The sequence below is a fragment of the Bhargavaea beijingensis genome, from assembly GCF_900101985.1.
Taxonomy (GTDB): Bacteria; Bacillota; Bacilli; order Bacillales_A; family Planococcaceae; genus Bhargavaea; species Bhargavaea beijingensis.
Genome location: NZ_FNAR01000007.1, coordinates 56966 through 142635, shown reverse-complemented (window position 1 = coordinate 142635; position 85670 = coordinate 56966). Strand labels below are relative to the sequence as shown.

The following is an 85670-nucleotide window of genomic DNA, read 5'->3' as shown; positions in this document are numbered from 1 at the left end:
TGGGATGCCGGACGGTTGCTGCTGCCCTGGCCGCCCTGGCGGTTGCCGCCCTGGTTGTTTGGCCGGCTGCCGCCCTGGCCGAATTTACGGTCAAGTTTAGCCGTTGTATCGCTATCAAGTACCGACATGTGGTTCTTGACATCCACTTTCATTTTGTCCAGTTCGTCGATGACCTCACGGCTCGACTTGTTTACCTTTTTCGCATATTCATGAACTCTCATTTTCGTCATTCAGTCAGTCCTCCTCTGGTTCCTCAAGCAGGCCGGACAGCTTTTTCGCAAAGCCGCTGTCCAAGATCGCCAGTGTGACGCGCGCCTCCTTTCCGATTGCATGGCCCAGTTCGTACCTTGTCCCGAACACATACACTGGAATTCCGTAATGGGCACCCTTATCTGTAACTTTGCCCCGGGTGTTGTCCGAAGCATCGGCAGACAAAATGACAAGCTTCGCTTTCCCCGAACGGATCGCGTCGATGGCGAGGTCTTCGCCTGTCGCGATTTTGCGAGCGCGCGCCGCCAGCCCCAATAGGCTGTAAATCTTCTGTTCATTCATAGCAGTTTTTCTCTCAAGATGAGGCGCAGAACCTCATCATAGATTTCTTCAGGAACTTTGACACCCAGCTGGCTGTCCAGCGATTTCCGCTTTTTCGCCATTTCCACAGCTTCTTCCGATTTGGAGATGTAGGTTCCGCGTCCTGACTTCTTGCCGGTCGGGTCGACGAAAACTTCGCCTTCTTTTGTCCGGACAACACGGATCATCTCTTTTTTCGGGAACATATCGCCGGTTGCCGAGCATCTCCGGAGAGGGATTTTCTTGCCGTTCCCCATTGCTCCCATCCTTTCAAGAGTCAGTCTTCTTTCGATTCAGTTCCGTCTTCGGCCTGAACAACTTCATACAGGTCGATGTCTTTCGTCTCCAGATCATCGGAGTCGCTTTGTCCGTCATACAGGTCATCGCCGCCTTCGGCCCATTGTCCTTCCGGCTCATCGGTCACCGTGCGCGGGTAGATGCCAAGTTCCGTTGCATCCGCTTCGCTCTTGATATCGATTTTCCAACCAGTCAGTTTTGCAGCAAGGCGGGCGTTTTGCCCGCGCTTGCCGATGGCGAGAGAAAGCTGATAATCCGGGACAACGACCGTTGTCGATTTCTCCTCTTCATTGACGAGAACATCCAGCACTTTGGCAGGGCTCAATGCGTTCGCAACAAAGATTTCCGGATTCTCGGACCATTCCACGATATCGATTTTTTCTCCGGACAGCTCATCCACAATTGTCTGTACGCGGTTACCGCGCGCACCGACACAGGAGCCGACCGGATCGACATCTTCATCATGGGCATAGACGGAGATTTTGGAGCGATCGCCGGCCTCGCGTGCAATCGATTTGATCTCGACAATGCCATCATAGATTTCCGGCACTTCCATCTCGAACAGTCGGCGGAGCAAACCGGGATGCGTCCGCGAAACAAACACTTGCGGGCCGCGCGCAGCACGTTCCACTTTCGTGATATACACTTTGATGCGGTCATGCGGTCGGTAAGTCTCGGAAGGGATCTGCTCATTCTGCGGGAGAACCGCTTCCACTTTACCAAGGCTCACGTAGATATTCCGCGGATCAAGACGTTCGACGACGCCGTTGACGATGTCATCCTGGCGGTCCACGTACTCATCGTAAATCATACCCCGCTCCGCTTCGCGCACGCGTTGTGTAACGACCTGCTTTGCAGTCTGTGCCGCAATCCGGCCGAAGTTGCGCGGGGTCACTTCCTCTTCGAGCACGTCGCCGATTTCATACAGCGGGTTGACTTTGCGTGCTTCCTCAAGAGAAATATGCAGGCGGTCATCCTCGACCTCCTCGACGACATCCTTGCGCGAAAACACCTTCATCGTACCCGCATCCATATTCAGGTCGACCCTGACGTTTTGCGCCTGGTTGAAATTGCGGCGGTATGCAGTGACGAGGGCGGTTTCAATCGCCTCGACAAGTACATCCCTAGAAATGCCCTTTTGTTTTTCAAGGGCGTTGAGCGCTTCCAGAAGATCGCTGCTCATCTGTATTTCACTCCTATCCGGACATTATGCCGAAAAATCGATGGCCAAACGTGCAAATGCAATTTTGTCCTTCGGAATCAGCACGATCACTTTGCGTGTTTTCACTTTCATTTCAATTTCCGCTCCCTCTCCGCCATAGGCGAGGAGGTAGCCTTCAAACTCTTTTCTCCCGTCAATCTGCTCATACGTCCTGATGTGGACGTACTGGCCGACTGCGCGTTCCATGTCCTGCTCTTTTTTGAGCGGACGCTCGGCTCCCGGAGAAGAAACTTCCAGGAAGTAGTTTTGCGGAATCGGGTCCGCTTCATCAAGCTTGATGCTCAGCTGTTCACTGACTGCTGCACACTGCTCGATGTCGATGCCGCCTCCAGGCGTATCGATAAACACCCTGAGGAACCAGTCGCGTCCCTCTTTAACAAATTCGATGTCGACAAGTTCCAGATCCTGCTCCTCGAGGATCGGCGCGACCAACGTTTCGACTTCTTGTGTGACTTTGCTCATAAGGACCTCCTTATTTACAGGAAATTTATCCCGACAAACAGAAAAGAGCGGGGAACCCCACTCTTCTGTGCGCGACTATCCGAACTTGTTGAATCCATTTTATCATAGCCGCACGGGTGTTGCAACAAATCAGAAAAGCGAGAGCTGGTTGGCTTCTGGCATGCCTTCAAGGCATCCGAGCTCATCCAGGTAGTCGATAATGGCCCTTGAGACACGGCCGCGCTGCTGGAGATCTTCCTTGGACAGAAACTCTCCGTTTTCCCTTGCCTCCACAATCGCGCGTGCCACGTTATTCCCAAGACCCGGCACCGCATTAAATGGCGGAATAAGCGAATCCCCTTCGATGATGAACTCAGTCGCCTTAGATTTATAGAGATCCACTTTTCCAAACTTATACCCGCGCTCACACATTTCCAGCGCGAGTTCCAGCACGGTCAGAAGACTTTTCTCTTTGGGCGATGCATCAAGGCCTTTCGCCTCGATTTCCTCAATGCGGGCCTTGATCGTCGCGGAGCCCTTGTTCATCGCTATCAGATCAAAGTCTGATGCACGGACGGTGAAGTATGCCGCATAGTAGAGCAGCGGCTTATGGACCTTGAACCATGCAATCCTTACCGCCATGAGAACGTAAGCAGCGGCGTGTGCTTTAGGGAACATGTACTTGATCTTTTTGCATGAATCAATGTACCAGTCCGGCACCCCGTTTTTCTTCATTTCTGCCTCGAACTCGGGAGTGAGTCCCCGGCCTTTACGGACCGACTCCATGATCTTGAACGCAAGCGAAGGCTCAAGCCCTTTGTGCATCAGATAGACCATGATATCGTCCCGGCAACCGATCACTTCGGACAGCACGCAAATTTTGTTGTGGATCAGTTCCTGCGCATTGCCGAGCCAGACGTCAGTTCCGTGGGACAGCCCGGAAATCTGGACAAGTTCCGAGAATGTGGACGGCCGCGTGTCCTCCAGCATCTGGCGGACGAAGCGAGTGCCGAATTCGGGAATACCCAGCGTACCGGTTTTGCACCCGATCTGCTCCTCGGTGACGCCGAGTGATTCAGGCGAGCTGAAGATTTTCATCACCTCGGGATCGTCGACCGGAATCTTTTTCGGATCCAGGCCGGACAGGTCCTGAAGCATCCGGATGACCGTCGGATCATCGTGGCCGAGGATGTCCAGCTTCAGCAAGTTGTCGTGGATTGAATGGAAGTCAAAATGTGTCGTCTTCCACGACGCATCCTGATCGTCGGCTGGGAATTGAACAGGGCTGAAATCATAGATATCCATCGTATCCGGGACAACGATAATCCCTCCCGGGTGTTGTCCGGTGTTCCGCTTGACACCGCTGCACCCCTGGACAAGCCGGTCTATCTCTGCGTTCCTGATCGTGAGGTCGTGATCGTTCATATATCCGCGCACATAACCATATGCCGTCTTCTCGGCAACGGTTCCGATGGTTCCCGCGCGGTATACATAGTCTTCACCAAACAGCTCTTTTGTATAATTGTGAGCCCTCGGCTGATATTCGCCGCTGAAGTTCAAGTCGATATCGGGAACCTTGTCTCCCTTGAAGCCGAGGAACGTTTCGAACGGGATATCATGGCCGTCTTTTGTCATCTCGGCACCGCAGTTTTCGCAATTTTTTCTCGGCAGGTCAAATCCGGAGCCAATGGAACCGTCTGTGATAAATTCCGACTTTTTGCATGACGGGCACACATAATGGGGCGGAAGCGGGTTGACTTCGGTGATTTCCATCATCGTGGCGACAAGCGATGAACCGACCGATCCCCTGGACCCGACAAGGTAGCCATCGTCCAACGACTTTTTGACCAACTTATGCGAGATCAGATAGATGACCCCGAAACCGTGTCCGATAATCGATTTCAGCTCTTTCTCGATCCGCTCGGTGACAATATCCGGCAGTTCCTCGCCATAAATGGAGTGGGCCATCGTATAGGTCAGGCTCCGGACTTCATCGTCTGCCCCTTCGATGACCGGTGTATACAGTTCGTCCCTGATCACTTGAACTTCGCCGATCTGGTCAGCGATCTTCTGAGGGTTGTCGATCACGATCTGCTCCGCCTTTTCTTCTCCGAGGAATTCAAATTCTTTCAGCATTTCATCTGTTGTGCGGAAATGGACATCCGGAAGGCTATGACGGTTCAGCGGATTGGCTCCGCCTTGCGAACCGACAAGGATTTTCCGGTAAGCCGCCTGGTGCTCGTCGATATAATGAACATTCCCCGTTGCAACTACGGGTATTCCGGTCTTCTTTCCGAGCTTCATCATTTTCCGGATGATGTCTTCAAGATTCCATTCATCCCTCACCAGCTCCAGTTCAATCAGATGCTGATAGACCGGTTTCGGATGCACCTCCAGATAATCATAGAACTTTGCGATCTGCTCAACTTCATCAAGCGGCTTCTGCATGAGTCCTTCAAACACTTCCCCTTTGTCACAGCCCGATCCGATCAGCAGCCCCTCCCGGTGACGCTGGAGAACCGATCTCGGGATGCGGGGAACCCGGTAAAAGGTCTCTGTGTGCGAGAGGGAAACAAGCTTGAACAGGTTTTTCAGGCCGACCGAATCCTTGACGAGTATCGTACAGTGGGACGGACGGGCGCGCTTGTATGATTCTCCCCCACCAATATGCAGGTTGAATTCATCGTGGCGCTTGATGCCGTAATCCTGCTCCGCTTCTTTCAGAAGATGGATCAGCAGATGGCCGGTCGCTTCACAGTCATAAATCGCCCGGTGATGCTGGGTGAGATCGATGCCGAACTTTTTGCAAAGCGTATTCAGCCTATGGTTTTTCAGCTCAGGATGCAGGAGCCTCGCCAGTTCCAAAGTATCGATGACAGGATGTTCGCGCTCTTCCACGCCTGCAAGCTTGTAGGCCTCGTAAAGGAACCCCATGTCGAATGTGGCATTGTGGGCGACCAGGATTCCGTCCCCTGCAAAGTCGCGGAACCGCCGGACCACTTCCTCGATGGCCGGAGCGCCGCTCACCATATCATCGGTGATCCCGGTAAGCTCGATTGTTGTCGCGGACAATGGATGGCCCGGGTCGGAAAAGCTTTCGAAGGTGTCGATGATTTCTCCGCCCTTCACCTTGACCGCAGCAAGTTCAATGATCTTGTCGTAGACCGCGGATAGGCCGGTTGTCTCTACGTCAAATACGATGAACTCAGCATCTTCAAGATCCCGGCTGACTTCTTCATAGGCAATCGGTATTCCATCATCGACGAGGTTTGCCTCAAGCCCGAAAATCACTTTAACGCCGTGCTTTTTTCCGGCCGAGTAGGCATCCGGGAATGCTTGCACATTGGAATGGTCCGTAATCGCAATTGCCGGATGGCCCCATTTGGCTGCCTGGGCGACAAGCTCTCCAGCGGGCATGACTGCATCCATCTGGCTCATGTTTGAATGTGCATGAAGCTCGATGCGCTTCCGCCCTTCCGGTGCTTTATCTTTTCTTACACGGGGGGCGATTTCCATGATGTCATTCGCCATCATGACAAGGTCTCGTATGAAGGTGTCATTCTGGATCGATCCCCTTGCGCGGATCCAGGCCCCCTTTTTGAGGGCGGTCATCATTTCCGCGTCTTCCTTGTCACGGGAAAACATTTTCACCAGGATCGAATCCGTATAGTCGGTCACTTTAACCGTCAGAAGAGAGCGGCCGCTTCGGAGCTCGCGGACTTCCACATCGAAGACAAAGCCTTCAATCGTAATTTTCCGTTCTTCGTCCTGGATCAGGCGAATGCCCGTGATCGGCTCATCCGGCTTGATTGGCAGGCCGATTGAAAATGGCCCGTCCGGCCCGGTTGATTCTTTTTTCTCCTTTTCACGCTTTTTCATGTCTTCCAGCGCACGATTGGCAAGAGCTTCCTCTTCCAGCCTGCGCTGTTCGAAAAAGGCGCGGCGCGCCTCTTCTTCGCCGTTGTCTTCTTCTCCGAGAGCAAAGTCAACAGACAGCCCGGTAAATCCGAACGAGCCATAGGACTCCGAAAGCAGATTGCCGTATTTGCCCTTCATTGTCTGCAATTCGAGCTCATTGCCGCATTTCAGCACGAGCGTCTGGCCATTCCATGCAGGAAGCTGAGAAGAGAGCCGATCACGAACGGGCGGGGACATGTCCGCAATCTCTCCGACGGCAAGCTCGTAGTAGTCACGGATGCTTTGTTCATCAAATGCCGAGTCTTCAGCGCGGATATCAAGCAAAACACGCGCGATTGGCGAGAATGTGGCATCAATCCGCTTTCTGAACTCCCTGAAGACCGCAGCTGGAAGAATTGCCGGCACAGTCACCCGGAACCGCCAGACTCGGGATTTTGTATGTACGTCCAGCCGCTCAAGGGTTGCACCTTCAAAGTGGCGGACAACTGCATCCTCTGTCATGCCGATGTGCTGCAGCAGAATCTTAAAGCGCATTTTCGGGTCTTGTTCCACAGGATATTCCCCCTTTCCGCCAGAACCGAAAAAAGAAGGGAAAAGCCCGAGGGCTTTCCCGTTCTTCCGGTTCCGTCTTGTTGATCATCCAAAGAACGAACGGAGTTTGTCCGTAAGTTCTTCTTTTTTCCATTCCGCGGTTTCTCCGGTTGCCCGGAACTTTACTTCCACGATGCCTTCAGCGGCCTTTTTGCCGACCGTCAGCCGGATCGGAAGTCCGATCAGATCTGCATCCGCGAATTTGACGCCCGGACGTTCTGCGCGGTCATCGAACAGCACCTTGTAGCGGTACGAGGACAGAAGGCCGTACATTTCTTCAGCTAGTTCACGCTGGGTATCATCCTTCATATTGATCGGAATCAGATGGATATCCGCCGGTGCAAGGTCTTTCGGCCACTTCAGGCCATCCTCATCGTTGAATTGCTCCGCCATGGCGGACAGAATGCGCGATACCCCGATACCGTAGCAGCCCATGACGTACGGCTGCTGGCGTCCATTGTTGTCCAGGAACATCCCTTCCATCGGCTCGGAATAGGTCGTCCCCAGCTTGAAGATATGGCCGACTTCAATCCCTCTTGCAAATTGGATGGAACCCTGACCGTCCGGAGACGGGTCACCTTCCATGATGAACCGGAGGTCTTGATAAGAATCCACCGAGAAATCACGCTCCGGATTCACATTCCGGTAATGGCGGCCGTCTTCATTGGCGCCGGCAACCGCGTTGCGCATATAGCGTACGGCATGGTCCGCGATGACCTTCAGGCCCGTCGGCAGCTTGACCGGGCCAAGCGAACCGATTTCCGTTCCGGTCGCTTCCTTGACTTGTTCCGGCGTGGCCATTTCGACGATCGTGGCATCAAGGGCGTGCTTCACCTTGATGTCGTTGATCTCATGGTCTCCACGGACCAGGACGACAACCGGTTCATCATCGACAATGAACACCAGGGTCTTGATGCAATCTTCCGGACGAACAGCCAGGAAAGCGGCGACATCATCGATTGTCCTAACGTCGGGCGTGTCGACTTTCTCAATCTCAAGTTCTTCGCCTTCCGGTTCCGGATAAGTGACATTCACTTCGGCCATCTCGATGTTCGCTGCAAAGCCGGAAGAATCACTGTAGGCGATTGTATCTTCACCGACATCGGAAAGCACCATGAATTCATGTGTATCTTTTCCGCCGATTGCACCGGAATCAGCGATGACCGCGCGGAAGTTCAGGCCAAGTCTTGTGAAAATGTTCGTATAAGCCTGTTTCATGTCCTCATAGGTTTCATCCAGGCTTTCCTTCGAGTCATGGAAGGAATAGGCATCCTTCATGATGAACTCTCTGCCGCGGAGCAGGCCGAAGCGGGGACGCTTTTCGTCACGGAACTTCGTCTGGATCTGGTAAAGGGTCAGCGGCAGTTTCTTGTAGGATTTGACCTCGTCTCGAAGGAGCGAAGTGATCACTTCTTCGTGGGTCGGTCCGAGCGCGAACTCCCGGCCATGACGATCTTGGAGTCTCATCAGTTCAGGCCCATAAGTGTACCAGCGGCCCGTTTCCTGCCAGAGCTCCGCCTGCTGGAGTGATGGCATCAGCACTTCCGAACCGCCGATTGCATCCATCTCCTCACGGACGATCGTTTCGATCTTTGTGAGCATCTTCTTGGCCAGTGGCAGGTAGGAGTAGACTCCGCTCGTATTCTGCCTGATATATCCTGCGCGCAACAGGAGCTGGTGGGACTTGAGGTCCGCATCAGCAGGCGTTTCGCGCAAAGTAGGTATGAACGTTTTGCTTTGTCTCATCGTTATAGCACCCCGGATTTTCAATAGTATGGATCAGAAGAAAAATCTCTGGATATCGTTCCAGGTGACGATGATCATGAGGACCATGAGCAGCATGATGCCGACAAAATGGACCATGCCCTCTTTCTGCTTGTCGATCGGACGGCCCCTAAGAGCTTCAAAACCGAAGAACATCAGCCTGCCTCCATCCAGTGCAGGCAGCGGCAGCAGGTTCATGATGCCAAGGTTGATCGACAGGACGGCAGCCCAGTTCATGAGGTTGAAGATTCCTGCCTGTGCAACCGCACCCGTCGCCTGGTAAATGCCGACAGGGCCTGAAAGCGCCTCGATTGTGAACTGGCCGGTAACGAGCATTCCAAGAAGCTGGAAGATCCGCTTAAACCAGAACCAAGTCTGTTCAGCCCCGTAGGCCACAGTGCCGAGCACATCTTTCTCGTACTGCGGTTCATACAGGACCCCGATCTGCCCGATTGTCTGGCCTTCAACATCGATGGACGCAGGTGTGACATGATATTCTTCCACCGTGCCGCTCCGCTCAACTCCGATTGTCAGCTGTTTACCCGGGCTGTCTTGGATAATGGCAGAGAAGGCATTCCAGGTTCCCACTTCACGTCCGTTGACGGATACGATCCGGTCCCCTTTCTCGATGCCGGCAGAAATGGCCGGGCCATCATCGGTCACATCCGCAATGATCGGATCGTCTTTCGGGACCCCCTGAATCAGACCGAGCACAACAAAGATGAAAAACGCAAGGATGAAGTTGAAAAGCGGACCGGCGATGATTGTTGCCGAACGGGCTCCAAGCGACTTCGACTCGAATTGCCGGTCGTGCGGCGCAATCAGGGTTTCGGTCCCTTTTTCGGAAATGATCGCCGTCCGGGATACCGGATAGCGGACCCTTTGTTCTTCTTCATCGTATCCTTCTATATAGAGTTCTTTTTCGAGATCGGCATGTTCAACTTCCATGTAGAGCATATCCGGTGTCCGGTCGTTCTGGTTCAGGACGATGCGTTCGGCACGGCCTTCCCTGTCCAGAAGAAGCCCGATCCGGTGGCCCGGCTGGAGCTCGACCTTGTCGAAATCCTCGCCAGCCATACGGACATAGCCCCCGAGCGGCAGCAACCGGATCGTGTAAAGGGTCTCCCCTTTGTTGATCCCGAGAAGTTTCGGACCAAAACCGATGGCAAACTCCCTCACCATGATGCCGGACCGCTTGGCAAGAAGGAAGTGACCCAGCTCATGGAAGAAGACGAGCGAACCGAAAACGGCAATAAATGCAAGGATTGTCTGCATGTGCACCCACCTTCATCCGGCTTTTCGCCGGAATTCATATCGTCCTATTTTACCACATCGAGCACGGTTTTTCTCGTCTCTGCATCTACCGCTAGAACCGTTTCAAGGTCAGGTTCCTGAATGAGGTCGTGCCGTCCCAGCGCCTGTTCCACAAGCGGCTCAATTTCGGTGAAGGTGATGCGCCCTTCCATGAAGAGGGCGACCGCCACTTCGTTTGCCGCATTCATGACAGTCGTCGCCGTTCCTCCGGCCTTGCCGGATTCATAGGCGATACGGAGCGCCGGGAAGCGGTCTGTATCCACTTCCTCAAAATGAAGCAGGCCTATCTTGGCCAGGTCCAGCCTTTCGGTCCCCCTTCTGGGGAGCCTGTCCGGATAAGTAAGTGCGTACTGGATCGGCACCCGCATATCAGGCGATCCGAGTTGCGCCATCACACTTGTATCCTCGAACTCGACCATGGAATGGATGATGCTCTCCCTATGGAGAAGGACATCAATCCGGTCGTATGGCATACCGAAAAGATGGTGTGCTTCGATCACTTCCAGCCCTTTGTTCATCATCGTCGCGGAATCGATTGTCAGCTTGCTTCCCATCGTCCAGTTTGGGTGGGCGAGCGCTTCCTCGACAGTCACGCCTTCCAGCTCATCCCTTGTCTTGTCCCGGAAGCTGCCGCCGGAGGCTGTCAGGATCAGTCGGTCCACCCGTTCCGGGTCCTCGCCATTTAACGCCTGGAACAAAGCTGAATGTTCACTGTCGACAGGAAGCAGACGGACGCCATGCTTGTCCGCTTCTGCCGTCACGATTGAACCGGCCGCCACCAGCGTCTCTTTGTTCGCGATGGCGATGTCCCGTCCGCTGCGGATCGCCTCAAGTGTCGGCTCGAGTCCGACACTGCCGATTACTGCACCGACCATGATGTCGGCGTCCGTTCCCGCAGCCGCTTCAAGCAAGCCTTCCCTCCCGGAGCCGAATCGGATGCCGGGATATTCCGCCCTCAGCGTCTCTGCATCCGCCTCTGCCGAAACCGAGACGAACTGAGGTTTGATCTGGTTCAGGATTTCCCGGAGCTTAGGAAGATTTCTGCCGGCTGCAAGCGCCGTGATTTCAAAGCGCCCCGGATCCGATAAGACGATGTCGACCGTCTGAGTTCCGATAGAGCCGGTGGCGCCCAATAAACTGATTTTCTTAACCATGATATGCTACTTCCTTTCCGTTCATCCGACAAAATGAAGGAGGTTCAGTACAGGCAGCACAAATAGCAGACTGTCGAACCGATCGAGGATACCGCCGTGGCCTGGCAGGATGTTCCCCGAATCCTTCACCCCGTAATGCCGCTTGAGTGCCGATTCCACGAGATCGCCAATCTGTCCTGTCACCGAAGCGATGATCGTCACTGCGATGAGAATCAGATACGACCCGGTCACCGGCATGAACAGCTGGAATAAGCAAGCCGCGATTACTGCAACTGCAATGCCGCCGACAAAGCCCTCGACGGTTTTGTTCGGCGAGATTTCGGGCCAGAGCTTCCGTTTGCCGAAACTGCGGCCTGTGAAATAAGCTCCCGTGTCTGTCAGCCAGACGACGATGAGCGCATAAATGATATATTCGATCCCTGCGTCCCGCGTGACAATCAGGTAGTAAAAGCCGATTCCCAGATAAAGCATGGCAAGCACGGTAAATGCTGCATGCTCGAATGTGAACCGGTTTTTCACAACGACGGTATATACCAGAAGAAGAAGGACGGTCATATAGGCCACTTCAATTTTGGTATAACCGGTATACTCCGTGATTGCAGCCGCCCATTCAGGTTTCAGCAAAAAGCTGAACAGGGCAAGCACAGCAAGCAGTCCCGGAATGGAGAAAATGGGAATCTTCTTCATCCTGAGCAATTCATACATCCCGATTGCCGCCAGCAGGAAAACCGCCAACGTGAACGGCAGCCCCCCGATGATGACGAGCGGGATAAAGAGGAGGGCGGCCACCACCCCCGTGATAATTCGGGTCTTCACTCCGTGTCCTCCTTGTCAACTCCGCCGTAGCGGCGGTTCCTCGCCTGGTAGACCGCAATCGCCTCCTGAAGACGGCTCTCATCAAAGTCCGGCCAGAGCGTCTCAGTAAACCAGAACTCTGTATAAGCAAGCTGCCAGAGCATGAAGTTACTGAGCCGGACTTCTCCGCTAGTACGGATCAGGAGGTCCGGCTCCGGCAGTTCGGCAGTCATCAAAGCGCCGGTGATCAACGACTCATTGATGTCCTCTGCGCTCATACGGTTTTCAGCCACCGCCCTTGCAATCGAGCGGACAGCTTCAGTAATCTCAGCACGGCTTCCGTAATTCATCGCGAAATTCAGGATCAGGCCGTCATTTTCTGCGGTCGCTTCCATCGCCTTCGTGATGGCCCGCCGGGTGTGCATCGGCAGATGGGCATGATCGCCCATCATCCGGACGCAGACATTGCGCTCCACGAGCTCAGGCAGATAAGTTCCGAGAAACTCTTCCGGAAGCCTCATCAGAAATTCCACTTCGGGTTTCGGCCGTTTCCAATTCTCCGTGGAGAAGGCATAAAGGGTGAGCACTTTTATGCCGAGACGGTCCGCTTCCCTGGTGATTTTTCGGACTGTCTTCATCCCTTCGTGGTGTCCCGCAATTCTTGGAAGCGACCTCTTTTTTGCCCACCGGCCGTTTCCGTCCATGATGATGGCGACGTGCCGCGGAATCATGGTTTTGTCCAGTTCGGGACGCTCCCCATTTTCGACCTTTGATTCGCCGCCCTTTTTGCGGATCAATTTATCCAACATAATCAGATTTCCTCCACTCAACAGCAATTCGGAATCGATGCTTTTACTATCATAGCAGTTTTTCAACAAGTAAAAAAGGCGTCCTTTTAGTTTAGGACGCCCTTGCAGGGTTTTGGTTCTTTCGTTAGACTTCCATGATTTCTTCTTCTTTTTCCTTGGCGATTTCATCAATCTGGCGGATATGATCGTCCGTCATCTTTTGGATGTCCTCGCTGTAGCCGCGCTGATCATCTTCCGTGATCTCGCCGCCCTTTTCCAGCTTTTTGAGGGAGTCGTTGGCATCCCGTCGGATATTGCGGATGGAGACTTTGCCCTCTTCCGCGTCTTTCTTGACGAGTTTGACAAGTTCTTTCCGGCGCTCTTCAGTCAATGCCGGCACTGCCAGGCGAATGACGTTGCCGTCATTTGCCGGCGTCAGGCCGAGGTCCGACTTCAGGATCGCCTTTTCAATATCGCCGATGATTGATTTATCATAAGGCTGGATGACGAGAAGGCGCGCTTCCGGAACGGAAATTCCGGCCAATTGGTTCACCGGTGTCGGCGCTCCGTAATAGTCGACAGAAATCCTGTCGAGAAGGGACGCGTTTGCACGGCCCGCGCGGATCGAAGCCATTTCGCGCCGGAGCGACTGGATGGACTTGGCCATGCGGTCTTTTGTTTCTTCAATCAGTTTGTTCACCATTATGCATTCCTCCTGACAATCGTTCCGATTTCCTCACCGAGGACGGCTTTTTTGATGTTCCCCTGTTCCATGATCGAGAATACAATGAGCGGAATGTCGTTGTCCATGCAAAGCGAGGAAGCCGTCGAATCCATCACTTGGAGACCATCCTTGATCACATCAAGGTAAGTGAGCGTCTCGTACTTCACCGCATCGGCATTGGTCTTCGGATCGTCGTTATAGACGCCATCCACATTGTTTTTAGCCATGAGGATGACATCGGCCTCGATTTCGGCCGCGCGGAGAGCGGCGGTCGTGTCGGTCGAAAAGTATGGGTTGCCCGTCCCGGCAGCGAAAATGACGACACGTTTTTTCTCCAGGTGGCGGATCGCACGTCTTCTTATGTACGGTTCAGCAACCTGCCGCATTTCGATTGAAGTGGCCACACGCGTCTCGATTCCGAGCTTTTCCAGAGCGTCCTGCATGGCCAAAGAGTTCATGACTGTGGCGAGCATCCCCATGTAGTCGGCTGTAGCCCGGTCCATACCCATTTCGCTTCCGACTTTGCCTCGCCAGATGTTCCCCCCGCCGACGACAACGGCGACTTCAACGCCAAGGTCGACAACATCTTTCACCTGTTCGGCGACAGATTTGATGATTGCCGGCGAGAGCCCGAAGCCCTGCTCTCCAGCCAGTGCCTCCCCGCTTAACTTCAGGACGACTCTTTTATATTTCGGTACGCTCATGAGGTCTCCTCCATCATCTCTGTTTTTTATCGAAAAAGAGGGAACACCTGATTCGTGTTCCCCTCCCAATTATGGTATTGGATCAGTTGCCTTTGACCTGGTTCATGACTTCGTCGGCAAAGTTGTCTTCGCGCTTCTCGATGCCTTCGCCTACTGCATAGCGGACGAACGACTTGAGTGTGCCGCCGGTCGACTTCACAAAGTCACGGACTTTCTGGTCGGAATCCTTGACGAATGCCTGGTCGAGAACGACAACGTCTTCGAAGAACTTGCCAAGGCGGCCTTCAACCATCTTCGCAACGATGTTTTCCGGCTTGCCTTCGTTAAGTGCCTGCTCTGTGAGGACTTTGCGCTCGCGCTCGACTTCTTCTTCAGGAACTTCGTCGCGGGAAACGTATTTCGGATTGATCGCCGCAATGTGCATCGCGACATCTTTTGCAGCTTCTTCGTTCGAAGAGCCTTCGATCAGAAGGAGAACGCCGATGCGGCCGCCCATGTGGAGGTAAGCGCCGAATGTATCGTTATCCGTCTTTTCGAAGATCTCGAAACGGCGGAGCGTGATTTTCTCACCGATCTTAGCCACAGCGTTGGAGATGTGGTCCTGTACAGTCAGGCCGTTTTCCATTTCGGAAGCAAGTGCTTCTTCAAGGGATGCCGGTTCTGATTTAAGAAGATGAGTGCCGATTTCCGAAACCAGCTGCTGGAAAGCATCGTTTTTGGCAACGAAGTCTGTTTCAGCGTTGATTTCAAAGATGACCGCCTTGTTACCGTCAGTTTCAACGGATACCGTACCTTCAGCCGCGATACGGTCTGCTTTCTTCGCTGCACTCGCGAGGCCTTTCTCGCGAAGGAAGTCCACTGCCGCGTCCATGTCGCCGTCAGTCTGGGTGAGGGCCTTTTTGCAGTCCATCATGCCTGCGCCTGTTTTTCCACGAAGTTCTTTAACCATTTGTGCTGTTACTGCTGCCATTTGTCATTCCTCCCGGTCGATTCAATTTGTTTAGAAAAGGCGATAAGGACTGGAGAGCCGCTTATCGCCTGAACATACGGTCTTACTCTGCTGCGACTTCTTCGCCCTGAGCTTCGACTTCCGTTTCTTCTTCGCCTTGTTTTGATTCGACGAGAGCATCTGCCATCTTGCTAGTCAGAAGGCGTACCGCGCGGATTGCGTCATCGTTTGCAGGGATGACGTAGTCGATTTCGTCCGGATCGCAGTTTGTGTCGACGATGCCGACGATTGGGATGTTCAGCTTGCGTGCTTCCGCAACGGCAATGCGCTCTTTGCGAGGGTCGACCACATACATGACGTCCGGAAGGCCGTTCATGTCACGGATACCGCCAAGGAACTTGACGAGGCGTTCGTGTTCTTTCTTGAGCTGGATAACTTCTTTCTTAGGAAGGACATCGAAAGTTCCTTCCTCTTCCATGCGTTCGATTGCTTTCATGCGGTCAACGCGCTTCTGGATCGTACCGAAGTTCGTCAGAAGGCCGCCGAGCCAGCGTTGGTTGATGTAGTATTGGCCTGCGCGTTCCGCTTCTTCGCGAATTGCGTCCTGAGCCTGTTTTTTCGTTCCAACGAAGAGCACTTTGCCGCCTTCCGCACCAGTCTGGCGCATGAAGTCATATGCTTCCTCGAGTTTCTTGACCGTCTTTTGAAGGTCGATGATATAGATGCCGTTACGCTCAACGAAGATGTATTTCTTCATTTTCGGGTTCCAGCGGCGTGTTTGGTGACCGAAGTGGACACCTGCTTCAAGAAGCTGTTTCATTGTGATTACTGCCATTTTTGTTACCTCCGATTGGTTTTTTGGTCCTCCGCATCCATCACCCGGCGGGCAGCCTCTGCGGCACCGGCCCATCCGTCAGGATACGTGTGTAATCGCACCATTGGTCACTATACCACGCACTTACCTGTTTTGCAACACAAAACACTCTTCAGGGTTGGCACACGGGAAGTGGCTCAGAAAAATGGATCTTGCTTCATATAAACACTGAGAGTATTGATGAAGAAAAGTGCATAAATGAATGAAAAAGAGCCGGGAGCTATGCTCCTGGCTCTTTGTGTCCGCCTTGCAGGTTACAGGCGAGATTATTTGGATTTGAGTTCGTTGAGCTGTACGAGGAACTTATCATTCAGGACTTTGATGTATGTGCCTTTCATGCCGAGCGAACGGGATTCGATGACGCCCGCGCTCTCCAGCTTGCGGAGTGCATTGACGATGACCGAACGGGTGATGCCGACACGGTCTGCAATCTTGGATGCCACGAGGAGGCCTTCTGTGCCATCCAGTTCATCAAAGATATGCTCGATTGCCTCGAGTTCACTGTAGGAAAGGGAATTGATCGCCATCTGGACGACCGCTTTGGAGCGGGCCTCCGTTTCGATCTCTTCTGCTTTTTCCCGGAGGATTTCCATGCCGACCACTGTCGCGCCATACTCGGCTAGGACAAGATCCTCATCGGTGAACTGGTCTTTCACGCGTCCGAGAATCAATGTGCCGAGGCGTTCCCCGCCACCGATGATCGGAACGATGGTCGTGAGTCCCTCTTCAAAGAGATCCTTGTTTTCGACCGGGAATACGGTGTGCGGGTCATTGATATCGAGGTTCGGAGAAGTTTCGGTCACGTTAAAGAGGTTCTTTGTATATTCTTCAGGGAATCGGCGCTCCTCCAGCATGTTCTGGATCCGCTCGTTCTGGATTTCCTGGTGGACGGCCGTGCCGAGCAGTTTGCCCTTCCGGCTGACAATGAAGACGTTGGCTCCGATCACCTTGGATAGTGTTTCGGACATTTCCTTGAAATTAACCGGTTTGCCGGCGGACGCCTGGAGCATGGAGTTGATCTCCCGCGTATTTTGCAATAGTGACATAACACAATTCCTCCTACTGGGTATATGGATTCAAGAATATTCTAAAGGTTTGTAATCGTTTTGGGAAACAAAATGGTGCTCTTACAGGATAAATTGTGACAAATCTTTGTTCGTTGCGATTTTCTCCAGCTTTTCGTTGACATATTCCGGTGTGATCCGAATGGAAGCAGGCGAAATGTCGGATGCTTCGAAGCTGAGGTCCTCAAGCAGCTTTTCCAGAACGGTATGCAGCCTGCGTGCTCCGATATTTTCCGTTTCCGCATTGACTTCCGCGGCGATCTCAGCGATGCGCCCGATCGCTTCGCCGGTAAAGTCAATCTCGATTCCCTCGGTCGACAGCAGCAGCCGGTACTGGTGAATCAGGGAATTGTCAGGCTCTTTAAGGATCCGGATAAAGTCTTCCTTCGTCAGCTTATCCAGCTCCACGCGGATCGGGAAGCGGCCCTGCAGCTCTGGTATGATGTCTGACGGCTTGGAAACGTGAAACGCTCCCGCAGCGATGAAGAGCATGAATTCCGTCCGGACAGGACCATACTTGGTGGTCACGGTCGTCCCTTCCACAATCGGCAGAATGTCTCGCTGGACGCCTTCCCGTGAGATATCCGCAGAGGAAGCGTTTCCCTGCTTTGAGGCGATTTTGTCGATCTCATCGATGAAGATGATTCCTTGCTGCTCCGCCCGATCGATCGCCTCTTGAGAGATTTCATCACGGTCGACAAGTTTTTCAGCTTCTTCCATAGCAAGTGCCCTCCGGGCATCCTTCACACGCATCTCCCGCTTCTTCTTCTTTTTCGGAAGAAGGTTGGAAAGCGCGTCCTGCATATTCATTCCCATTTGTTCCATTCCCGAACCCTGCATGCTGTCAAACAATGACGGTGTGTTCTCCGTCACCTCGACCATGACTTTCCTGTCCTCCAGGCGGCCTGCCTTCAGCTCGGCCCGGATTTCGGAGCGTTTCAGGCGGATCGAGGAATCCTCTTCCTCTTCGTCCGAGCGGTCCTGCATCTGGCCGAGAAGCATCTCCCACGGATTCTGCCCGGTTTTCTCCTTTTTCATGGAAGGGACAAGCAGCTTCACAAGCCGTTCTTCTGCCAGTTCCTCGGCGCGGGCAGCCACTTCCTCCATTCGCTCGTTGCGGACGAGGCGGAAGGATGCTTCGACCAAGTCGCGCACCATCGACTCCACGTCACGTCCGACATAGCCGACTTCCGTGAACTTGGTCGCCTCTATCTTGAGGAATGGTGCGCCGGAGAGTTTGGCGATTCTGCGGGCGATCTCCGTCTTTCCGACACCGGTGGGGCCGATCATGAGAATGTTTTTCGGAATGATTTCGTTGCGCTCCTCCTCCGGGAGACGGCTGCGCCGGTAGCGGTTTCTCATTGCCACCGCAACAGCCCGCTTCGCTTCTTTCTGGCCGACAATGTAGCGGTCAAGCTGCTCGGTCAGCTGGCGCGGTGTCATCTGCTCCATTTTCATTCCCCGATCACCTCCAGGATGATTTGGTGGTTCGTGAACACGCAGATATCGGCGGCCGTCTCCAGGGCTGCCCTGGCAATCTGCTCGGCATCCATTTCTTCGCCTGCATGCATTTTAAGGGCACGCCCTGCAGCCAGCGCATAGTTGCCACCGGAGCCGATCGCGAGGATGCCGTCATCCGGTTCGATCACTTCTCCGGAACCGGATACAAGCAACATCGTGTCTTTGTCCATGACGATCAGCATCGCCTCCAGCTTCTGTAGCATCTTGTCCCCGCGCCATTCCTTTGCAAGTTCGACGGCTGCACGTGTGAGGTTCCCGTCATACTCGGCAAGCTTTCCTTCGAACAGTTCAAACAGCGTGAAAGCATCCGCGACAGAGCCTGCAAAACCCGCAACGACGTTGCCGCCGAACAATCGGCGGACTTTTTTTGCGGTATGCTTCATGACGACCTGGTTTCCGAGTGTCACCTGTCCGTCTCCTGCCATTGCGGCTTTCCCATTATGCCGGACCGCGAATATCGTGGTTGCATGAATGTCCACTGCCTCTCCCCCTTAAGCTCTAGGATGTGCGTTCATGTACGTTTTTCTCAGATGTTCTTTCGTCACATGTGTATAGACCTGCGTCGATGACAGGCTGGCATGGCCGAGAAGCTCCTGGACGGAACGCATATCCGCACCATTGTTGAGCAAGTGCGTAGCGAACGTATGACGGAGCATATGCGGATGGATCGATACATGGAGTGCGGCCTTCTTGACCATTTCCTCCAGGATATGCCGGACTCCGCGGTCAGTCAGCGGAGTCCCCCTCATATTGACGAACAGCCGGTCATGTTTGTTCCCCTTCATGATGGCCGGACGCGCCTTGTCCACATACCTGCCGAGTGCATCGGCGGCAAAATGGCCAAAGGGAATGTAGCGCTCGCGGCGGCCCTTCCCCATGACCCGGACAATATCAAGCCCGAGATCGGCATCCTGAACGGTAAGTCCGGTCAGCTCAGACACCCGCATGCCGGTGGCATAGAGCAGCTCAAGAAGAGCCGTGTCCCGGATTTCCTTCGGTGAGCTGCCCGCATTCGCTTCGAAAAGCTGCTCCATCTCTTCTTCATAGAAGAACTTGGGCAGCTTTTCCTCTTTCTTCGGATGAAACAGTGATCGGAATGCCTGGTCGTCGATGCCGAAGCGCGTGTTGGCAAATTTGAAGAACGAACGGAGAGATGAAATCTTCCTGGAGATGGTCGCCCTCTCAAGCCCCCGCTCATATAGCCGGGTCACATAAAGACGTGCTACCGGATAGCGGATCTCCTCCTGCTCTCCGATCCCTTCGGATTCCAGGAAAGAGAAAAACTCTTCAAGGTCTTTCCGGTATCCTTCCACGGTCAGCGGAGAGAAGTTTCGCTCCAGGCGGATATAGGCCTGGAACTCCTCTGCCGCCTGCTTTAGCCTGGCATTCATTCCGTCACCTCCGGAAATCTACAAAAGCCTCTAAAGTATAAGGCATTTAGAGGCTTTTGTTCAATCAATGTGCAATTGTATTCTTGAAATTTCGAATTGTTTCCAGTGCTCTTCCAGCTTGCTTTTCCGCACGCTCCGCTTTTTTCCTGACTTTTTCCCCAAGTGTGGGGAAAAGCCCGAAATTGATATTCATCGGCTGGAAGTTGGCAGGGTCTGCTTCACTGATATAACGCGCCAAGCTTCCGAGTGCCGTTTCCGCCGGGAAGACGACAGGATCCTCGCCAAGCGCCAGGCGGGCTGCATTAACGCCTGCCACGAGGCCGCTGCCCGCCGACTCCACATAGCCTTCGACACCGGTCATCTGTCCGGCAAAGAAAAGGTCTTTGCGCGCCTTGAGCTGATAAGTGCGCTCCAGGACACGTGGCGAATTGATGAACATGTTCCGGTGAATGACGCCGTAACGAACAATGTCTGCGTTTTCGAGTCCCGGGATCAGCCGGATTACTTCTTTCTGCGGTCCCCACTTCATGTGATTCTGGAAGCCGACTATGTTATAGAGGGTCGCTGCGGCATTGTCCTGTCGGAGCTGGACAACCGCGTATGGGGTTTTGCCGGTTTTCGGATCCTCGAGGCCGACCGGTTTCATCGGGCCGAACCGGAGGGTATCCCTGCCGCGGCGGGCCATTTCTTCGACCGGCATACAGCCTTCGAAATACTTTTCTTCTTCAAAGTCCCTGAGGGCGACCGTCTCGGCCGTGATGAGCGCCTCATAGAAGCGATTGTACTCCTCTTCGGTCATTGGGCAGTTCAGATAAGCGGCCTCCCCTTTATCATAGCGGGATTTCAGGTAGACCTTGTCCATATCGATGGAATCCTTTTCGATGATCGGCGCCGCCGCGTCGTAGAAGTAAAGATCGTACTCGCCTGTCTGGCTGCTGATCTGTTCGGCTAGAGAGGACGAAGTGAGCGGCCCGGTCGCGATGACCGTGATGCCTTCCGGAATTTCCGTCACTTCAGCGTTCACCACTTCGACAAGAGAGTGATTTTTGACCGTTTCGGTGACGCGGCCGGCAAAGTCATGGCGATCGACTGCCAATGCGCCTCCTGCCGGCACCGCGCTGGAATCCGCGGCCTGCATGATGACGGAATCGAGAATCCTCATTTCTTCTTTGAGGACGCCTACCGCATTCGTGAGGTTATTGGCACGTAGCGAGTTCGTGCACACAAGTTCTGCAAACTGGCCGGTATGGTGTGCCGGCGTCTGCCGGACCGGGCGCATTTCATGCAGGCGGACCCGGACGCCGCGGTTGGCGATCTGCCAGGCTGCCTCACTGCCTGCGAGGCCCGCGCCGATAACGTTGACGACTGGTGTCATGTTAAATCGTGTCTCCTTTTACTGTTGCGGTTGTTCTTTATAGTCGCATTCCGAGCATTGGATCTGCTTGCCCTTCTTCAGCTTTTTCTCTACCAGCATGCTGCTGCATTTCGGGCAGGGCCTGGAAACCGGTTTGTCCCATGAGATGAAATCACAGTCCGGATACTGGTCACAGCTGTAGAAGATGCGCTTTGTCTTGCTCTTGCGTTCGACGACCTCTCCCTTTTTGCATTTTGGGCAGGCCACGCCGATTTTCTTCAGGATCGGCTTGGTGTTCCGGCAGTCCGGGAAGTTCGAGCAAGCCATGAACTTGCCGTAGCGGCCCATCTTGATGACCATCGGGGAACCGCACTTCTCGCAGTCCTCGCCGGCCGGCTCATCCTTGATGACCACTTTCTCCATTTCCTGCTCGGCAACTTTCAGCCGCTTTTCAAAATCCTTGTAGAAGGAATCGATGACATTGACCCATTCGTTTTTTCCGTCCTCGATGCTGTCAAGGTCTTTCTCCATCTCTGCCGTAAACTCGACATCGATGATTTCCGGGAAAAACTCACTGACAAGGGAGTGGACGATTTCCCCAAGCTCGGTCGGGATGAAGCGTTTGGCATCAAGAGAAACATAGCCCCGTTTCTGAATCGTATCAAGCGTCGGTGCGTAGGTTGAAGGCCGGCCGATGCCGAGCTCTTCCATCGTCTTGACAAGACGTGCTTCCGAGTACCGTGGAGGCGGCTGGGTGAAGTGTTGTTTCGGATCGATCTTGAGACTTTTGACGATATCGCCTTTTTCAAGGGGTGGAAGCATTTTCTGCTTCACGTCTTCCTTGTCGTCCTCGCCTTCGACGTAGACTTTCATGAAGCCCTGGAATTTGACCTGTGATCCGGTTGCACGGAACACGACCTCCCCCTGCCTGAGGTCGGCCGTCACGGTATCCAGTACGGCAGGCGCCATCCGGCTCGCAATGAACCGTTCCCAGATCAGCCGGTAAAGCTTCAGCTGATCGTTCGAGAGGACGGCCTTCAGAGAAGCCGGAGTACGCAGTACAGAGGTCGGCCGGATCGCTTCGTGCGCGTCCTGGGCATTTTTCTGCTTGGATGTCCGCTCGCCCGGCGCCATGTAGTCCTTCCCGTATTCGGAGAGGATGAAATCGCCGGCTTCTTTTTTCGCGGTGTCCGAGATCCGGGTGGAGTCGGTACGCATGTAGGTGATGAGACCGACGCTTCCTTCCTTGCCGACGTTGATTCCTTCGTAAAGCTGCTGGGCGAGCATCATCGTTTTACGCGCCCGGAAGTTCAGCTTGCGTGCCGCTTCCTGCTGGAGGGAGGATGTGGTGAAGGGCGGAGCGGGGTTGCGCTTCCGCTCTTTTTTCTCCAGCTCGGCGACTTCAAAGTCATGGCCGTCCAGTTTGGCAAGGATCGTATCGACGGTCTGTTTGTCCGGCAGCTTGATTTTCTTTTTGCCGTCACCATGGAACGTGGCCGTGAACTCTTTTTTCCCTTTGCCGAACAGCCCGGTGATCGACCAGTACTCTTCCGGCTTGAAGTTCCGGATCTCATTTTCCCGGTCGATGATCAGTCGGAGGGCAACGGATTGGACCCGTCCCGCCGAGAGCCCCTTCTTCACTTTTTTCCAGAGGATCGGACTGATGTTATAGCCGACCAGACGGTCGAGGATGCGGCGTGCCTGCTGGGCGTCGACCCGGTCGCGATTGATTGCGCGCGGATGCTTGAATGCTTCTTTGACCGCATCCTTTGTGATTTCGTTGAACACGACCCGGCATTCGGAATCTTCGTCGATGCCGAGGGAATGTGCGAGGTGCCATGCGATCGCTTCCCCTTCGCGGTCGGGGTCGGATGCGAGAAAGACTTTTTTTGCTTTCTTGGCCGCACTTTTCAGTTCCTGGAGAACCGGGCCTTTTCCGCGGATCGTGATGTACTTTGGCTCGTAATTGTTTTCAACATCGATGCCGGTCTGGCTTCGCGGGAGATCCCGCACATGGCCGACTGATGCTTTTACCTTGTATTTCTTCCCTAAATATTTCTCAATCGTCTTTGCCTTCGCAGGCGACTCGACGATGACCAAATAATCTGGTGCCATTGATGTGCCTCCATTCGAGGTGAACGTTACCTAAAGAAAGTCCTGATGGAAAATGTAAACTATCTTCTATATAATTGCAACCATTTTCGGCTCCTCTCATTTTCCGCGGAAGCAGGCCGCCTTCATATTCAGACCGGTTCCCCTGGCGGCCCGCCCAGGACTGTATAGCCATCCAGAGCGGGCGCGGCGCCTTCCAGGATCAGCCGGTTTGGGCCGGCGGAAAGCGGCGAATCAATCGGACCCGGGACAGCATGAACATCCTTCCCGTGCTCCAATGCATGGTCGATCGTGCTCATCGTCCCGCTCCGGCGGGCCGCTTCGGTAACGATGATAATATCGGAAAGACCACTGATGATCCGGTTCCGCATCGGGAACTGCCACTTTTTCGGGCCGGCATAAGGCGGGTACTCGGTAACGAGAAGATGGCCGGTCTGCATCACTTCATAGAGGCCGTTGTTTTGCTTCGGGTACCGGTGGGATAGTCCGGTTCCAAGGACTCCGATCGTCTTTCCGCCGTGGCGGATGGCCGCCTCATGCGCCATCGCATCGGCACCCATCGCAAGGCCGCTCACGATGGCATAGCCCTGCCCGACGAGCGGCGGGATGATTTTCTCCATGGCAATGCGTGAGTAGGCGGTCGCTTTTCTCGAACCGATGATGGCCGCTTTGTTCTGCATGGATAACAGAGATGTGTCGCCCGCGGTGTATAGAACAGCCGGCGGATCGATCAGCTGGGTAAGTGAATGGGGGTAGAGGACGTGGCTATACAAGATGGGGGTGATGGAGCTCGCGGCATACAATTCTGTGTATGGGGGGTCCGCATGCAGGCGGAGCTTCTTCCTGAGAAGCTCCGCTCTGTCCGTGTCAAGGTCCAGTAAAAATGCCAGCTCGGCGATTCCCATATCGGGGAGCGCCTCCAGCCCGGGATCGGCCGCAAGCAGCCGGCCAAACCGGTTCAACGGTGCCGGAAAAACATAGTGCAGTGCCAGCAGACGATCTTCAAACCGATCGATAACCATGACCTCCTGTCCCGCAAAGTCTCCGGAAATAGTAAAAGCGCGGCACTGGATGTGCCGCACTTTCATTTTAGTGGGTTTTGCACTTTTCGTACAGACCTTTTTCCTTCAGGACGCTGATCATTGTTTCTCCAATGACGGATGGTGTTTCGGCAACTTTGATGCCTGCTGCTTCCATCGCCTTGATTTTCTCGGCTGCAGTTCCCTTGCCGCCGGAAATGATGGCGCCTGCGTGGCCCATGCGCTTTCCTGGAGGTGCGGTCTGTCCGCCGATAAAGCCTGTGACCGGCTTTGTCATATTCGCTTTGACCCATTCTGCCGCTTCTTCCTCGGCCGTTCCGCCGATTTCACCGATCATGACAACCGCGAGCGTTTCAGGGTCTTCGTTGAATTCCTTGAGTACATCGATGAAGTTTGTGCCATTGACAGGGTCTCCGCCGATGCCGACTGCTGTCGTCTGGCCGACACCTGCTTCGGTCAGCTGGTGAACCGCTTCGTACGTCAGGGTTCCCGAACGGGATACGACGCCTACGTGGCCCTTTTTGTGGATATAGCCAGGCATGATTCCGATCTTGCATTCGTCCGCCGTGATGACGCCCGGGCAGTTCGGTCCGATGAGACGCGTTTTCTTGCCCTCCATGTAGCGGACCACTTTAACCATGTCCAGCACCGGAATGTGTTCGGTGATGCAGATTGCAAGATCCAGCTCTGCGTCGACCGCTTCAAGAATCGCGTCAGCCGCGAACGGAGCCGGAACATAGATGACGGAGACGGTTGCGCCCGTTTCCTTTACTGCGTCCTCGACTGTGTTGAAAACCGGTACGCCTTCAACTTCCGTGCCGCCTTTTCCTGGCGTCACACCCGCAACGATCTTCGTGCCGTATTCCAACATTTGCTTGGTGTGGAAGAGGGCTGTAGAGCCCGTGATTCCCTGTACAAGTACTTTTGTATCCTTATCGACATAAATGCCCATCGTTTTCCCGCCTTTCTTAGCCTACGAGTTCGACAATTTTTTGTGCGCCGTCCGCCATGGAATCAGCTGCAGTGATGTTCAGTCCGGATTCGTTCAGAAGCTTCTTGCCCGCATCCACGTTCGTCCCTTCAAGACGGACGACAAGTGGCACTTCAAGGCCGAGCTGCTTTGTTGCCTGGATGACACCTTCTGCGATGATATCGCACTTCATGATGCCGCCGAAAATGTTGACAAAGATCCCTTTGACGTTTTCATCGGAAAGGATGATCTTGAACGCTTCGGTAACTTTCTCCGCAGTCGCGCCGCCGCCGACGTCGAGGAAGTTGGCCGGCTTGCCGCCGTAGAAGTTGATGGTGTCCATTGTGGACATCGCAAGTCCTGCACCGTTGACCATGCAGCCGATGTTGCCGTCAAGGGATACGTAGCTGAGGTCATATTTCGACGCTTCGATCTCTTTCGGATCTTCTTCGTCAAAGTCGCGGAGCTCAACGATGTCAGCATGGCGGTAAAGGGCGTTCGAGTCGAAATTGAACTTCGCATCGAGTGCCACGACCTGGTCATCGCCGGTCACGACGAGCGGGTTGATTTCAAGGATGGATGCATCCTTTGCAATGAAAGCTTCATAGATGCCGAGGAAAAGCTTCGCTGCCTTGTTGACGAGCTTCGAAGGAATGTTCATGTTGAATGCCATGCGGCGTGCCTGGAATCCGGTCAGGCCGACAACCGGATCGATGACTTCCTTGAAAATCTTTTCCGGTGTTTCTTCCGCCACTTCTTCGATGTCCATGCCGCCTTCTTCGGAGCCCATGAGGACAACACGGTCTGTTGCACGGTCAACGACGAGGCTGATGTAGTACTCTTTGAGGATGTCAGAGCCTTCTTCAATGTAGAGGCGCTTGACTTCTTTACCTTCAGGGCCTGTCTGATGTGTCACCAGGACCTTGCCGAGAAGCTCTTTCGCATATTCGCGTACTTCGTCGACCGTCTTTGCGATTTTGACGCCGCCGGCCTTTCCGCGTCCGCCTGCATGGATCTGCGCTTTTACGACATATACATTGGTGTCGAGTTCCTTGGCCGCCTTGACAGCCTCTTCAGGGGAAAACGCAACGATTCCGTTTGGTACCGCGACGCCGTAGTCGCGAAGAATCTGTTTCCCTTGGTACTCATGGATATTCATCTTACATCCTCCAATCGAACTGCTGAATAGTTTCTTGCCATCCCCCATTGTAATCAACCCGTCATAGGTTGTCCATAATTGTCTTTTCCTGAACCGCTTTTCCGCTGGTTCCGACAAGGAATCCGGCCACCGGCGCGAAAGTCTTCCGGTGTTCCGGACATGGGCCATGCGCTTCGAGCGCTTCCAGGTGAGCGGCAGTTCCATAGCCGGAGTGCCGGTCGAATCCGTATGCGGGGTATTGTTCATGCAGCCTCTTCATATAGGCATCCCGCTCCGTCTTGGCCAGTACGGATGCCGCCGCCACACACAGGCTGAGCCCATCTGCCTTCACGACCGGATGGCATGGGACTTCCCCTTCGAGGGCCATGGCGTCGGCGATGACTGTTTCCGGCTTCACGGACAGCCCGGCCACCGCTTTTTCCATCGATTCACGGGTGGCCCCGTAGATGTTCAGCCGGTCTATTTCCGCCGCCGGCTGAATGTGGACGGACCAGGCGATCGCATGCTCCCTGATCACAGCGGCCAGACGTTCCCGACGCTCCCGGGAAATCGCCTTTGAATCATCCAGCCCCGACAGTTCAGGACACGACGGCGGCAGGATGACGGCTGCCGTCACCACCGGACCGGCAAGCGGCCCCCTCCCCGCTTCATCCACGCCTGCCACGGGTGACTCCGCGCTTAGTCGGAACCCGTTGTCGAATCGTTCCTTTTCGAGATGCCGCTCAAGCTCAAGGCGTCTTTTATCCTTTCTGCGCTCATAGGAAGCAAGCAGTTTGCGGATGCCGGCACGGCTGTCGCTTTTCAGCTCGCGGAAGTATGGATCCCCCTCTTCGGCCGTTTCAAGCCATGCCCTCACTTCACTGATTGTTAATTTCGCCACTGTTGATCAGGCCTTTCCTGTCTTATGTATGTTCCCGTCTCTCTGGAAGCGGAAATGAACAGGCACGCCCCCTTTCGGCGGCGTGCCTGTTCATTCGTCGTCTGCAAAATCAAACGTCAGTCTGCCGAGCTGCTGGTCACGGATATCGCGAACGATCAGCTCGGACACGCTATCATAGTCGATCGTGCCGCCTTTTTCGTAGACCTTCCTGAGCTCGCCGATCCGCTCGTAGGCACCCGGTATGTCGCCGTCCAGCGACCGGAAGCCATAGCGTTCCTCAAGACGGTCGGGATAATGTGCCTCGAGGAATTGGAGCGCATAAACCGCCAGCTCCTGCTGGTCGGTGATGGCATCCTTGATCGCCCCGGTCAGCGCCAGTTTATAGCCGGCCTCCGGGTCCTCGAACTTCGGCCAAAGGATGCCCGGCGTATCGAGGAGTTCCAGTTCTTTGCCTACCTTGATCCACTGCTGGGCTTTGGTGACGCCCGGCGTATTGCCCGTCTTGGCGATATTCTTTTTGGCAAGCCGGTTGATGAGCGTCGACTTTCCGACATTCGGGATGCCGACAATCATCGCGCGGATGGCCCTCGGCCGGATTCCTTTCGCCTTCATGCGTTCCCATTTCTCCTTGAGGATCTGCTGGGCCACCTTGTTCACCTGCTGCAGGCCTTTTCCGTCAAGCGAGTTGATCGCCACCGCTTCGGTTCCGCTTCCCCGGAACTTCTCCAGCCAACGGGCGGTCTCGGCATCGTCTGCCATATCTTTCTTGTTGAGGATGACAAGACGGGGTTTCCGGCTGATAATGTCATCGATCATCGGGTTTCTGGAAGACTGCGGAAGCCTGGCATCAATCAGTTCGAAGACGATGTCGACCATCTTCAGCTGTTCGGTCACTTCCCGCCTTGCCTTCGCCATATGTCCCGGGAACCATTGGATTGTCATGAATCACACCTCCGTCACTTGACGAACCCGATATCTTCCATCGGCCAGAAGATCAGGCTCGTGCTGCCGATGATCTCATCGAACGGGATGACGCCGATGTGGCGGGAATCCTTGCTGTACCGCCGGTTATCTCCCATGACAAACACATGGCCCTCCGGAACGGTTTCCCGCTGGATCTTTTCCTCGAGCGTGAAGTCTTCGGTCAGCGTTCCGTCCGTAACGGCTTCCTTTTTCTTATCGAGGTACGGTTCATCATAGGGTTTCCCATTGATATAAAGCTGGTCATCCCGGTATTCGATATGATCGCCCGGGAGCCCGATGACCCGCTTGATGTAGTCTTTCTGTTCCGGCGCATGGAAGACGACGATATCGAATCGTTCCGGCTCACCGATCGTATATCCGATTTTGTTGACGATCATCTTGTCTCCATCCTCGAGCGTCGGCATCATGGACTCCCCGTCTACGACAATCGGCGTAAAGAGGAAATACCGGATGATGGCAGCCAGCCCGAACGCGATAAGAAGAACTTTCGTCCATTCCCAGAGTTCATTTTTCTGTTTCTCTTCTGTCATCCCGTTGGCCTCCCTGTTCAATCTGATTCCATTATAGAGTGTATGAAAGACTGAGGCAAAAAGAAAAGGGGCCGGACAGGCCGGCCCCTTTCGAATGTCGATTATCGGATTTCTTTGATGCGGGCAGCTTTTCCGCGAAGGTTGCGGAGGTAGTACAGCTTCGCACGGCGAACTTTACCGCGGCGAATCACTTCAAGTTTCGCGATTTTTGGCGTATGCACAGGGAAAGTACGCTCAACCCCTACACCGTAGGAGATTTTGCGGACTGTGAATGTCTCGCTGATGCCGCCGCCGCGACGCTTGATGACAACCCCTTCGTATACCTGGATCCGCTCACGCGTACCCTCGACGACTTTCACGTGTACACGTACCGTGTCGCCCGGGCGGAATGCCGGAAGGTCTGTACGAAGTTGTTCCTTCGTGATTTCTGCAATAATGTTTTGCATGTTTTCCTCTCCTTACTACAGATGCTCATGCACAACTTGCCTTTGCAGCGGAACACCGTAATCGAGTGCTTCACGCAGAAGCACGGGACTTATCATACCACAGGCCGTGTCTCCAGGCAAGCACGGGATTCACTCTTCTTCCCGCCAGCCGAAGCGGCGGAGCACTTCTTTCTGGCGGTCCGTCAGATCGGCTTCCTGGAGAAGATCGGGTCTCCGTTCGAACGTCCGCCTGAGCGACTGTTCCTCGCGCCAACGCTCGATTTCCGCATGATTTCCGGACAGGAGGACATCGGGCACCTTCATCCCTCTGAAATCCGCCGGGCGGGTGTAGTGGGGGTGTTCCAGGAATCCAGTAGAAAACGAATCCAGCGCCGGTGATTCCTCGTTACCGAGCACGCCCGGGAGGAGCCGGACCACGCTGTCGATGACTGTCATCGCCGCCAGCTCTCCGCCGGTGAGGACAAAATCGCCGATGGAGATCTCATCTGTGATGAGGTGCTCGCGGATGCGTTCGTCATAACCCTCGTAGTGCCCGCACAGGAAGATGAGATCTTCTTCCTGCGCCAGCTCTTCGGCCTTTTTCTGGGTGAACCGTTCCCCTTGGGGGCACATGAGGATGATCCTTGGGGAGCGGCCTTCCGAGAGATTTTCCACGGCCCGGAACAGCGGCTCAGGCTTCAGGACCATCCCGGCCCCTCCGCCGTAGGGATAATCGTCGACCTTACGATGCTTGTCCGTGGCGAATTCCCGGAAATCCCGCACAGCAAGGCTGACGGCCCCGCTTTCCTGCGCCCGTTTCAGGATGGATGCATTGAAGACGCCTCCGAACATTTCCGGAAAAATGGACAGTACTGAAATTTTCATCAGGACAGCAGCCCTTCGATCGGATCGATGACAATCCGCCCTTTTTCGGTGTCGACTTCCAGGACGACATCCTCGATATATGGAATATAATGCATCTTGCCTTCCGGCGGTTTCACTGCCCAAACGTCATTTGCTCCGGTCTCCAGAACTTCGGTCACCTTGCCGATCTCACGGCCTTCCTGGTCGACGACGGTGCAGCCGATGATTTCGTGGTAATAGAATTCGCCTTCTTCCAGTTCCCCAAGATCTTCATCAGGCACTTTCAGAATGCCGTCACGATACTTCTCCACGTCGTTGATGGACGTGTGGCCCTCGAATGTCAGGAGATCGAAGTTCTTATGGGCGCGGCGGGAGGCCACGGTCAGCATGACCGGTTCCTTTTCGCCGGGCATGAAGAGTCCCAGGCGCGCCCCTTTTGCATAGCGCTCCTCCGGAAAATCCGTCCGTGACATCACGCGGACTTCTCCGCGGATTCCGTGCGTATTGACGATCTTTCCGACGTTATACCAGTTCATCCGTCGTCCTCCTTAATCGTTTTCCGGGGTATGAAAAAGGAAGGAACCAAAATCGTCCCTTCCTTAATCCATGATGTCGACGCGCACCCGTTTCCGGCCTGCGCCTTCAGCTGAATTTACGACAGTCCGGATAGCGGATGCCACCCGGCCCTGTTTGCCGATCACTTTCCCCATGTCTTCCGGGTGGAGGGACAGTGAGCAGACAAGCCTGCCCTGCCGTTCTTCCACTCCGATCCGGACGTGTTCCGGATGATCAACGAGCGGTTTGACGATCGTTTCAATCAGCTTTTTCATCATGTCGCCTCCGTCAAATTATTTTGCGGTCTTGGCGTTATGGAATTTCTCCATGATGCCCTGCGTAGCGAGCAGGTTGCGCACTGTATCAGAAGGCTTCGCGCCGTTCTGAAGCCATTTGAGTGCAAGCTCTTCGTCGATCTTGAGCTCAGCCGGCGTCGTGAGCGGGTTGTACGTGCCGATCGTTTCAATCTGGCGGCCGTCACGAGGGGAACGGGAATCTGCTACTACGATACGATAGAAAGGCGTCTTTTTTGCGCCCATACGCTTAAGTCGAATTTTAACTGCCATGGTTAGCACCTCCGAATAGTTTCACACAAGATAGTATATTACCAAGTCATTATTGCTTTGTAAAGTGTTTTTTCTTAACACCTTAATTCCAGCTGATTTCCGCTACAGGCCCTTGTCGGCCAACGCTGTCGCTTTTGGCCACAGACGCCGTTCTTCGTAACGGCATCCGCTAGTCCGCGGGCGTTGCCTTAGCCGATGCCAACACGCAGATTGGCATCTGCGTGCAGAAGCACCAGCGTTGCGGAGCATTGCGCGACATCCTCGGGGTCTTCGGCTAACGCTTTTCCCGCAGGACAGAGAAGCTTCCTCGAATCCTTCTCGCACAAAGGAAATGCGAAGCATTTCCGAGGAGTCTTGGGCCTTTCGCTTCAATCGGACAGAAGGGAATATATCCATCAGAATTAAGCAACTTACTTGAACAGCGAATCGAGTCCCGGCATTTTCATTTTCCGTTTTCCTTTGCCCTGTTGCATGTTGGACATTTGTTTCATCATCTTTTTCATTTCATCGAATTGTTTGAGCAGGCGGTTGACTTCCTGGATGGTTGTGCCGGAACCGCGCGCGATGCGCTTTTTGCGGCTGGAGTTGATGATTTCCGGTTTGGACTTTTCTTCGGTCGTCATCGATTTGATGACTGCCTCCACACGGCCCATCTGTTTTTCGTCCACCTTCACATTGTCGATGCCCTTGATTTTGCCGGCTCCCGGAAGCATTTTGAGGATCTCATCGAGAGGTCCCATTTTCTTTACCTGCTCCAACTGCTCAAGGAAGTCGTCGAACGTGAACGACTGGTCCCGGAACTTTTGCTCCAGTTCCTTCGCTTTCTGTTCATCGACATTGGACTGCGCCTTTTCGATCAGCGACATGACATCGCCCATCCCGAGAATCCGGGAAGCCATGCGTTCCGGATGGAATGGTTCGAGCGCGTCGAGCTTTTCGCCCATCCCGGCAAACTTGATCGGTCTGCCGGTGACGGAACGGATCGAGAGCGCTGCACCGCCACGGGTGTCTCCGTCCAGCTTCGTCAGAACGACACCGGTCACGCCGACCTGCTGGTCAAATGTCTCCGCCACGTTTGCGGCAACCTGTCCGGTCATCGCGTCGACGACGAGGTAGACCTCGTCCGGCTGCACCGCGTCGTAGATATCGCGGAGTTCCTGCATGAGGTTCTCGTCGATCTGGAGCCGCCCGGCCGTATCGATAAAGACGACATCATGGTGGTCTTCCTTTGCCTTGGCAATAGCCTGTTTGGCGATATCGACAGGATTTTCCTCGGTTCCGAGCTGGAACACCGGCATGCCGAGCTGTTTGCCGATCGTCTCCAACTGCTGGATTGCGGCCGGACGGTAGACGTCGGCAGCGACAAGTAGCGGTTTCCGGTTATATTTCTTTCGGATCAGGTTTGCCAGCTTCCCGGTTGTCGTGGTCTTCCCGGCACCCTGAAGCCCGACCATCATGATGACGGTCGGCGGCTTTTTCGCGAATGTGATCGTTTCGGCTTCACCGCCCATAAGGTCAGCCAGTTCATCCCGGACAATTTTGACGACCTGCTGTCCCGGCGTCAGGCTTTCCATGACGTCCGATCCGACAGCGCGCTCGCTCACTTTCTTGACGAATTCCTTGACGACCTTCAGGTTGACGTCGGCCTCGATCAGTGCGAAACGGACTTCGCGCATCATCTCTTTGACATCGGCCTCGGTCACTTTCCCCTTGCCCTTTATTTTCTGAAGCGTTTGCTGCAGGCGCTCGCCCAACCCTTCAAATGCCATCGATTGCCCGCCTCCTATCAGTCAAATTCTTTTAGTTCTTGCAGGCGCCGGACGAGAGATCCGGCATCCGTTCCGCCTTGTTGTACATCGGCCACAAGCGCGTCGACGGCTGCTCGCCGCTGGCGGAACTTGCTGAAAAGCTGGAGTTTCTGCTCATACTCCTCAAGCATCGCCTCCGTACGGCGGATATTGTCATAGACCGCCTGGCGGGAGATCTCATATTGCTCTGCAATTTCCCCCAGGGACAGGTCGTTCAGGTAATACAGGTCCATATAGCTTCGTTGCTTCTCGGTCAGCAGTGCCTGATAAAAGTCGAACAGGAAGTTCATCCGGGTTGTTTTTTCAAGCAGCATGAAAGCCCCTCCTTCCCGTCTCCGTCAACAGCATTTTATACAGGGCGGGTGTCCCTGTCAAGTAAATTACCTTGTCTTTCAATCTTCATCCTGGCCATCGGCTTTGACCGCTTCCTGCTCCAGCCCTTCGGCAAACAATCCGTATACATATCGCTCCGCATCAAACGGTTGCAGGTCTTCCATGCCTTCACCAAGACCGACGAACTTGACCGGGATGCCCAGCTTGTTTCGGATGGCGAGGACGATCCCGCCTTTCGCGGTACCGTCAAGCTTCGTCAGCACGATGCCCGTGACATCCGTCGCTTCCTTGAAGGTCTCCGCCTGGATGAGGGCGTTCTGTCCGGTCGTTGCATCGAGCGCGAGCAAAGTCTCGTGCGGCGCGCCCGGCAGCTCCCGGCCGATCACCCTATGCACTTTCTCGAGCTCGTTCATCAGGTTGACTTTGTTCTGGAGGCGTCCGGCGGTATCACAGATCAGTACATCCACCTTGCGGTTTTTCGCCGCCCTCACCGCATCGTACATGACGGCTGCGGGATCCGAATTCTCCGCCTGGCGGATCACTTCCGCACCGACCCGGTCGCCCCATACCTGGAGCTGATCGATCGCTCCGGCCCGGAATGTATCTCCGGCAGCCAGCATGACCGTCTTGCCTTCCTGGATGAAACGGTGGGCAAGCTTGCCGATTGTCGTCGTCTTGCCGACGCCGTTGACGCCCACCAGAAGGATCACAGTCGGTTCCCCGTCCTGCATGTTAAGGCCGCCTTCGCCTTCATCGCCTTTGTGATAGATGTCGACCAGCTTCTCGGAAATGGCGGTCTGGATGCCTTCCGTATCTTTGACGTTCCGGCGCTGCACCTCGAACCGCAGGTCATCCATCAGCTCCATGACCGTTTCGAATCCGACATCCGCCTGAAGCAGGAGATCTTCAAGCTCCTCGAAAAAGTCTTCATCCACCTTCCGGTAACGGGCGATGAGGTCATTGACTTTGGAAGTGAACGATGTTCTCGTCTTTTCCAGTCCGTCTTTATACTTTTCTGTTGTTTCGTCCGGTTTGCCGGACATTTTCTCTTTCAGTTTCTTGAAAAAACTCATATTCCCGCTCCTTTCGGACCAGCCCCCACCGACGGGACGGGCTCCTCATATTCCACTTCGCTGCTTTCCGTCAGCCTGACGGAGACCGGCTTGGAAATGCCGGATTCTTGCATGGTGATGCCATAAAGCACGTCGGCGCCTTCCATCGTCCCCTTCCTGTGGGTGATGACGATGAACTGCGTCTCGCTGCTGAATTTCTTCAGATAATCGCTGTACCGCAGCACATTGGCTTCATCCAGCGCCGCTTCGACTTCATCCAGCACACAAAATGGCACGGGCCGGACTTTCAGGATGGCGAAAAGGAGAGCGATTGCGGTCAACGCCCGCTCTCCGCCCGAAAGCAGGCTCAGGTTCTGCAATTTCTTGCCCGGCGGACATGCCACGATGTCGATGCCGGTCCGCAGCATGTCTTCCGGATTGGTGAGAACAAGCTCCGTCCTGCCGCCGCCGAACAATTCCTTGAAGACGATGCCGAACTGCCGGCTGACCGCGTGGAATGTACTGCTGAACCGTTCCGTCACTTCGGTATCCATCTCATCGATGGCGCTTTCAAGCGTCTCTTTGGCCTCGAGCAGATCATTGCGCTGATCTGTGAGGAATGCGTGGCGCTCCGATACGGCATCGAATTCTTCGATTGAAGCCGTATTGACGGGACCCAACTCTTCGATTGACTGCTTCAGGAGCCGTACTTTCTTCCTGGCTTCCTCCGGTGCCAGATTCTCGGGGAATCCGATTCCGGCATCCGGCAGTTCATCGATTCCGTAGTCCTCTTCGAGCGAACTGCGGAGTGATCCAAGCTCATAGGTGATTCGGCCCGCACGGAGCTCAGCTTCCCGTACAGTGGTCGAATGCACCGCCTTCTTTTCCGCCGCACGACGGAATCTCGCTTCCGCCGAAGCGATGTCCTGCTGGAGGGATTCCCGAAGAGATAGCGTCAGCGACAGCTCTTTTTCGAGAGACGCCTTCTTTTCTTTCCATGTCTGAAGTTCGTTCTCGGCTTCCTCGGGGCTTGATCCGGCATCTCCTCCGGCTGTCCACTCCATTTCTTCCCGGAGCCGTTCTTCTCTGGCAAGCAGCGCAGCCAGCTCTTCCTCGACCGCAGCAGAAGCGGCTTCTGCCTGTGCAAGCTGTTCGGCAAGCACGGCGGATTCCTGTTTGAGGTCGCCAAGCCGGTTGTTCATCCGGTCGCGCTCGGTCCGCCCTTCTTCATAAAGGCCTGTCATCTCTTCGATTTCACCGGATGCCCGGCCAAGCTCTTCCTTGAGGGCAGCCTGCCGTGATTCGGCCTCCCGGATGCGGCCACGGATGCCGGTTGTCAGGACCGTAGTGCCGGACTCCTCGTCACCGAACATGGCCAGGCGATCGGCCAGCCGGCGTTCCGCCGCCTTCAGTTCCGCGACCCTGCCGACGATTGCCACTTCCTTCTCCGTCAGCGCTTCACGCTCTTCCCTCACCCGATCAAGATTTTCCGATTGTGCCGTCAACTGTTGCTTCAGCGAGGCAATGACCTTTTCGGCGTTGCCGATCGACTTTTCAAGACGGACGGCATCAGCGGTCACCTGTCCAAGCTCCGCCTTCCTCATGAAGATCGGGTTGCCCCGGTCCACCCCCCCGCCGGTCATTGAGCCTCCGGCATTGACGACATCGCCGTCCAGGGTCACGACGCGGTAGCGGTGTCCGATCATCTTGCCGATTTCATTGGCACCTTTCAGGGTGCGGGAAATGAGGACATTGCCGAGCAGGTTCTGCACAATCGGCATGTACTTTTCTTCGGCAGTGACGACCGTGTCCCCTGTCCCGATAAAGTCTTCGTGTGAAGAAGCGCGGCTCAGGGAAGAAGGATCCACCCTGCGAGGCTTCATCACGGATAGCGGCAGGAATGTGGCCCGGCCCTTCCTGCTTTTTTTCAGATAGCCGATCGCCTGGCGGGCATCAGCTTCCGTGATGGTCACGATATTCTGCGCAGCTGCACCGAGGGCCGTTTCAGCGGCACCGGCAAACTCCTTTTTCACTGCGACAAGTGAGGCGACCGCCCCTTCGATGCCGTCCAGACGGTTGCTTTCGGCTGCACGGAGCACTTCACGGACACCTGTATGGAATCCGGCGAATTCCGCTTCCATGGAAAGAAGGGCTTCCCGCCGGCCCTTCAGTTTTTCAAGCAGGCTGTAGGCCTTGTACAACTGTTCCTGTTTCCCGTTCAGCTCGGCCGCAGTCTGCTCTCTCGACGCAGCCAGCTCCGCTTCATCCGACCGTACAGATGAGAGCCGCTCCTTCATGCCGGCAAGCTCCTGTTCCGCACCGGCAAGCGCCGCGGAGGCCTCTTCCCATTCCGCACGCGCCTCTCCCGCCCGGGCACGGTTCCGTTGGGCGGATTCGGACTGATATTCAAGCTGTTGCGTAAGATGTTTGAGCTCGTTTTTCACGGCCGCCTCTTCGTTCAGCAATTCGATATAAGCGGATTTCAGTTCGTCTATTCTCCGGGCGGTCTCATCAAGCGGGCGGTCCATGACTTCCTGCAGCCGGCGGATTTCGGACCGTGCTTCCCGGAGTGCTTTTTTCCGGATAGTCGCTTCCCGCTCTGCCTGCTCTTTCCTTTGCCTGAGCCTGCCGGCTGTTTGCTCCGTTTCCGCCAGGTCATCCCGCAGCCGTTCGAGCTGACGCTCGGCATGGGTCTTCCGCTCGGCGAGCACCTGCTTGCGGCCTTCCCATTTTTCAACATTCGCGCCCGCTTCCGCCAGTGCGTTGTGCAGACCGTCCAGTGTTGCAGCGAGCTTTTCCGCCTCAGCGCGGAGCCGGCCGAGCTCTGATTCATGGCGTCCGGCTTCTTCTGCGGCGGCATGTTCAAGTCCGGTTGCTTCTTCCAGTTGCTTGCGGACATCCGCCAGTTGCTTTTCATTTTCCCGGATGTCATAAGAAAGAAGTGCGGCGCCGATTTCATCCAGCTCTCCGGACATCGCGAGATAGTCTTTCGCAGCGGATGCCTGGATCCGAAGCGGTTCTAGTCGCCCGTCAAGCTCGTGAAGGATATCCAGCACCCGGTTGAGGTTGTCTTCCGTTTCGAACAGCTTATGTTCGGCTTTTCGGCGGCGCTGCTTATACTTGAGCACGCCCGCCGCTTCCTCGAAGATTGCGCGCCGGTCTTCCGGCTTGCTGTTCAGAATTTCATCGACGCGTCCCTGTGAGATGACGGAGAATGCCTCTTTTCCGAGCCCCGAATCCATGAACAAATCGACGATGTCCCGGAGCCGGCAGTCCTGCCGGTTGATCTGGTATTCGCTGTCTCCGGAACGGAACACGCGGCGCGTGACACTGATTTCACTGAAATCAAGCGGCACGCGGCCATCGGAGTTGTCGAGAATGAGAGTGACCTCTGCGAAGTTCAGGGCTTTCCTGGAATCACTTCCCGAGAAAATCACATCTTCCATCTTGCCTCCGCGCAGGGTTTTTGCCGACTGTTCACCGAGGACCCACCGGATGGCGTCGGTGATGTTGCTTTTTCCGCTGCCGTTTGGCCCGACGACGGCCGTCACTCCCGGCACAAAGTCCAGGCCGATCCGTTCACCGAACGACTTGAACCCGATAATTTCCAGTCGCTTCAGATACAAGTCATTCCGCCTGCCCTTCAATTTTGCGCAGTTCGCTGATGGCATGGCGGGCAGCCAGCTGCTCCGCCTCTTTTTTCGACTTGCCCTCGCCCCGGCCCAGTTCATTTCCACCGATCGTGACAGCCGAAACGAATACCCGGTCATGAGCAGGACCCTTTTCGTCAACAATCTCATAGTGAAGCTGGCCGTTTGACGACTGCTGGACCATTTCCTGCAGCTGGCTCTTGTAATCCATCACATGGGAAAAAGCACCGACCTTCACTTTCGGGAAAACGATCTTTTCAAGGAATCCGACAACCTTGTCGAATCCGTTGTCCAAATAAAGTGCACCGACAAACGCTTCAAACACGTCGGCCAAAAGGGATGGACGCGTGCGCCCCCCGGTCTGCTCTTCGCCTTTGCCGAGCAGGACATAACGGCCGAAATCCAGCTCATCCGCAAACTGGACGAGGGACGGTTCGCAGACGATTGCAGCGCGCAGCTTGGTCAGTTCGCCTTCGCTCATGGATGGATAAGTCTCAAACAGAAAACGGGAGACGGCCAGTTCCAGGACGGCATCGCCCAGAAATTCAAGGCGCTCGTTGTCATCATGGATCCTCTTCCGATGCTCGTTCACATATGAGGAGTGAGTGAAGGCACGGTATAGGAGGGTCGGGTCACCGAAAGTGAAGCCGATGTTCTCCTCAAAATCGGCAAATCGCTTATGGACAGATTCCGGATAGGAACCTTTTTTGATGTGGCGCTCTTTTTTGTTCATAGTCATCAGATCTGCCTTTCCGTTGTGGATATATGCTAAGTTTACCCCTTTCGGCAGGGTAACGCAAAACGGCAAAAGAGGCTGGCGCCGGTCCGTCTCCGGACTGCTCGCCTGCCTCTTCAAAACCGATTACGCGGTCTTTTCCTCAATATAAGAAACTGCGTCTCCGACAGTTCCGATTTTCTCCGCATCTTCATCGGAGATTTCAAGGTCGAATTCGTCCTCGAGCTCCATGACGAGCTCCACGACGTCAAGAGAGTCCGCGCCGAGATCCTCACGGAAGGATGCTTCAGGCTTCACTTCGCTCTCATCAACGCCGAGACGGTCGACGATCACTTTTGTCACACGTTCCAGAACAGTTGCCAATACGTTCACCTCCTCTCACGGGAGAGTCTGTTTATCGGTCTGCTTCGGCGGATGCCTTCCGCTTTTCCGGCCACCCAATCAGTATGACAGGCAGCCCGTCCCGCGACAAGGGTTACATCACCATTCCGCCGTCAACATGGAGAGTCTGCCCGGTAATGTATGCCGAATCATCCGAAGCGAGGAAAACGACGGCACGGGCCACGTTTACGGGATCCCCGAGCTTGCCGAGCGGGATCTGGCTCATCATCGCTTCCTTCACTTCTTCGGGAAGCTTGTCCGTCATATCGGTCGTGATGAAACCGGGGGCAACGGCATTGACCCTGATGCCACGTGTGGCCAGCTCCTTGGCCGCCGTCTTCGTGAGTCCGATGACGCCCGCCTTGGCTGCAACGTAGTTGGCCTGGCCGGCATTGCCTGCGACTCCGACGACGGACGCCAGGTTGACGATCGTGCCGGACCGTTTTTTCATCATCGGCCGCGCGACAGCCTTTGTGCAGAGAAAGACCCCTTTCAGGTTGGTCGACAGCACATCATCCCACTCTTCCTCTTTCATGCGCATCAGAAGATTGTCTTTCGTGATGCCTGCGTTGTTGACAAGGATGTCTATGGAGCCGAAGCGTTCCATCGTCTCATCAACAAGCTGCTTGACGTCCTCCTGGCTGCTGACGGAAGCCCGGACGGCAAACGCCTCACCGCCCGTTTCCTCAATCATCCTGACCGTCTCAGCGGCCTTGTCTTCGCTTCCCGCAAAGTTCACGGCGACCTTTGCGCCTTCTTTTGCGAGGGCGATGGCAATGGCTCGTCCAATGCCGCGCGAAGCCCCTGTCACAATAGCGGATTTACCGGTAAGTTTGCCCATTCACGACCATCCTTTCGCCGTCTCGACGGCCTGTTTCAATGTTTCCGTATCTTCGACCTTGAGGACAGTGGCAGAACGGTCGATTTTCCGGATCAGTCCGGACAGCACGCCGCCGGGTCCGCACTCGATAAAGCGTGTCACGCCGAGATCCAGCATGTTCCGCACAGATTCTTCCCAGCGCACCGGTGAATATAACTGCTCCACAAGTAGCTGTTTGATCTGTCCGGACTCCCGGACGGGTTCCGCGGTGACATTTGCAATGACCGGGAATTCCGCCTGGCCGAATCCGACGGAGTCCAGCTGTGCCTGCAGTTTCTGTGCCGCAGGCTTCATGAGAGCGGAATGGAACGGTCCGCTGACATCAAGCGGAATCGCCCGCTTGGCACCAGCGGCCTTCGCCGCCTCGCAAGCCAGTTCAACACCGCGCTTGCTGCCGGAGATCACAATCTGTCCCGGGCAATTCAGATTAGCCGGCTGGACCGGGTACCCTTCCCCGGACACTTCATCAGTCACGCGACTCAGCTCCCCGGCACCGAGGCCGAGAATGGCGGCCATCGCCCCTTCTCCTGCCGGAACAGCCTCGTTCATGTACAAGCCTCTGCGGTGGACGGTCTCAACTGCATCACCGAACGGCAACACACCCGCCGATACAAGCGCAGAATATTCCCCGAGGCTGTGTCCGGCGGCATAGTCCGGGCGGATGCCCGCGGCCTTCAGCGCAGCATCAATCGCTGCACCTGCGGTCAGAAGCGCAGGCTGCGCATGGTAGGTGAGTGTCAGTTCTTCCTGCGGTCCTTCTTGCATCAGCTTGCTCAGCCCGATGCCGAGACGGCTGTCCGCCTCATCGGCAAAGTTGCCGAAAGCTGTGCCGTTTCCGATGAATTCCGAGGCCATGCCGACTTTCTGCGAACCTTGGCCCGGAAAGACAAATGCAATCTTACTCATGTTCCCCCATCCTTCCGATCGTCTCTCCGATGCGTTCCGTCACGCCGTGGCCGGCCATGGTCCTGGCTTGGCGGATGGCGTTCATGATGGCATTGGCATTGGAAGATCCGTGCGCTTTGATCAGCGGTGCTTTCAGGCCGAACAGGCCGGCACCGCCGTACTCTGTGTAATCCATTTTCGTTTTCAGATCCTTGAGTCCGTCCTTGACGAGAAGGCCGGCAATCTTGCCTTTTGCATTGGACATGAAGGTGTCCTTGATCATGGACATAAGACCCTGGGCGGTCCCTTCAATTGTTTTCAGCACCATGTTGCCGGTGAAGCCGTCGGTCACGACGACGTCGGCGATGCCGCTTAGCAGATCCCGTGCCTCCACATTTCCGATGAAGTTAACCGGAGCATCGGCGATGAGGGCATGGGCTTCCTTCGTCAGATCGTTTCCTTTGTTTTCTTCAGTTCCGATATTGAGAAGGCCGACCCGCGGGTTCCGGATTCCCCGGACCTGCTCCGCATAAATGCTGCCCATCACTGCGTACTGCGCAAGATGTTGCGGTTTAGCATCGGCATTGGCCCCCATATCGAGCATGACGAACCCTCTTCCGTCGAGCGTCGGAAGCGTCGGCGCAAGTGCCGGACGGTCGACTCCGTCCAAGCGGCCGACAACGAACAGCCCTGCAGCCATGAGCGCACCCGTGTTTCCTGCACTGACTCCCGCATCGGCCTCACTGTCGCGGACCGCCTGCGCCATGCGCACCAGGGAGGAATCTTTTTTCCGCCGGACAGCACGGACCGGTTCATCATCCCCTTCGATTTTTTCGGTGCAATGGACGAGCTCCAGGCGCTCATGCGCCCCGATCATCGGTTCGATGCGGCCGGTATCCCCGTATAGCCGGATTTGGATGTCCGGGAACGCCTCAAGTGCCTGGCGCACTCCTTCCACAGTCGCATCGGGGGCATGGTCGCCTCCCATTCCGTCTACTGCTATGATCATGATTGTCCCTCTTTTCCGCTCTCGTGGGTCCGGTACATTTCAAAGGTTCCGGTGAAAACAGGCTCATCACCCACCGTCGAGATCACTTCCACAATGGTCCGGCGGGGGCGTTCCCCCGGCCGAACCGCCGCTTTTGCGACGACCCGTTCTCCTGCCCTTACAGGCTTGATGAAGTTCAGCGAGGATTTTGCGGTAAGCGCAAGCTCGTCGTCGATGACGGCCACGGCCAGGGAGTTCGCCTGCGCGAACAGATGATGCCCCCTCGCGATGCCGTTGCGCTGGAAGACGTGATCCCTCGTGACGTCGAACACGGACACCGCGCGCTTGTCCAGCTCTATATCGATGATGTCGCCGATGACTTCATCGATCGGCAGTGACTTGACGTCATCAAGTGAACGGACGGCCACATCTTTCAGCCGTTCCCGCAGTTCGGGAATTCCCTTTTCCATCCGGTCCAGCCGAATGGTTTGGACGCTGACTCCGAAATGTTCGGCGAGATCGCCGTCCGTGAGCAGCGGGTTCTCCTCCAACAGCGAAGACAGGCGGGCCTGGCGCTCTCGTTTCTGCAGTTTCATGTTTTCACCACCGGATTTAGCACTTGGTACTAATATGAGTATATAAAACCAATAGGGCAGATTGCAACCATGCTGGACTACTTTGCTTTGGCAGTATCTGCGATATTGCTTTGCCCATTGACTTTTTCTCACGACTCAATTCTTCGATTTCCGCTGCGGACAGCCGGGCAACCGCTTTCTCTTCCAACGCCAGCGCGGCGAGCAAAGGCTCGGGTTGCGGGCACGGCAATAGCTTGGACCAGGGCAACGTTATCAGTTCAACCACTTTGTCTCCGCCATTTTAATTTCTGCAACACAAAAAATCCGACAAACGGATTCGGTTCAGTCAATCCGTTCGTCGGATAGGGCTCCGGATTGTTTGATCATGGTCCGGAGTGTTTCATATTCCGGATTGTTCCAAAATACCTCGGATGCGATCAGTTGTTCCGCATCCAGCCTGGCGGTATTGAGCGCGCGGTAGTCATGGACGGGGTCCGCCACTTTGAAGTCCGGCATGCCGCTCTGGCGTTTTCCGAAAAAGTCGCCCGGACCGCGGAGTTCAAGGTCCTTTTCGGCAAGGCGGAAACCGTCGTTCGTCTCGGTCATGGACTGCATCCGCTCCTTGCCGATTTCCGTTTTCGGGTCTGCAAGGAGCACGCAGTAGGACTTGTGTGCTCCGCGCCCGACACGGCCGCGGAGCTGGTGCAGCTGTGCAAGGCCGAAACGCTCGGCATCCGAGATGACCATGAATGACGCGTTTGGTACGTTCACGCCGACTTCGACGACAGTCGTCGAGACAAGAACATGAAGCCCGCCTTCGGAGAATTCCCGCATGACCGCTTCTTTATCATCCGGATGGAGCCGGCCATGCATCAGGCCGACATTGAATCTTCCGCCGAAATACTGGCGGATCTGCTCGTACATGTCGACCGCGTTCTGGACATCCAGCTTGTCGGATTCTTCGATGAGGGGACAGATGACGTATGCCTGGCGGCCCTGCTGGAGCTCTTTCCCCATCCGTTTGAGGACCGCAGGGAGAGCCTCCCGCTTCGTCCAATAGGTTTCAATCGGCTGCCGGCCTGCAGGCATTTCGTCAAGAATGGAGACATCCATTTCGCCAAACGCCGTGATGGCAAGCGTCCGGGGAATCGGCGTTGCCGTCATGAACAGCACATCCGGGTCTTCCCCCTTTTCCTTCAGGACGCGGCGCTGCTCCACTCCGAACCGGTGCTGCTCGTCCGTAATGACGAGTCCGAGCTTTTTGAAAACCACATCCGGCTGGATCAGGGCGTGGGTGCCGATGACGAGATCGATTTCCCCCTCTGCCAGTTTCTCCAGGATGATCCTTCGTGCTTTAACCTTCGTGGAGCCCGAGAGCAGGGCCATGCGCACGCCGAAGGGCTCCAGCCAATCAGCCAGGGTCTGGGCATGCTGTTCGGCTAAGATTTCCGTCGGAGCCATGAGCGCTCCCTGTGCCCCGGCTGTAATCGTTGCATAAAGGGTGATTGCCGCCACGGCGGTTTTGCCCGATCCGACATCACCCTGAAGGAGCCGGTTCATCCGCACAGGCTCCTTTAGTTCCGCGCAAAGCTCGTTGACGACCCTTTTTTGTGCACCGGTGAGTTCGAACGGCAGAGAGTCGATGAATGCCTTCAGTTTTTCCAGGTCGTAATGGTGTTCCGCCCCCTTGCCCGCTTCCTTCCTGATTTTTTTGATCGCCTGCATCTTCAGCTGGTAACCGAGGAATTCTTCATAGACAAAGCGGCGCCGCGCATGCTTGACATGTTCCGAATCTCGCGGGAAGTGCATGCCTTCGAGCGCCTCAGCGATCCCGGGAAGTCTATACCTCTCCAGCAGCTCGGCCGGCATCGGATCCGGCAGGTCGCCCGCCACTGCATCAAGGGCAGTCCGGATATACCGGCGGATCGTTTTCTGGTGCATGCCGCCCTTGAGGCTGTAGACCGGCTCAAAATCTTCCCCGGCCTGTTTCGGGCCTTCCTTGAAGGAGCTGACATTGATGACCTGGCGTCCGCGGTCCCATTTTCCGGTGACCGTGATCGTCATTCCCGGCGCCAGCCGGTGCCTGAGATAATGCTGGTTAAAGAACACCGCCTTGACCAGGTGGCGTCCTGCAAGCAGGCGGATCTGCAGCCTGGATCTGTTTTTTCCCGAAAAGAAAACGGAAGGTTCGCTTTCGACCCTTCCTTCAATGGTGACCCTTTCTTCGTGGGGGGTTTCCGACAGGTCTTTCAGGCGGTTGTCTTCGTGGCGGTAAGGGAACATCATGACGAGGTCCTCCACCGTGCGGACACCAAGATTCCCAAGTGTAGCGGCGGCTTCTTTGCCGATGCCCTTCAAAGCAGTGACCGGTTCAGTCAACCACACTTTCTTTCGCCTTCTTTCCGAAGATCTCCGCCTCTAGCCGCTTGCCTGTCGGTGTCGCGGCCAATCCGCCTTTTGCCGTTTCGCGCAAAGCGGACGGCATTGAACGGCCGATCCGGTGCATGGCTTCGATCACTTCATCGGTCGGGATAACACTTGTTACGCCTGCAAGCGCCATATCCGCACCGACCAGTGCCTTGGCGGCCCCCATCGCATTGCGCTTGACGCACGGGACTTCGACCAGTCCGGCTACCGGATCGCAGACGAGACCGAGCATATTTTTCATCACGATGGAAAAGGCTTCCGCACTTTGCTGCGGCGTGCCGCCGGCCATCTCCACGATCGCCGCGGCTGCCATCGAAGCGGCCGATCCGGTTTCCGCCTGGCAGCCGCCTGCGGCACCGGAGATGGACGCGTTGTTCGCCACGACAAAACCGAACGCGCCTGACGTGAACAGGAAATTGATCATCTGCTCGCGGGTTGGGTTCAGCTTGTCCTTGACGGCAAACAGCGTGCCCGGCACGATGCCCGCAGCGCCAGCCGTAGGGGTCGCGCAGATCATGCCCATGGCGGCGTTGACTTCATTGGTCGCGACAGCCTTGCTCACGGCATCGAGGAGAAGATTTCCGGAAAGCGATTTGCCGCTCTTGATGTAAGTTTGGAGAAGGACCGCGTCACCTCCGGTCAGGCCTGACGTCGAGCTCACGCCCTCCAGCCCCTTTTCGACCGCCTCTTCCATCACTTCAAGATTACGCTCCATCTGCCCGATCACTTCTTCACGCGAACGCTTGGTGATGCGCATCTCCTGTTCGATCATGATTTCGGAAATCGGCCGCCCGGTTTCTTCCGCAAGCCCGACCAGTTCCTTAACCGTTGAAAATAGAATATCCAATGGGAATGCCCCCTTATCAGTCTGCAAGTATCGAAACTTGCGTCACATTGTCCAGGTCGGTGATGAGGCGGATCATGGAGTCGGTGATGATCTGGTCGACTTCGATGACCATAAGCGCCATCTCTCCTTTTTCCTTCCGCCCGCACTCCATATGAGCGATGTTAATGCCGTCGGCCGCAAGCGCGTTGGCAACACCGGCAATGACGCCGGGCCTGTCATGGTGGACGATCAGCAACGCCGGATAGTGGCCGGTAAGCCTCAGTGTAAAGCCGTTAAGCTCCGTCACTTCCATTTTGCCGCCGCCGATCGAGATGCCTGTCAGCTCCATTTCGCCGTCAGCATCACCAATTCTGATTTTTGCTGTATTCGGATGATCCGGCTCCTCAGATTCCGTGATGAATTCGAATCTCAGCCCGACTTGCTCCGCTTCCGCGAAAGCCGTGCGAATCCGTTCATCATCCGTGTCGTAGTCCAACAGGCCGCCAATGATTGCAACATCGGTGCCGTGGCCTTTGTAAGTTTCCGCAAACGAGCCGTAGAGGCGGATTTCCGCCCAGTCGGGCTGGCGGCCGAACAGCGTCCTCGCCACCCGGCCGATCCTTGCCGCTCCGGCGGTGTGCGAAGAAGAGGGCCCGACCATGACCGGACCGATAATATCAAAAACCGATCTGAATTTCATAAGTTGAAGTCCTCCTTTGGGACGTTTCCCCTATTTTACATGATTTCGTGATTTTTCTCAAAACACACGTTCGTTGCAAACGCTTTCCCCAATTCAACAAAAACAGCGCACCGGGTTGCCGGTGCGCCTGATTTTATTCGGCAGAGATGATATACGGGTATAGGGGCTGCTTGCCTTCATGGATTTCCACTTCCACGTCCGGATACTGCTCCTCGATGTATGCCGCAAGTTCGTCCGCTCCCTGACGCGTCGCACCCTCCCCGAAGAGGATTGTCACGATTTCCGACCCCTCGTCGACGACCTCGTGGATCAGGGACTCGGTGACACTCTTGAGAGAAGCGTCGGAGTTGACGATTTTCCCTTCGGCCATTCCCATAAAGGAGCCTTTGCGGATTTCAACGCCATCAATGGTCGTGTCACGTACGGCGGTCGTCACCTGTCCGGTCCTGACATGCGAGAATGCTTCTGCCATGGAAGCTGCATTATCGGATACCGGCGCCTCGGGATTAAAGGCAAGGATTGCCGCGAGTCCCTGGGGCACGTTTTTCGTCGGTACGACTGCCGCCTCAATGCCAGATACTTCCGCAGCCTGCTCGGCAGCCATAATGATGTTTTTGTTGTTCGGGAGAATAAGTGCGCGCTCGGCCCCCACTTCCCGTATTGCCCTGACAATGTCTTCCGTAGAAGGGTTCATCGTCTGGCCGCCCTCGATGACGTAAGAGGCGCCGATGCTTCGGAACAGTTCGGCAATCCCCGGTCCCATCGAGACTGTGATGATGGCATACGGATGCTTGGCCGGCTGTTGCGCCGTTTGGGCCGGCTCGTCCTTTTCCAGGATGGCCGTGTGCTGCTCCCGCATGTTCTCGATCTTGATCTTGATGAGGCTGCCATACTTTTTACCGTAGGAAAGCACTTCCCCCGGATCTTCCGAGTGGATATGTACCTTGGCGATCTCGTCGTCCGAAATGACAAGAAGAGAATCTCCATAAGCGCTCAGATCTTCCCGGAACTTCGACTCGTCAAACGGATTATCAGCGGTTTTGTCTTCTTCGAAGCGCACCATGAATTCCGTGCAGTAACCGAACTCGATTTCGGACGTATCCATGAAGCCCTGGATGCTTTTATGATGCTCCGCACTGACAAGATCATCCATTGATGTCTGCGTGGTCACAGGCAATTCTTCGCCTCTGAGGGCGGAAAGGAATCCTTCATAGACAAAGACCAGTCCTTGGCCGCCGCTGTCCACAACGCCGACTTCTTTCAGCACCGGCAGCAGGTCAGGCGTCCGCTTCAGAGAGGCTTTCGCCTCGTCAGTGAGCGCCTCCATCACCTTGATGATGTCCGATTCCGATTCGGCGGTTCCGACCGCTGTTTTCGCGGCATCTTTTGCTACGGTGAGGATCGTTCCTTCCACCGGCTTCATGACTGCCTTATAGGCCGTGTCCACACCGGCCTGGAATGCGCCGGCGAACTCTTTCGCATCAAGCGTTGCATTGTCCTCGATTGCTTTGCCGAACCCCCGGAACAATTGTGACAGGATGACGCCGGAATTTCCGCGCGCCCCCATGAGCAGGCCCTTGGAAAGGGCCTGCGCCGTCCTGCCGATATGGTCCGTTGCCGCCTGTTCCGTTTCTTTGGCGCCGGACGTCATGGACAGATTCATGTTCGTCCCCGTATCGCCGTCTGGCACGGGGAAAACGTTAAGCGAATCGACGAAGTCCGCATTATTGGATAGGTGATGGGAGCCCATCATCACCATTTCCGCAAATCGATGTCCATCTAATTCTTTCATAAACGTTCGCTTCCTCCTTTTACAGGTTCGTCACACGGACTCCCTGGACAAAAATATTGACGGAGTTGACCGTCATTCCCAATTGTTTGCTTAATGTATATTTCACTTTGGATTGGACTTGGTATGCGACCTCTGAAATCTTCACACCATAGCCGACGATGACGTACATGTCGATATGGAGATCTTCTCCGATGGAACGGACAATCACACCTCTGGTGAAGTTTTCTTTCCTCAGGATGTCCGTCAGTCCGTCCCGGATCTGGTGGCGGGATGCCATCCCGACGATTCCATAGCACTCGACCGCTGCTCCCCCGGCCACTTGTGCGATCACGTCATTCGAAATTTCAATAGTGCCGAATTCATTTTTCAGTCCGATCGACATGGTAACGCCTCCTGTGAAGTCCATTTTGGCTAACGTCATTGTACACTACTGCCGGGGAATAGAAAAGACACACAGCATGCTGTTCCTGCAATCCCTGTAAAGTGTTTTTTCTTGATGGCCTCTCTAAACCTGTTGCATCGCCGGCTGATTTGTGCTAAATTATTTTAGTATGTGAGATGGCGAACAGACGGGAATCCGTCTTCATCTTCACCGAAGAGGAGGGAAAAACATGCCTAAAAAATGTGTTATTACAGGCCGCAAAGCAAGCGCCGGCAACAACCGTTCCCACGCAATGAACGCAAACCGCCGCACTTGGGGTGCGAACCTTCAAAAAGTGCGCATCATGGTGGATGGCAAGCCGAAGCGCGTATGGGTTTCCGCACGCGCCCTGAAATCCGGTAAAGTCCAGCGTGTCTGACCTGTTAAATATCGCAAAAAGAAATGCCGAGCTGACCTGAGTCAGCTCGGCATTTTGCTTTTTCTCCGCTTTTTCTTCGCTACCGGCTTTCGTTCCTCACGTTGGAAAAGCTGCAGGCACTTGCGCGCAAAGCTGCTCACCATTTTGGGCAGCTGGAATGTGTACACTCTCATTTCGTCCGCTCCTTTCAGGCATCGGTGCTTCTTACAACCAAACATATGCCTGTCTCGAAAGAGATAGTACATTCACCGCCTCCTGCTTCATTGCTCGTGAAGAGCGTCGTCCCCGGTCTGATTTCCGCATTTACCGCCTCATATCTGAAACCTTCCAGCGTCATTCCGGTCACTGGCCCGCCGAAAGAAAAGAAAGAAATGTACCGGTATTCCCCGCCGTCATGCACTGTATGCCTGCCCGGTCGGAGAAAATAAAGTTCATTGTCCGGATCGAGGATCCTGAATCTGATTTCAGGATGCTTGTCCTGCAGCCGGTAAACCGCATGCATGGCAGACTGGGCGTGGTCGAGCCGCCCGCCCGTCACGCCGGTGAGAGTGACGGTGCCCGGCTGCAGACGAATTGCGCCGGCAAGTGCCAGTTCCGTGTCAGTCTCATCTTTTTCACCGCCGACGCGTATGACCCGGTGCGAAAACGAGGAAATTTCCCGGAACTCTTCCGCTGTGACAGAGTCAAAGTCCCCCACAGAAAGCACCGGCCGGATGCCGGAGCGCACAAGTCGGAGAGCGCCCCGGTCGGCACCGATAAAGACTGTGCCCTCCCTCGTATCGGGACGGATTCCGGCAACACCGGGCCCGCCCGCCACAACCACCGCTTCACGGATCATTGGAGAGCCGAAACTCCCGCTTCGCGAATGGCGGCAATGGCAGCGGCCCGGTCTTCCCTATTGTAAATAGCAGATCCGGCCACGAACACATCCGCCCCCGCCTTGGCACATTCGGCGATCGTGTCCGCAGTGATTCCGCCATCCACTTCAATTTCGGTAGAAAGTCCCCGTTCACGGATCATCGCGCACACTTTGGAAATCTTCGGTACCACTTCACTGATAAATGACTGGCCGCCGAACCCGGGGTTGACCGTCATGAGAAGCACCATATCCAAATCATCGATGACATACTCAAGAACCTCATGAGGAGTGTGGGGATTCAGAACAACTCCCGCCTTTACTCCATGGGAACGGATGAGCTGTACGGTACTGTGGAGATGGGTGCATGCCTCCGCATGCACGGTGATAATGTCCGCCCCGGCTTCAGCAAAGTCGGCGATGTAGCGGTCCGGGTCGGAAATCATCAGATGGACGTCGAGCGGCAGGTCCGTCACAGGCCGCAGCGCCTTCACAATATTCGGTCCCAATGTGATATTCGGCACAAAGTGCCCGTCCATCACATCGATGTGAATGTAGTCGGCTCCCGCCTGTTCCACTTCCCTGACTTCTTCTCCGAGCTTTGCGAAATCGGCGGAAAGGATGGATGGTGCAATTTTAATCATGATGGATACCTCGGCTTTCGGTCTATGATTTCCTGCAAAAACTGTACGTAATGATCATATCTGAACTGTTCGGCTTCACCGGACCCGACGGCCGCCTTTACGGCACATTTCGGCTCTTTCAGATGCAGGCAGCCCCTGAACTTACAGTTTTCGGACAGCTCAGCGAATTCGGCAAAGCATCCGGACAGTTCCTCTTTCTCAAGATGGTCAAAATCAAGCGAGCTGAAGCCCGGCGTATCTGCGACCAGACCGCCGGCGTATTCGATCAGTTCCACGTGCCGGGTCGTATGCCGGCCGCGGCCGAGCGAATCGGAGATTTCATCCGTTTTCAGCTCAAGTTCAGGCATGAGCGTATTGAGCAGCGTGGACTTTCCGACACCTGACTGTCCTGTCAGAACAGTGGTCTTTCCCCTGATGATCGGACCGAGCACCTCTGCAATCTCCCCGTCTCCGATACTGGTTTCCAGCACAGTGTAGCCGATGCTCCGGTAATAATCCGCATACCGCCGTATTTCCGCCGCGGCTTTTTCATCCAGCAGGTCGGTCTTGGTCAGGATGATGACCGGCTCGACCCCGTAGGATTCAATGACCGCAAGAAAACGGTCAAGCAGCTTCGGGGAAAAATTCGGCTCCTTAACAGAAAAGACGAGAAGCGCCTGGTCGACATTGGCGATGGGTGGACGCACAAGCTCATTTTTGCGCTCATGGACATTCACGATGACGGCATCATTCTCGCCGTCTTTCTCGTAATCTACGAAATCGCCGACAAGCAGGGTTACACCTCGAACCCTGAAGACACCGCGCCCTTTGCTGCGCACCGTCTCACCGTTGTCATACAAATAGTAGAACCCGCTCAGTGCCTTGCGGATCTGGCCTTGTTTCAAATTTTCACCTTCCCTTTCCGAAATGTGCCGGTTGCCATGTTCATCACCGGTTACTCATATGGAATTGTTTCTTCATCGATCGTCTCTCCGTCCCGGACGATCTTGTAGGCGCCGGTCTGCCCCTCGCTGATCTCTATGCGGATTCGCCGCGTCTCATCGGCAGTGATCGCAAAGGATTCAGCCGGCTCGTCCATCGTTCTGGAATTGTCACGGATGTAGATCTCCACGGCTTGTTCCGCACCCTCCTCAGCCGGCTCGTACGGGATCGTGATCGCCTGGATATACGTTTTCACCGGCTTTGCCTCCGGGCCTTTTGACAGGACAACTTCTATTGTGCTGCCTTTTTCAAGCTCCGTTTCGGCTTCCGGCTCCTGGGAGATCACACGTCCGGCCTCGACGTTGCCGGACGCTTCTTCTGCCACAATCCGGATATTGAAGCCGGAGCGTTTGGCATAATCGTTCAGCTGCTGTTCATCGAATCCGGCCAGGTTTTCGGTCTGGATCATTTCGACGCCCTTGCTGACCGTCAGTACCAGGTCGGTCTGTGAAGGGGCGACCTCCTCGCCGGCTTCCGGTTCCTGGCTGATGATGGTGCCCTGCGCTTCCTCTGAGAACACTTCATTTACTTCTACTTTCCGGAACCCGTAATCTTCGATGACATCGGAGATGGACTCATAGTCACGGCCTGTAAAGTCGGTCAGCTCCACTTTTTCCGGGCCCAAGCTAACCACAAGGTCGATGGTTTCTCCCTCATCGCGGATGCGGCCGGCCTGCGGGCTCGTCCGGATCACGGACCCTTCCTCGATATCCGTTGAATGTTCTTCGTTCAATTCACCGGAGAGGAATCCGCTGTCTTCAAGCTCTGCCGATGCTTCTTCAACAGTCATGCCGGAAACATCCGGCACTTCGGCCTGTCTGGTTCCGATCACCCCGGTGATATAGAGGACAATGCCTGCAATCAGGGTGAGCAGGAGGAGGCCGGCCAATACGAATGGCCACTTTTTCCGTTTTTTCTTTTGCGGTTTCTGTAGCTCACCGGCAGGCTCCTTCGGAAGCGGCGCGACCGGCTTGGAAGCGATGGTGTTTTCTGTATCGGGCTCTTCCCTTATGATCGGGATGGCCTTTGTCGCCTCCTCGTCGATCGGCGGCGGCTCAAACGGGGCTTCGTCTGCCCGTTCGGGTGACAAGACGGTATAAAGGTCCCTGAGCATCGCATCCGCGGACGGATAACGGGCAGCCGGATCTTTGGCGGTCGCTTTCAGGATGACATTTTCAAGACTCTGCGGAATGTCCGGCCTGAGCGCCCGGACTGAAGGAGTCTGTTCTTGAAGATGCTTCAGTGCGATGGAGACAGCCGATTCTCCAGAGAATGGCAATTTTCCCGTCAGCATCTCAAACAGTACGATTCCAAGCGAGTAAATATCCGTTCGCTTCGTCGCCATTCCGCCGCGCGCCTGCTCGGGGGACAGATAGTGGACCGTTCCCATCACCGAGTTGGTCCGTGTGAGCGCTGTGGCGGACAGTGCCATGGCAATCCCGAAATCAGTGAGTTTCACCTGACCGCCGCGGTCCATCAGGATATTTTGCGGTTTGACGTCCCTGTGAATGATGCCATGTATGTGCGCCGCGGTGATTCCCGAGCATAATTGCTTCATGATTTCCACGGCTTCCGCCGGGTCAAGCGGGGCATAGTCTTTGATGTATTCCTTGAGGGTCTGTCCCTCCACATATTCCATAACGAGATACTGCAGGTCCCCGTCTTCGCCGACGTCGTAGATGTTCACGATATTCGGATGGACAAGCGAAGTGGCCGACAGTGCTTCACGCTGAAACCTTTTCCTCAATTCGTCTTCGTCAGAGAAATCCTGTCTGAGGACCTTGATGGCCACAGGGCGGTCCAAAATGACATCCTGCGCCAGGTAGACAGTGGACATGCCGCCTCCGCCCAGCAGGCCGAGGACTTCATAACGTCCGCTGATTCGTTTTCCGATCATCCGGCATCAGCCTCCCGGACGCCATTATCAATCAGAATGACAGAAATGTTGTCTTCGCCGCCCCGTTCGTTTGCCAGATCGACCAGTGAATCCGCCCGCTCGGTTGCGGTACCCTTCCCGGCTACCGTCTCTGCCATCTCATTCTCTCCCAGTTTGTTGCTAAGACCGTCGGAACAGAGCAGCAACGCACTCCCTTCCGGCAGCCTGAGGGGGATGATGTCAGGTTCCACCGATTCATCCGTGCCCAGCGCCTTTATGATAAAGTTCCTTTTTGGGTGGATGCGCGCTTCCTCTTCGGTAATTTCCCCGGAATCGACAAGCAGGCTGACAAGGGAATGATCTTTCGTCACCTGCTCGAACCCTTCAGATCCGAGCCTGTAGGTCCGGCTGTCCCCGATATGGCAGAGGGTCACTTCTTCCCCGGCTATCACTGCGGCTTCGATGGTTGTCCCCATGCCCCGGCATTCTTCATTGAAACGAGCATGTTCGAGGAGGTCACGATTCAGCCTTTCTGTCACATCGGCAAGCCAGATGGACCGGCCGTCATCTGTCTTAAGGTTGGTCAGATCAGCCCTTACGAATTCTTCACCAAACCCTTCGACGGCCATCCGGCTCGCCGTGTCACCGCTTTTATGGCCGCCCATCCCGTCTGCGACAACAGCCAGCATGAACCGGCCGCCTTCTCTTGTGAAGATGCCGGTCCGGTCTTCATTGATGCGTCTTTTCATCCCGACATGTGTCCGGACTGCTACTTCCACTTTGACTCCCCCGTTTCCATTTGCGGACGACCGGAAATTTCCGGTTCAGTCCGCCGGCTTATTCAGGTTTTCTGAAGGCGGCTACAAAAAATCCATCGCCGCCGAAATCCTGCGGCAGAACCTGCAACATGCCGTCCTCATAGCGAAGATTTTCCGGCATGGATTCCTTGAGATCCACACGTTCAAGGTCCGGACGGGATTCGAGGAATGCCTCGGCCGTCAGGCGATTTTCTTCTCTGTCGACCGTGCAGGTGCTGTATACGAGCAGGCCGCCGGGCTTCAGGAGTTGATAAGCCTCCTCCAGCAGACTCTTCTGGATATCGGGCAGTTTGCCTATCTCATCTTCCGTCTTTGAATATTTGATATCCGGCTTCCTGCGGATGACACCGAGCCCGCTGCACGGTGCATCCACGAGGATCCGGTCAAAGGATTTATGCTCAAGGGTTCTTGAAAGTTCCCGGCTGTCCGCAGAACCTGTACGGATATTTTCCAGGCCCAGACGCGAAGCGTTTTGGGTGATGAGTTTCACCTTATGCGGATGGAGGTCAAATGCCCGGACTTCGCCGGTGTTATCCATACGTTCGGCAATATGGGTCGTTTTTCCGCCCGGTGCCGCGCACATGTCCAGCACCGACATGTCCGGCCCCGGGTCCAGCGCCATAACCGGAAGCATCGAGCTCTCGTCCTGTATGGTGACGAAACCTTCCCGGAAAGCACGGCTCCTTGCAGCATTCCTTCCGAGGATCCGGACGGCGTCCGGTACAATCGGACTCGGCTCAGCCATGAAGCCTTCCTCACCGAGCATGTCCAGTACTTCTTCCCGCGAGGCCTTTGTCCGGTTGACCCTCAGTGTCTGCAACGGAGGTTCATTGTTCGCAAGCGCCATTTCACGCGCCGTCTCTCTGCCATACTGTTCCGCCCAGCGTCTGATCATCCACTCGGGATGGCTCGTTTCGATTGCGGTCTTTTCTTCCCAGGTCAGTCCGGGCCCGATTTTCCTGGGACCTTTCCTGAGAAAAGAGCGGAGAATGCCGTTAACAAGCGAGGCGATTCCTTTATGGCCGCGACGCTTGGCAATCTCCACCGCTTCACTCACCGCTGCATGCGGGGGTATCTTTGTGAGATACACAATCTGGTAGACCGAGAGTCTCAGAAGTTCACGCACCCAATCCTCAAGCTTGCCCCGCACCAGCGGCTCCAGGTGGTAGTCAAGGGTCATCCGGCGCTGCAAAGTGCCGTATGTCAGTTCAGTCAGCAGGGACCGATCCTTGTCATCCAGGCCGTACGTTTCAATCGTTCGATTCAGCAGCAGGTTGCTGTAGGCCTGATCGCGCTCGACCGCCAGCAGGATGCTGAGTGCCGCATCCCTTACGTTCCCGTCCCATCTTTTCTCTTTTTTGCGGCTCATTCGAAACGGTCTCCCGCTTTGATATGGGACCCGGCCCCGTTCAAGAAGCCGCGGGCCTCCATCCGCTTTTTGCCGGAAGGCTGCAACTCAAGGAGCCGGACGGAGGTTCCGTCGCCGGCCTGAACGGTGATTGCACCATCATCCACAGAAATAATCTCACCGGCGGATGCGCCTGGTTTTCCGGGAGCCTTTTCGGCACGCCAGATTTTCACGGGCTTCCCGTCGAGTTCCGTATAAGCGACCGGCCACGGGCTGAGGCCGCGGATCTGATTGTGCACCGCATTTCCCGGCATCATCCAGTCGATGCGCTCCTGTTCCCGTTTGATGTTGCCCGCGAACGTTGCTTTTTCATGGTCCTGGGGGATGCGCTCATTCGTCCCGGCAATAACTGAAGGGAGCGTTTCTTTCAGAAGGATGGTTCCGGCTTCCGAAAGCCGGTCGAACAGCTCGCCGGTATTGTCATTTTCGCCAATCGGAACGCGCACCTGGGAAATGATGTCGCCAGCGTCCAGCTTTTCAGCCATATACATGATTGTCACGCCTGTTTCTTCCCTGCCGTCGATGATGGCTTGATGGATCGGCGCTCCGCCCCTGTATTCAGGTAGCAGTGATGCATGGACATTCAGGCAGCCGAGCGGCGGGGCGTCAAGCAGCTCGTTCGGGAGGATCTGCCCGAAAGCGGCCGTGATGATCAGGTCCGGCTCCATTGAGAGGATTTCATTCAGCTCCTCTGAGCCTTTCAGCTTGCCCGGCTGGATAACCGGAAGTCCGAGCCGCAGCGCTTCCTCCTTGACCGGGGGCGGCGTAAGAACCCGCTTCCGTCCGACAGGCCGGTCCGGCTGGGTAACCGCAGCCAGGAGGTCATAGCCCTCTTCATGGAGCATGCGGAGAATCGGAACGGAAAAGTCAGGAGTTCCCATGAATACGATTCGCGTCATTCCTCTTCCTCCTCCTCTCCTGCCGCTTCCAGTTCCTCTTCCGGAACGACTCGGATGATCTTCGAGTCGAACAGGATGCCGTCCAGATGGTCAATCTCATGAAGGATCGCTCTCGCTTCGTAATCTTCCGTTTCCAGTTCATACCACGATCCGTCGCGGTCTTGGGCGTGCACCTTCACATAATAAGGCCTCTCCACTTCTCCATAGAGGCCGGGAAAACTGAGGCAGCCTTCCACTTCTGTTTCCTTTCCGCCCGTCGCGACAACCTCCGGGTTGATCAGCCAGATCGGGTCCTGGCCCTCGCCGAGATCGACGATGGCCGCGCGGATGGACTCACCGACCTGAGGTGCAGCGATACCGATGCCATCTGCATCGATCATCGTCTCGTACATATCGTCCAAAAGCGCCTGCAGCCCGCCACCGAAATCGGTGACCGGCTTGCAGGATTCCGTCAGTATCGGGGACGGATGTTGAACAATTTCAAGGATTGCCATAGATGATTCCCCATTTCCGTTGCCGGGATCAGCTGATGGTAGAAGGATTCATGTCAATTGACATCAGAATGCCTTCCTTCATCCAACTGCTTCTGTAGATCTTCACAAGATCCGTCAGAACCCCGGCCAGCTTCGGTTCTTTTTTGTATTTTATCAGACATTGATAGCGATATCTATTGTTCACACGGGCCACTTCGGCGGACGTCGGGCCGATGATCACTGTATCCGGACCCAGTTTTCCGGACAGGTAACGCACGGCATTGCCGGCGGTTTCCGACACCTTGATCAGGTCTTCATGAGAGAATTGAATCAGTGCCACAAAATAGAATGGCGGGTAGGAATACCGCTTGCGGTTCCCCATTTCAATCGCATAGAACGGCTCGTAGGCCTGGTCTTTCGCCAGCTCCACTGCATAGTGTTCCGGAGCGTAAGTCTGGACGACAACCTCTCCCTCTTTTTCATGTCGTCCCGCACGGCCGCTCACTTGCGTCAGCAGCTGGAACGTTTTCTCGGCCGCCCTGAAGTCGGAAAGGCGGAGCATCGTATCCGCAGACAAAACGCCGACAAGCGTGATGTTCGGAAAATCCAGGCCTTTTGCAATCATTTGGGTTCCGAGCAGGATGTCTGCCTCACCATCTCCGAATTGCCGGAGAAGACGCTCGTGGGCGCCTTTCTGGCGTGTCGTATCCACGTCCATCCGCAGTACGCGCGCTTCCGGGAACAACCGGTGAAGCTCCTCCTGCACTTTCTGGGTGCCTGTCCCGAAAAAGCGGATATGTTCACTTCCGCATTCTGGGCAGGTGAGCGGAACCTGCTCCTCGTGACCGCAATAATGGCACTGAAGCCGCTCCGTCGCCCTATGGTAGGTAAGAGAGATATCACAGTTCGGACACTGGACGGACGTTCCGCAGTCACGGCAGAGCACAAAAGAAGAATACCCCCTCCTGTTAAGGAAAAGCACGGTCTGCTCGCCTTTTTCCAGCCTGTCGCGGATGGCCTCTGCAAGCGCCACCGAGAACATCGAGCGGTTGCCGTTTTTCAGTTCCTCGCGCATATCCACGACCTGCACTTCAGGGAGCGGCTGTTTTTTTGCCCGCTCGGTCAGGGTGAGCAGCGAGTAGACGCCTTTGTGGGCGCGAGCATACGATTCAAGAGCTGGCGTGGCGCTTCCCAATATGACCGGGCAGCCATGTTCCTGCGAGCGACGGATTGCCACATCCCGTGCATGGTAGCGCGGGCTGTCCTCCTGTTTGTAGCTGGATTCGTGCTCTTCATCCAGGATGATGACGCCCAGGTTTCTGAACGGTGCAAAAATGGCGGAACGCGCACCGACCACCACCTTTACTTCCCCTCGCTGGATTTTCCGCCATTCATCATATTTTTCCCCTGCCGACAGCCCGCTGTGCATGACGGCGACCATCGGGCCGAAACGCCTTTTGAAGCGTGATGTAATCTGGGGCGTCAATGAAATTTCCGGCACGAGGACGATTGCTTCCTTGCCGAGGTCCAGCACTTGGCGGATCACCTGCATGTACACCTCTGTCTTGCCGCTCCCCGTCACACCATGAAGGAGAAACGTTTCGTCCCGCCCGGCATCGACCGCTTCGCCGATCTTCCCGACGGCTGTGGCCTGCTCTTCCGTCAGCGGCCCGGGCAGGCCGCCGCTTTCCGGCATGAGGCCGGACTCCGGCTTCCGGTATACTTCCTCCTCCGTCTCGCGGGCAGCACCCTTGTCAACAAGTGCCTTGATGGTCGCGCGTGTCGTGCCGGCGGACTCCATCACATCTTTTGACGGAACGGACATGCCGATATGGGTTTCCATCCAATCAATCAGCTCCGCCTGACGGCTCGCCGACTTCGGAAGGGATTCCCTGATCTCCCTCAGCCGGTCCGGCCCGCCGATATGGAGCACCTTTTCTTTTTTGATGTTCGTCCTCTGCCTGACCACAGTTTCGATCGACACCGCCCCTCCTGCAGCCAGCTGCTTTAAAGCGGGCAACAGCCGGTCCCCGAATTCCTTGACTGGCACAACCCGCCGGTTCCGGGCAATTGCGGCCACTTCCCCGGCAAGCTTTTCCGGCTCAAGGATATGGACGGTTTTTTCGTACTTTGCCCGGAGCGCGGAAGGGAGCATCGCCTGGAGTGCATCAATTTCAAAGCAGAGAGTTGTCTGCTTCATCCAGTCAGCTAGACGAAGCATCTCCCCGGTCAGCACCGGTTCGGGATCCAGCAGTTCGTCGATCGGTTTCAGCCGGGAATCCGGCACGTCGCTTTCTTCTTTTATACCGATGACGAACCCGAGCACTTTCCGGTTGCCGAAAGGGACCCTCACACGCGCACCCGGTTCGATGACCTCCTCCATCCTCTCCGGCACGGCATAGTCGAATGGCCGGTCAACGGGATGCGCCGAAACATCCGTGATGACTTCAGCGATCATCCTGCTCACCCCCGAATATCCGGCGGAGGAGCTTCATAGCAAGTGCTTTTTTTTCCGTGGCCGGGAACGTTACTTCCGTTCCATCCCGGCCGAACAGTGTCACGACATTTGTATCGCTGCCGAACACTCCTGTCGGTGCGGTCACGTCGTTGGCGATGATGTAATCGAGGTTTTTGCGTTCGAGTTTGCCCCTGGCATATTCCGCAACCCGATCCGTTTCTGCAGCGAATCCGATAAGGCACTGGCCGTCTTTTTGTTCACCGAGCGTTTTAAGGATATCCGCAGTCCGCTCGAGTTCAAGGACGGAATCCCCCTCCTGCTTTTTCATCTTGCCGCTTTGGACGGTTTTCGGCCGGTAGTCGGCGACGGCCGCCGCTTTGATCACGACATCGGCCGTGCCATATTCCGCCAGCACCGCGTCAAGCATTTCCGCCGCGCTTTCCACCTGTACCGTCCTGATCCCCTTGGGAACCTGAAGTCCGACAGGACCTGAGACAAGCACTGTTTCAGCGCCGAGCCTTGAAGCGGCTTCGGCCATCGCGTAGCCCATCTTCCCGCTCGAGAAATTCGACAGATACCGGACCGGATCGATCCGTTCCCTCGTCGGCCCGGCCGTGACGACCACTTTCTTGCCGGCAAGAAGGGGCGTTTCGGAGCGGCTCCCTTCCCTGAAATGCTGTTCCGCCAGCTCTGTGATCCGCTCGGGCTCTTCCAGCCGTCCCTTTCCGACATATCCGCAGGCAAGGAATCCTTCCGACGGCTCGATGAACCGGTAGCCGTCATTGTGAAGACGGTCGATATTTCGCATCACTGCGGGATGGGCATACATATGTACATTCATCGCAGGTGCGATCCAGACGTCGGATGTGGCTGCCAGCAGTGTCGTTGTCACCATGTCATCCGCGATGCCGTTTGCGAGCTTGCCGATCACATTTGCCGTCGCCGGGGCAACGATGATGAGGTCCGCCCAATCCGCCAGGTCGATATGGGCGATCACCGAAGAATCTTTTTCGTCGAACGTATCCGTGTAGACATCATTGCGGGACATCACCTGGAAGGTCAGCGGTGTCACGAATTCCGCAGCGGATTCCGTCATGATCACCTTGACCACCGCCCCCGCCTGAGACAGCTTGCTGACAAGCGCAACTGCTTTATATACAGCGATTCCCCCTGTGACACAAAGAAGGATATGTTTGTTTTTCAGCATCCTTTTGTCTTCCTTTCGAATGAAAACTCCCAGGAAAAAGATTCTCCGGGAGTTTTCATTGTGCATATCTTACATTTCGTCTTCGTATTGGATGTTGGCGTCGGAAGCCTGCTTTTCGAGCACGCCTTCCGCGACTTCCTCAAGAGCCATGCCGACAAACTTTTCGGCGTCGTATTTCTCGAGAAGGAGATTGTCTTTGGCCTGGATTTCACGTGCACGCTTGGCGGCAAGGCTCACCAAGGTATATTTGGAGTCGATCTGCTTTTTGAGCGAGTCGATGGATGGATAAAGCATCATTGCGGATCATTCCCTTCCAGCATCAGTTTGTATCGTTCTTCAACTCGGGTGCGGCGGCAGTGCTCGGCTGTGATGATGGCATTGATCCGGTCGCACGCCCTGCCGACCTCATCATTCTCGACGACATAATCGTAGAGATGCATCATTTCCAGCTCTTCCTTCGCTTTGCCGATGCGGTTGCGGATGACTTCATCGGTCTCCGTGCCGCGGCCGATCAGGCGCTGTTCCAGCTCCGTCAGGTTAGGAGGAGCCAGGAAAATGAACACACCGTCCGGCATCTTCTCCCGGACTTTCGATGCGCCGACAACCTCGATTTCCAGGAACACGTCCCGCCCCGCGTCGAGAGTCTCATTGACGTAATCCAGCGGAGTGCCGTAATAGTTCCCGACATACTCCGCGTACTCCAGCAGCCGTCCTTCCCGGATCAGCTGCTCAAATTCTTCGCGCTTCTTGAAAAAGTAATCCTTTCCGTCCACCTCGCCTTCCCGCGGGTTGCGGGTGGTCATGGAGATGGAGTATTCGTAGTTCGTGTCCGGCTGTGAAAACAGCTCCTTGCGCACCGTGCCTTTTCCGACGCCGGATGGCCCCGAAAGGACAATGAGCAGGCCGCGTCCTTTTTTCATAAACGTTGATCCCTCTGCAGTCAGTTTTTCCGCCTTCCGGCATACCGGTCAAGGGCGGAACCGTTTTTGGATGATGTCGCAATTATACCATATCCCTCCGCATGAATGCTAAAATGGAAACAAACGCAATGAAAGAGGCAATCAAATGGCTTTTGACGGATTATTTATGATGGCAATGACCCAGGAACTCCGGCAGCTTACCGGCGGCCGGATCTCCAAGATTCAGCAGCCGAACAATCAGGAGCTGCTTTTTACCATTCGTGCCGGCAGGACCAACCACCGGCTCCTTGTATCGGTCCACCCGTCCTACTCGAGGATCCATCTTACGGAAGAACCAATCGACACACCTTCGCAGCCCCCGACGTTCTGCATGTTTCTCCGCAAGCATCTCGAGGGCGGGATTATCACGGGCATCCGCCAGACGGGTGCGGATCGGATCGTCACCTTCACGGTCCGGGGAAGGGACGAGATCGGCGATGACACCGTGCGGGAACTTCATGTCGAGGTGATGGGCCGGCATTCCAACCTGATCCTGACCGATCCGGGGCGGAATCTGATTCTCGATAGTCTGAAGCACCTTCCGCCTTCTGTAAACAGCTACCGGACTGTGCTTCCGGGACAGCCTTATGTCCCCGCGCCGCCACAGGACAAGCTGGACCCGGTTGGCGCAAACGATGCAGAGATCGCGGAAATCCTAGGAGATGCGGACACTGCAGGTTCGATTTTCCGGCGGATCGGCGGGTTCTCGCCGCTCCACGCAGAAGAACTGCTGTTCCGGACGGCAGGCATGGCGCCGGCCGATAAGCTCTCGTCCTACCGCTCTTATATAGAAGATTTCAAGTCGGGAGGCGCTCAGCCGACATTGTGCGAGGCGGGCGGCAAGGTCTACTTCTCCGCGAATCCTCTCCGCCATCTCGACGGCGAAACGAGGGACTATCCTTCCCTATCCTCACTCCTTGATAAAGTGTTCCATACAAAGGCGGAGCGGGACCGGGTCAAGCAGCAGGCCGGCGATCTTGAGCGGTGGCTGATGAATGAAATCCAGAAACTGAAAAACAAGATGATCAAGCTCAGGGACGAGCAGGACCAGGCCGGCAAGCTCGACCGTCACCAACTGTTCGGCGAACTCGTCACCGCCAACCTGTATCAGATCCGGAAAGGCGACAGCTCCCTCGAAGCGGTCAACTACTATGACGAGAACGGCGCCACCGTCACCATTCCGCTTGACCCGAGACTGACGCCCGCTGAGAACGCGCAGCGCTATTACTCCAAGTACAACAAGGCAAAGCACGCGCTCGTAAAAATTGCCGAGCAACTGGAAAAAGCGGAAGAAGATATCGGATACTTTGAATCCCTCCTCCAGCAAGTCATCCAAGGCTCCGCAACGGATATCGAGGAAATACGGGATGAACTTGCCGATCAGGGCTTCATGAAAGCACGCCGTCTCAAGAAAAAGAAAAAGGACACACGACCGGCTCCGGATGCATTCGTTTCGAGTTCCGGCGTGCCGATTTCCGTCGGCAAAAACAACAAGCAAAACGACTACCTGACATTCAAGCTGGCGAAGCGCAGCGAGATCTGGCTCCACACCAAGGATATCCCGGGATCCCATGTCGTCATTCATTCGGATTCTCCGGATGACCAAACGATCCGGGAAGCCTCATCACTTGCGGCCTACTTCAGCAAAGCCCGTGAGTCGTCTTCTGTCCCGGTCGACTACACCGAAGTGCGCCATGTGAAAAAGCCGAACGGATCCAAGCCGGGCTTCGTCATCTATTTTGAACAGAAGACAACCTTCGCAGACCCGGATGAGGATCTTGTGAAAAAACTCCGGAAGTGACTTATAACAGGGGTGGTATCACCTGACCCCGGAAAGCATAAGACAAGGGCTCTGTCCGCCAAATGCGGCAGCCCTTTTTTGCGTTGCCATTAATTCTCTCCCCCCGGATGATCGTCCATGATCGGGACTATCTGCTCACATACGATAAAATAGCATGCCTGTCTTTGCCGGTTATGCATAAACCAATAGAGAAAGGAAAGTCAGCACGATGGGCAAATGCGTCAAACCTTCAGATCCAGCCAGCATTCCGAAGTTTATGGATCCACTGCCTAAGCCCTCTGTCGCGATGCCGGTCCGGCACGATGATTATCCCGACGGCTCTTATTATGAGCTGGAAATGAAGGAGGGAATGCACCGCTATCACAAGAACTTCCCCAAAACGAAAATTTGGGGATATGACGGTCTCGTCCCAGGACCGACAATCGAAGCCAGTAAAGATAAAACCACCTACGTCAAGTACATGAACAATCTTCCGGATAAACATTTTCTCCCGCTCGACCGGACCCTTCACTCATCGATCGATACGGCAGACGTCCGGACCGTTGTCCACCTCCACGGCGCAAACGTGGACTGGGAAAGTGACGGCCACCCCGAAGCCTGGTACACGAAAAACTATGAACGAACCGGCCCGACATTCAAACGGCAAGTGCACGCCTACACGAACCACCAGCAAGGCGCAACACTCTGGTATCATGACCATGCGATGTCACTCACACGTCTGAACGTCTATGCCGGCCTGGCAGGCTTCTACCTGCTTCGCGATGCGCTGGAAGACCGACTCGGACTGCCTTCGGGCGATTATGAAATCCCCATGATGATCCAGGACCGCTCATTTAATGAGGACGGATCGTTATTTTACCCCGACTCCCCGCCGTTTCCCGTATCGGTTCGTCCTTCCATCACCCCGGGAGTGCTCGGAGACACTATTGCCGTAAACGGAAAGCTCTGGCCTTACCTGAACGTTGAACCGAGAAAATACAGATTCCGCATCCTCAATGCCTCCAACCGGCGGGGGTACTCCCTGCGCTTATCGAACGGGGGCACCTTCCGTCAGATCGGAACTGACGGGGGTCTGCTTGAAGCGCCTGTCGAACTGACTTCTATCGCCCTGCTTCCGGCAGAAAGGTGCGATGTCATCATCGACTTCTCGACGATGCAGGGCCAGACAATCACCCTGCTGAACGAAGATCCTGAGTTTGAGCTCAATGAGCATACCGGGGTCGTCATGCAATTCTCTGTCTGCCGGCCGCTGAACGACGAGGATAACAGCCGGGTTCCGGAAACCCTTCATCCGGATATGGGGTTGCATACCGAGCATGCGCACATCATCCGAAACCTGCCTCTGACGGCTACGACTGATGAATACGGACGCCCGATGCTTATGCTGAATGGTCATATGTATCATGACCCGGCATCTGAAAAACCATCACTCGACAGCATTGAAATCTGGAACTTTATCAATACGACGCCGATCCAGCACCCGATCCATCTCCACCTGATTCAATTCAAAGTCCTTGAACGCCGTCCTTTCAACGTAGATGTCTTCACAAACACCGGTGAAATCGAATGGACCGGTCCCGCAGAGCCACCTCGGGAATACGAGCGCGGATGGAAGGATGTTGTCAGGGCCGATGTGGGCATGGTGACATCGATTGCCATGCACTGGAAGGACCATGTGGGCAACTACATTTGGCACTGCCACTTCCTGGAGCATGAAGACCATGATATGATGCGTCCGATCCGGATCATCGAGGACGCCCATCCTGTTCAACTCCCCCATGCGGTCGCCTCTAATCAGCCAGATTCCCACGCAAAGCCGGCAAATAAAGCGTCTCAAAACGATGGGATGGGGACAGAATCCTTCACCGGTGAAATCAATGCGGAATCCCCACTCGCCTCCGGAGAACCGGACCGCCGGAAATGTTCACACGAAGAGATCTCCAAAAAGCTGAAAATTGATTGCGCCGTCCCGCCGGCTCCCGGATCCAAGGAAAACGAAAATCCGGAAGAAAGCGGAATATCCGGAAGGAAACCATCACTCAAACGCTCACCTTGCAACTGCCGCCGTTGCCGCAACAGGCGAAAGAGAAAAATCTGAAGTAACCCAAAAAGCCGATGACGGATTTTATCCCGTTCATCGGCTTTTTTCGTTGCCTTCTGCGATTAGAGTCCGCCTATTTTCAGTTTGCCGTGCCAGTCGTGCAATCCTGGCAGCGAATCGGCCGGAATGGCGCCCGAGTCGGCTGCCGCATTTGCAAGGGCATCAAAATCGGTGAGGCTGTGGTGCGAAAGACCGGCCTCTTTAAAATTCTTTACCGCCTTTTCCAGTCCGTATGTAAAGATCGATACAACTCCAAGGACATCTGCGCCCGCCTCCTTGGCCGCGGCTGCAGCGGTCAGGCTACTGCCGCCTGTTGAAATCAGGTCCTCGATGATCACTGTCCGGCTTCCTTCTTTCAGTTCCCCTTCGATCTGATTGCCGCGTCCATGGCCTTTCGGCTTAGACCGGATATAGATCATCGGCTTGTCCATCAGGTCGCTCACCCAGGCCGCATGGGGAATGCCCGCGGTCGCGGTCCCTGCGATCACTTCCGCTTCCGGATACTCAGCCAGGATCAATTCTGCCAGCCCCTTCGCGATGCGCTTCCTCACTTCCGGATAAGACATCGTCAAGCGGTTGTCGCAATAAATCGGCGACTGGATGCCCGAAGCCCATGTGAATGGTTGGTCCGGGCTGAATCGCACGGCTCCGATCGAAAGGAGCGCCTCTGCTGTTTCTCTTTTTAGTGACATATCAACTTTCCTCCCATTGCCGTTTCACGGTTTCATAGGCGGCAGCCGGATCGGCAGCCCGCGTGATGGCACGCCCGACCACGATGTGCGTCGAACCCGCCCGGGCGGCATCTGCCGGAGTGGCGACCCGCTTCTGGTCGTGTGTATCATCGTCCGCCAGCCGGATACCCGGAGTCACTTTCAGAAATTCTTCTCCGCAGGCATCCCGGATGGCCGACGCTTCAAGAACCGAACAGACGACGCCGTCCAGTCCGGCCTCATCGGCGAGACGGGCGTAGCGGACAACAGAATCCATCAGTATGCCGGGAATCCCCTGCTCGCGGTTCATCTGCTCTTCCCCTGTGGAAGTCAGTTGAGTGACGGCGATCAGTTCCGGGCGTTTCTGGCCGGGGGGCGTTCCGGCTTCCAGGCCGTCCAGCGCCCGCCTCATCATGTCGCTGCCTCCGGCTGCATGGACATTCACCAAATCCGCTCCGACACGGGCGAGTCCTTCCATCGCCCGGCCTACGGTGTTCGGTATATCATGCAACTTCAGGTCAAGGAACACATCATGTCCCCTGTCTTTCAGTTTGCCCACGATGCCCGGCCCGTTCTGGAGATACAGTTCCATGCCCACCTTCACCCACAGGCCGGACGGCATCCTGTCCAGAAATCCGAGTGCTTCGTCCGGCGACGGAAAATCCAGTGCGATAATCGGCGTTCGCTTCATATTCTGTGGCTCCTTCCGATAAGCTGAGTCACGTTCCCGATTCCCAGTTCGTCCAGGCGATCCGGGAGGGCATCGATCAGGTTCGGGCAAACAAAATGATCGACGAAATTTGCTGTGCCGACGGCAACCGCAGTGGCGCCGGCCGACATGAAGTTGATGACATCGTCCACATCGGAGATCCCGCCCATCCCGATCACAGGAATCGAGACACTCCGTGACACTTCATACACCATGCGCAGCGCGACCGGCTTGACCGCTGGACCGGAAAGACCGCCTGTGCCATTTGCAATGACAGGTTTTCCCGTCCGGGGATCGAACCTCATGCCGACAAGTGTGTTGATGAGCGTGAGTCCGTCCGCTCCTCCCGCTTCAGCCGCCCGGGCGATCTCGGTGACATCGGTGACGTTCGGGGACAGCTTGACATAAACAGGAACAGCCGACACCGCCTTCACTGCCCGGGTGAGTTCCCCGGCAACCTCCGGATCCGTCCCGAATGTGATGCCGCCGCACTTGACGTTCGGGCAAGAAATGTTCAGTTCAAGCGCCCGGACGTTCGGGACGTTGGAGATGCGCTCGGCGACCGCGACGTAATCTTCCGTCTCTGAGCCCGCGACGTTCGCGATGATCGGAACGTCGTACTGCTCCAGCCACGGCAATTCTTCAGTGACGACTTTTTCGAGCCCCGGGTTCTGGAGACCGATTGCATTCAGCATCCCCGCCGGCGTCTCGGCGACGCGTGGTGTCGGATTTCCGAACCTTGGTTCAAGAGTCGTCGCTTTCACCATGATGGCACCAAGCTTTGACAGATCGTACAGCTGTGCATATTCCCTGCCAAATCCGAAGCAGCCGCTTGCCGGCATGATCGGGTTTTTCAGTGTGAGTCCAGGAAGCTCCACCTGAAGACGGCTCATATCGTCACCACCCCCGCCTTGAATACCGGGCCGTCCGAACAAACCTTTACATAGCCCCTGTCGTTTGAATCGGTATGGCAGACACAGGCGAAGCAAGCACCGATGCCGCAGCCCATCCGTTCCTCGAAACTCAGATAGCCTTCCGTGCCGGCCATCCCCTCCGCGACTGCTTTCAGCATCGGGACCGGACCGCAACTGTAATACACGCCAAACTCGTGACCGAGTTTGGCCAGAACATCGGTCACGAACCCTTTTGTGCCGCGCGATCCGTCGACCGTCGCGATATGGGTTTCGCCCAGCCGGCTGAATTTCTCTTCGTAAAAAACGACATCGTCCGACTGGAAGCCGAGCACATGGACCGGCTCGACGCCCGCTTCCTTCAGTTGTTTGGACAGGCCGTAAAGCGGCGGGACGCCGATTCCTCCACCGACGAGGAGCGCCTTCGTTCCCGGAGCAGCCGCCCTGACAGGGAATCCGTTCCCGAGCGGTCCGAGAACATCCGCGGTTCCGTGTGGGCTTTTTTCCGAAATCAGGCGGGTCCCGCAGCCTTCCGCACGATAAATCAGCGTGATTCTGCCATTGCCGTAGTCGGCAATACTGATCGGCCTCCGGAGAAGCGGATCCATCGTCTCTCCCGCCTTCACGTGAATAAATCTGCCGGGTTCCCGGATTTCATCGGCCAGCTTCCCCTCGAGGACCAGTTCGTAAATATTCCGGGCAATTTCCCTTTGTTCAGCAACTTTCATCCGTTCGTTTCGGATCATGAATGGACCTCCCGGGCAGGCATCGCTTCACGCGGAAGCATCGCCTCGGCCGAGAACGTCATCGATTCAAGGACACGCAGCACGGCTTTGGCCGTGTCAAGTGACGTCATGCACGGGATGCCGTTTTCTACGGATTCACGTCGGATGCGGAACCCGTCCCGCTCAGGCTGCTTGCCTTTTGTGAGCGTGTTGATGATAAACTGCGCTTCCCCTGTCTGGATCACGTCGATCAGCGTCTTTCCTTCCCCGCCGATCTTCCCGACCGTCCTGACAGGGAGACCTGCCTCACGGAATGTTTCCGCTGTGCCTTCGGTCGCAAGCAATTGATAGCCGATATTGGCGAAGCGGGCTGCGATGCCTGCCGCTTCCTCCTTGTCCTTGTCGGAGACCGTGAACAGAACCGTGCCGTGGTCACGGATCTCCATGCCGGATGCGATAAATCCTTTATAGAGCGCTTTTTCGAACGTGTCGTCCTTGCCCATGACTTCGCCTGTCGATTTCATCTCCGGCCCTAGTGTAATGTCGACACGCGCCAGTTTGGCGAAGCTGAACACCGGAACTTTCACATAAACACCACTGACCTGTTCGAGCAGACCGGCCTGATAGCCCTGAGCGTTGATCGTTTCACCGAGAATCGCCTTTGTCGCGATATTGGCCATCGGAATGCCCGTGATCTTGCTGAGGAAAGGCACCGTCCGGCTGGAACGCGGATTCACCTCGATCACAAACACTTCACCGTCTGCAATAACGTACTGGATATTCATGAGGCCGACGATATTGAGGCCGCGGGCAAGCCGTTCCGTATAGTCCGCCAGTGTGGCGACCTGCTTTTCTGTCAGGCTCTGCGGCGGATAGACCGCTATCGAATCCCCGGAGTGGACGCCCGCGCGTTCAACATGCTCCATGATACCGGGAATCAGCACGTTTTCGCCGTCACAGATGGCATCGACTTCAATCTCCTTGCCCGTCAGGTAGCGGTCGATCAGTACCGGATGCTCCGGGCTCGCCTCGACGGCATGTTCCATGTAGTGATTGAGTTCCTGCTCATTGTAGACAATTTCCATCGCGCGGCCCCCAAGAACATACGACGGGCGCACCAGCACGGGATATCCGATGCCGCGTGCAATTTCCGCCGCTTCCGGCGCAGAAACCGCGGTCTTTCCGAGCGGCTGCGGAATGCCGAGTCCGCGGAGCGTTTCTTCGAACTTGTCGCGGCTCTCCGCGCGGTCCAGATCTTCCAGGGTTGTGCCGAGGATCTTCACTCCGCGTGCTTCAAGGGCATCCGCCAGGTTGATCGCCGTCTGGCCGCCGAACTGGACGATGACACCTTTCGGCTGCTCAAGGTCGATGATCGCCATGACATCCTCGACAGTGAGCGGTTCGAAGTAGAGCTTGTCGGAAATGGAGAAGTCGGTCGATACCGTCTCCGGGTTGTTGTTGATGATGATCGCCTCGTAGCCGGCTTCCTGGATCGCCCAGACCGAGTGTACCGTGGCATAGTCGAACTCGACGCCTTGTCCGATGCGGATCGGCCCGGAACCGAGAACGATGACACTTTCCTTTTCGGATTTGACCGACTCGTTTTCTTCCTCATAGGTGCCGTAGAAGTAAGGGGTTTCGGATTCAAATTCTCCAGCGCATGTGTCAACCATCTTGTAGACCGGCACGAGCCCCTGACCGGTACGCCATTCGTACACTTCCCGTTCATTTGTCTGCCAGATTTCCGCGATGGTGCGGTCGGCGAAGCCCATGCGTTTCGCCTTGCGGGCGACCGTGCGGTCAAACGGGTTTTTCCTGAGCGCGTTTTCGTAGGCAACGATCTTTTCCAGCTTGTTCAGGAAGAAGAAGTCGATCTTGCTCCATTCATGGATTTCTTCCACCGTTACTCCGCGGCGCAATGCCTCACCGATGAAGAACAGCCGCTCATCGCCTGCCCTGCGGATGCGCTTTTCGATCCATTCCATCGAAAGGTCCTCGCCATGCTTCAGATTCAGGTGATAAAGACCTGTTTCCAGTGAGCGGACTGCTTTCAGAATTGCTTCTTCGAACGTGCGGCCGATCGACATCACTTCACCGGTTGCCTTCATTTGTGTGCCGAGGTTGCGCTTTGCGCTTTCGAACTTATCGAACGGCCAGCGCGGAATTTTTGCGACGATGTAGTCGATCGTCGGCTCGAAGCAGGCGTAGGTCTGTCCTGTCACCGGGTTCATCATCTCATCCAGTGTCAGGCCAACCGCGATTTTGGATGCGAGCTTCGCAATCGGATAGCCCGTCGCCTTCGATGCGAGCGCGGACGAGCGGCTGACGCGCGGGTTGACCTCGATGGCATAGAAGTTGAAGCTGTGCGGATCCAATGCGAGCTGGACGTTGCAGCCGCCTTCGATTCCGAGGGCACGGATGATGTTGAGCGACACGTTACGGAGCATCTGGACTTCGCGGTCGGACAGCGTCTGGACCGGTGCCACGACGATCGAGTCCCCGGTGTGGATGCCGACCGGGTCGAAGTTTTCCATACTGCAGACAACGATCGCATTGTCCGCGGAATCGCGCATCACCTCAAATTCAATCTCTTTAAAACCTGCAATCGATTTTTCGAGGAGGCATTGGCTGACAGGGCTGTACTTAAGGCCGCTCGCAACAATTTCTTCGAGTTCCTTGTCGTTATGGCAGATGCCGCCGCCCGTGCCGCCGAGCGTAAATGCAGGTCGCACGATCACCGGGTAGCCGATCTCTGCGACAAACGACTTGGCTTCCTCGAGGTTATGGATAATCTCACTTTCAGGTACCGGGACATTCAGTTCATTCATGAGGGAGCGGAACAGTTCGCGGTCTTCTGCCTTGTTGATGGCGTCCAGCTTCGTGCCGAGTACTTCGATGCCCAGCTCATCGAGGATTCCCGACTTGTCGAGCTCGATGGCCATGTTCAAGCCGGTCTGGCCGCCGAGCGTCGCCAGGATGGCGTCCGGGCGTTCTTTGCGGATGATCCGGGAAACGAATTCCAAAGAAATCGGTTCAATATACACTTTATCGGCAATCTCCGTGTCGGTCATGATTGTTGCCGGGTTGGAGTTGATCAGGATGACGCGGTACCCTTCCTCTTTCAGGGAGAGGCAGGCCTGTGTTCCGGCATAGTCGAACTCTGCTGCCTGGCCGATGACAATCGGTCCGGAGCCGATGACAAGAATCGTTTCGATATCTGTGCGTTTAGGCATTGGCGATGATCTCCTTTCCGTTATGGTGCTCCATGATGTCGATAAACCGGTCAAACAGGTGATTGGAATCCTCCGGTCCTGGAGAAGCTTCCGGATCGAACTGGACCGAGAATGCCGCATATGTCTCATGGGCGAGCCCTTCGACCGTGCCGTCATTGAGGGCAACGTGGGTGACCGTCAGCCCCGTCCCTTCGAGTGAGTCCCGGTTCACCGCGTATTGATGGTTCTGGGAAGTGATTTCCGTCCGTCCCGTTTGAAGGTCTTTTACGGGATGGTTGCCGCCGTGGTGACCGAAGCTCATCTTGTATGTCTTTGCTCCGCAGCTGATCGCAAGCAGCTCGTGGCCGAGGTTGATGCCGAAGACGGGAACTTTTCCGAGCACTTCTCGGATAAAGGCAGGCGCTTCTTCGACATCCTCGGGATTGCCCGGCCCGTTGGAAAGAAGGATACCGTCAGGGTGCCAGGCGAGCACATCTTCGGCGGATGTGTCATACGGAACGACAAGCACATCGCAGCCGCGCTTATTCAGCTCACGGAGAATACCGTGCTTCATGCCGTAGTCCACAACGGCCACGCGCTTGCCGCGGCCCGGGCTCGGGTAAGGACGCTTGGTCGAAACGGCTTCGACAAGACCGGGCGCCATTTCGGATGCCGCCAGCACCTGAAGCGCCGTGTCCAGATCGACGTCCTTTCCGGCTTCGGTAAGCATTCCCTTCATCGTTCCCTTGCTTCGGATAATGCGGGTCAGTTTACGTGTGTCGATCTCGGAAATTCCGGGGATGCCGCGCTTCCGCATGAAAGAGGAAAGCGTTTCGTCACAGCGGAAATTCGACGGCTGCTCCTCGATTTCCCGGACTGCGAGTGCACCGAGATTCAGATCGACCGATTCGGAATCATCACGGTTCACCCCGTAGTTGCCGATGAGCGGATAGGTCATAACAAGAATCACGCCCGTATTGGACGGGTTGGTCAGCGCTTCCTGGTAGCCGCTCATGCTGGTCGTAAAAACAACCTCGCCGACCATGCCGCGGTCTGCACCGAATGCCTCTCCTTCAAATACCGTGCCGTCTTCAAGAATCAGATATCGCTTTTTTGTCATTGTTGACCCTCCTGCCAAACGATGTTGCCGCCGAAGAACGTCATGACCGGCCAGCCTCTGCATGTACGGCCTCCGAACGGAGTGTTCTTTCCTTTTGAAGCGAATGTTTCCGGATTAATCGTTTTTTCCTTTTCCAGATCGATCAGGACCAGATCCGCAGGCAGTCCTGCTGCGATCCGGCCGAATCCGAAGCCGAACACATCTGCGGGCCTTTCGGACAGCCAGTCCGTCAGTTGCTTGAGCGTCCACTTGCCCGTCTCGACGAAGTTTGTATAAAGCAGTGGAAAGGCTGTCTCGAGACCGGTGATGCCGAACGGCGCCTTTTCCATCCCGGCCGCTTTTTCTTCCGCAGTATGCGGGGCGTGGTCCGTTGCGATCATATCGATCGTTCCGTCAAGCAGCCCCTCATGCAAAGCTTCAAGATCTTCCTGCGCGCGTAGCGGCGGGTTCATCTTCCAGTTCGCGTCATTTCCCGGGATGTCATCTTCCGTCAGTAGCAGATGATGAGGCGTGACCTCAGCCGTCACCCGGATGCCTGCCGCCTTCGCGTCCCGGATTGTCCTCACCGACTCCTTGGTGCTTACGTGGCATACATGATAATGGGCGCCTGCCGCTTCCGCGAGAAGAACATCCCTTGAGATATGAACGGATTCCGCAATCGACGGGATGCCCGGGATGCCAAGCTCCCTGCTGCGCTTGCCGTCATGCATGGCGCCGCCATAGATGAGCGTATTGTCCTCGCAGTGCGCGACGACCGGCATGCCAATTTCCGCCGCATCCTGCATGGCCTCGTACATCATGCCCGCCGACTGGACACCGACACCGTCATCTGTAAAAGCAAATGCGCCGTTTTGTTTCAATTCCGCCATGTCCGTCCGTTCCTTGCCTGCTTCACGGATGGTGATCGACGCGTACGGCAGCACCCGGACCCTTGCATGTTCTTCGATGAGCGCATGGACTTTGCCGATATTCTCAGCCGAGTCCGGAACCGGCCGCGTATTGGGCATCGCACAGATTGTGGTGAAGCCTCCGCGGGCCGCCGCCTCTGTTCCAGTCTTGATCGTTTCCTTATGCTCTCCGCCCGGTTCACGCAGATGGACGTGCACATCGATCAGCCCAGGTGCGGCAAACCGGCCGCCTCCGTCTACGATCTCATGACCTTGCTGAGGCAGCTCCTGCCCGATCTCTTTAAACAATCCGTCTTCAATCAGGATTTCCCTGTTCAAGAGTGTCCCGTTTTCATCCAGCGTCCGGATGTTTCTGATCAATGTGCCCATCTCAATCTCTCCCCTTCAATATCGTTTCGAGTACTGCCATCCTCACATAAACTCCGTTCTCCACTTGCCGGAAAATTCTTGAACGGCTATGTTCGACCAGTTCATCGGCAATTTCCACGCCCCGATTGACGGGTGCCGGATGCATGATGATTGCGTCTTTCTTCATCCGCCCCGCTCGCTCAACCGTCAGCCCGTAACGGCTGTGGTAACCTTCGGCAGAAAATGATCCTTCTCCGCTGTGCCGCTCGTGCTGCACACGGAGCAGCATCACCGCGTCGCTGTCCGGAAGAACTTCGTCCCAATCCCCAACCGAGTCAAAATCACCTTTCCATTCCGGCGGGCAGAGGATCCGGACATCCGCTCCGAACATCTTGAGCGCGTCCCTGCCGGACTTGGCGACCCTGCTGTGCGACACGTCACCGGCAATGGTCACCTTCAGTCCTTCCAAAGTGCCGAACTCCTCCCGCAGTGTGAACAGGTCCAGCAGGGTCTGGGTCGGGTGCTGGCCGGACCCGTCTCCAGCATTGATGATTGCCACGGAAGTCCGGCCCTCCAGGTCTTTATAGAAGCGGTCCTCCGGATGCCGGATCACAAGCGCATCGAGGCCGATTGCTTCAAGTGTCCGAACCGTGTCATATAGGGTCTCCCCTTTCAGCGTACTCGAGAATCCGGCCTCAAAGGGGATCACTTCCAGACCTAACCTCCGCTCCGCCACTTCGAAGCTAGTCTTGGTGCGAGTGCTCGGTTCAAAAAACAGGTTGCTGATGTAGTGGGTCCGGCCGATTTCAGGCACGGCCCCGCCCCTCAGTTCCGCTGCTCTGTCGAGAATGCGGATGATTCCGTCCGGCCCAAGCCGTTTGATTGATAGCAGGTGGTCCATGATGACAGTCCTCCTTATGTAAAAAGAGCCTTTCCGGATTTTGGAAAGGCTCTTTTCGCTTCAGAAGATACACGTATCCCGTCTGCGGTAAAAGGGCCTTTCCGTATCTCCCGGACACAGTTAAAAGGCAGTTATTCGATTTCGCCCGCTTCGCTTCCTTCCGGCTTGCCCGGCAAAAGAAGGTTGAGCAGGACACCGAGGATGGCGGCGAGCGCCATGCCCTCGATTTTGAACGTTTCGCTGATTTCAATCGCGGCTCCGCCGATTCCCGTCACGAGAATGACGGAAGCGATCACCAGGTTGCGCTGTTTGTCAAAGTCGATGCCGTGCTCGACCAGCATGCGGAGACCGGAGGAAGCGATGATGCCGAACAGCAGGATCGAGATGCCCCCGAGCACCGCTTGCGGGATAGTGGCAATCAGTGCCATCAGTTTCCCGAGAAAGGAGAACAGGATCGCCAGTACCGCAGCCCCGAAAATAACGTGGATGCTGAACACCCTTGTCAGCGCGAGAACGCCGATGTTCTCTCCGTAGGTCGTCTTCGGCGGACCGCCGACCAGCCCGCTGAAGAATGTTCCGAGCCCGTCACCGAGAAGTGAGCGGTGTAGGCCGGGGTCCTTGATAAAGTTCCTGTCGACTATCCGGCCGAGCACCAGCTGGTGGCCGATGTGCTCGGAAATCGTCACGATCGCAATCGGCACCATGACGGCGAGCAGTGTTCCCGTCACTTGGAAGTCGTAGTGCACACCCGGCAAGATAAAGTCAGGAAGTGCAAACCAGTCCGCCTCTCTGACCGGTGAAAAATCGATGATTCCGATAGCGACCGAATAGACGTAGCCAGTGACAATCCCGATCAGGACCGGCATGAGGCTCACCAGCCCCTTAAAGAAGATGATGCAGATGACGGCTGTTGCAAGCGTCACAATCGCGGCCGAGAAGTGAAGAAAACTGTAGGTGCTTTCCCCGTTCACCTCGATGGTGCTCGCCATGCCGACCGCAGTCGGGGCAAGCGCCAGGCCGATCACCATGATGACCGGTCCGACGACGACCGGCGGCAGGAGCCGCATGATCCACCGGTGACCGGTTTTCCAGATCAGAAGCGAGACAAGCGCGTAGACGAGGGAGACAAACAAACTGCCGATCATGGCGCTGCCGATGCCCCCCGCCTGCGTTGCTACCTGGATCGGAATGATGAACGCGAATGAAGAGCCGAGATACGCCGGGACTTTGAATCCGGTCACCAAGATAAATACGATTGTCGCGATTCCGCTTGTCAAAAGTGCGATTGCCGGGCTGAGTCCGACAAGCTGAGGGACGAGGATCGTCGCCCCGAACATCGCGAACATATGCTGTAGGCTGAGTGTCAGAAGCCTGCCGTTTGACGGCTTATCCTGGATGTCGAGTACTGCGTTTGCCATGCTTCATGCTCTCCATTCTTCTAAAGAATTACCGTTACCGTTTTTCGAGTGTCACGCTGTCCGTGCCGTCCGTTTCCTTCAGAAGGACAGTTACCCGCTCGTCTTTGGAAGTCGGGATGTTTTTCCCGACATAGTCGGGACGGATCGGAAGTTCGCGGTGCCCCCTGTCGACCAGAACCGCAAGCTGGATACTTGCCGGACGGCCCGTATCCATCAGGGCATCCATCGCCGCGCGAACGGTCCTGCCCGTATACAGCACGTCATCAATCAGGATGACTTTTCTGCCTGTCAGGTCCTGCTTGATGTCGATTTGCTGCACAAGCGGCACATCCATTCTTTCTTTTTTGCCGATATCGTCGCGGTAAAGTGTGATATCCAGTTCGCCCATATCGATTGAAATGCCCTCGATCGTTTCGATTTTGTCTGCAAGCCTCTTGGCAAGGTCGACTCCACGGGTCTTGATGCCGACCAGGATACAGTTGTCGATTCCTTTGTTCCGCTCGATGATTTCGTGGGCGATCCTGGTTACGGCCCGTCCGATCGCCTTGTCGTCGAGAAGATTCACTGTTTCTCCCAACCGGGTTTCCTCCTTTTCACTCCAAATAAAATACCCTCCAGCCGGCAGGCAGGAGGGCAGATGTGCAGAATTTATCCGTGAAGCCATGCGCTCGGCATGGGTCCGTGGATTCCCGTACAACCTTCCCGGCCTCTCTGGACCGACTTAAAGGTTCGCTATTTGATTCGTCTGACTCACTATACACCTGCGGCGGGACGGTGTCAATCCCGATCCCGCAACTTTTTCAGAAGCGCATCAAAGTCTTCCGGAAGCGGTGCATCAAATTCCATATATACTCCTGTAGAAGGATGGGTGAACCCGAGCACGCCCGCATGCAGGACCTGCCCGCCGAAAGGCAGTGTCTTTTTCGGACCGTACTTCGGGTCTCCCGCAAGCGGATGGCCGATGTAGCGCATGTGGATCCTGATCTGGTGGGTGCGGCCGGTTTCAAGCCGGCATTCAACGAGCGTAAAGTCCCCGAACCGTTCGGTAACGGTAAAATGAGTGACCGCATCCCGCCCGCCATCGATGACGGTCATGCGCTGGCGGTCTTTTGGATCCCGGCCGATGGGCGCGTCCACAGTCCCTTCGTCATGAGGGATAGTTCCATGCACGAGCGCAGTGTATTTCCGCGTCACCGTCTTTTCGGACAGCTGCTTGGCCAACGCTGCATGGGCCCGGTCATTTTTGGCTACGGCCAGCAGTCCGGTCGTGTCCTTGTCGATCCGGTGCACGATTCCCGGGCGCATGACTCCATTGATGCCCGACAGGTCTGTGCAATGGTGCATCAGCCCGTTGACGAGCGTGCCGGTTGCATGCCCCGCGGCCGGATGGACGACCATCCCGCGCGGTTTGTTGACGACGAGTACATCGTCATCTTCATAGACGACATCGAGACCAAGATCCTCCGGAATGATTTCAAGCGGCTCGGGTTCCGGTTCGGACACCTCGACCCGATCGCCTTTTTTCAGCTGATAATTCGGTTTCACGGTTTTGCCATTGACGAGAATCATGCCTTCCTTGACCCATGACTGGACCTTGGAGCGCGTCCATTCCGGGTCGAATGCGGACAAGCCCTTGTCGATGCGGTTGCCGCTGTGTTCCGCGGTGATTTCAATAGTTTGTTTTTCCATCATGACTCCTTTTTCTTCCGCTTTTCTTTCAATTCCTCAAGAAGCATGTGCACGATGAGCAGGATGACCCCGATGGTCAGAGCGGCATCGGCGACGTTGAAGATCGGGAAGTCGTAGCCGATGACGGGAACCAGGACATCGACAAAGTCGACCACTTCCCCCATCCGCAGCCGGTCGATGAAGTTGCCGAGTGCGCCGCCCAAGAGCATCATGAGGCTCACCCGGAAGCCCGCCCCGCCTTCTTTTCCATGTTTGTGGAAATAATACAGGATTCCCGCGACGACCACCACTGTCACGATATAGAACAGCCACATCTGGCCCTGCAGCATCCCCCATGCCGCTCCGCGATTGCGGTGCGACAAAATGGCGAGATACGGATCCAGTACGGTAATCCGCTCTCCGACTTCCATATATCTCACGACAAGCCACTTTGTCCACTGGTCGATGATGACAAGGGCCGCCGCGATGGCGTAGTAAAATAACACGTCTTTTCCTCCATCCGATTGAATCCTGTTTATTTTACCATACGTTGCCGCAGGTGTGCGCCCGGATATGGGGTGCATAAAGGCGCCGGCGAGTTGAAGAACCATGTATCAGACTATTCCTGAAAGTGGTTACTTAATCATCCCCCGGATTTGCGGTCCGGACCTTCGCTTTAATCGGTTATGGGGCTTTTTTGGCTACTAAATGACAAATCGGACCCAGAAAGTTTTTTCTGGGTCCGATTCTGTCTGTGCCCCTTGAGGGGAGCGGCTGTTGCTTACGCTTCGTAGTGATTGATGACGACGTCGGCGCAGCGTGCGCAGAGTTCCGGATGTTCCGGATTTTCGCCGACTGTGCCCGGTACGGACCAGCAGCGTGCACATTTCTCGCCTTCCGCCTTTTCCACGACGACGCGGACGCGTGAGCCTGTCGCGTCTGCAGGAGAATTTTCCAGATTGCCGCCGATGCGGAAGCCGGAAACGATAAAGAACTGTGCGAAGTCGATGTCTTCCGAAGTGAGGAGCACCTTGAGATCCTCCGGAACATAGACGGTCACTGCCGCTTCGAGCGATTTGCCGATTACTTTCCCATTCCGGGCTTCTTCCAGCGCCTTCAGAACATCGTCACGGACCTCCATCAGCTCGGAGAAACGCGCCATGAGCGCAATGTCTTCATCTGTTTCCGCGCGGGCATCAGGCATGTCGGTCAGCTGGACGCTTTCCGCCTCCTCATGTGCGAGGTAGCCCCACATTTCGTCTGTCGTATGCGGGATGATCGGCGACATCAGCTTGAGGAGGGCGATCAGCGTGTCATACATGACTGTCTGCATCGCACGGCGGTGAGGATGATCGGCAGCCTCGATATACACCACGTCTTTCGCGATATCCAGATAGAACGAGCTCAGATCGCCCGTCACGAAATTGTTGACGGAAGTGTAGACCGTCATGAACTCGTAGCGGTCATAGGCCTCACGGACAGTGCGGATCAAGCGCTGGAGCTTGAGTTCCATGTACTTGTCGACCGGACGGAGGCCGGCATGTGCGACACGATCCTTTGCCGGGTCAAAGTCCGCCAGGTTCCCGTGCAGGAAGCGCAACGTGTTGCGGATTTTCCGATAGACTTCTGATACCTGTTTAAAGATGGCATCCGACACGTGCACATCCGCCGTATAGTCCGTGGAAGATACCCACAGGCGCAGGATGTCCGCGCCCATCTGGTCCATCACTTTTGCCGGTACGATGACGTTGCCGAGCGACTTGCTCATCTTGCGGCCCTCGCCGTCCAGTGTAAAACCGTGGCTGAGAATGCCTTTGTAGGGCGCAATGCCGTTGATGGCCACAGAAGTCGTCAGGGATGAATTGAACCAGCCGCGATACTGATCAGACCCTTCGAGATAAAGGTCGGCCGGATAAACGAGGTCATCCCGTTCGACGAGGACGCCCTGGTGTGTCGAGCCTGAGTCGAACCAGACATCCATGATGTCCGTTTCCTTTGTAAACTTCCCATTCGGGCTGCCCGGATGCGTGAAGCCTTCCGGCAGCAGGTCCTTCGCTTCACGCTCGAACCAGATATTCGATCCGTGTTCGCGGAACAGCTTCTGTACATGTGTGATTGTTTCGTCGGTGATGATGGGCTCCCCGTTTTCCGCGTAGAAGACCGGGATCGGAACTCCCCATGCCCTCTGGCGGGAGATGCACCAGTCCCCGCGGTCGCGGACCATGTTATAAAGGCGGGTTTCCCCCCACGCCGGCGTGAACGATGTGTTGCGGATTGCTTGCAGCAGCTCCTCCCGGAACTTCTCGATCGAAGCGAACCACTGGGAAGTGGCGCGGAAGATGACCGGCTTTTTGGTGCGCCAGTCGTGCGGATAGGAGTGAGTCATGAACTCAAGATGCACGAGGGCCCCTTTTTCATTCAAAGCATCCGTGATCGGCTTGTTTGCCTGGTCATAAAAGAGTCCTTCGAAGCCTGGTGCCTCCTCGGTCATATAGCCGCGGTCATCCACCGGGCAAAGCACGTCTAGGCCGTTCGCCTTGCCGACGCGGAAGTCGTCTTCCCCGTGGCCCGGCGCAGTGTGGACACAGCCGGTACCGGCATCGATCGTGACATGGTCTCCGAGGATGATCAGGGAATCCCTGCCGTAAAGCGGATGTCCGGCAGTGAGATGTTCAAGTTCCCTGCCTTTCAGTTCTTTCAGCGTCTCGACTTTTTCCCAGCCGACCTTTGAGGAAACTTCTTCAAGAAGGTCTTTGGCCAGGATATACTTTTTGCCGTCCGCTTCGACGACGGAATAGTCGAAGTCCGGATGGACCGAGATCCCGAGGTTGGCCGGGATCGTCCAAGGGGTCGTTGTCCAGATCAGGAAGTTCACATCTGTATCCAGAACACCCTTGCCGTCCTTGACAGGGAATGCAACATAGATCGAAGGCGACTTTTTGTCCTTGTACTCGATCTCTGCTTCCGCAAGTGCGGATTCGCTGGACGGCGACCAGTAGACCGGTTTTTTGCCTTTATAGATATAGCCCTTTTTGGCCATGTCTCCGAAGACGCCGATCTGGCGGGCTTCAAACTCGGGCTTCAAGGTGATGTACGGGTTTTCCCAATTTCCGCGGACACCGATCCGCTTGAACTGTGAGCGCTGCCGGTCGATCTGCTCAAGCGCGTATTCCTTGCAAAGCTCACGGAATTCGGCCACCGTCATTTCCTTCCGGTTGACCCCCTTGTTGACAAGCGCCTGTTCAATCGGCAGGCCGTGCGTATCCCATCCCGGCACGTAAGGAGCATGATAGCCGGTCATGGAACGGTGCCGGACAACAATATCTTTCAACACCTTGTTGAGTGCATGGCCCATATGGAGATCACCGTTGGCGTACGGCGGACCGTCGTGAAGGACGAAAAACGGACGGCCTTCAGTCCGTTCCTGCACTTTTTGATAGATGTCCATCTCTCCCCATTTTTCCTGCATCTTCGGCTCATTTTTCGGCAGGTTTCCGCGCATCGGGAAATCTGTTTTCGGCATGAGCAATGTGCTCTTGTAGTCCATCCTGTTTCCTCCTCTTATTAAAGCCTGCACAAACAGGCATCCATCCAAATAAAAAAGCCCCGTCCCATAAAAGGGACGGGGCCTATGCCCGCGATACCACCCTCATTGCGGTACGCATGCGCACCGCCTCTCGGACACCGTAACGGGGTGTGGCGGGACCGCGTACTGCTATTTCCGCGGTCCGGCTCCGGAGTGATATTCGATGGCGGCTTCCGCACCGGGCTCCCACCGCCCCCCGGCTCGCTTTGGCATCCGCTGCCCCTACTGTCTCCATCTGCGCCTTTAGATTGAATCGTTCAGTCTGCTTGTGGTCATTATAAAGAATCGGATTCCGCCGGTCAAGATGCTTACTCTTCCTCGGCCTCCAGCTTATCCAGTCCTGCCGTGTCGACTTCGTAGTCCATCAGGAGATCCCAGTCGTCGGTGTTGATCATCTCCAGCTGTGCCTCCGCAAGCATCCGGAAGCGGTTCCGGAATACTTTGGATTGCTTTTTCAGCTCTTCGATCTCGCCTGCAATCCTGCGCGCCTTGGTCAGGGCATCGTTTACGATGCGGTCCGCGTTTTTCTCGGCTTCTTTGACGATGAGCTTCGCTTCCTTCTGTGAGTTGCGGCGCACTTCCTCAGCCGCCTCCTGCGCAATCAGGATCGAGGACTGAAGTGTGTTTTCAATCGTCGTGAAATGGGTGACCCGTTCATTCGTCATATCGAGCTGTTCTTCCAACTGTTTGTTTTTCTGAAGAACGCCCTCATAGTCTTTCATGATCTGCTCGAGAAACTCGTTGACTTCGTCTTCATCGTAGCCCCTGAATGAGCGGCCGAATTCCTTGTTATGTATATCAAGCGGTGTCAATGCCATTGTGTTGCATCTCCCCTTTTTCAAACTCCGTTGAGACCTATTATACATGGACCCGGCATCCTTGACACGGCAAATCCGAAAATTTTGGCGGTAAAACACGCTTTCTGCCAAAATTCGCTCTGGATCATATGAGCTTGCCGATAATCAGGCGGATCCGTTCTTTTTTAGTGCGCCCGCCAATCTCTTCAATCCTGATCCGCCCGTGTCCACGAACCGAAAGAAGATCGGAGTCGGACAGCTCAAACGAAACCGACTCGCGGACGGTATGGTTCACTTTCACCCGGCCGGATTGGATAAGCGAAGCGGCTTTCTGCCTGGACAGATTCAATGCGCCTGCAAGGACGGTATCCAGCCGGAGGGATGAAACTGTCATTGATTCTTCTTCATAATGGTCGGTCTGCGGCAACAGCGAATCTGCGGATTCCACTTCCGCTGCCCGGACCTTCGCCTTTCCGACTGCCTGGAGATTGGCGGACAGGTAATCTGCTAGTGACCGGTCGGCCGCAAACTGGACAACGCCATCACCGGTCCGGATATCGCCGAACCTGGTCCTGTCGATGCCGAGACCGGTGAGTGATCCGAGCACATCACGGTGTCCGATTTCGATGAACTTGGCCGGATAGCGGATTTCCATCACTGCTATCTCATAATCCCCCGGCTGTGCGACGAAATAGGAAGGGGCGATCATCATCCGCTGCCGCTCCGCTTCCGGAAGCCCCCCAAACTCTGTGATGACCAAATCATCCGACCCTGCCACCGCCCGGACGATGTGCCTTTGCCTCGGGTCGAGAAACCCGGTCAGTTTTGGTGCATACCGGTCTTCCACTTCTGTTACCCAGCCGCTTGCCTGTTCGATAAACGGCTGTTCATCCTTTCTGAAATGCTGAAAGATCTCACTCATCAGCCCTGCACCATCCTTTCTATTTTAAGCTGAAAAACAAGTTTTGAGCGCACGGCCAGTATGGCCAAAAAGCCATAAAAAAAAGCCTCTCCGAATCCCTCCGCATGACGGGCAGGGATCCGGGAAGGCTCCCGGTCCTATTTCTGAAGATCGGAACCCGAACAAACCAGGGCGCCGGTCACGCGATCATACCAAAAACAGTGTAGAGTCCCCGGACAATCAGATTCAGTGCAATCAGTGCAACAATCGGCGAAATGTCGATCATGCCGATTGGCGGGATAATCTTGCGGAATATATCCAGGTAAGGTTCGCAGATTTTGGCGAGGAACCGGCCGATGGATGTTTCCCTCGTGCTCGGCACCCAAGACATGAGTACGTAAATGACCAGCAGGATCGAATAGATCTGTGCTGCGTTGGCCAATAGATTGACAAGTGCCCACATAAGACTTTATCTCATCCCATCATTCAAATTCGTCGTACAGATACTCGGAAATTTCTCCGGACAGTTCCACGTTTTCCGGAACACAGAGGAAAATATCGTGTCCGATGCGTGTGATGTCCCCTCCGAGCGCGTAGACTGTTCCGCTTAGGAAATCGATGATCCGCGTGCCCGACCCGTGATCGATGCGCTGCAGATTGACGACAACCGTGCGTTTGTTTTTCAGATGCTCCGCTATATCCTGTGCCTCCGCGTACACGCGTGGCTCCGAAAGGATCATTTTGGAGGATTTTTTGATGCTTTGGAGACTCACCACATTCGGACCTTCCTGAGGCCGTGTCGGTGCCGGTTTGCGGCGGTCTTTCTGCCTCCAGTCCTGCTCTGCCTGTCGAGGCGGCTCCGGTCGCGGCGGCTGTGCGGGCGCCGGCTGACTTTTTTCCTGCATTTCCTCTTCCTCCTCAAGATAGAAGAAGTTCTTGAACTTGTCCTTGAAGCTCATGAGCGTTCCCCGCTTTCATAGCCGACAATGGCGGTGCCGATCCGGACGAACGTCGCCCCTTCCTCGACCGCTATGCCGAAATCATTTGACATGCCCATTGACAGTTCGGTACATGGCGCATGCGTGAGGCCGAGCGATGAAATTTCATCGCGCAATTCCCGGAGGCCGCGGAAAGTGTTGCGGATCACTTGCTCTTCCTCTGTATTCGGTGCCATCGTCATCAGGCCGACAACCCGGATCTTATCGTAGGCACCGAGCAATCTGATGAAATCGGCCGCTTCTTCGGGACCGATGCCGGACTTGGAAGCTTCGCCGGATACGTTCACCTGGACAAAGCAGTCGACGGGGCGCTCTGCCCGCTTCTGGATCTCTTTTGCAAGGCTTGCGCGATCCAGTGAATGAAGAAAATCGATCCGGTTGATGACATCCCTGACCTTCCGGCTCTGGAGAGAACCGATAAAATGCCAGCGCGCATCCGAACCGATCTCAGGCATCTTCAATTCGAGGCCTTCCACACGGTTCTCGCCCAGGTGGCGGATTCCGGATTCGATCACTTCGCGGGCGCGCTGCGGCCCGACCGACTTTGTCACCGCAACAATTGTGACATCTTCCGGGTTTCTCTCTGCACGCTTGCATGCATCCATGATTTGTTGTTGTATATCGTTTAAACGTTCTGCTACAGTCAACAATCCAATTCCCACTTTTCTCTACGTTGCTTTATACATTGTATCAAGGCGGGGGTGCTTTTTCAATGACTTCCCCATCCCTATTCTTTTGTTGCGTCATCCACGAGGACAACATCCTTTCCGATGACCATCACCCGGCGGAGCGGAATTTTCACAGGCGCCTCCCCGTTCCCGAAAAGACGCATCTTTTCCATCCCGCCTACGTGGAAAGATTCAATCGTCCCATCTTCCGCGGAGATTGTTGCATCGACCGCATAGCCGAGCTGACGGCCTCTTC

Annotated in this window: 82 protein-coding genes and 1 other annotated feature (1 of these 83 cut by a window edge); of the genes, 3 read left to right on the top strand and 79 right to left on the bottom strand. The window is 55.5% G+C overall.

The genetic code is table 11. The annotated features are described in order from the left end of the window. The 47 genes from BLT01_RS07520 to BLT01_RS07285 form a co-directional block, all read right to left on the bottom strand. Positions 1 to 230, bottom strand: a 230-nt coding sequence (locus BLT01_RS07520) for a translation initiation factor IF-2 N-terminal domain-containing protein (protein WP_176765079.1), incomplete at its 3' end; no start/stop codon positions are given. Between the two features lie 4 nt (positions 231 to 234). Continuing rightward, positions 235 to 552 carry a YlxQ family RNA-binding protein gene (locus tag BLT01_RS07515; protein ID WP_092096542.1) on the bottom strand — a complete coding sequence of 106 codons (318 nt, stop codon included), beginning with the start codon at positions 550 to 552 and terminating at the stop codon, positions 235 to 237. After that, a complete protein-coding gene (gene rnpM / locus BLT01_RS07510) occupies positions 549 to 827 on the bottom strand; it encodes an RNase P modulator RnpM (RefSeq protein ID WP_092096539.1) in 279 nt (92 codons plus the stop codon). Before rnpM ends, BLT01_RS07515 begins: the two co-directional genes overlap by 4 nt. A gap of 20 nt (positions 828 to 847) precedes the next feature. After that, positions 848 to 2050 (bottom strand): transcription termination factor NusA, encoded by a 1203-nt coding sequence (gene nusA / locus BLT01_RS07505; protein ID WP_092096537.1) that lies wholly within the window; start codon positions 2048 to 2050, stop codon positions 848 to 850. A gap of 24 nt (positions 2051 to 2074) precedes the next feature. Continuing rightward, a complete protein-coding gene (gene rimP / locus BLT01_RS07500) occupies positions 2075 to 2551 on the bottom strand; it encodes a ribosome maturation factor RimP (RefSeq protein WP_092096533.1) in 477 nt (158 codons plus the stop codon). 129 nt (positions 2552 to 2680) lie between these two features. Beyond that, the gene (locus BLT01_RS07495; RefSeq protein WP_092096572.1) at positions 2681 to 6982 is read right to left on the bottom strand and encodes a PolC-type DNA polymerase III; all 4302 of its coding nucleotides are present in this window, start codon (positions 6980 to 6982) and stop codon (positions 2681 to 2683) included. Between the two features lie 102 nt (positions 6983 to 7084). After that, a complete protein-coding gene (locus BLT01_RS07490; RefSeq protein WP_092096529.1) occupies positions 7085 to 8785 on the bottom strand; it encodes a proline--tRNA ligase in 1701 nt (566 codons plus the stop codon). Between the two features lie 33 nt (positions 8786 to 8818). After that, positions 8819 to 10078, bottom strand: a complete 1260-nt coding sequence (gene rseP / locus BLT01_RS07485) for an RIP metalloprotease RseP (protein WP_092096526.1) — start codon at positions 10076 to 10078, stop codon at positions 8819 to 8821. Positions 10079 to 10122: 44 nt separating this feature from the next. Further along, a complete protein-coding gene (locus BLT01_RS07480; RefSeq protein WP_092096523.1) occupies positions 10123 to 11271 on the bottom strand; it encodes a 1-deoxy-D-xylulose-5-phosphate reductoisomerase in 1149 nt (382 codons plus the stop codon). A 21-nt stretch (positions 11272 to 11292) separates the two neighbouring features. Further along, positions 11293 to 12087: a phosphatidate cytidylyltransferase gene (locus BLT01_RS07475; RefSeq protein ID WP_092096520.1), complete on the bottom strand. Its 795-nt coding sequence runs from the start codon at positions 12085 to 12087 to the stop codon at positions 11293 to 11295. Next, on the bottom strand, positions 12084 to 12875 hold the full coding sequence (locus BLT01_RS07470) for an isoprenyl transferase (protein WP_092096517.1): 792 nt from the start codon (positions 12873 to 12875) through the stop codon (positions 12084 to 12086). The genes BLT01_RS07475 and BLT01_RS07470 overlap by 4 nt, the downstream gene beginning before the upstream one ends. Before the next feature lie 124 nt (positions 12876 to 12999). Further along, the gene (gene frr / locus BLT01_RS07465; RefSeq protein ID WP_092096514.1) at positions 13000 to 13557 is read right to left on the bottom strand and encodes a ribosome recycling factor; all 558 of its coding nucleotides are present in this window, start codon (positions 13555 to 13557) and stop codon (positions 13000 to 13002) included. Continuing rightward, positions 13557 to 14282, bottom strand: coding sequence for a UMP kinase (gene pyrH, locus BLT01_RS07460; protein WP_092096511.1), 726 nt, complete (start codon positions 14280 to 14282; stop codon positions 13557 to 13559). Before pyrH ends, frr begins: the two co-directional genes overlap by 1 nt. Positions 14283 to 14364: 82 nt before the next feature. Then, a complete protein-coding gene (gene tsf, locus BLT01_RS07455) occupies positions 14365 to 15252 on the bottom strand; it encodes a translation elongation factor Ts (RefSeq protein ID WP_092096508.1) in 888 nt (295 codons plus the stop codon). A gap of 82 nt (positions 15253 to 15334) precedes the next feature. After that, positions 15335 to 16066, bottom strand: a complete 732-nt coding sequence (gene rpsB, locus BLT01_RS07450) for a 30S ribosomal protein S2 (protein WP_092096506.1) — start codon at positions 16064 to 16066, stop codon at positions 15335 to 15337. A gap of 305 nt (positions 16067 to 16371) precedes the next feature. After that, the gene (gene codY / locus BLT01_RS07445; RefSeq protein ID WP_092096505.1) at positions 16372 to 17151 is read right to left on the bottom strand and encodes a GTP-sensing pleiotropic transcriptional regulator CodY; all 780 of its coding nucleotides are present in this window, start codon (positions 17149 to 17151) and stop codon (positions 16372 to 16374) included. Between the two features lie 81 nt (positions 17152 to 17232). Then, positions 17233 to 18627 (bottom strand): ATP-dependent protease ATPase subunit HslU, encoded by a 1395-nt coding sequence (gene hslU, locus BLT01_RS07440; protein WP_092096503.1) that lies wholly within the window; start codon positions 18625 to 18627, stop codon positions 17233 to 17235. Next, positions 18624 to 19169 carry an ATP-dependent protease subunit HslV gene (hslV, locus tag BLT01_RS07435; RefSeq protein ID WP_092096500.1) on the bottom strand — a complete coding sequence of 182 codons (546 nt, stop codon included), beginning with the start codon at positions 19167 to 19169 and terminating at the stop codon, positions 18624 to 18626. The genes hslU and hslV overlap by 4 nt, the downstream gene beginning before the upstream one ends. Before the next feature lie 12 nt (positions 19170 to 19181). Further along, positions 19182 to 20081, bottom strand: coding sequence for a tyrosine recombinase XerC (gene xerC, locus BLT01_RS07430; protein ID WP_092096497.1), 900 nt, complete (start codon positions 20079 to 20081; stop codon positions 19182 to 19184). Positions 20082 to 20145: 64 nt separating this feature from the next. Continuing rightward, a complete protein-coding gene (trmFO, locus tag BLT01_RS07425) occupies positions 20146 to 21456 on the bottom strand; it encodes an FADH(2)-oxidizing methylenetetrahydrofolate--tRNA-(uracil(54)-C(5))-methyltransferase TrmFO (RefSeq protein WP_092096494.1) in 1311 nt (436 codons plus the stop codon). A gap of 18 nt (positions 21457 to 21474) precedes the next feature. Next, a complete protein-coding gene (gene topA / locus BLT01_RS07420) occupies positions 21475 to 23550 on the bottom strand; it encodes a type I DNA topoisomerase (RefSeq protein ID WP_092096491.1) in 2076 nt (691 codons plus the stop codon). 128 nt (positions 23551 to 23678) lie between these two features. Beyond that, the gene (dprA, locus tag BLT01_RS07415; RefSeq protein WP_092096569.1) at positions 23679 to 24569 is read right to left on the bottom strand and encodes a DNA-processing protein DprA; all 891 of its coding nucleotides are present in this window, start codon (positions 24567 to 24569) and stop codon (positions 23679 to 23681) included. Positions 24570 to 24636: 67 nt separating this feature from the next. Then, positions 24637 to 25539, bottom strand: coding sequence for a succinate--CoA ligase subunit alpha (gene sucD / locus BLT01_RS07410; protein WP_092096488.1), 903 nt, complete (start codon positions 25537 to 25539; stop codon positions 24637 to 24639). Positions 25540 to 25555: 16 nt separating this feature from the next. Beyond that, complete coding sequence (gene sucC, locus BLT01_RS07405) at positions 25556 to 26716, bottom strand: ADP-forming succinate--CoA ligase subunit beta (protein ID WP_092096485.1); 1161 nt, start codon at positions 26714 to 26716, stop codon at positions 25556 to 25558. A gap of 61 nt (positions 26717 to 26777) precedes the next feature. Then, complete coding sequence (locus tag BLT01_RS07400; RefSeq protein WP_092096482.1) at positions 26778 to 27596, bottom strand: ribonuclease HII; 819 nt, start codon at positions 27594 to 27596, stop codon at positions 26778 to 26780. A gap of 90 nt (positions 27597 to 27686) precedes the next feature. Next, the gene (gene ylqF, locus BLT01_RS07395) at positions 27687 to 28538 is read right to left on the bottom strand and encodes a ribosome biogenesis GTPase YlqF (protein WP_092096479.1); all 852 of its coding nucleotides are present in this window, start codon (positions 28536 to 28538) and stop codon (positions 27687 to 27689) included. Positions 28539 to 28552: 14 nt separating this feature from the next. Then, positions 28553 to 29110, bottom strand: coding sequence for a signal peptidase I (gene lepB, locus BLT01_RS07390; RefSeq protein ID WP_092096476.1), 558 nt, complete (start codon positions 29108 to 29110; stop codon positions 28553 to 28555). A gap of 101 nt (positions 29111 to 29211) precedes the next feature. Further along, the gene (gene rplS / locus BLT01_RS07385; RefSeq protein WP_063179420.1) at positions 29212 to 29556 is read right to left on the bottom strand and encodes a 50S ribosomal protein L19; all 345 of its coding nucleotides are present in this window, start codon (positions 29554 to 29556) and stop codon (positions 29212 to 29214) included. 129 nt (positions 29557 to 29685) lie between these two features. Then, the gene (trmD, locus tag BLT01_RS07380; RefSeq protein WP_092096474.1) at positions 29686 to 30420 is read right to left on the bottom strand and encodes a tRNA (guanosine(37)-N1)-methyltransferase TrmD; all 735 of its coding nucleotides are present in this window, start codon (positions 30418 to 30420) and stop codon (positions 29686 to 29688) included. Next, a complete protein-coding gene (rimM, locus tag BLT01_RS07375) occupies positions 30420 to 30935 on the bottom strand; it encodes a ribosome maturation factor RimM (protein WP_092096472.1) in 516 nt (171 codons plus the stop codon). The genes trmD and rimM overlap by 1 nt, the downstream gene beginning before the upstream one ends. A 63-nt stretch (positions 30936 to 30998) precedes the next feature. Then, positions 30999 to 31229 carry a KH domain-containing protein gene (locus BLT01_RS07370; protein ID WP_092096470.1) on the bottom strand — a complete coding sequence of 77 codons (231 nt, stop codon included), beginning with the start codon at positions 31227 to 31229 and terminating at the stop codon, positions 30999 to 31001. Positions 31230 to 31247: 18 nt separating this feature from the next. Continuing rightward, on the bottom strand, positions 31248 to 31520 hold the full coding sequence (gene rpsP, locus BLT01_RS07365) for a 30S ribosomal protein S16 (protein WP_008297224.1): 273 nt from the start codon (positions 31518 to 31520) through the stop codon (positions 31248 to 31250). A 410-nt stretch (positions 31521 to 31930) separates the two neighbouring features. Next, positions 31931 to 33289, bottom strand: a complete 1359-nt coding sequence (ffh, locus tag BLT01_RS07360) for a signal recognition particle protein (protein ID WP_092096468.1) — start codon at positions 33287 to 33289, stop codon at positions 31931 to 31933. Between the two features lie 17 nt (positions 33290 to 33306). Continuing rightward, positions 33307 to 33642, bottom strand: a complete 336-nt coding sequence (locus tag BLT01_RS07355; protein WP_092096466.1) for a putative DNA-binding protein — start codon at positions 33640 to 33642, stop codon at positions 33307 to 33309. Between the two features lie 78 nt (positions 33643 to 33720). After that, positions 33721 to 34734 (bottom strand): signal recognition particle-docking protein FtsY, encoded by a 1014-nt coding sequence (gene ftsY / locus BLT01_RS07350; RefSeq protein ID WP_092096464.1) that lies wholly within the window; start codon positions 34732 to 34734, stop codon positions 33721 to 33723. Then, the gene (smc, locus tag BLT01_RS07345) at positions 34731 to 38339 is read right to left on the bottom strand and encodes a chromosome segregation protein SMC (RefSeq protein ID WP_092096462.1); all 3609 of its coding nucleotides are present in this window, start codon (positions 38337 to 38339) and stop codon (positions 34731 to 34733) included. The genes ftsY and smc overlap by 4 nt, the downstream gene beginning before the upstream one ends. 1 nt (position 38340) lies before the next feature. After that, positions 38341 to 39102, bottom strand: a complete 762-nt coding sequence (gene rnc, locus BLT01_RS07340; protein ID WP_092096459.1) for a ribonuclease III — start codon at positions 39100 to 39102, stop codon at positions 38341 to 38343. Between the two features lie 123 nt (positions 39103 to 39225). Further along, positions 39226 to 39462, bottom strand: a complete 237-nt coding sequence (gene acpP / locus BLT01_RS07335) for an acyl carrier protein (protein WP_008297236.1) — start codon at positions 39460 to 39462, stop codon at positions 39226 to 39228. Positions 39463 to 39574: 112 nt separating this feature from the next. Then, positions 39575 to 40321, bottom strand: coding sequence for a 3-oxoacyl-[acyl-carrier-protein] reductase (gene fabG / locus BLT01_RS07330; RefSeq protein ID WP_092096457.1), 747 nt, complete (start codon positions 40319 to 40321; stop codon positions 39575 to 39577). Beyond that, entirely contained in the window at positions 40322 to 41266 is a 945-nt protein-coding gene (gene fabD, locus BLT01_RS07325) for an ACP S-malonyltransferase (protein WP_092096454.1), read from the bottom strand. It lies immediately after the preceding gene. Next, positions 41259 to 42254, bottom strand: coding sequence for a phosphate acyltransferase PlsX (plsX, locus tag BLT01_RS07320; protein WP_092096448.1), 996 nt, complete (start codon positions 42252 to 42254; stop codon positions 41259 to 41261). Before plsX ends, fabD begins: the two co-directional genes overlap by 8 nt. Next, on the bottom strand, positions 42251 to 42829 hold the full coding sequence (gene fapR, locus BLT01_RS07315; protein ID WP_092096446.1) for a transcription factor FapR: 579 nt from the start codon (positions 42827 to 42829) through the stop codon (positions 42251 to 42253). The genes plsX and fapR overlap by 4 nt, the downstream gene beginning before the upstream one ends. Positions 42830 to 43150: 321 nt before the next feature. Continuing rightward, a complete protein-coding gene (recG, locus tag BLT01_RS07305) occupies positions 43151 to 45187 on the bottom strand; it encodes an ATP-dependent DNA helicase RecG (protein ID WP_245696892.1) in 2037 nt (678 codons plus the stop codon). Then, complete coding sequence (sdaAA, locus tag BLT01_RS07300) at positions 45180 to 46082, bottom strand: L-serine ammonia-lyase, iron-sulfur-dependent, subunit alpha (RefSeq protein ID WP_092096439.1); 903 nt, start codon at positions 46080 to 46082, stop codon at positions 45180 to 45182. The genes recG and sdaAA overlap by 8 nt, the downstream gene beginning before the upstream one ends. Positions 46083 to 46098: 16 nt before the next feature. Beyond that, positions 46099 to 46761: an L-serine ammonia-lyase, iron-sulfur-dependent subunit beta gene (gene sdaAB, locus BLT01_RS07295; RefSeq protein ID WP_092096437.1), complete on the bottom strand. Its 663-nt coding sequence runs from the start codon at positions 46759 to 46761 to the stop codon at positions 46099 to 46101. A 133-nt stretch (positions 46762 to 46894) separates the two neighbouring features. Then, a complete protein-coding gene (locus BLT01_RS07290) occupies positions 46895 to 48553 on the bottom strand; it encodes a DAK2 domain-containing protein (protein WP_092096434.1) in 1659 nt (552 codons plus the stop codon). A 19-nt stretch (positions 48554 to 48572) separates the two neighbouring features. Continuing rightward, positions 48573 to 48935 (bottom strand): Asp23/Gls24 family envelope stress response protein, encoded by a 363-nt coding sequence (locus tag BLT01_RS07285; RefSeq protein WP_092096431.1) that lies wholly within the window; start codon positions 48933 to 48935, stop codon positions 48573 to 48575. Between the two features lie 229 nt (positions 48936 to 49164). Here BLT01_RS07285 and rpmB point away from each other — a divergent pair, with 229 nt between their 5' ends. Next, positions 49165 to 49353: a 50S ribosomal protein L28 gene (rpmB, locus tag BLT01_RS07280; RefSeq protein ID WP_008297256.1), complete on the top strand. Its 189-nt coding sequence runs from the start codon at positions 49165 to 49167 to the stop codon at positions 49351 to 49353. 41 nt (positions 49354 to 49394) lie between these two features. On the opposite strand, the gene spoVM is transcribed toward rpmB, so the two are convergent. The 13 genes from spoVM to gmk form a co-directional block, all read right to left on the bottom strand. After that, positions 49395 to 49526 carry a stage V sporulation protein SpoVM gene (gene spoVM / locus BLT01_RS07275; protein ID WP_092096428.1) on the bottom strand — a complete coding sequence of 44 codons (132 nt, stop codon included), beginning with the start codon at positions 49524 to 49526 and terminating at the stop codon, positions 49395 to 49397. Positions 49527 to 49540: 14 nt separating this feature from the next. Further along, positions 49541 to 50191 (bottom strand): thiamine diphosphokinase, encoded by a 651-nt coding sequence (locus BLT01_RS07270; protein ID WP_092096425.1) that lies wholly within the window; start codon positions 50189 to 50191, stop codon positions 49541 to 49543. Continuing rightward, entirely contained in the window at positions 50188 to 50853 is a 666-nt protein-coding gene (gene rpe / locus BLT01_RS07265; protein ID WP_092096423.1) for a ribulose-phosphate 3-epimerase, read from the bottom strand. The genes BLT01_RS07270 and rpe overlap by 4 nt, the downstream gene beginning before the upstream one ends. Next, positions 50850 to 51737 (bottom strand): ribosome small subunit-dependent GTPase A, encoded by an 888-nt coding sequence (gene rsgA / locus BLT01_RS07260; protein ID WP_092096420.1) that lies wholly within the window; start codon positions 51735 to 51737, stop codon positions 50850 to 50852. Before rsgA ends, rpe begins: the two co-directional genes overlap by 4 nt. Before the next feature lie 50 nt (positions 51738 to 51787). Beyond that, complete coding sequence (gene pknB, locus BLT01_RS07255) at positions 51788 to 53731, bottom strand: Stk1 family PASTA domain-containing Ser/Thr kinase (protein WP_092096417.1); 1944 nt, start codon at positions 53729 to 53731, stop codon at positions 51788 to 51790. Continuing rightward, positions 53728 to 54489, bottom strand: coding sequence for a Stp1/IreP family PP2C-type Ser/Thr phosphatase (locus BLT01_RS07250; protein WP_092096414.1), 762 nt, complete (start codon positions 54487 to 54489; stop codon positions 53728 to 53730). Before BLT01_RS07250 ends, pknB begins: the two co-directional genes overlap by 4 nt. 58 nt (positions 54490 to 54547) lie before the next feature. Continuing rightward, positions 54548 to 55897, bottom strand: a complete 1350-nt coding sequence (rsmB, locus tag BLT01_RS07245) for a 16S rRNA (cytosine(967)-C(5))-methyltransferase RsmB (protein ID WP_092096411.1) — start codon at positions 55895 to 55897, stop codon at positions 54548 to 54550. Continuing rightward, positions 55894 to 56835, bottom strand: a complete 942-nt coding sequence (gene fmt, locus BLT01_RS07240) for a methionyl-tRNA formyltransferase (RefSeq protein ID WP_092096409.1) — start codon at positions 56833 to 56835, stop codon at positions 55894 to 55896. The genes rsmB and fmt overlap by 4 nt, the downstream gene beginning before the upstream one ends. Then, positions 56832 to 57329 (bottom strand): peptide deformylase, encoded by a 498-nt coding sequence (gene def / locus BLT01_RS07235; RefSeq protein WP_092096406.1) that lies wholly within the window; start codon positions 57327 to 57329, stop codon positions 56832 to 56834. The genes fmt and def overlap by 4 nt, the downstream gene beginning before the upstream one ends. 28 nt (positions 57330 to 57357) lie before the next feature. Then, positions 57358 to 59766 (bottom strand): primosomal protein N', encoded by a 2409-nt coding sequence (priA, locus tag BLT01_RS07230; protein WP_092096403.1) that lies wholly within the window; start codon positions 59764 to 59766, stop codon positions 57358 to 57360. Further along, entirely contained in the window at positions 59756 to 60973 is a 1218-nt protein-coding gene (gene coaBC / locus BLT01_RS07225) for a bifunctional phosphopantothenoylcysteine decarboxylase/phosphopantothenate--cysteine ligase CoaBC (RefSeq protein ID WP_092096400.1), read from the bottom strand. Before coaBC ends, priA begins: the two co-directional genes overlap by 11 nt. Positions 60974 to 61042: 69 nt before the next feature. Further along, the gene (rpoZ, locus tag BLT01_RS07220) at positions 61043 to 61267 is read right to left on the bottom strand and encodes a DNA-directed RNA polymerase subunit omega (RefSeq protein WP_035001300.1); all 225 of its coding nucleotides are present in this window, start codon (positions 61265 to 61267) and stop codon (positions 61043 to 61045) included. Then, on the bottom strand, positions 61267 to 61893 hold the full coding sequence (gene gmk, locus BLT01_RS07215; RefSeq protein WP_092096397.1) for a guanylate kinase: 627 nt from the start codon (positions 61891 to 61893) through the stop codon (positions 61267 to 61269). The genes rpoZ and gmk overlap by 1 nt, the downstream gene beginning before the upstream one ends. A gap of 145 nt (positions 61894 to 62038) precedes the next feature. Between gmk and BLT01_RS07210 the strand changes: the two genes are divergently transcribed. Together BLT01_RS07210 and BLT01_RS07205 are read left to right on the top strand one after the other, a co-directional pair. Next, positions 62039 to 63733, top strand: a complete 1695-nt coding sequence (locus BLT01_RS07210; RefSeq protein ID WP_092096394.1) for an Rqc2 family fibronectin-binding protein — start codon at positions 62039 to 62041, stop codon at positions 63731 to 63733. A gap of 208 nt (positions 63734 to 63941) precedes the next feature. Continuing rightward, on the top strand, positions 63942 to 65831 hold the full coding sequence (locus BLT01_RS07205; RefSeq protein ID WP_092096391.1) for a multicopper oxidase family protein: 1890 nt from the start codon (positions 63942 to 63944) through the stop codon (positions 65829 to 65831). Positions 65832 to 65896: 65 nt separating this feature from the next. Here BLT01_RS07205 and pyrE read toward each other — a convergent pair whose 3' ends face one another. From pyrE to BLT01_RS07110, 19 genes are all read right to left on the bottom strand, one after another. Then, positions 65897 to 66526, bottom strand: coding sequence for an orotate phosphoribosyltransferase (gene pyrE, locus BLT01_RS07200; RefSeq protein WP_092096388.1), 630 nt, complete (start codon positions 66524 to 66526; stop codon positions 65897 to 65899). A gap of 1 nt (position 66527) precedes the next feature. Continuing rightward, entirely contained in the window at positions 66528 to 67235 is a 708-nt protein-coding gene (pyrF, locus tag BLT01_RS07195; RefSeq protein ID WP_092096385.1) for an orotidine-5'-phosphate decarboxylase, read from the bottom strand. After that, entirely contained in the window at positions 67232 to 68146 is a 915-nt protein-coding gene (locus BLT01_RS07190) for a dihydroorotate dehydrogenase (RefSeq protein WP_092096382.1), read from the bottom strand. The genes pyrF and BLT01_RS07190 overlap by 4 nt, the downstream gene beginning before the upstream one ends. Then, the gene (locus BLT01_RS07185; protein WP_092096379.1) at positions 68143 to 68910 is read right to left on the bottom strand and encodes a dihydroorotate dehydrogenase electron transfer subunit; all 768 of its coding nucleotides are present in this window, start codon (positions 68908 to 68910) and stop codon (positions 68143 to 68145) included. The genes BLT01_RS07190 and BLT01_RS07185 overlap by 4 nt, the downstream gene beginning before the upstream one ends. Then, on the bottom strand, positions 68907 to 72122 hold the full coding sequence (carB, locus tag BLT01_RS07180) for a carbamoyl-phosphate synthase large subunit (RefSeq protein WP_092096377.1): 3216 nt from the start codon (positions 72120 to 72122) through the stop codon (positions 68907 to 68909). Before carB ends, BLT01_RS07185 begins: the two co-directional genes overlap by 4 nt. Next, complete coding sequence (locus BLT01_RS07175) at positions 72115 to 73221, bottom strand: carbamoyl phosphate synthase small subunit (protein WP_092096375.1); 1107 nt, start codon at positions 73219 to 73221, stop codon at positions 72115 to 72117. The genes carB and BLT01_RS07175 overlap by 8 nt, the downstream gene beginning before the upstream one ends. Then, the gene (locus tag BLT01_RS07170; protein WP_092096373.1) at positions 73218 to 74498 is read right to left on the bottom strand and encodes a dihydroorotase; all 1281 of its coding nucleotides are present in this window, start codon (positions 74496 to 74498) and stop codon (positions 73218 to 73220) included. The genes BLT01_RS07175 and BLT01_RS07170 overlap by 4 nt, the downstream gene beginning before the upstream one ends. Before the next feature lies 1 nt (position 74499). After that, positions 74500 to 75378 carry an aspartate carbamoyltransferase catalytic subunit gene (locus BLT01_RS07165; protein ID WP_092096370.1) on the bottom strand — a complete coding sequence of 293 codons (879 nt, stop codon included), beginning with the start codon at positions 75376 to 75378 and terminating at the stop codon, positions 74500 to 74502. A 131-nt stretch (positions 75379 to 75509) separates the two neighbouring features. Beyond that, the gene (locus BLT01_RS07160) at positions 75510 to 76796 is read right to left on the bottom strand and encodes a uracil-xanthine permease family protein (RefSeq protein WP_092096368.1); all 1287 of its coding nucleotides are present in this window, start codon (positions 76794 to 76796) and stop codon (positions 75510 to 75512) included. A gap of 34 nt (positions 76797 to 76830) precedes the next feature. Further along, the gene (gene pyrR, locus BLT01_RS07155) at positions 76831 to 77373 is read right to left on the bottom strand and encodes a bifunctional pyr operon transcriptional regulator/uracil phosphoribosyltransferase PyrR (protein ID WP_092096365.1); all 543 of its coding nucleotides are present in this window, start codon (positions 77371 to 77373) and stop codon (positions 76831 to 76833) included. 200 nt (positions 77374 to 77573) lie between these two features. Further along, positions 77574 to 78485: an RluA family pseudouridine synthase gene (locus BLT01_RS07150; RefSeq protein WP_092096362.1), complete on the bottom strand. Its 912-nt coding sequence runs from the start codon at positions 78483 to 78485 to the stop codon at positions 77574 to 77576. Further along, complete coding sequence (gene lspA / locus BLT01_RS07145) at positions 78485 to 78970, bottom strand: signal peptidase II (RefSeq protein WP_092096359.1); 486 nt, start codon at positions 78968 to 78970, stop codon at positions 78485 to 78487. The genes BLT01_RS07150 and lspA overlap by 1 nt, the downstream gene beginning before the upstream one ends. A 275-nt stretch (positions 78971 to 79245) precedes the next feature. Continuing rightward, a complete protein-coding gene (gene ileS, locus BLT01_RS07140; protein WP_092096356.1) occupies positions 79246 to 82011 on the bottom strand; it encodes an isoleucine--tRNA ligase in 2766 nt (921 codons plus the stop codon). Between the two features lie 68 nt (positions 82012 to 82079). Then, positions 82080 to 82297, bottom strand: a binding site (T-box leader). A gap of 61 nt (positions 82298 to 82358) precedes the next feature. After that, positions 82359 to 82868 (bottom strand): DivIVA domain-containing protein, encoded by a 510-nt coding sequence (locus BLT01_RS07135; protein WP_092096353.1) that lies wholly within the window; start codon positions 82866 to 82868, stop codon positions 82359 to 82361. 124 nt (positions 82869 to 82992) lie between these two features. Further along, the gene (locus BLT01_RS07130; protein WP_092096350.1) at positions 82993 to 83769 is read right to left on the bottom strand and encodes a YlmH family RNA-binding protein; all 777 of its coding nucleotides are present in this window, start codon (positions 83767 to 83769) and stop codon (positions 82993 to 82995) included. Between the two features lie 178 nt (positions 83770 to 83947). After that, on the bottom strand, positions 83948 to 84211 hold the full coding sequence (locus BLT01_RS07125) for a YggT family protein (protein ID WP_092096348.1): 264 nt from the start codon (positions 84209 to 84211) through the stop codon (positions 83948 to 83950). 19 nt (positions 84212 to 84230) lie between these two features. Then, positions 84231 to 84707, bottom strand: coding sequence for a cell division protein SepF (locus BLT01_RS07120; protein ID WP_092096346.1), 477 nt, complete (start codon positions 84705 to 84707; stop codon positions 84231 to 84233). Next, a complete protein-coding gene (locus BLT01_RS07115; protein ID WP_092096566.1) occupies positions 84704 to 85393 on the bottom strand; it encodes a YggS family pyridoxal phosphate-dependent enzyme in 690 nt (229 codons plus the stop codon). The genes BLT01_RS07120 and BLT01_RS07115 overlap by 4 nt, the downstream gene beginning before the upstream one ends. Before the next feature lie 80 nt (positions 85394 to 85473). Then, a protein-coding gene (locus BLT01_RS07110) for a PRC-barrel domain-containing protein (RefSeq protein ID WP_092096340.1) crosses the window boundary here: on the bottom strand, positions 85474 to 85670 show its 3' portion. It continues 43 nt past the right edge of the window; 197 of the gene's 240 nt are visible here — the last part of the coding sequence; its start codon lies beyond the right edge, outside the window; it ends in the stop codon at positions 85474 to 85476.

What these genes read in the sequence shown, in the direction of transcription:
- BLT01_RS07515 (WP_092096542.1), bottom strand. Translation starts at nt 552, where the DNA reads ATGAATGAACAGAAGATTTACAGCCTATTGGGGCTGGCGGCGCGCGCT.
- rnpM (WP_092096539.1), bottom strand. Translation starts at nt 827, where the DNA reads ATGGGGAACGGCAAGAAAATCCCTCTCCGGAGATGCTCGGCAACCGGC.
- nusA (WP_092096537.1), bottom strand. Translation starts at nt 2,050, where the DNA reads ATGAGCAGCGATCTTCTGGAAGCGCTCAACGCCCTTGAAAAACAAAAG.
- rimP (WP_092096533.1), bottom strand. Translation starts at nt 2,551, where the DNA reads ATGAGCAAAGTCACACAAGAAGTCGAAACGTTGGTCGCGCCGATCCTC.
- BLT01_RS07495 (WP_092096572.1), bottom strand. Translation starts at nt 6,982, where the DNA reads ATGCGCTTTAAGATTCTGCTGCAGCACATCGGCATGACAGAGGATGCA.
- BLT01_RS07490 (WP_092096529.1), bottom strand. Translation starts at nt 8,785, where the DNA reads ATGAGACAAAGCAAAACGTTCATACCTACTTTGCGCGAAACGCCTGCT.
- rseP (WP_092096526.1), bottom strand. Translation starts at nt 10,078, where the DNA reads ATGCAGACAATCCTTGCATTTATTGCCGTTTTCGGTTCGCTCGTCTTC.
- BLT01_RS07480 (WP_092096523.1), bottom strand. Translation starts at nt 11,271, where the DNA reads ATGGTTAAGAAAATCAGTTTATTGGGCGCCACCGGCTCTATCGGAACT.
- BLT01_RS07470 (WP_092096517.1), bottom strand. Translation starts at nt 12,875, where the DNA reads ATGTTGGATAAATTGATCCGCAAAAAGGGCGGCGAATCAAAGGTCGAA.
- frr (WP_092096514.1), bottom strand. Translation starts at nt 13,557, where the DNA reads ATGGTGAACAAACTGATTGAAGAAACAAAAGACCGCATGGCCAAGTCC.
- pyrH (WP_092096511.1), bottom strand. Translation starts at nt 14,282, where the DNA reads ATGAGCGTACCGAAATATAAAAGAGTCGTCCTGAAGTTAAGCGGGGAG.
- tsf (WP_092096508.1), bottom strand. Translation starts at nt 15,252, where the DNA reads ATGGCAGCAGTAACAGCACAAATGGTTAAAGAACTTCGTGGAAAAACA.
- rpsB (WP_092096506.1), bottom strand. Translation starts at nt 16,066, where the DNA reads ATGGCAGTAATCACAATGAAACAGCTTCTTGAAGCAGGTGTCCACTTC.
- codY (WP_092096505.1), bottom strand. Translation starts at nt 17,151, where the DNA reads ATGTCACTATTGCAAAATACGCGGGAGATCAACTCCATGCTCCAGGCG.
- hslU (WP_092096503.1), bottom strand. Translation starts at nt 18,627, where the DNA reads ATGAAAATGGAGCAGATGACACCGCGCCAGCTGACCGAGCAGCTTGAC.
- xerC (WP_092096497.1), bottom strand. Translation starts at nt 20,081, where the DNA reads ATGAATGCCAGGCTAAAGCAGGCGGCAGAGGAGTTCCAGGCCTATATC.
- trmFO (WP_092096494.1), bottom strand. Translation starts at nt 21,456, where the DNA reads ATGACACCAGTCGTCAACGTTATCGGCGCGGGCCTCGCAGGCAGTGAG.
- topA (WP_092096491.1), bottom strand. Translation starts at nt 23,550, where the DNA reads ATGGCACCAGATTATTTGGTCATCGTCGAGTCGCCTGCGAAGGCAAAG.
- dprA (WP_092096569.1), bottom strand. Translation starts at nt 24,569, where the DNA reads ATGGTTATCGATCGGTTTGAAGATCGTCTGCTGGCACTGCACTATGTT.
- sucD (WP_092096488.1), bottom strand. Translation starts at nt 25,539, where the DNA reads ATGGGCATTTATGTCGATAAGGATACAAAAGTACTTGTACAGGGAATC.
- sucC (WP_092096485.1), bottom strand. Translation starts at nt 26,716, where the DNA reads ATGAATATCCATGAGTACCAAGGGAAACAGATTCTTCGCGACTACGGC.
- ylqF (WP_092096479.1), bottom strand. Translation starts at nt 28,538, where the DNA reads ATGACAATCCAATGGTTCCCGGGACATATGGCGAAGGCAAGGCGGGAA.
- lepB (WP_092096476.1), bottom strand. Translation starts at nt 29,110, where the DNA reads ATGACAGAAGAGAAACAGAAAAATGAACTCTGGGAATGGACGAAAGTT.
- rplS (WP_063179420.1), bottom strand. Translation starts at nt 29,556, where the DNA reads ATGCAAAACATTATTGCAGAAATCACGAAGGAACAACTTCGTACAGAC.
- trmD (WP_092096474.1), bottom strand. Translation starts at nt 30,420, where the DNA reads ATGAAAATTTCAGTACTGTCCATTTTTCCGGAAATGTTCGGAGGCGTC.
- rimM (WP_092096472.1), bottom strand. Translation starts at nt 30,935, where the DNA reads ATGAACTGGTATAACGTCGGAAAGATCGTCAATACGCACGGAATCCGC.
- BLT01_RS07370 (WP_092096470.1), bottom strand. Translation starts at nt 31,229, where the DNA reads ATGAAAAAGCTGATTGAAACGATCGTCAAACCGCTCGTTGATCATCCG.
- rpsP (WP_008297224.1), bottom strand. Translation starts at nt 31,520, where the DNA reads ATGGCAGTTAAAATTCGACTTAAGCGTATGGGCGCAAAAAAGACGCCT.
- ffh (WP_092096468.1), bottom strand. Translation starts at nt 33,289, where the DNA reads ATGGCATTTGAAGGGTTGGGCGAGCGCCTGCAGCAAACGCTTCAGAAA.
- BLT01_RS07355 (WP_092096466.1), bottom strand. Translation starts at nt 33,642, where the DNA reads ATGCTGCTTGAAAAAACAACCCGGATGAACTTCCTGTTCGACTTTTAT.
- ftsY (WP_092096464.1), bottom strand. Translation starts at nt 34,734, where the DNA reads ATGAGTTTTTTCAAGAAACTGAAAGAGAAAATGTCCGGCAAACCGGAC.
- rnc (WP_092096459.1), bottom strand. Translation starts at nt 39,102, where the DNA reads ATGACTATGAACAAAAAAGAGCGCCACATCAAAAAAGGTTCCTATCCG.
- fabG (WP_092096457.1), bottom strand. Translation starts at nt 40,321, where the DNA reads ATGGGCAAACTTACCGGTAAATCCGCTATTGTGACAGGGGCTTCGCGC.
- fabD (WP_092096454.1), bottom strand. Translation starts at nt 41,266, where the DNA reads ATGAGTAAGATTGCATTTGTCTTTCCGGGCCAAGGTTCGCAGAAAGTC.
- plsX (WP_092096448.1), bottom strand. Translation starts at nt 42,254, where the DNA reads ATGATCATAGCAGTAGACGGAATGGGAGGCGACCATGCCCCCGATGCG.
- fapR (WP_092096446.1), bottom strand. Translation starts at nt 42,829, where the DNA reads ATGAAACTGCAGAAACGAGAGCGCCAGGCCCGCCTGTCTTCGCTGTTG.
- sdaAB (WP_092096437.1), bottom strand. Translation starts at nt 46,761, where the DNA reads ATGAAATTCAGATCGGTTTTTGATATTATCGGTCCGGTCATGGTCGGG.
- BLT01_RS07290 (WP_092096434.1), bottom strand. Translation starts at nt 48,553, where the DNA reads ATGAAAGAATTAGATGGACATCGATTTGCGGAAATGGTGATGATGGGC.
- BLT01_RS07285 (WP_092096431.1), bottom strand. Translation starts at nt 48,935, where the DNA reads ATGTCGATCGGACTGAAAAATGAATTCGGCACTATTGAAATTTCGAAT.
- rpmB (WP_008297256.1), top strand. Translation starts at nt 49,165, where the DNA reads ATGCCTAAAAAATGTGTTATTACAGGCCGCAAAGCAAGCGCCGGCAAC.
- spoVM (WP_092096428.1), bottom strand. Translation starts at nt 49,526, where the DNA reads ATGAGAGTGTACACATTCCAGCTGCCCAAAATGGTGAGCAGCTTTGCG.
- BLT01_RS07270 (WP_092096425.1), bottom strand. Translation starts at nt 50,191, where the DNA reads ATGATCCGTGAAGCGGTGGTTGTGGCGGGCGGGCCCGGTGTTGCCGGA.
- rpe (WP_092096423.1), bottom strand. Translation starts at nt 50,853, where the DNA reads ATGATTAAAATTGCACCATCCATCCTTTCCGCCGATTTCGCAAAGCTC.
- pknB (WP_092096417.1), bottom strand. Translation starts at nt 53,731, where the DNA reads ATGATCGGAAAACGAATCAGCGGACGTTATGAAGTCCTCGGCCTGCTG.
- rsmB (WP_092096411.1), bottom strand. Translation starts at nt 55,897, where the DNA reads ATGAGCCGCAAAAAAGAGAAAAGATGGGACGGGAACGTAAGGGATGCG.
- fmt (WP_092096409.1), bottom strand. Translation starts at nt 56,835, where the DNA reads ATGACGCGAATCGTATTCATGGGAACTCCTGACTTTTCCGTTCCGATT.
- def (WP_092096406.1), bottom strand. Translation starts at nt 57,329, where the DNA reads ATGGCAATCCTTGAAATTGTTCAACATCCGTCCCCGATACTGACGGAA.
- priA (WP_092096403.1), bottom strand. Translation starts at nt 59,766, where the DNA reads ATGATCGCTGAAGTCATCACGGATGTTTCGGCGCATCCCGTTGACCGG.
- coaBC (WP_092096400.1), bottom strand. Translation starts at nt 60,973, where the DNA reads ATGCTGAAAAACAAACATATCCTTCTTTGTGTCACAGGGGGAATCGCT.
- rpoZ (WP_035001300.1), bottom strand. Translation starts at nt 61,267, where the DNA reads ATGCTTTATCCATCCATCGACTCGCTCAAAAAGCAGATCGACTCCAAA.
- gmk (WP_092096397.1), bottom strand. Translation starts at nt 61,893, where the DNA reads ATGAAAAAAGGACGCGGCCTGCTCATTGTCCTTTCGGGGCCATCCGGC.
- BLT01_RS07210 (WP_092096394.1), top strand. Translation starts at nt 62,039, where the DNA reads ATGGCTTTTGACGGATTATTTATGATGGCAATGACCCAGGAACTCCGG.
- BLT01_RS07205 (WP_092096391.1), top strand. Translation starts at nt 63,942, where the DNA reads ATGGGCAAATGCGTCAAACCTTCAGATCCAGCCAGCATTCCGAAGTTT.
- pyrE (WP_092096388.1), bottom strand. Translation starts at nt 66,526, where the DNA reads ATGTCACTAAAAAGAGAAACAGCAGAGGCGCTCCTTTCGATCGGAGCC.
- pyrF (WP_092096385.1), bottom strand. Translation starts at nt 67,235, where the DNA reads ATGAAGCGAACGCCGATTATCGCACTGGATTTTCCGTCGCCGGACGAA.
- BLT01_RS07190 (WP_092096382.1), bottom strand. Translation starts at nt 68,146, where the DNA reads ATGAGCCGTCTTCAGGTGGAGCTTCCTGGACTCACACTGAAAAACCCG.
- BLT01_RS07185 (WP_092096379.1), bottom strand. Translation starts at nt 68,910, where the DNA reads ATGATCCGAAACGAACGGATGAAAGTTGCTGAACAAAGGGAAATTGCC.
- carB (WP_092096377.1), bottom strand. Translation starts at nt 72,122, where the DNA reads ATGCCTAAACGCACAGATATCGAAACGATTCTTGTCATCGGCTCCGGA.
- BLT01_RS07175 (WP_092096375.1), bottom strand. Translation starts at nt 73,221, where the DNA reads ATGACAAAAAAGCGATATCTGATTCTTGAAGACGGCACGGTATTTGAA.
- BLT01_RS07170 (WP_092096373.1), bottom strand. Translation starts at nt 74,498, where the DNA reads ATGGGCACATTGATCAGAAACATCCGGACGCTGGATGAAAACGGGACA.
- BLT01_RS07165 (WP_092096370.1), bottom strand. Translation starts at nt 75,378, where the DNA reads ATGGACCACCTGCTATCAATCAAACGGCTTGGGCCGGACGGAATCATC.
- BLT01_RS07160 (WP_092096368.1), bottom strand. Translation starts at nt 76,796, where the DNA reads ATGGCAAACGCAGTACTCGACATCCAGGATAAGCCGTCAAACGGCAGG.
- BLT01_RS07150 (WP_092096362.1), bottom strand. Translation starts at nt 78,485, where the DNA reads ATGGAAAAACAAACTATTGAAATCACCGCGGAACACAGCGGCAACCGC.
- ileS (WP_092096356.1), bottom strand. Translation starts at nt 82,011, where the DNA reads ATGGACTACAAGAGCACATTGCTCATGCCGAAAACAGATTTCCCGATG.
- BLT01_RS07135 (WP_092096353.1), bottom strand. Translation starts at nt 82,868, where the DNA reads ATGGCATTGACACCGCTTGATATACATAACAAGGAATTCGGCCGCTCA.
- BLT01_RS07130 (WP_092096350.1), bottom strand. Translation starts at nt 83,769, where the DNA reads ATGAGTGAGATCTTTCAGCATTTCAGAAAGGATGAACAGCCGTTTATC.
- BLT01_RS07125 (WP_092096348.1), bottom strand. Translation starts at nt 84,211, where the DNA reads ATGTGGGCACTTGTCAATCTATTGGCCAACGCAGCACAGATCTATTCG.
- BLT01_RS07120 (WP_092096346.1), bottom strand. Translation starts at nt 84,707, where the DNA reads ATGAGCTTCAAGGACAAGTTCAAGAACTTCTTCTATCTTGAGGAGGAA.